This is a genomic window from Streptomyces sp. NBC_01006 (assembly GCF_045162725.1).
Lineage (GTDB): Bacteria > Actinomycetota > Actinomycetes > Streptomycetales > Streptomycetaceae > Streptomyces.
Map to the genome: position 1 here is coordinate 1 of NZ_CP108700.1, position 115,343 is coordinate 115,343.

Consider the following 115,343-nt stretch of genomic DNA (forward strand, 5'->3'; position numbering starts at 1 on the left):
GCGCTGCGCGCTTGGGAAGGGAACCGCTTCGCTGCGCTCAGCGGGGCCCGGCTTCGCCGGGCCAGTGCCGGCCCATCGGGCCGGAGTCCTGCGCTTCGCTCCGGACGGTTCGGGTCTCCGCTTCGCTCCGTCCCGAACGGCCCGCTGCGCGGGCCTAGGTGACCCCGTTTCACGGGGTCGGGGCCTTCGGCCCGTTGGGCGTCCGCTTCGCTCCCGCCTGTTCAGTCCTTCCGGCTTCGCCTCCAGGACCACAGCCCGCTTCGCGGGCGGCTGGCAGCAGCTGAGGTGATCCGGTCTATCAGGCGGTGGGCGATGTCGTGACCGTAGAAGTCGGCCAGGTCCACCGCGCTCATCCGCCCCGGGGGTTGCGGTCTCGGATCGGCCCCGTAGGCCAGCAGTATCGCCGTGAGCCGACTATCGATGGGGGTCCCCGACTGGAGTGCCGAGTCACCCTCCAGGTCAATGGCATGCTCCAGCAGGGTCATCCCCCAGCACACCTCGTTGACGTCCGCGCCTTCATCGAGGAGGCGGGTCAGCTCGGCATAGTCGCTGGACTCGACCGCCTGATGGGCGGGCGTCCAAGGATTCTCGACCACTGACGTCCTCCTTCGCTTCCCGCTGCTCGTCAGTCATGTGCTCGGACGCCGGCCATAGCATGATGCAGCATGTACCATTGGAGAAATAGCACCACACTCTCCAGGTGCATCGAGTGAGGTTTCGCGGATGCCTGTCTACGAATACTATCCGGATGAATTGGCGCGGATCTCTGTGGTCAGACAGGCCCACGGACTCGTCCTGGGCGAGGTGAAGGAACAGTGGCAGGCTGCCTGCGACCGCGAGGAACGCGCACTCGCCGGACCCCAGGAGCCACGCAAGCCGACCGCGCTGGACATTGCCTCGTGCCAGCGCATCGAATGGGCTCGCATCGTAGAGGTCATGGCGGAGCAGCAGATGTCCGTGTACTCCCCAGACCAGGACCGGCGAGTGGCCCGCCGGGAAGAACAGCGAGTACAGCGTATGGCTACAGAGGCGGCCTGGGCCGAACAGTCCGGTGGCGGCCTGCCGGTCGAGGTGCTGCGCCACCGCGTCTACCGGATCACAGCCCGACCCACTGCCGCTTCGGCAGGTGAACAGCCTCTGGTCCGGCACGTCTTCGCCGCCTCAGGCGGTGCGGCGGTCGAATACGCCCAGGCCATGTTCAGCTGGCCCGGCAGCACATACCAGGACGCCGAATACCGGATCACTTCCATCGAACAGGTCCTTCCCACACCGGGAGAATTCCTTTGATCCAGCTCCGCGAACACCAGGTCGACCAGAAGTCGAGTTTCCGCCAGTGGGTGGGATTCCCTGCAAGGTCATCTGTGCCCCCACAGGGGGCCCGGGGCACCATCGTGTCAGCGACCGGCTCGGGCAAGACGATCACGGCCGCCGCGAGCGCGATGGAGTGCTTCCCCGGCGGCCGGATCCTCGTCACGGTCCCCACCTTGGACCTGCTCGCCCAAACCGCCCAGGCATGGCGCCTGGTCGGCCACCGGGCCCCGATGGTCTCGGTGTGCTCGCTGGAGAACGACCCGGTGCTGAACAAACTCGGGGTCCGCACCACCACCAACCCCATCCAGCTCGCCCTGTGGGCCGGGGCCGGACCGGTGGTCGTGTTCGCCACGTACGCCTCCCTGGTGGACCGCGAGGACATCGACGCACCTAAGGGACAGCGGAAAGTCCGCGGGCCGCTGGAGGCCGCCCTGGCAGGTGGAGAGAGGCTGTACGGGCAGCAGATGACGGGCTTCGACCTCGCCATCGTCGACGAGGCCCACGGAACCGCCGGCGACCTCGGACGCCCCTGGGCCGCCATCCACGACAACACCCGGATCCCTGCAGACTTCCGGCTGTACTTGACCGCGACGCCGCGCATCCTGGCCGCGGCCGCGCCTCAGAAGGGCGCGGCCGGGCAGGAGGCGGAGATCGCGAGCATGGCCGATGACCCAGACGGAACGTACGGCGCCTGGCTGGCTGAGCTGGGCCTGTCGGAGGCGATCGAGCGGGGGATCCTCGCCGGATTCGAAATCGACGTCCTGGAGATCCGCGACCCCTCCCCCGTCCTCGGCGAGTCCGAGGAGGCACGGCGGGGCCGGCGCCTGGCGCTCCTGCAGGCCGCACTCCTGGAGCACGCCGCGGCCTACAACCTGCGCACCGTCATGACGTTCCACCAGAAGGTGGAGGAGGCGGCCGCGTTCGCGGACAAGCTGCCGCAGACGGCAGCCGAGCTGTACGTCACCGACGCCTCCGACACCGACCTGGCGGCCGCGGAGCAGCTGCCGAAGTCATCGATCGACGCGGAGTTCTACGAGCTGGACGCAGGCCGCCACGTACCGCCGGACCGGGTCTGGTCGGCGTGGCTGTGCGGCGACCACCTCGTCACCGAGCGCCGCGAGGTCCTGCGGCAGTTCGCCAACGGCATCGACGCGAACAACCGGCGCGTACACCGCGCGTTCCTCGCATCCGTCCGTGTCCTGGGGGAGGGCGTCGACATCACCGGCGAGCGCGGCGTCGAAGCGATCTGCTTCGCCGACACCCGCGGCTCGCAAGTCGAGATCGTCCAGAACATCGGCCGGGCCCTGCGGCTCAATAAGGACGGCTCCACCAAGGTCGCGCGGATCATCGTGCCCGTCTTCCTGGAGCCGAACGAGGACCCGACCGACATGGTGGCCTCCGCGAGCTTCCGCCCTCTTGTAGCGGTCCTCCAGGGCCTGCGCTGTCATGACGACCGCCTCGTCGAGCAGCTCGCCTCCAGCGCCCTCACGAGCGGGAAGCGCAAGCTGCACGTCCGGCGCGACGAGGACGGGCGGGGCATCGGGGCCGGCGGCGAAGGTGACGGCGAGGACCAGGAGGACGGCACCGACGCGGCGGCCGAGTCGGCGCTGCTGCACTTCTCCTCGCCCCGGGACGCCGCCACGATCGCCGCGTTCCTGCGCACCCGCGTCTACCGGCCCGAGTCGCTGGTGTGGCTGGAGGGCTACCAGGCACTGATCCGATGGCGGGCCGAGAACGAGATCGTCGGCCTGCACGCCGTCCCGTACGACGTCGAGGTCGAGGTCGGCGTCACCAAGGCGTTCCCGCTGGGGCGGTGGGTGCACCAGCAGCGCAAGGCCCTGCGCACCGGGGAACTCGAAGACCGGCGCAAGAAGCTGCTGGACGCGCCGGAGGCGGGGATGGTCTGGGAGCCCGGTGAGGAGGCCTGGGAGGCCAAGCTCGCCGTGCTCCGGTCCTACCGGCGAGCCACAGGGCACCTGGCGCCTCGGCAGGACGCGGTGTGGGGCGAGGACGACGAGATGGTTCCCATCGGCCAGTACATGGCCAACCTCCGGCGCAAGGGAGTCAAGAGCGGGCTCGGGAAGGACGAGGACACCGCGGCGACCCGGGGCGCGCAGCTCGCCGCGGTCGACAAGGACTGGAACTGCCCCTGGCCACTGGACTGGCAGCGCCACCACCGCGTCCTGGCCGACTTGGTCGACGCCGACGGACAGCTGCCCGACATCGCGCCCGGCGTGCTCATGGACGGCGACGACATCGGCCGGTGGCTTCAGCAGCAGAAGCAGCCGGCCACCTGGGCGCGGCTCCTGCCCGAGCAGCAGGAGCGGCTGATCGCACTGGGCGTAGAACCCGCCCAGGCGCCGCCTCCGGCCCCGGCGGCCAGCCGCACGTCGAAGGGGCCGAGCAAGGCGCAGCAGGCGTTCCAACGGGGCCTGGCAGCCCTCGCGCAGTGGATCGAGCGGGAAGGCGCCCACCGGCCGGTGCCCCGTGCCCACGGCGAGGAGATCGCCGTCCAGGGCGAGGCGGAACCGGTGACCGTGAAGCTCGGCGTATGGATCACCAACACCAAAACCCGACGCGACAAACTCACCGCCGACCAACTCGCCGCCCTCGCGCAGCTGGGCCTGGACTGGGCGCGGTAGCGGTTGTGGCAGAGCTCCAGGGGCCGACCTCTCGACGTGGTCTCTCCAGGGCAGGCGAGTCACACGCTGCCGGGAATTCGCGAGGAAAGACCCCCCGGCTCCAGCCTAGAACGCCCCCTGCACGCCTGTGGCGGGGTCTTCGTGTTGCCCTGCTCCCGGTGGCGGCACTCCAGAACGATGCTGTCGGCAAAGTCGTGGACGCAGCCACCTGCGACCTCAGCACATGCGCTCTGACCTGCACGTTTTCCTCCGGATACCTAGGATAGACGTGCACGGGCGACAGCGTAAAAGCGGTGTTGTCCGCGCTTTGGTGACCTGCGCTCACCATGCTCAGGACGTCCCAGGGAGGGTGCTTCATGACCGAATCCGGCAACCCCAGTCAGCCCGTAAACGTGAACGAGTACGACGCCAGTCACATCCAGGTACTCGAGGGCCTCGAGGCGGTACGCAGGCGGCCCGGCATGTACATCGGCTCGACCGGCGAGCGCGGCCTGCACCAGATGGTCTACGAGGTCGTCTCGTACGCCGTCGACGAGCACCTGGCCGACCACGCCGACGCCATCGACGTCACGATCACCGCAGACGGCGGCATTCGCGTCACGGACAACGGGCGCGGCCTGCCCGTCGAGGTACGGGAGTCCACCGGCAAGTCCGCCGTCGAACGCCAGCTGACGGAGCTGTCCTTCGTTCCCAAGCCCCGCACCGGCTACTGGGTGTCCGGCGGCATCAACGGCCTGGGCCTGTGCGTGGTCAACGCACTGTCGAGCCGTCTCACGGTCGAGGTCCACCGGGACGGCCACCGTTGGACCCAGGAGTACGAGAAGGGCATCCCGATCAGTGCCTTGACGAGGCACGAAGAGAGCAGCGGACACGGCACCGCGATTGTGTTCCTGCCAGACGCCGACATCTTCGAGACCACCTTGTGGTCGTTCGCCACGCTGTCGCAGCGCCTCCAGGAACTGGCCTTCCTCAACGGGGGCCTGGCCATATCACTCACCGACGAGCGTCCGGAGCGACCGGTCCGCCACCACCACCTTGACGGCCTTCGCGCCTACGTCGCCCACCTCAACCCCTACCCCTCGAGTCTCGTCCACTCCCCCGCCATCGGCTTCACGTCGGAGAACGAGGAGCAGACGATCTTCGTCCAGGTCGCCATGCAGTGGAACACCTGGTCCCCGGGAGAGTTCCGCTCCTTCGCGAACAGCACCCGCACTCATGAAGGCGGCGCCCACGAAGTGGGCTTCCGTACCGCGCTCACGTCTGTCGTCAACGAGCACGCGCGCCGTCAACGGCAGATATCCGCAGAGGACGAGGACCTCACGGCCGAGGCCGTCCACGAGGGCCTGACCGCGGTCGTGTCCGTAAAGCTCGCCCATCCCGTCTTCGAGGGATCCACCAGAACCAGGCTCAGCAATCCCGAAGCGGACACCTACGTCCAAGAGGTCATCCGCCAACACCTCGCCGACTGGCTGGACCGCAACCCGAACGAAGCCGCAGCCATCATCCGCCACATCGTCAATGCCTCTACCGGACGCGGGAAGTGGTGACGGAGGCTCTTTAGCGCAAGGGAGAGCCCGGCGTCAGTGCTATGCCGGATACAAGCCCGCCGCCACCCGATCGGGGGAATGGTGGACCCGCTGGGACTCGGGATGCTGTGCCGAAGGGGCTGGTGGGGTCGTGCGGGCGATAGGTGATGGGCTGGAGCGGCTCCTGTACACGCGGCCGGTACCGGTGACGACGGCGGATCAGCTGAAGGCGTTGCTGCGGTGGGAGCGGGGCTCCACCCGGCAGGTCGCCGCTGTCCCGGGCGTGTCCCAGCGGACCGTCCAGCGCTGGGTGACCCCCAAGCCGGTAAGCCAAGGACGCCCGAACCCCGGCCACGAGCAGAAGACCGCGGAACTCGTGCGGGCCCGCTGGCAGCCGCTGATCCGTGCGCGCCGGCGGGCCGCGGCGGAGGCCGGTGGTGTAGTCGTCCATACCCGGGCCCGGTTCGGGTTCAAAGCCGGTGGCGGCAGCTCGGACGATCCGCAGTTGCGGCGTGTCACCGGGCGTCTGAACGGGGCGGTGACACAGCAGATCTTCGCCGCCTTGGACGCAGGTGTCAGCGAGGAGCAGCACAAGCTGATCCTCGGCCGTGCGCTGGGACACCTCTACTTCCGCGAGGCCGGTCACCGTGCCCACGGTCTCCACGTAACCCTCGATGACATCGACTTCATCGAGTTCGCCCTTCAGTGACGTGTAGAGGCCGGGTCTGCGGCAGGTCGTCAGTGAGCCGAAGCACGAGAGTTGACACTAAGGCCGGTGTGTTGTCACTCGGGGACGTCTGCTGGCGATGGCAGCGGGTTGGGCCGGCGCCCGCCTGCGCAGGCCAGGACTTCTGTCACCGACGAGTTCAGAAAGATCGTGAACACGGACGACCTGTCCGCAGAGTCAATGACACCGGTACGGACAAGCTCTTCCCCAGCCTGCCGCAGGATGTCGACCGAGGCGGCAAGACCCTCGATCGTGTGGCCGCGCCGAGCAGCTGAGCGGATTCGAAGCCCGAACACCCCCGCGTGCCGGATGGCAGGGACCAGACCGTCCCATACGACGAAGGCACCCCCGGCCATCAAGGCATCACGGGCAGGTCCGCATGCCGCGGTCTGTTCCCGAAGCATGGCGCTGAGGTCCTCGCGAGTCACGCTGTGCGCCGGTGCCCGTACGACCCAGTTATCGCCCACGTGTGACAACTGCATCGCCTCTCTGGTGACAGTCAGACTGCTTCGACCTGCTTCCTTCGCAGGCTATCTGGTGCCGACGGTGACGGCTATCGAGCCTCGGCACAGTCAGCGGGTGGCCGTGAGCGGGTAGTAGCCGTGGGCTTCTTGTGCTTCGCGCCAGTCCCACACCACGGCGTCCTTCCGGGCCGCACGTTCGGCGCCGGGTGGCTGAGGCGGGCGCAGCCCGGCAGCCTCGGCCAGACGCAGGACGGCCGGGCGCTCCCCGGGGCCGGCCAGCAGGTAAGTGGCCTGGGTCAGGTGTGCGTAGCGGGTGGCGGCGCGCAGGAAGACGATGGCCCAGGGCGGGACGGGGTGAGTGGCGCAGCCGTCGGTGAAACGGGCCTGGTCGTGGAGTGCGAGCAGGGCTGGTGCGTCGTGGAAGTCGTCGCTTCGGGCGGTGGCCAGCTGCTGGAAGGAGGCTCCGGTGAACAGGGTGGCGGCCAGGGCTGCAGCCAGCTGTGGGTGGGCGGTCACGGTGTGGATCCGGCGGGCGGCTTCCTCGGCTTGGGCGGGGGTGAGGGGGGTGGGGGCGAGCCGGTGTTTCCAGTCGATCAGGTCGGGACTGCAGGGGCCCGTGCACGGGCTGGGGCTGTCGTAGGAGACGAGCCGGTCCAGGGGAGACAGCGTGAGCCAGCGTCCCGGCTCCACGCCGGGCCTGACGGCGTCCGCGGCAACAGGCCGGGCGTCGGTTGGGGGTGCGGGGTCGTTGCCGTAGAGGGCGCGGGCTTCGGCCAGGGTGGTGGTGCGGGTATGGGGCAGCTCGGCGAGAGCGCGGTCCAGGACGGCGGTCAGGCGGCGACGGTGGACGACGAGGGCGAGGTGGATTGCGGTCTGCCGCCACAGGGTGAGGATGCGCTGGAGACGGCGTGCGTCGAGGAGGTGGGCGCGCAGGACGGTCAGGCGGGTCACGGCCAGTGCGGTCGTCCACGCGGCGGCCGCCTCCCACAGCGGTGGGCGGCCATGGGGGAACCGGCCCGGGATGTGTACGGGTTTGCCCAGGGCCAGGAGCAGGTCGTGGGCCAGGGCGGTATCGCTCGTCGTGCCGGGGCCGGGGTGGAGGGTGATCCGCCCGGCCGCGGGGTGGTGGGCGGCGAGGGCGCTGTGCGTGAAGGCGGCGTCGTCCCCACAGTCGAGGACGATCGCCAGACCCGGCGCGGTGGTGGGTGGGTTCATGCGAGGCGGCTGAAGGCCCAGCGAAGCAGGTCGCGGTCCGGGCGCGGGCGGTCCATGCGCTCCATAGCGGTCCGCACGTGGGCGGTCAGCTGCGCCCAGGCGCGGAAGTTGCCATGGGCGGCCTGTTCGTCGGCGAAGGTGATGTCGGCCAGGTCTGCGTCCTCCCAGACGGGGTGGAAGAGCGGGACGACGTCGAGGACCTCTTCGGGGGTGAGGCGGGTGAACTGCTGCCAGATGAAGATCCGGGAGGAGAGCATCGGCTCGCGGCGCAGGACCGTGTGCGCGCCGGCGCCGCCGACGAAGACGATCGCGATCTGGGTGACGGGCTCGTCCCACAAGTAGCGGAAATACTCGAACGCCTCCCCGTTGAGCCACTGTGCCTCGTCCACGAGGAACGTGCGCGGCCTCTCGGACAGGGCGGTCTTCAGCAGGCGGTCGAACTCGCTGGGGTGGCGGGGAGGCTCACCGGGCAGGCGGAGCGTCTCGAACAGTTCGTAGCGGACCGCGCGGGCGGTGGGACGGGCCCGGAAGGTGACCCGGCAGACCTCCTCGCCCCGGGTGTCCTCCAGCTCGTGCAGGCACGTGTTGACCGCCAGCGTCTTCCCGAAGCCGGCGTTGCCGTGGATGCACATCATCGCCCGCGCGGCGACCGTGTCCGCGATGTTCTCCCGCGCAGTCAACAGCGCCCTTGTGGTCACGATGGAAGCCTCGGGCAGATTCACGTACTGGTAGGTGGGCGCGGTCACCGCACACCACCGCCCGCAGCACCATCCCCGCCACCGGTGACACCCGCCTCCGGTCCGCCGCCGGGCCCGTCGTCATCCGGCGCGGGTGACGTCTGCGGCCGGGTACGGGCCGCGAGGGAAGCCGGGGTACGCCAGTCAGACGGAGGCGCGGCCGGCGGGATCAGGTCCGGCAGCGCCAGCCTCGACAGATCCCCCCGGTCAGCCACCGCCAACTCGGCAGCAGCTTCGACCGCGCCCACGGCGTCCAGCCGCTCAGGCTTCCCCGGCCGGGTCGCGGCGGCGTAGCGCTCGCGCTGGGCCGCGGCGAGGTCCTTGCGCAGCCGCCGGCCACGCGCGGCCCGCGCGGTGCGGACCTGGGTGATCTGCTCCGGGCTCGCCTCGTCCGCGACGGTCGCAGGTCCCAGGTAGCGACCGGTCGCGGCGTCGAAGACCTCGATCCGGTGATCGTGGTGCGGCATGAACCGCACCCTCACCCCCGTACCAGCCAGGCCCGTCATCCACGGCCCCACATAGTCCCGCCGACGGAACCGGACACCACGGGTGGAGACCACCCGGATCCGTCCGTCATCCTCCAGCGTGAACGTCCACAACTCCTCCGGACTGAACTCCCGTACCGGAATCGGATCCGCCTCCCAGGCCTGGAGCGGGGTCTTCCCGCCCAGCGGGCCCGGCTGGGCGGCACGGTGTTCCACCACTCCACCCAGCGCAGCAGCCGGGCGGTGAAGTCCTCGAACCCGAGCAGCAGCTCGTCCTTGGGCCGGGCCCGCCGCCGGCCCGGGCGCGGTTGGCGCACGTAGCCGGGCAACGCGGCCAGGAACATCACCTCCACAGCTCGGTTCAGGCCCTCGACCGTGCCCTTCAGGTGCGGGGTGTAGGCGGGCAGGTCCTCCACCTCGACCACCAGCGCCCCGAACGCCGCCGCGACCGTCCTCGACAAGAAGTCCCTGCCCCGGTCCACCCGGACCTTCTCCGGAAGTCCGCCCTGCGGCCCGAACGGCTCCTCGCGCAACACCGCAGCGCGGAGCGCGGCCAGCACCGACTCCCGCGACGGACACCCGGGCGTCACCGCCACCCCCATCACCGTGTTCGTCGCGCAGTCCACGAACCACGTCACCCACGGACGACGGACCGTGCCCTCGACCTCGACCAGGACCGGGGCCTGGACGTGATCGGCCTCCCACACCTGATTCCGCCACCCACGCGGCCGCGTCAGAAACACATCATGCTTCCTGGCCTCACGCTCACCACCAGCAAGCCCCGCCCGCTCCCCCGCGGACAGATCCCGCCGGATCGCACGATGCAACGTCTGAACCGACGGCGGCGGATCCCCCTCGCCCCGGTCCGCGCGAGCCGTCAGCTCACGATGGACAGCGGCGACGTTCCCCCTCCACAGACCGAGCAGAGCCCGGACCTCCGGGGTAACCATGAACCTGCCGTAGTACCGGGCCTGCTCCCCCAGCACCACAGAGTCGTCTTCCTCCACTGCGGCCAACCACCGCCACACCGCCCGCTCCCGCACCCCGAACGTCTCACCCACCGTCCGCACATGCTGGGTGGTCAGCTTCCCCTCCCGGCGCAAAGCCAACAGCTGGCGCACCGCCGGCCCCCGCAACGCCCGAACCGACACCGCAGGCAACGCTCCACCCGAACCCCCGGCGACCGGGAGCTGTACTTCCTCGTCCACCCGCCCCACACAACCGGCCCCCGGCCAGCCGATAGATCAGAACTCACGAAACTGAGACAGCGTCACCCCTGGGACGATAAAGCCCAAGGACAGCGATCCCCCACCGATCTCTCACATCAAAGACAGTGACACCCGATCTCAGAGCAAGCCTTGACCAGCACCAACACCCCAAGAGGCCACTGTCTCTCACACCACTGTCCCTAAACCGAGAGATCGCACTGAAAGCCCTCCTGGACGGCGGCGCGCGCCTCACGGCCGTGGTCGCGGGGGTGACATGGCACGGGGAGGACATCGGCCGCTGGCTCGCCACCCAGCGCCGCGACTTCCGCCGGCTGAACGAGGAGCAGCAGCGCCGCCTGACCGAGCTCGGCGTGAAGCCAGCACGGGCCGTACGGGCCCGTACGGCGGCCGCGACGGCGGGTGCGACGTCCATGTCCGGGCGGGGCGCCGAGGCGTTCCAGAAAGGCATCCAGGCCCTCACGCAGTACCAGGAACGTGAAGGTGGCGACCTGCCCGGCCGAACACACACCGAACTGCTGCCCGACGGGTCGGAACATCGGACCGGGGTATGGATCGCCAACCAGAAACAACGCCGCGACCGACTCGACACCGACCAGCTCACCGCCCTCGCCGCCCTCGGAGTCCCGTGGGCGCAGTAGCCCTGGCCTTGGGCGCCCCTGCGGTCCGAACGTTCCGGCCCGCCTTCGGCGAGCGGTCGCTGTGACGGCTCACCGAAGGCGGACGTGATGGTCATGGCTTTGTTCACGAGGACGGGCAGCACTTCGACATCGGTTCGGGAGTCGCAGCCTGGCCGAAATATTCACGAGTTTCGGTTCTGGCCGTTCTTCCGTGAGACCTACGCCATCTGCGGGGCAGCGCCAGTCTGAGTCCGTCGGCTGCGGAACCACGTGGCGCATGTCAACGTCCATCCAGACGTTGGCAAGATCATGAACCTGACGGAGGACCCGCCCATGTCGGCAACAGCTGCCCGCTACCTGTACCTCGCGCGGCACGGTGAGGCCTCATCGGACGAGAGCGCGCTGACGGACAACGGCCGCCGTCAGGCCGTCCTGCTCGGGGAGCGGCTCCGCGGGGCCCCTCTCGCGGCGATCCACCATGGCCCGCTCGCGCGCGCGGAGCAGACGGCGCAGCTGGTCTGCGAGCAGCTCGACGATGTTCCCCTGCAGTGTTCCGGACTGGCCGGCGACTACATTCCCTACATGCCGCAGCGCGAGGAGCTGCCGTCAGGATCGGCCGACGCGATGCTCGGTCACCTGGCCCAGTTCCCGGCCGAGGAACGTGAACAGGGCCCCGGCCTGGCCCAGGAGGCTCTCGCGCTGTTCACAGGACCCGTCGCCGGCGATGAGCCGCTCCACGAGCTCGTCGTCACGCACAACTTCCTCATCGGCTGGCTTCTCCGGGCCGCCCTTGACGCGCCGAAGTGGCGCTGGATGGGCATCAACCACGCCAACGCCGCGCTCACCGTCATCCGCTACGCGCCCGGCCGGCCCCCGTCCGTTCTCCTCTTCAACGACACCGGCCACCTCCCCGCCGACCTGCGGTGGACCGGCTTCCCGCCCGACCTCCACATCTGAGAACAGTGATCCCCCATCGCAGGCAGTCACCAGACGAAGATCCAGTGACGACGCCTGGCTGACCCACAGGCCAGGCGCCGTCAAATCTCTCGACAGCACCCGGGCCTGCTGGGGCTGTCTCGTAGCAGTGGACCTTGCGGAGGTCAGATCCACCTTGCGTTTGATCTTGCGTGGGCGGGAAAGATCCCCGCATGACCGATCCTGTGAACGACGGCGTGGCGACGCCGACAACCGTGTCGATCTCGGTGAAGGGCCTCTCAGACGCCGGTCTGGAACCGCAGCTGCGGTCCTGGATCAGCTCCGGCCCCAACGAGCCCGTGACCGCCGAACAGATCACCCGGGCCATCGGGGAGGACCGGCTCGCCCAGGCCGCCGAATCCCTCGGCCGCGAGCCCGGCGACCTCGCCGCAAGTCTCGCCGCCGATCTCCCCGGCCTCATCGACACCGCCTCCCCCAACGGCCGCGTCGAATTGGCCCGCACCCAGGACGAAGCCGTCGCCATCCAGGCCCGAACGGCAGGCAGCATCCACGCCTACATCGAAGGAGGACCCGCCTCTCTCTACAACGGGACCGACGCCATCGCACTGGCCACCAAGTCCAATGGCGTGACGCTGACCGCAACCCCTCAAGAGGTCGTGGACGACGCGACGTCCACTCCCGGAACCCAAGCCGACATGACGATCACGCCCGCACGCCCGCTCGACACCCAAAACGGGCTCTACACGGCCGACATGACCGTGATCTTCGACGCCGTGCCCCGCCCCTAGTAAGCCCAAGACCGAATCACCTGTGAGGTTGCGGAGGTTTTGCCCGCCCGGTCAGACCCGGCAACCACAACCCACGCCCACGCAGATGCAGGGCCTGCCCGGACCGGGCGGGATGCCACGGCGTCGGCACCACGTGTGACACAGTGCCGACGCCGTGGGATGTGCAGGGTTGGTCTGAACAACCCTGCCGTCGGGTACAGCGCAGTCGTCCCCAGGGCGGCCTGGCCACCCGGTCCCGCACCACCAAGACGCCGAAGCCCGGCGGGGCGCACTACGCCGGCGCGCGGCCCAACCGACGCGTACCTCCACCCGCCGGCGGGAGGGCCCGCGAGGTGCCTCCCGTTCCCGGGCTCCGGTTCAACTTCTGTGGTGTGCCCCCGCCTCGCTCGCAGAACGTGACGCCCCACTGCCGGCCAGCCGAGCCATTCGCCAGGTCTTGCGTACAGAGACGACTGCCACAGCAAGCGCGACGATCGTAAAGAAGACGATCAGGATGGGGCTCTTGCACCTGGTCGCGGTTACGACCAGGTAGACGAAGACCGCCCAGTCCAGCCACGTCCGCTTTATCAACGCACCGATGCGACTCACCATCCCTCCCGGCGCGACAGTAGACCACGCAGCGCAAGGCGTCACTCAACGCATCCACATCACAGAAGTGATGCTGTTGGCGATCTTAGGTGGGCAGGTTGCGGCAGAGCTGTTGGAAGCGGTTCCTGGGCCGGGGCCGTCGGGGTGGTGTGATGCCCGGTGAGAGGTAGCCGCTGAGTCGGATGATGTTCGTTCCGGCTGCGGTCAGCACGTGTTGGACGTGGGTTCTGGCCATGCCGCGGTAGCGGCAGTTCCGCAGGCCGTGGGCATGAACGGTCTCGGAGACGGTGGCCTCGCAGCCTGCGCGGATCGCGTATCTCCGGCGCCACTCGGTTGTCTTCTGCTCGGTCCTGTTCTGCGTCTGGATCTCTTGGAGAGGCTGTGGCATCAGGAAAACGTGCCGGCCCTTGCCTTCGACGTTGCCGGTGCATTTGAGCCGGTCGGCGCATTCACGGCAGGCCTTGCGGGGGAAGAGCACGGAGAGCCGGGGGTGACCGTCGCCGAGTGTGGGCTTCCATGGCGGACTCGTCACGCCGTTGGGGCAGGTCAGGGTGCGGGCTTGCCAGTCGATGTGAAAGTCCTGTTTGGCAAATCCGGGCCGTTTGCCGGCCTGCGGGTCGTCACGGACGGGTCCGAAGAGCGTGATGTCCCACTGCCGGGCGGCGTGGTGGATGCTGTCCGGCGAGATGTAGCCGCTGTCCACGACGTGTTCGGTGGGCTGGAACCCCTGCGTGGTCAGCCCCTGGTGGATCCGGTCGAGGGCGTCGATGTCCTGCTCGGGCGCCGGCCGGGTGGTGACCTGGACGATCACGTTCGGGCCGGTCTCGTCGCAGGTCTCGGTCTGGTGGCCGCGGTAGCCGATCCAGTCCTGCTGTCCGGCGGCGGTGACTTTCTGGCTGTATCGGGCCTCGGGATCGTGCGGGGTGACGATCTCCACGCCCGACCACGGCACTCGCGCCGAAGCGGGATCGGGCCGGCCGTCCGCCGACGCCTTGCCCGTGTTGCGGCGTTCGGTCGTCCGGCGGCTTGCCCGGTCCCGACTGGATTTCGGTCCCCGCCAGCACAGCCGGCCGTCCTCGTCGAGCCAGTACTGCTGGACCCAGACCTGCCGCAGAACCTCAACAGCGGGCAGTTTCCGCAGCCCAGGTGGGGCATCGGCGTCATGGACGGCTCGCAGGATGTACATGCCGTCCCCACCGACCCGCAGCACGTAGGCGATCAGGGCATCACCTCCCCGTGGAAGCCGGTCATAGCGGACCGGGCGGCCGTAGCGGTCACACCAGTCGGCGGTGACGAGTGCGGCCAGCCATTCCTCGCCGTGCACCACGAGCTCTTCCAGAGCCATTCTCAGGGTCTCAGCGACCAGTTCACCCCGATTCAGCCGGCGTACTGCCGCCAACACGTGGGTCGAGTCGGTACGGACCCGGCCACGGCGTTTGACCAGGCCCGCAGCCACAAGACGTTCGACCATCACAGCCAGCAGCCGGTCCGCCCGGTCCCCTTGTGCCAGCCGGTCACGGAACTCGCTCAGCACCGAGAAGTCGAATCCCGCGTCATCCAGCTCCAGGCCCAGGCAGTACTTCCAGTCCAGACGGCATCGGACGGCCTCCGCCGCCTGCCGATCGGTCAGATTCTCCGTGTACTGCAACACCGACACCAGCGCCAGCCGGGCCGGTGACAGGCCTGGGCGACCGTCCTGCGGATACCAGTCGGCGAAATCCTCGTCCACGAACAACTCGTCCAGGCGGTCACGCATCCACATCGCCGCAGTGCCCCGCGGATTGCTCGCCCGAGCCATCCTCACGGTCAGAGCCGGCACCACACGACCCGAAGCAAACCCCATCGCCATCCCGGCCCCCTCCGACCGGCAGAACCACCCCGCTCGACAACAGCAGCACACCGACCGCCAGCACGAACAGCATGTCGAAGTGCTTTCACCCCACCGAGCGAAGATCGCCAACAGCATCCGGAATCACGGGCAGAGCCTCGCTGCGTGGGCCATCTCCGAGAACGGTTTGTCTGCGGCGTCCAGCAACGCTTCGTGGTCACCAGTGCCCGGGATGTCGGTGAAAGGTAGGAACACCTCCCGACCATCAGGGCCGGACCATTCGGGGTTTCAGCAGGCCGGCCAGCACGACGACCTGCCCGTTACACCCGGCGCACGCAGCACTCATCACTTGAACCGCTCGACCGGTCAGCCTCGGTGGAACAGGTCTCCGCCTCCTGACCGGTGCCTGCCTCTTGACGCGGATCCTTCACCGCCGGGAACCTCCCAGCCCTCTTGGAGCCACTGCCACTCAAGGGCGTCGTAGATCGGCGAATCCGAAACCCGCCCGCCGCCCACCCCCGCATCGGCGACACCCCTCGGCGCTGGAACGGTTCTCTGGTCCATAAGCGGCCCAACGACCCCACGCCGGACACCGTGGCGGGCCGTGACCCATCCGTCACCACCAGACCCGCAACGGGGGCGGCGACTGCGCCTCCCCCTGGGCGCGGCGTCGGCCGGGGCTCAGGATCCGAAGACGCGCAGCACCCATGGAGCATCGGGCAGGTCTTCGGGGACGGTTGCAGTGCCGGTCAGGGGCATCAGGTTCCCGTTGGCGCAGTCGCCGGGCTGCTGATGGTCGATCTCCCAGTTCCAGCCAGCCGGAACAGCGAAAGAACTGGTGGCGTAGAGCAGCTGGCGGCAGGACCGACACCAGTAGAACGACCGCCCCATCACACCACCGCCCCCTTGCCCGGACTCGCCACGCAGGCGGCTGCGGGCGCCAGGCCCATGCCGGGCAGGCTGGTGCGGTCCGGACCTATCGTCGTTGCCGACCTGTTCGGCCTCAGCCCCGCCACAGTGGAGACGTGGGCCAGGTACGCCAACGACAGCTGGACCCACTACCTCGCAACCCGGACGTGACGAGGAATGACCGTGTAGACATCGCTACATCCTGCTAACGTCTGCGACATGAAGCGCGCTGTTATGACGACGACGCCGGAGAGTGTCCCGGCGCGCTGACAGACGACCTGATCCGAAGCCCCGGGGCAAGTGCCCCGGGGCTTCGCCGTAGGCCCGGTCACTTGCTCCGCAACCAGCAAGGGAGACCGCGATGACCACCGTGCACGACCACCGTGCACGACCACCGCAAGCTCGGCCGTGAACTGGGCCTGTTCGACACCGATCCGCTGATCGGCGCCGGCCTGCCGTACTGGCTGCCCGACGGCGCGGCAGTGAGGCACACCCTGGAGGAATACATCCGTGCCGCCGAGCGGCGGCGGGCTACCAGCACGTGTACTCACCGGTCCTCGGCAAGCGGGAACTGTACGAAATCTCGGGGCACTGGGCGCACTACAGCGACGACATGTTCCCCCCGATGGACCTCGGCGGTGAGCAGGTCGTCCTGCGGCCGAGCCTGTGCCCCCATCACGCGGTGATCTACCGCTCCCGCTCCCACAGCTACCGGGAGCTGCCCCTGCGCATGGCCGAACTGGGAGGTATGTACCGCTCCGAACTCTCCGGCGTGCTCGGCGGGCTGACCCGGGTGCGGGCGATCCAGCTCAACGCGCGCACATCTTCTGCACGCTGGACCAGGTCGCCGAGGAGGCGCAGGCGGCGCTGGAGATGATCCGCCGGGCGTACGAGGCACTCGGCATCACTCCGACCCGTTACCGGCTCTCCCTCCCGGGCCCCGGTGGCAAGTACGTCACTGCACCGGAGAAGTGGCAGCGGTCCACCGCCTGCTGACCGATGTCCTCGACCGCTCCGGCCTGCCCTACGAGGCAGCCGAGGGAGAGGCCGCGTTCTACGGCCCCAAGATCGACGTCCAGGTCACCGACGGCGCCGGCCGGGAGTCCACCCTGTCCACCGTCCAGGTCGACTTCCACCAGCCCGAGCAGTTCGACCTGCACTACATCGGCGCGGACGGCGCCAAACACCGCCCGGTCATGGTCCACCGCAGCATCACTGGCAGTGTGGAACGTGCCGTCGCCCGTAGCTGTTCAGCAGCTCAACTCTCGCTCCATCCGACTGAGCCAGACGTCTGTCAATGACGCTGCTGAGATCATCGACAGCATGAAGGTGAACGGCTGGGCCGGCGATCCGATGGACGTGGTGCGGATGCCTGACGGCGGTCTGACGACCGTGGACAACGGTCCCGTCGACCGGTGTGGGTCGAGCGTAGAAGTGGCTCGGCGCCTGGTCGGCGACGCTCAGGGGGCGCTAACGGTGCCCTAAGGTTCCGCTCAACCGCGGGCCGCCGCCGGCCCCGTTCGCGGGTCAGCCGAGGCGGGAGACCTGGTAGTGGCCGATCAGCCGCCCCTGCGGTGTCCGCTCGACCAGCACGCTGAGGTTGACGGTGAGCGTGGGGCGGTCGGTGAACGCGAAGTCGACGCTCAGGTAGCCGAGCACCAGGTCGTCGGCCGGCTGCCTGGTTTCGAGGATCCGGTAGTCGGCGGTCATGCCGAGCGGCTGGGAGTCGTAGTAGGCGGCGATGCCCGGCCGGCCGACGGTGTAGGGGTGCAGGCCCTGGAAGATCGCGTCCTCGGTGAAGCAGGCAGCGACCCGCTCGGGGGCGTGCGCGTCGACGGCGGCCTTCCATTCGTCGAGGATGCTGCGCAGTGCCTGCTCGTGGTCCGCTGTGGTGCTCATCGGAGTTCCTCTCTCGTGATCCGCGCCGGTGCTCGGCGCCCGGCTCAGCGTCCGGCGCTCCGGCCGCCGTCGATGTGCAGGATCTCGCCGGTGACGAACGGGGCGTTCTCCAGGAAGACGACCGCGTCGACCACCTCGGCGACCTCGCCCATTCGGCCCAGTGGATGCAGCGCGGCAAGGGCGTCCCGGGTCTCGGCCGAGTAGGACGGGGCGCGGATGACGCCCAGCGAGACGGTGTTGACCCGGATGCCGCGGGCCGCGTACTCGATCGCCAGCGAGCGGGTGACCGCGTTCAGCCCGCCCTTGGTGAGCGAGGCGAGCGCCGAGGGGACCCGGGAGTCCGCGTGGTCGACCAGGCTGGTGGAGATGTTGACCAGGTGGCCGCCGCCTTCGCGGGCGAGCATCGCGGCGATCGCGCTGCGGGAGACCTCGAAGAAGCCGCGGAGGTTCACCCCGGTCACGGCTTCGTAGTCCTCGTCGGTGTAGTCGGTGAACGGCTTCGCGATGTAGATCCCGGCGTTGTTGATCAGGGTGTCCACCCGGCCGAAGCGCTCCAGCGCCTGCTCGACCACCCGGGCGCCGACGCCCGGCTCGGCCAGGTCGCCCCGCACCGCCAGCACCTCGGGGTCCTCCGACGGGGCGATGGACCGGGACACGGCGACCACCGCGTGGCCGAGCTCGCGGTAGGCGGTGAGCAGCGCGGCGCCGATGCCCTGGGAGGCGCCGGTGACGACGGTGACCTTCCGGGTGGCGAGCTTCTGGTCGGTGCTCATCCGGTGCCGGCGGGGCCGGCGGGGTCGGCGGGGTGCGGGGAGAGCGGGGTGACCTCGTCGGTGCGCCAGATCCGCAGCGGCATCGAGGCGAGGACCTCCTCCAGCCGGTCGGCGTCGGCGGCGGCGAAGAGCCCGAGCGTGCGCCACTCGCCCGGTTGCAGCGGCGGGCGCCACAGCCGGAGCAGGTGCCCTTGCGCCGCGAGCTCGCGTGACCGGGCGGCCTCGCGGGTGCGGATGTCCTCGACGGCCTGCTCCGAGGTCCCGTCCGGGACGTGGGTGGTCATCGTGACCAGGTACTCCATGATCATCTCCTTCTGGGGCGTGACCCCCTCCAGCATCCGGCCTCGCCACGCCCGCCGCTCGCGCGGACCCACCGGCCCGCTCGGCCGGACGGGTGAGCACCGGGCCGGCACCCGCCGGCGCCGAACGGATCAACTGTCTTAAGAAGGGTGTCCCTGAGACCTGGGGCGACGGGGTTCTGCTCCGGATCGGCAAGCAGGCGGGCCCCTACCGTAGGACGTATCCGATGGGCTCACCCTGGACCGGATGGGACGGCAACTGACATGGCAGACCTGCTGACCGGCGACGACCTGCCTGAGGGCTTCGCCTATCCGCCCGAGTTCCTCCGGGTCGTCGAACTCGGCCTCACGGATCTGGAGCCGTGGTGGATCATCGATGGTGATCTTCTGAGGTCTGGCATGCGCCTGCTGGCCTCCGCCTACCCGACACGCCGACTTGTCCTGTTCGCCAAGCGCCAGGACAACGATGACGTAGCGTGCTGGGACCTGGATACCGCAGACGTTGCCGTCGTGCACATGGGCGCCACCCCCGGCTGGGAGCAGCGGGGCCCGCGGTTCGCGAACTTCAATTCCTGGCTCCGACAGGCGATCGAGGACCTCATCGAGCACGGAGCATGAGCCCCGGAGCGTCAGACTTCCGCTGCAGGTGTCAGGGCAGGCGGGAGCCACGCGCCAGTGGTGAAGAGCTGTACGAGCGCGTCGAGCTTGTCGCGGCCCCACTTGCCGACCGTGGACAGGTAGGACTGGACGATCGCGAAGTCGGTGAGTCCTTGCAGGGTGCGCCAGCCGCCGCCGGAGGTCCGCTGTTGGACCTTGACCGGCCGCTGGTCGCGCTCGGCGAGGTTGTTCGAGAAGGGCACCGCGAGGTTCGTGGCGAAGCGCAGGATCATGTCCTCGTAGCGTTCGAACCGGCGGATCAGTTTGCTCGCCTCGTCGGCGAGCGGCCCGCGGCGGCCGGTGTTGTGGGTGCGGCCGTGGGCGAGCGCGCCGAGGTAGCGGTTGCGGACCCGGGCCAGTTCGTACGCGGGCAGCGCGTCGAAGCCTGCGGTACGGGCTTGCTCGGCGGCGTCCTTGGCTGCGAGGAGGGTGTCGGCCATGGCCTTGGCCCACAGTTGTCCGGCCGGGTCGCCGTCGTGCACGCTGCGCAGGTCGCGCAGCAGGTGGGCGCCGCACCAGGCGTGGAGCACGTGGTCGAGGTGGGTGTAGCCGTTGTAGCCGTCGCGGACCAGGACGCCGTCGAAGGCGGGCCAGATCCCGCCGGCGTCGATCGTCTCCTTGGTGCGGTCGCCGGTGTGCGTGGCGGTGAGGTACTCGGTGCACGCCACGTGCAAGTACACGTTCGCCCCGCCCGCGCGGGCGATCGTCTCATCGGCGTGCGCCACGGGCGCGGCGGCGATCAGCTCCCGCACCCGGGGCAGGAACGCGGCCTCGAGCAGCCGGGCCGCGCGGGAGCGCACCGAGGCGACGAACCCGGTCGACACCTGCGCGCCGAGCAGGGTGGCGAGCACGCCGGCGGTGCGGCGCACCGGCAGGTGGTGCGCGCACAGCAGCCACGCGGCGCGGGCGGCCAGTCGCGGCCCGTACTGAGCGCGGCCCCTCGCCCGGGCGGGCACGCCGCCGACCGTGGTGGTACCGCAGCCGGTGCAGGTCTTCGCCACGATGCGGTGCTCGGTCACGTGCGGGCGCGGCGGCGGGGCGGGTGCATCGAACACCTGGTGCCGCCGCTCGTCGAACCCTGGCACGCCGGTCAGGTCGGCGCCACAGCAGCAGGCAGCGGGTTCGTGGCGTACCGTCTCGTCCGGGTCCTCCACCAGCCGCAACGTGCTCCCCGGCGCACCATCCTGCTTGCCTCGCCGTCTCCCGGACGAGGTGCGCGAAGACCGCTTCGGCGCGGGCCTGGCGAACGGCGGGTCCGAGGAGGGCGGCTTGGAGGAGTTCGAGGAATCCTTGCCGAGCCTTCGCTCCAGCTCCTCCACCCGCGCCAGCAGGAGCTCGCACTGTGTGCTCAACTGCTTGATCAACGCCGCTTGCTGGGCGATCGTGGCGTCCTTCGCCGCGAGCAGGAGCTTCAGCTCATCACGCGACGGTTCGACCTCGGGCTCCACGAAGGAGCGCAGTAGTGATCTCGCCGGGTCTTCGTCCAACGGACCGTCAGCCTTGCTGAACAGCTACCGTCGCCCATCTCATCGAACAGCACGGCGGTGCTTTCCCCGCCTGGCTCGCCCCTACTCAGCTGGTCATTCTCCCGATCTCCGACACCGAACTGCCGAACGCCGCAGCCCTCGCCCAACGCTGCACCCATCTCGGACTGCGTGCCCAGATCGCGGGACCGGACCGCGGCAGTCTGGGCGCCCGTATCCGAGAGGCCCGCCTGGTTCCCTACCAAGCCGTCATCGGGGCCAAGGAGGCCGCTGACGATCACGTCGCACTGCGCTTGCGTGACGGACGCCGGCTCGACCCACAGCCGGTCAGTGACGTACTCACCCACATCAGCGCTCTCATCGGGGCCCACAGCACCGACCTGTGGGCCGACGCTGATGGGGATTCTTGAAAACGGCCGCTGTCGCTCTTCGCCTCGCTTTGTTGCTGCTTGAACGGTGTGGGGAGGGTGGGGATCGAAGAGCATGCGTGGGCCCCGCCGACCGTCAGGTCGGCGGGGCCCGGTGATTGTGAACCTCAGCTGGTGGTCAATTGATCAGCCCGCACTTCGAACTCGACTCGTCCCTCGAGTGATTCGAGTCCCCAGGGGCTGACGGAGATCTTCACCGTGTCCGAGGTGCTCACGGTGTCGTCGGCGTTCAGGATGTCGCAGAGGATGACAACCTCAACGGGATAGTGGGTGTCGGGGGCCAGGTCGTCCCCGTTGGTGAAGACGGGCCACTTGTCGATGAAGGCCCACTGCTGCTGGCGAGCGTCGGTGAAGCGGACTTCGACCAGGCCGGGCTGGGGTTCATCGTCGACCCAGCGGACCGCTTCACAACTCAGGAAGACCATGGGCCTGACTCTGCCGTCACGGCCTGCGGTCGGCAGCCGGATTTCCGGGCTGCCGACCAAATAATCTTGCTGTCACGGAGCCCTGCGGAGCGGGACGACATCGGGAAGGCCGGTGGGCATCGAAGGCCGGGCGGCTTCTGGTGTCGCCAGGAGCGCAACGATGGTGACGGGCTGCTGGCAGTGTGGGCAGTTCCGGGTCGCGGTGGGTTCGAGCGGGTCTCGCTCCGGCGTGTGTCGCGTGGCGGTGCGGCCAGGCGTTTTGGAGGCTGGCGGGAGATCGGCCAGGGGTGGGGTGGCGGCTGGAATCGGCCGTGCTGTTCCTCCGAGCCGGCGCGCCCGGTCTTCGTCCCGGGCCTGGTCTCGTTTGCGTTCGGCGTCCTTACGGCAGATCGGGGAACAGTAGATCTGTCGGATGGTCTTGGCTGACTCGAAGGTGCCATCACAGACGGGACAAGTGCGCGTCTCACGAACCGCCCTCTGAAGTGCGTCTGCATGGCCGTCATGAGCCTGGACCCCACCGGCCAGGGCCGAAAGCGCTGGACCCCACGCTGGAAAGCCTCTCTGAACGCCTTCGACATCACCTTCGACGGCCGACTCCCAGCCGCCCGCCGCTGAACCCCCGACAACTCCAGAACCACCGTTAACTTGGCTCTGTCTCACATCCGGTGGTAACGGTGCGTCACGATCCGCGGTGCCCGTTCTCGCAGCTCAAGGAGAAGACGGCGGGCTGCACCGTGAAGACGGATGTCTGACCGGTCAGCGCGAGGACCCACTCCGACTCCATGAACTACCGTCAGCGATCACGGTTGCTGCGCGTTACCACCGGATGTGAGACAGAGCCGTTAACTTTACAGACCCGCCGGCCGAGGCGTATCCGAGGGCCGGTCCTGAGAAGCGGAAGTGGAGGTGGAGGTTAGTCCCTGCTTCTCACGGGTTGGCGCCGTTTCCCAGGCTCATGTGCTGTGGATGTGCCCTCGTGCGCCCGGGTTCTGGGCGGGCCGGGACGCCAAACGTTCTGCCCAGGGTGGGTCTGCGCCGGGGACGGAGCAGGTGAGGGCGGCGACGCGGGCGGCGAAGGAGCAGGCGTCAGTGGTGCCTTCGAGGGTCAGGGCATCGAGTCGGCCGCCGAGGTGTCCGAGTGCGGTGAGGCGGTGCAGCAGGCCGGCAGTGAAGGCGTCTCCGGCGCCGACGGTGTCGATGACGTCGACGGTCGGGGCCGGGACGGTGACGCGTGCGCCGTCGAGGGAGGCGAGGGCGCCGCGTCCGCCGAGGGTGATGACGACGAGGCGCGCGCCGGCCGCGTGCCAGGTATCGCAGGCCTGTTCGGGGCTGGCCCCGGGGAGGAGCAAGCTGAGGTCGTCTTCGCTGAGGCGGAGGATGTCGGCCACGGCGCACCAGTGGTGGAGCCGCTGGTGGTAGGCGGCGGGCGGTACGAGGAGTGGGCGGACGTTGGGGTCGATGGACACGGTGGCATGCTCGCGTGCCTTGGCGAGGTAGTCCTCGATGTGGCTGCCTCCGGGGCGGCGTATCAGCGCCAGGGAGCCGGTGTGCACGGCGACGGTTTCGCCCGGCACGGTGTCGGACAGTTCGTCGGCGGTCCACTGCCAGTCGGCGGCGCCGTCGGCGAAGAAGGAGTAGGTGGCCTGGCGGGTCTCGTCGAGGTCGGCGATGGCCAGGGTGCTGGGCTCGGGGGCGGCCACGCTGCCGCTCAGGTCGACGCCGGAGGCGCTGAGGCGGTTGCGGAAGAGGGTGCCGAAGACGTCGTTGGAGATCCGGGCGAGGAAGCGAGTGGGGGTGCCGAGTCGGGCGAGGGCAACGGCGGTGTTGGCGGGGCCGCCACCGGGCAGGACGCGCAGGGCGAGATCGGCGGGGCTGGACAGGGCGGGGTCGGTGAAGGCGTCGGCGACGCACTCGCCGAGGACGGTGACGCTGCTGGTGGGGAGGTTCATGGGCTGTCTCTCTGTAAAAGCGCAGTGCGGGGGGGCTCGGTCGTAGCGTTCGTCCTTGACCTTGCGGATGGACACGCGCCGGACTCAGCCCTTGACCGCAGAGCTGGCCACGCCTTGGACGAACCACCGCTGGAAGAACGCGAAGACGATCAGCACCGGTAGGACCAGCAGGACGCCGAAGGCGAGGATCTGGCCCCAGTCCGGGGGCTGCTGGCCCTGGAAGACGCTCATCTCCAGCGGCAGCGGGCGGACCGATGGGTCGGAGACCATCAGCACCGGCCACAGGAACGAGCCCCACTGGATAAGGAAGGTCAGGATCGCCACTGAGGCGAAGGCCGGCTTGCTCATCGGGACGATGATCGCGAAGAAGGTGCGCCAGGGGCCCGCGCCGTCGATCCGGGCAGCTTCCTCGATGCTCGGTGGGATCGAGCGGAAGAACGTGTGGAACTGATAGACCGAGAAGGCGTTGGCGATGAAGGGGAGCGCCAGGATGTAGAGGGTGTTGCGCTGGTCGTTGAACATGTAGAAGAGCGGGACGGCCACCGACTCGAACGGGACCAACATCAGCAGCAGAATGAGCGTGAAGACGACTTCGCGTCCGCGCCACTTCAGCCGTGACAGCCCGTACGCGGCCATCGAGTTGACGAACAGGCCGCCCGTCACGACCACGAACGCCAGCAGCAGCGAGATGCCCATGAAGCGCCAGAAATAGCCGGTGCTGTCGGAGTTGAGGCTGCTCAGGACGGCGGAGTAGTTGTCGAAGGACAGGTCGGTCGGGAGGAAGCCGGAGAGACCGTTCAGGATCTCGTCGGACGGCTTGAGGCTGCCCAGGAACAGGTAGATCACCGGTAGCACGAAGACGGAGGCCAGCACGCTGAGTACGGCGTAGTCCATGAAGCGGCGCAGGGGCGTAGGGGTCGTGCCCATGAGTCAGTCCTCGTTTCCGGGCCGGACGACGCGGCGCTGGATGAGGGTCAGGACGACGACGATCAGGAAGAAGACGACGGTGATCGCGGACGCCTGGCCGATGTTGTTCTGGTCGAAGGCGGTGGTGACGGCCTGGTACATCACGGTGCGGGTGGCGTCCTCATCCAGACCGCCCCCGCGGACGAGGACGTACACCTGGTCGAAGACCCGGAAGGAGAGCACCGAGGTGAGCATCGCAACGAAGACGAGGGTGGAGTGGATGCCGGGCAGGGTGACGTGGCGGAACTGCTGCCAACGACTGGCGCGGTCGAGTTCGGCGGCCTCGTAGAGCTCACCCGGGATCTGCTGGAGGCCGGCGAGCAGGATGACCATCTGGAAGCCGACGCCCTGCCAGATGGACAGCACGACGATCGAGGCCATCGCGGTGGCGGAGTCGCCGAGCCAGTCGAAGGCGCCCCAGTTGCCGAAACTCACCGCGTCCAGCGCGGAGTTGAGCATGCCCTGGTCACTGCGGGCCAGTATGAGCCGCCAGATCACGGCGACCAGCGCCATGGGGAAGACGACCGGCATGAAGAAGAGCGACCGGAACAATCCGATGGCCTTGAGCTTGCGGTTGAGCAGGATCGCCAGGGCCAGTGCCAGGGCCGTCTGCACGGGTACGACGAACACGGCGAAGGTCAGGTTGTTGAGCAGGGCCCGCAGGAACGGGCCGGACAGGTCGGGGTCGGTGAACAGCCTCCGGTATTGCTCCAAGCCGAAGAAGCTGGGCTCCAGCGGGGAGCCGAGGCGGACGTTGTAGAAGGAGAGCACCACGGCGTAGCCGAACGGCACACCGACGAAGACGATCAGTCCGACGGCGGCCGGGGCGGACATGAGTAGTCCGTGCAGCCAGTCACGGTTCTTGCGGCCCGGCCGCGCTGATCGCGTCGATCGCGCGGATGTCACGGATGTCACGGATGTCACGGATGAGGCCTGCTCCGGGCCGGGCGGCGCGGCGTGCGCGGGTTCCACGGATGTCACGGGAGGGTCCTGTTCCTGGCGGGGTGGGCGCGGCAGCCGCGGCCGCCCGGGCCGATGGGTCCTACGGGATCTTGTAGCCGGCGTTGTCGGAGAAGTCCTGGTCGATGGCGCGGGCGGCCTTTTGCAGAGCGCTCTCGGGGTCGGCGCCACCGTAGATGGAGTTCAGGGCCTCGCTGAACTTCGAGGTGACCAGGGGGTAGCCGGCGGTCACCGGGCGGGTGACGGCGACGCAGGACTTGGTGATGTCCTTGTCGCCGCAGGGCTTGGCGAGCTGGTCGGCGTAGAGCTGGAGCGGGCCGCCCTGCTTGTAGAGCTCGCTCTTGTCGAGCGCGGTCTTGGTGGCGGGCACCGCCCCGTTGGCCGTCGTCATGGCGGTGATGTTGGCGTCGTTCAGGAGGGTGTCCAGGAACGTGCCGGCGGCCTTGGCGTTCTTGCTGTCGGCGCCGATGCCCCAGGCCCAGGAGCCCTGGCCGGTCTTGGGGCCGTTGCCGAAGTCGGGCAGCGGCAGTACGACGAGGTCGTCGCCGAGGGCCTCGCTGTAGGCGGGGTACATCCAGTGGCCGACCCAGCTCAGGGCGACGCGGCCCTTGGCGAAGGCGTTGCCGTCGGTGTTGGGGTCGACATACGTCTTCCAGGACTGGAAGGTCTTCATGGCCGAGATGACTGCCGGGGTGTCGAGGGCGCCTTCCGCCTTGCCGTCCTTGAGGAGGGAACCTCCCGCGGACCAGACGACCGGGGCGAAACCGTAGGTGCCCCACTCGTTGGCGTAGCCGCCGGTCTCCTGGAGGTCGAGGGTCTTGCCGTCGGTGTCCATGGCCTTCAGCGCCCCCAGCGCGGCGGTGAACTCCGTCGCCGTCCAGTCATTGGACAGGCTGGTCGGGTACTTCACCCCGGCCGCGTCGAGCAGCTTCTTGTTGCCGTAGATCCCCAGGCCGGAGTCGAACATGCCCAGGCCGTAGTGCTTGCCGCCGACCTCGCCCTGCGCCTTGCTCGCGTCGGTGGCGTTGTCCATGGTCTCGGTGGAGACGTGCGTGTCGATGGGGGCGAGCTTCTTGTTGTAGACGAAGTTCGCCATGGTCGGGCCGTCGAACTCCATCACGTCCGGCAGCTTGGAGGCGTCGGTGGCCGTGATGGTCTTGGTGTAGTCGGCCTCGGGGATCAGCTTCAAGTCGACCTTGATGTCGCCCTGCGAGGAGTTGAAGGACTTCACCGCGTTCTGCAGCGCACTGGCCTCGTTCTTCTGGCCCTGGTGGGCCCAGACGCTGATGGTGCCCTTGCCGCTTCCGGCCTCGGCGGAGGCATCGGTGCCGCCGCCCGAGCCGCAGGCGGCCAGCGCCACCACGGGGAGAGCGAGGGCCAGGCCCGTACGGACGGTACGGCGGTACTTTCTGTTGGTCGAGCTCATGGTTTGTGCCTCCGTGCTGTGGCGAGGGTTCGAAGTGCGGGGGGAGCGTTCCGGGGCGTGGGGGTGCGGCGCTCGGGGGGGGTTACCTCGGGCCGCGCAGGCGCGGCGGGGCGGTGGTCTCGCGCAGGACGAGACGGATGGGCATCTGCACCAGCCCCGGCGGCTCGGCGTCGGGTTCGTCCAGTTGCCGCAGCAGCAGCCGGGCGGCCTCGGCGCCCTGGTCGGCAACCGGCTGGGCGACGGTGGTCAGTCCGACCACGTCGGCGAGTTCGTGGTCGTCGAAGCCGACGACGGACACGTCGTCCGGCACCTTCAGCCGGTGGCGGCGCAGGGCGCGCAGTGCGCCCATCGCCATCTCATCCGACTGCGCGAACACGGCAGTCGGCGGGCGGGAGACAGCCAGCAGCTCGGTCATGGCCCGCTCACCGCCCTCGACGGTGTAGTCGCCGTCCGCTTCCAGGGCCGCATCGTGCTCTATCCCCGCATCGGTCAGGACGTCCAGGTAGGCGCTGCGCCTTTCGACGGGGGTGGTCCAGTGCAGCGGCCCACTGGACCCGCTGATCATCCCGATCCGTCGGTGACCGAGGTTCACCAGGTGGCGTACGGCGCTCTCCGTTCCGGCCCGGTCGTCGATGCCGACGACGGTGAAGCCGAGCCGGGCTCCGCCGACCGTGGTGGCCAGCGGCACCCCGAGTGAACGCAGTGCAGCCGACTCCTCCTCGTCAGGGATGAGGAGCGACAGCACGGCGTCCACCCGCTTGCGGACCGGCAGCTTGGTGAAGAAACGCTTGCGTGTCTCCGGCGATCCCAGGTTGTACAGCAGCACGTCGTACCCGGCGGCGCTGAAGACCTGCTCGGCGGCGTCCAGCACGGTGCCGAAGAACCAGCGGCCCACGTACGGGACCACGACCCCGATGGTGAAGGTGCGCCCGCTGGCCAGGCTCGACGCGGAACGCGAGGCGGTGTAGCCGAGCTGGGCGGCGAGGGCCGCGATCTGCGTCCGCACCTCCTCGGACACGCCCGGCCGTCCGCGCAGCGCGCGGGACACGGTGGACGTCGAGACTCCGGCGGCGCGGGCGACATCGGTGATGCTGGCCGTCACGGCGCATTCCCTCCCGTTGGTTTCACGTCGATGTGATCTGCAGGTGACGTGACCGTAAACCCGCCCTCGTTGTTGCGCAAGCGTTTGCGTTCGGATTTACTTGGGCTGACCCTTGAGAGACCTTTTTGTTATCAAGCATCAGCGCATACGTTTGGGCGCTGTGAGCCGACAGGAATGTGCATGCGATACGCCCCGCCCGGCCTCTGCGTGAACGACTTCGCCCTCCTGCGGGACGAGGACGGCACATACGCGGTGCTGCACCTGCAGGGGCCCTGGACAACGGAGTTCGATCATCTGCGGATGGAGACCTCCTACGGCCGGGCAACCTCCACCGACCTGGTCCACTGGCAGCCCCAGGGCACCGCCTTCGGCAACGGCCTGCCCGGCCGCTTCGACCAGCAGGCCGTGTGGACCATGCACCCCATCCGGCACGGCGACGCAATGACGATGTTCTACACCGGCGTCTTCGGTCTCACACCGGGCGGCTGGCCGGTCCAGTCGGTCGGACTGGCGTACTCGGACCGCACGGACGGCACCGGTTGGCGCCGCCATGGCACCAGGCCGGTCGTCGAGGCGGACCCGCGCTGGTACCGCACCAGCGAGAAGATGGCCTGGCGTGACCCGTTCGTCGTACGCGATGACGCGTCGGACGGCTGGGTCATGGTCGTCTGCGCCAGCGACGCCTCCCTCCCGGTGGAGGTCAGCGGCTGTGTCGCCCTGGCCACCTCGGCGGACCTGGAGCACTGGACCGTCCATCCGCCGCTCATCTCCCCCGGTGACGTCGATGAACTGGAGTGCCCGGTCCTGGAACGCCTCGACGACGGAAGCTGGCTGCTGCTCGGCTCCATCGGCGCGACCCGCGGCTTCGAGTCGTGGACCGCCCCCAGCCTGCGCGGGCCCTGGACCCGCCGCGGTCCCCTCGGCCCGGCCGGCGCCTACGCCCCGCGCGTCATCGTCGCGCCCGATGGCTCCCGCGTCGTGCTGCACACTACGCCTCGCCGGGTCGGCCTCACTGACTCCGGCGAGACCTGCCGCGGGATGCTCGCCCAGCCCAAGTCCCTTGTCATGCTGGACGGTTCGACGCCCCGCCTGGAATGGTGGCCCGGCCTGGACGTCTGGCTCGGCGAGGAAACGGAGCACCCCGCCCCGCACGCAGTCGGCGACATCGGCCTCACCGGGCCCGTCGACGTTATTCTCCGCACCGATTCCCCGGACGGCAGCCCCGCCCTCGTTGTCGGCTGCGACGGCAAGAACCTCTGGGTCACCGGCCCCGAGGGGACCCGGCTCGGCGAGACCGTCCTGACCGAACCCGCCGCCACGCTGCGCATCCTCACCATTGGCGAGTACGTCGAGGTCTACGCCGACGGCCTCTTCGTCCTGACCACCCTGTGCTACTCCGGGCACCCCGCCCCGTGGACGGCCGCCACCGAAGGCCGCGAACGCACCATCCCTGTCCGCCCGATCCGGCTGCCCGACCCGCACCGCGACGACGCCTCGGCCATCTGGCCAGGCTCCACAACACCCTGACGGGCGACAGCCCACGCCCGTCTGATCGTCACCCGGCACGACCCCGGAAAGGCTCAATCGGGTGTGCGAGGACATCGACCGCCCGCCAGGAACTGGCGAGTCAGCTCGAGCGCTCCACCGGGCGGAGTGCCAAGATCTTCCTGAGGGACACCTTGCTGTCCATGGCGTTGACGGGGGCCTGCGTCATGCCGACGGCAGCCGAGATGCGCGCCTGGCTGGCCCTGCTGTACTGCCGGCCGTGACGGAACACGGTGCCGCTATCGCGGGTGCGGAGGGCTTGGCGGACATCTGCGCGCTCCCATGCCCAGTCAGGCAGAGTCAGGCAGAGACGTTGGTACGAGCGGTGTGGTCACGGTCCTCGGCGACGACCTCGCCGCCACCGCGCTCGCCGCGCACGCGGGAGTCAGCGCGCGCCACCTGGCCCGGCTGTTCCTCGACCAGCTCGGACAGACCCGACGACCTCGACCGCACACTCCGCCGCGTGTTACGCAGAATCCAACTCCGGCCCCACCTGATCAACGGCTGCCTCGCCGCCACCGACCTGACACTCGACCCACCGACCACCCTGAAAACCTCAGTAACTGCCGCCCGCGCCGAAGAGTGTGAGCGCTCACACCGATCCCGTCAACAACTCTGACAGGTAAGAGATTCTGATGGCGCTTCAGTATCCGACAGATTGCGGCACGGTACTTGACGACCTCTCATGCCCCATGGTCTTCTCCGTGAACACACCAGATGTTCGACTTTCAAATTGTTAGCGCTAACAATGCGCCGGAGATCCGGTGCCCCCACCCCGCAGGGGTCACGTCTTGCCGCCGCCTCGGACGTGCCGTGCCCGGTCCGCACGCACGCACGCACGCACCAAGAAGGACCGCCCCCTGCCCAAGTCGCCCCTAGGAGGGTGCAGATGAACGCTCTCGGTACAGCTCCACGAACCTCGACACGGCGAGGATGGCGGCCGCGGATGGCCGCCCTGCTCTCGATGGTCTTCGTGGCCGGCTTCCTGGCGATGGTGAACCCGTCGTCCGCCTCGGCTGCCTCGGTCGACACCGGCAAGTGGTACGTGCTGGTGAACCGCAACAGCGGCAAGGCGCTGGACGACTACAACTTCGCCACCGCCGACGGCTCGCCAGTCGTCCAGTGGACCCGCTCCAGCAACGAAGCCCAGCAGTGGCGCTTCCTGGACTCCGGCAGCGGCTACTACCGCCTGCAGAACCGTAACTCCGGCAAGGTCCTGGACGACTACAACTGGTCCTCGGCCGACGGCACCGACGTCGTCCAGTGGAGCGACCTCAACGCGACCAACCAGCAGTTCCGCCTCGCCGACTCCGCCGGCGGCTACGTCCGCCTCCTGAACCGCCACAGCAGCAAGGCCCTCGAGGTCCAGAGCGCCTCCACCGCCGACGGCGGCAAGATCGTCCAGTACGCCGACTGGGGCGGCAGCAACCAGCAGTGGCAGCTCGTCCCCGTCGCCGACGTCGGCACCGGCACGTGCGCTCTTCCGTCGACCTACCGCTGGACATCGACGGGTCCGCTGGCGGAGCCGGCGAACGGGCAGGTCGCGTTGAAGGACTTCAGCACCACCACGTACAACGGCAAGCACCTGGTCTACGGGACGACCTCCACCGGAACGTCGTGGGGCTCGACGGGGTTCAGTCCCTTCACGAACTGGTCGGACATGGCGACGGCCACCCAGACCGGGATGAACGATCCCGCGGTGGCGCCCGAAGTGTTCTACTTCGCGCCCAAGAACGTCTGGGTGATGGTGTCCCAGTGGAGTCAGTGGCCGCTCTATTACCGCACGTCCAGCGACCCCACCAACCCCAACGGCTGGTCCGCCTCGCAGCCGCTGTTCACCGGCAGCCTCCCCGTCGGCCCCCAGGGCCAGAAGGACGCCCCGATCGACCCGACCATGATCGCCGATGACCAGAACATGTACCTGTTCTTCGCCGCTGACAACGGCAAGATCTACCGGGCCAGCATGCCGATCGGGAACTTCCCCAGCAGCTTCGGCTCCTCGTACACGACGGTCATGAGCGACACAACGGACCTTCTGTTCGAGGCGCCGGAGGTCTACAAGGTCCAGGGCCAGAACCAGTACCTCATGATCGTTGAGGCGCAGGGTACGAACCGCTACTTCCGCTCGTTCACCGCCTCCAGCCTGAACGGTCCGTGGGCCGTCCAGGCCGGCAGCGAGAGCAGCCCCTTCGCGGGCCAGGCCAACAGCGGTTCCACCTGGGCCAAGGGCGTCAGCCACGGCGACCTGGTCCGCAACAACCCTGACCAGACCAAGACCATCGATCCCTGCAACCTGCAGTTCCTTTACCAGGGCCTCCCCACCAACACACCGGCGGGCACCGACTACCTGAAACTGCCGTACCGGCCGGGCCTGCTCACCCTGCAGCGCTGACCCGCCTGATCCACGGCGATCGCGATGGGGTGCGGTCCGCCGACGCGTAGACGAGCTGTCTACGGCGCGGGCAACTCCACCTGCTGACCGATACTCACCGCACCGAGGACCCCAGCCGCGCATCGGCTGGGGTTCTTCATCCTGTGTGCAGGCGGTTTCAGTGCCCCGGTTGGGGAGGCTGGACTGTCTGTCGTGACGGACATCTCTTGTGCTCCTCGCCCGCGAGGCCTTCAGGCCGGTGCCCGGTTTGAGGCCGGTGAGAGGACTGTGGTGATCGCCCCTGACCTTCGGGTCAGCGAGCGGTCGGTCGAGCGTTGGCGGCGGGCCTGGCGGGAAGGCGGCGAGGACGCGCTGCGCTCATCGGGTCCAGCGAGTGTCCCGAAGCTGTCGGACGACCAGTTCGCCTTGTTGGAGCAGGAGTTGGGCAGAGGACCGGCCGCGCACGGGTTCGAGGATCAGCGCTGGACCCTGGCCCGCGTCCAGGCCGTGATCGGTCGCCGATTCCGGATGAGGCTGTCGGTTGCGACGGTGCGGCGGCTGCTGAAGCGGCACGGCCGGTCCTGGCAGGCCCAGGCCCGCCGGGCGCTGGAGCGGGAAAAGCTATCCACCTTACATCACCGTTGGCAAGTGGATCGGCTCCGGAACGGCGCGTCGTACGGATAGACTCGGAAGCGAGATACATCTCTCGGGTCTCCTGTGGAGTGTGTTTTCGGTTGGCCGGCGCCCTTGCCACCCGCTTCGGCGGAAGTGGGCGCCGGCTGCTTTTCGTATCTGGTCGCCGCGGGTTGGGCCCGTGCTCCGGCAGGTCCGCATCCTCTTCGCCTTCCGGCTTCCGGCACAGTGCTCCTGCGCTAGCCTCGATGCAGCACCTATCACTTGGAGGCCGTGATGCGGATCGTCTTCGACCCAGCCGAGCAGGAGGCCCTGCGGGCCGACGCGCGGGAGATGGCTGACGGCGACCCGCAGATCGCCTACGTCCTGGAGCGGCTGGCCGGCGAGGGTGTCGACCTGGACCGCGTCATCCCTTGGGAGGACCTGCGCGAGAATCTCGGTCAGCCCCCGCTCGACGATTCCGCTCCGACCTCGAACGTCGCCTGATGGGGCGGCACGCCCCGAAGCGCGCCCGCATCGTCTTCTACGACGTGGCGCAGGAGCAGATCGAGAAGATGTCAGAGGCCGAGCGCCTTCGACTGGACCCCGCGCTGGTGGCCATCTCCAGGAATCCCGATATCGGCGTCCCCTCGAAGCACGGCGCGATCCGTGAGCACCGCGGGGACCGGGTTCGGATCCTGTACGTGCCGACCGCCCTCGGCACGCTCGTCCTGGTCGCCTACGTCGAGGCGGGCTGACCTCCCTCTCCGAAGGCCGTGCGCAGTCGGCCAAGACCCCGCCGCGGTCCACGGACCGGTCAGCACTGATCTCCGCCACCGCATCCGGGCGCACCAGGATGGCGTCCAGGACATCGCGGGAGCCCCACGACGCGGCGAAGCGCACCCGGTCCACGGGTGCCCGGGCTCGGCGGCCGCCAGGCGCTCCGCGACCAAGCGTGCCTGCTCCGGGCGCAGCGCGACGGTACGGCCCACCGCCCGTAGGCGGCCGGTGTCGTCGTAGCGGGGCCGAGGACGAGGAGCTGGGGGCGGGTCAGGGTGCCGCTGATCGCGCCGATGATCGCTTCGGTGGTGTCGCGGCGGCGGACCTTGGTCCAGCCGCGGTAGTTCGGGAGGTATTTGCTGGTCAGGGGTTTGATGACCAGGCCTTCGACGCCTGATACGTCGGTCCAGGCCTGAAGCCATTCCTGTGCTGTCGACAGGTCGGTGGTCTGCGGGCAAAGCGTCCACGGGGCTGTCAGGGCGTGGGCGGAGAAGAGCACTTCGAGGCGCCGGCGGCGTTCTCGGTAGGGCAGGGTCATCGTCTCGACGCCGTCGACCTGAAGGACGTCGAACGCCACGAAGTAGGCCGGGAAGGCCGCGGCGAGGATGGCGGCGCCGCGGGCGCGGGCGGCCGCCCGGCGCTGCAACGCCTCGAAGGACAAGGCGCCGGCCTCGGGGTCCCAGACCAGGAGTTCGCCATCGAGGACCAGGCCGGGCGGCAGCTGGTCCAGTGCGGCCGCGACCAGGTCGGGGAAACGGTCCTGCACCAGGGAGCCGCGGCGGGTCTGGATCAGGACCTGGCCGCCCGGGGCGGGCGGGGTGAACAGCAGGGCACGGTGCCCGTCGAACTTCTGTTATGCGCTGTTGGATTGTCCATGGATCCGGCGCCATGACGAGGACGGGCAGTGCATTTCTCTCGCCGAGGCGTGAACCGGCGTGGTCGCTGCCTCTGGTTTCGATCGCGAGAGAGTGGCTTCGGCGCCACCGTGGCGCCCCTCAAGGGCGGTCGGCCTCGTCCCGCTCGGCCCAGGTGAGGGCAGCAGCAAGGGAGCGGAAAGCGGTGCGGTAGATTCCCGGGGCTGTGCCGGTGCAGCGATGGAAGTGGTGCCGCAGGTTCGCCGATGTGCCGAGACCGGTGCGGGCGGCTATGCGCTCGATGGGGTCGTCGGTGCGCTCCAGGAGCCGCTGAGCGAGCTGGATACGGGCGCGGAGCAGGAACTGGAGCGGGCTGAGGCCGGTCTCACTGCGGAAGCGCCGGGTCAGTGTCCGTACACCGAGCCCCGAGCGGTCGGCGATTTCGGCGAGGGTCAGCGGATCCTGGAGGTTGGCCTCCATCCACCGGATCACCTCATCGAGGCTGCCATCCGAGGCAGCGGGAACGGTGGCTTCGACGTCACCGGCGGGGTCGGCGGCCATGGGGTGGAGCTGGAGGAACGCCTGTCGCTCCGTTTCGATGACCACGGATTGGCCATGGTCGAGAGTGATCAGGTGGAGACACAGGTCGAGGCCCCCCAGGACCCCGGCTGCGCTGTGGAAGGGGCCGTCCTCCACGACGGCTCCGTCGGGGTCGACCTCGATGTGCGGGTGCAGGCGCGCCAGCTCCTCGGTGTGCCGGCGGCTGGTGGCGGCGCGCCGTCCGTCGAGCAGACCGGTGGCGGCGAGGACGAACGTACCGGTACCGATCGCGCCGACGCGGCAGCCCCGCGCGGCAGCGGCACGCAGGGCTTCGGTCACGGCGGGCGGGGGTTCGTCCCGGAAGCCCGCGCATCCGGGCACCAGCACCGTGTCGGCGTCCAGTAGCCCCTCCAGACCCCACGGTGTCTCGATACGGAAGGGGGCGGGGTCTCCCGTGCTCTCGAAGCCCGGCGCGGCACAGATCCGTACGTCGTAGTCGACCCATGGGTGATTCCGGGCGGCGGCGTTGAATGCCAGGCCAGGGGTGGTGAGCTGGTGCCCCGGGACTCCGTCGAGTACCAGAACAGCGATCAGTGACATGTCCCGAATTTAGCCGAGAGTGACATTCGAACGGCTGTTTTCGCGCGGGGGCCGGCCCGGAGGATGGGGATCAGCACGGAGGCCGGGGGCGTGGAGCCGCCTGGACCGTGTCCTTCCTGTTTCCCTTCCGAGAGGACTGATATGCGCCCCTCCCCTGTTCACAGGCCCATCCCTGATCCCCGTCCCGCGCGCCGACGCGGTCTGACGGTGCGCGCTGCGGCCGCAGCCGGCGCGGCCGCCGTGCTCGGAGCGACGTTGATGACCGGCAGCGCGAGTGCTGTAGTCAACGGTGAGGATTCGACGCAGCGTTACTCCTTCATGGCGTCGATCCCCCTGTCCGCCACTCTTGAGGACGGGGTGGTGTTGAAGGCTCCCTGCGGGGCCACGCTGATCGACCGGCAATGGGTACTCACGGCCGGTCACTGTGTGGACCCGACTCTCGGGGTGAGTCCGGATGGGCCGGTCCGGATCGGCAGCGAGCACCGCACGTCAGGCGGTACCGTCCGCAAGATCGACAAGGTCGTCATGCACCCGGGCTACGCCCAGGGCAAGGCCGGCGCACCCAACCAGAACGACCTCGCGCTGGTGCGTCTGGACCGTCCGGTCAGCCAAGAGCCCATCCGGATCGCACAGCAGGCGGGCCCGGTCGGCACGCCCACGCGGATTCTCGGCTTCGGAACCGTCGTCGGCGCCGAGTCCCCGAAGGACTGGGTTTTCCCGGAGCGGCTACAGCAGTTGGACACGCGCAGAGGATCCGAAGCCGAGTGCTTCGATCGTGCGGGGGAAACCAGGCTGTGCACGGTGAGCACCAAGCCGGATGCCATGGCCTGCAACGGTGACTCCGGCGGCCCGCAGCTGCAGCGCGCCAGGAACGGCCGCTGGGAACTCATCGGTACAACATCGGGCGACGGTGACAACGACCCGGCCTGCTCTTCGGGGCCGGGCCTCTACACCAATGTGCCGGTGTACGTGAACTGGATCCGCAAGACGATCGACAAGTCCGGCTGACCCGGTAGGCAGATCCGAGGAGCAGCCGGGATCCCTGACGGCGGTACCCTCGCCCGGCCTGGCTATATTCCGAACGTGTCAGTCATCGCTGTCCTCGCGCTCGACGAGGTACCAGGCCCTCACCTCACGACCCCCGGACTCGTGTTCGGGGCGGCGTCCCGTGGCCATCCGGGGGTGGCGTACGAGGTGCGACTCTGCGCCGCCGCCGGTCCCCGGGTCGTCTCCTCTCCCGATCCCGTACGTATCATCCCGCCCTGGGGCCTCGATGGCCTCGCGGGCGCGGATGTCGTACTGATCACCGGACCCCCCGGCCACCGCGGCGACGTGCCGAAAGCCGTTCACACCGCATTGCGCGCGGCGGTCGGCCGGGGAATCCGTGTCGCAGGTGTCGGCACAGGTGTGCTCGCCCTCGCGGCGACCGGCCTGCTGGACGGACGCCGCGCCACAACCGGCTGGCGGCACACCGCGGAACTTGCGCACCATGCGGGGATCACAGTTGACCCGCTCGGCGCCGTGGTCGAGGACGGCCCTTTCCTCACAGCCGCGGGGATCTTCGGCGGACTGGACATCTGTCTGCACATTCTCCGCAGTGACCACGGTGCCCGCGTGGCGGGAGAGACCGCCCGGGAGCTGATCACACCACTGCAGCTCGATGCGGACAGGGTTCAGGACACCATCGAACAGCAGATCATGGACAACGCCGGCCTCGAACCGACGCTGCGGTGGCTGGAGACCCAGCTCGACCAAGACGTGACCCTCACGGACATCGCCGGGCACGCACGCACCAGCACGAGCAGCCTGACCCGTCGCTTCCGCATCCATACCGGTCACACCCCCCTCCAGTACTTGCTTCATGCCCGCATCAAAGAGGCCCAGCGGCTGCTCAGGGAAACCGAGACGCCCGTCGAACAAATCGCCGCCCGCACCGGCTTCTCCTCACCAGTCGCCCTGCGCCGCCACTTCCGCGCCCTGACCGCAACGACGCCCCGCGCCTATCGCCAGACCCATCGCGCCAAGCTCAACCGGGGCAAACCGGATTACTGAGGTTGTGGGCGTGGTGTCGTGAGTGTGAGGCCGGTCGCGGTGAGGCATCCGTTGATGATGTCGCTGCGGTACTGGATCTGGCGGAGGCCATGTCGTAGTCGGCTGATGAGGTGGTCGGGGTCGGTGAAGGCGGTATTGGCCTGGCTGGTCCGGCGGAGTACCGACCAGATGCTTTCCACCGGGTTGAGGTGGGGTGCATAGGGCGGCAGGTGGTAGGCGGTGATCCAGTCCTGTGCGTCGATGAAGGCCCGCGTACGGCGGTCCTTGTGGACGTTTAAGTTGTCCCAGATGAGGACGATCGGCCCGTCCAGCTGCTGGTGGGCTGCGACGAGGAGGTCGCGGTACTCGGTCCAGGCGAAGCTCTTGCGGCCGCGCCGAGGGCGGCAGGCACCACGGCGGCCATGGGGCGGACTGTTCGCCCTCCGATCAGCGGTATCCAGTGGGGCACGACCTCGCCCCACGGCCGTACCAGACCGATCGTGAGGAAGGCTGCGAGCTCGCAGAGCACGCTGAGTGACAGCATCCATACCTTCGCGCCGACTGTCTGGAAGCTCTCAAAGCCAACGTCGCTGTACCCAGCGGGGTATCCGAGCACCAGGGCAATGCGCCACAGTCCGCTCGGCAGGACCACCCATGTCGTCAGATGCGCAGCCCATACAGCCCAACGGGGCGGCGCCGCTGCGGAGATGACCGTCGAGTCGGTCGTTTGAATGCTCATGCCACACATGGTCACGCGCAGCCAGACAGGCTTCATCAGCCTGCGCGACCAACTCAGACGGCCCTGTGGAACGAGAGCGGGACGGTGGTCTCCCCCGCGCGGGGGAGACCACGTCATCCTCCGAGGCGTCTTCCAGTCGTGGACCGCGCCCATGGTGTGGCCGATCTCGTGGGCCATGCCCATGACAGGGAGCTTGCCGACGGCGATCACGTTGTACGCCTGTCCGGCTGTCTGGGCTGAGAGATCGACGCGGCGCGCCATGCCACCGGCCCCCGTGTACTTCGGGGCGACGAGTGTCACCAAGTCCGCCTTGTATTTGTTGCGCAGAGCTGGAACGCCTGCCCCTGGCACAGGAACTCGAAGATGCCGCCCACGCTCGTCGCACGGCCGAGGGCTTCGCCGGCGACGCGGCGACCGCCCTGGTCCTCGGGCGGATAGACGATCACGCGCAGGTCGGGTCTCATCCCTTCACCCTGGCTCCATAGGCTCATTCCAGCACTCCGCGGGCGATGTCGGGGCGGCAGAGGGGGCACGCGGGGACGCCCTCGGCGAGTGCACGGCGGGCGTGGTCGGTAGTGGCGGGTTTGCAGCGGGTGCGGGTGTCCCAGCAGCCTCCGGCGCGCACGCGGGCGGCGGGCCGGCCGATGCCGATGACGTGTGCTCGATGAGCCGCTCCGGGGGCTGCGGCGGGGGACGGCGTTCGGCCTCGGACCCGATCTGCCGTTGCCGACGCGGACCTTCCAGTCCGCAGGGTTCATGCCGGTGGCCCGTACGCGCACCAGGACCTCGCCGAGGCCCGGTCAGGGAAGGGGTATCTCGGCGAGTTCCAGCACGTCGGAGCCGCCGATGGCCTGCTGTGTGATCACCCGTGTCATCGTCATGCAGAGCATTCTGTGCTTGATGATCATGAGAGAAAAGCGTTTCGCCCCCGGCCTGATACGAAAGACACCGCCCAGCGCGACGATGTCTTCGCGCAGCACTGGGGTATGGCTGGCCAACCAGCGCCAGCGGCGCGACCAGCTCGACCGGGCGCAGCTCGAAGCCCTCGCCGGACTCGGGATGGACTGGGCCAGCTCGTAATTTCCTGCCCGTCCCCGGCCGCCGAAGTGGTCGTCCGCCGTGGACGGAGCGGAGTCCGGATGCTGTGTACGGTCCCGGCTTCGGGCAAGCCCCGGGCCCGGCGCCCGCCTCTCGGACGGCGTGACGCTATACCACTTCCGAGGGCGCGACCAGGTCATGTTCGGTCGGCTCCCGCTCACTTCTCGTCGAAGGTGATTTCCTCGGCCTGGCGGGTCATCTTCACGGTCTGGCCGTTGGTGATCTCGACAATGTTGTGCAGGCCGGTGAACTGCTTCGGATTACCCTGGATGTAGAACTTGTCCGAGTTTCCGGCGAGGAAAGCAGGGAAGCAGGCCAGGGAGGGATCCGCCGGGTTGAGGTCCAGGTAGTCCTTCAGCCGACGGAACAGCTTCGGGAGGATCACTGCCCCGGATTCGGCCGTGAGCGAGTCCATCCCGGTGACCTTCGCCCCCTCGGTGGTCGCATCCTTGGCCCATACGCCCTTCCTCGCGTTCCTAGCCTCCCTGGCGGCGACGGTCAGGGAGGCGCGCAGGTGGTCGGGGAAGGCGGCGTAGTAGGTCGGGTAGGCCAGGCCGAGGTCGATCATGTGGTAGTTCGCGGTCTTCTTCAACAGGTCCTCGTCGACTTCGGTTTCGTAGCCGTTGAAGACCGGGGGGAATGTCTTGCTGACCAGGGCCACGCACCGGCCGAAGATGTCCGCGCCGCGGGTGAGGATGAAGCCGGGCGCGGCGTCCGGGGCCGTGCTCTTGACGAATTCGCCGTCGCGGACAACGTTGGTGAAGCCGAGCGAGGCCAGTAGCTCGTCACGTGCCTGATGCGCCAGGTTCAGCGGCTGGTGCTGCACGCCTGAGGGGGAATCCTTGTCCCCGTAGTGGGTCTCCAGCGCGTCGATGGCTTCCAGCCGGATCGGGGCGCGGCCGTCGCCCTTCGGCAAGACCCTGTTAACCCCGGGCACGAGCTTCCAGTCAGCCACGTTGTCCGGAAGGAAGAGGATAGTGTCACCATCCGGTGCGGAGAACGCCGCCCGGAAGGTTCCTTTGATCAGCAGCATGGACGTGGCGGACATGGCACTCCCACAGACATCGGGACAGGGTCGGCACGCGCCTCACCACTGTACGTCACATTTCCTTGCATATAGTGCATATCCGGCGAATCTACGGACACGCCCGGGCAGGGTGCGACCACCCTTCGAGGCCCCGCGCGGCGCCGTCAGTCCAGGCCCGGGGGCGAGGTGAGTGTCCTGCATCCCGAAGAGGTGGACACCTGCCCGTGGGCGGAGGACGACACGCTGCCCGCGCCACTGACCGACCTCATGGACTCCTGGGACGACGCCCAGGCGGCGGAAGACGGCCCCGGCGCCCCCAGCTACCCGGGCGACCTTGCGGTCCCGCCCGGATGGCGGGTCGGCTGCTTTCCCAGTTGGGCGTCGACGGGCCCGATGGCCGTAGGCTGCGCGTCCTGCGCAACCCCGATGCGGTCGGAATCCGGCAACAACCGATTCTGCACTGCCTCGTTCCACGGCCATCGTACGGATACGTAGGAGCGGGAGACCGATCCGACTGTGGCTGAGGTGAGAGCTGCGATCGCTTCTCGTGCGGCGCGTTCGCTTCTGTGGCGCCTAGGGAGTATGGGTTGAAGTACCAGCCCGAGAGCTGGCGCGTCCGTTCCAGACTGGGGTCTGGCAATCGAAGGGCTCTGTCTCACATCCGGTGGTAACGGTGCGTCACGATCCGCTGTGCCCGTTCTCGCAGCTCAAGGAGAAGACGGCGGGCTGCACCGTGAAGACGGATGTCTGACCGGTCAGCGCGAGGACCCACTCCGACCTCCATGAACTACCGTCAGCGATCACCGTTGCTGCGCGTTACCACCGGATGTGAGACAGAGCCGTTCGATTGACACACCCCCACCTTGCCGGTTCCCGTGCAAGGTTCAGCGGAGCGCCCGCCCGGGCCCGGTCACCGGTTCGTCAGGCGTCCACGTAGTTGGTCAGGATGCAGCCCTCGACGATGGCCGGCTGGGTGGTGGACTGCGGCGGAGCCGCGTAGTGGGGCGCGCAGTTCAAGCCGAGCGCTCCGAGGGACAGCATGTCTCTCTCGTCGCTGTCGGTGGCGAAGATCCGGGCGGCGAAGTTCTGGCCGATGAACCAGCGGGTCCGCGTGTGGCCCTCGCCCGCGGCGAGATCGGCTGCCTGGCGGGCCTTGAAGGCGGCCTCGAAGCGGGCCATGTCGCTGATGACCAGCAGCTCGTGGCCGTTGACGCAGGCGTCTCTCCCGTCGCAGGTGACCCGTTCCTTGATGCCCCACGTGGCGTTCGTCCTCGCTATGTCGACCGCGGCGCCCTCGGACGAGTCGTCGATGTCGCTGAAGGTCGTGTCCTTCGGCTTCGTGGAGGCGGATGTGCAGGTCGTGGCGTTGCTGATCAGCCGTACCAGCTCGTCCGTACCGGCCACCTTGGCGAGCCGGGCTTCTACCCGGCCGCCCGCGCCCGCGGTGCCGTCACCGTCCGAACCGCCTCCTGCCCGCCCCCCGTTCTTCCCGGCCGGCACCTGGCCACTCTGGCTCCCGGACGGTCCTGCGCCATCGTCACAGGAAGCGGTACCCATGAGGGCCAGGAGGGCGACGGCGTCCGCGACGGCCTGCTTGGTACGCACAAACGGACCCTTACCTGAGTACCTGTTCCTGATGAAGCCATGACAGTGACATGCCGCTTCGGCTCTGCGCCGTCTGGTGATCGCGGTGCCTCTTGGCCCGCCGATGATGTGCCGAACAGGTCGGGTGCATTGAGGGGACGGGAGTGCCTGGCGACCCTGTCTCCGTACGGCTCGCCCTGAACCGGCGTAATGCGCGTGATGCCGCCACGATTCTCCTCAGCATGGGGGGATCGGGCGGAACCCTTGTCGCTCGCGCCTGCGGTCGTGTTCGGTCAGTTTCCGGCCGGACAAGCGGGTCAGGACGTTGCCGATGTGCAGGAGGGAGCGGTCCTGTGGTTGAGCGCCGCGGCTGGGAGCAGATGGGTGCGGCGAGTGGGCTGCTCGCGACGCTCATGTTCGTGCTCGCGTTCATCGTGTTCATGACGACTGACCCGACCGGGGGTACGCCGTACCCGTCGATCGAGAACGCGCAGACGGTGAACGACTTCTTCTCCGAGAACGTGAATCCGGTCAGGCTACAGGTGCTGTTCACCACCCTGGGGATCGCGCTGTTCCTGTGGTTCCTCGGGCCTCTGTGGAGGGTCCTTAGGGAGGCCGAGGGCGGGCCGGCGCGGGGTACGACGGTCGCGCTGGTCGGCGCGGGCGTCGCTGCGTCGCTGATGCTGGTGAGCTTGGCGCTGACGTACGCGGTCCTGCTCACGACGAGCCCTGCGCAGGCAGCCGCGGTGCCGGCGTTCTTCACCGGTTCGGCTGTGCTGTTCGCGCTTGGCGGCGGTGTGCTGTCGCTGTTCTTCTTCGCCGTGGGCAAGGTCATCCTGCACACCGGGGTGATGGGCCGCTGGCTGGGATGGCTGGCCCTGGTTGCCGCGGTGCTCTCGGTGCTCGCGTTCATCAGTCCCTTCTGGGTGGGCGGCATCCTCAACCCCGCCACCGGCGCGCTCGGCCTGTGGGCCTGGTGGACCGCGTTCGTGGTCTGGGTACTGCTCGCGAGCTCGGTCCTGACCCTCCGGGAGTACCGAGAGGTCAAGGCGGACCGCCAAGCGGAGCCGGCCCCATCGGTGTCGGCGACCAAGGAGGCAGGCAAGTGAAGAAGTTCTGGCACCGCGCCTGGCGTGTCCTGAAGCCGATCCTCGAAGTGGCCGCGGCCCTCGTCGTGCTCGCCGTGCTCATCATCCTGCCTCTGCTGAAGGGCGCCACACCGCAGGTCAAGAACAGTCTCAGCGGGTTCGCCGAGAGCCCGCTTGCGAACACCGGGCCGCTTGTCGGGGATCTGAACGCGATCCCCAAAGAGGTCGCGTGCATGAAGAGCTACGCGGCCGACCCGGCCAACAACATGGTGAACTACCCGCCGGTGATCGGGGCCCCCGAGCACACCGATTCGATCCACAGCGGCGTCTACCCGTGCGCCACGTGGACCGGCGACTCCAGCGGGCCCAACCAGGTCCTCAGGTACAAGTCCGAGACCAACTACCCCGGCGGCATCGTCTTCGTCACCTTCGGCGGACCCGACGACGCCTACCTGATCGCTGGGACCAGCGGGCTGGAGGTCTACTCGCCCGGACCGTACGTGTCGAAGTTCAACCCCTCGACCGGCCGGGAGATCTGGCGTCAGCCGCTGCTGAACATCAACGTCGACGGCCAGTGGAACCCTGCCCCGAGCATGGCCGTGGGCAAGGAGGGCGTCTACGCGGCGTTCGGCCCTCACGTCTACCGGCTCGACCCCGTGTCCGGGGCGATCCTCGCTCACGAGGAAGTGCCGATGCTCGACGGGCCGCAGACCGACGCCAACTTCGACGGGTTCCACATCGTGCCCGACGCGCAGGGCCACATCCTGATCAAGACCCAGAACCGCGTACCCGGATGCCGCACCTACGGCAACTTCGCGCTGGGCGCGTGCCCCGGGGCCCCCGACGCCAACCCGAAGACCACCATCGCGGTGATGGACCCGGTCACGCTCGCGGTCGTCGACGAGATCAAGCTGAGCCAGGCCATCGTCGCCCGGACAATCGTGACGACGTACCAGGGCAAGATCTACGCCTACCTCTCCGGGACCAAGACCCTCACGCGCGTCCGGTGGGACCCGGAAGCAAAGAAGCTCACCGAGGACACCGCCTGGGCACCCGCGTACCTGCTGAAGGGCCAGGGCCCAGGCGCTGCCCCCGCGGCGGTCGGCAAATGGATCATCGCCAACGCCAACGCCAACCCGTCGAAGACGGTTCCCATCTGCGCCTTTGCAGTCAGCCAGGACGACCCGAACGTCTCCAGCCGACTCTGTCCGTGGGGCGAGAAGCTGCCGGTCCGCGGCGCGAGCACGAGCAACACCCTGGCCTCCTTCTCCACCGACCCCGAGAACAGCCTGATCTTCATGCAGGACTGGCTCGTCCCGGGCATCTTCGCGGTCCACATCGACCAGGCGACCGGTCAGATGAAGGTCAAGTGGCAGCGTGACGACATCACCATGGGCGACTACTTCGTCGCGATCGGGCCGGCCGACCAGCGGGTGCTCCTCACCCAGAACGTCCTCGACAACACGCCCGCGAAGGCATACGCCGAGGACTCCAACTACCAGGAAACCCTGATGTGGCTGGACGAGAAGACCGGTAAGACCCTCGCCCAGGGCGACACCACCCCCGCGACGACCTCGGGAAGCCTGATCAACATCGGCTACGGCGGCCGCGTGTACATGATGGGAACCCAAGGCTCCCTCTTCATCTACCAGGTCGCCTCCTGCAAGGGCGGCGCGTACATCCCGAAGTCCATCGGCGGCTCCACCTGCCCGAGCACCCCGTCGCCGTCGCCGTCGTCCCCGGCCCCGACCTCGAGCGGATAGAGGACCTGGTATTCCTCCGGCGCTCGGCTTCACCCACCGCAACCGCGAAGGCGAGCGCCTCGTCATATCGGCCTGCGGCCGCCATGACGCGCACCGTTCCCCCAAAGGCTTTGCGTGGCAGGAGGATCGGGACGGTGGTCCGGTTCGTTCTTGATCCGTTTCGGTGGTGTGCGGATGAGATGATGACGGGCCGTACTGCTCCGTGCGAGGGTGTGTGATTGGCAAGGCGCGGTTGGCGTTCGCGGCGGTGACCGGGGTCAGTCCCGGTGGGCCTCGCGGGAGGCGGGCTGGCCGGTCCGGCGGGAGGCGCGGCGGGTGATTCGCCTGGTCATCAGAGTGATCGCGGCCCAGGTGATGAGCGACTCGGAGTGCTGGATCAGCCGTTCGTAGTCGCGGGCGTGCCGGCGGGCGTGCATGACCCAGGCGATCGACCGTTCGACCACCCAGCAGCGGGGCAGGACGACGAACCCCTTCGCGTCCTTGGGACGGCTCACCGTCTTGACCGTGAGGTTCAGGTACTTCTTCGCCCAGGCCACGAGCTGTCCGGCGTAGGCCGAATCGGCCCAGACGATCGTGATCTCCGGGTGCATCAGCCGCAGCCGGAACAGCACTTCCTTGGCCGCGTCGCGGTCGGTGACGTCGGCCGGGGTGACCATCACGAACAGCGGCAGGCCCTTGGTGTCCACGACCAGGTGCCGCTTCCTGCCGTTGATCTTCTTCGCCGCATCGTAGCCGCGCGAGTCCTTGCCCACGGTCTCGGCGGCTTTCACGGACTGCGAGTCGATGATCGTGGCGACCGCCCCGGGCGATCGGCCCATGTCCCGGCGGACGCGCTTGCGGAGCTGGTCACGGATCTGTCCGATCACCCCGGCTGCCGCCCAGCGGGCCATGAAGTTGTAAGCCGTCCGCCAGGGCGGGAAGTCCTTCGGCAGGGCCCGCCACTTGCAGCCGGTGTGGACGACGTACCGAATCGCGTCCACGATCTCGCGCCGCGGGTGCCTCTCCGGCCGCCCGCCTTGCACGGTCTCGCAGGCCGCGATCGGTAGAAGCGGTTCGATCAGGGCCCACTCGTCGTCGTAGGTGTCCGAGGGGTAGCAGCGGCGCCGGGCCAACGTCTCCTCCCTTCGTGGGGGTGGGGGCCGGCCCGCGAAGCGGTCGGCCCCCACCGGGTCACGCGTCGATGTAGTCGGCGATCACATCGAGCGTGGACTCGACGGAGTTAAGCTGGGTGTTCAGGTGCCGGATCCACCGGCCCTTGGGCTGCAGGGCTGCGTGCGGGGCGACGACGCCGGTGATGAACCGGCGGATTTCGGTGAGCTTCTCGCGGATGACCGCGACCTCGTAGGCCTGGAGCTCTGTGGGGTCGGAGCAGAACTTGTAGCCGTCCGCTCTCGTCCAGATCAGGGGCGGCCAGCCCTGTTCGGCGATGGTGTCCCGCAGACAGGCCAGGCCCGAGCGGGCCTGGTGGGCGGAGAGCTCGCTCGACCTGACCAACTGGTTGAAGGCCAGGCCGGCCGGTCGTGCCTCGAAGAGGATGAAGCGGACGGTGTCGGCGTGCCTGTGGGCCGCCGGGGAACGGCGCTGCGAAGCGCGCGGCATCGCACTACTCGCCTTGCAGCAGGCGGGCCAGCTCGCCGTCGACGTCGACCTTGCCGGTGTCAACGGCCGTTTCGATCCAGTCGAGCGTCGCCCGTACTCGGGCGACGTTCTCGTGAATGATCACCTTTTCGTCGTCGCTGAGCTGCCGGTCCCGCATCCCCGGAACTACCCGCCGCGACGAACGCGTGGCAGGCGGTGATCAGGTCCAGGAACTCGACCGAGCGGTCGATCCGCTTCACCGCCGGCGCGACCGGACTCGTGCGCTCGAAGTCCTCGCGGGCCTGCCGGCCCCGCTCGACCTGAGCGTGATTGACCTGGTGACGGGCGGTGTCGTCCGACATCGCCCTGAAGGCGACGTCCGGCCGGCGCAGCAGGCCCGTGGTCACCGTCGCGGCAACGGTCTCGTCGCGGGTCAGTTCCTCGACCGCCCGGACCCGGTCTTCCTGGCGGACCTGGGCGACGACCGTGGGCCGCTTGAGCAGATCGCCAGTGACGACCGCGGCGATCTGCTCGTCTTCGACCAGCACGTGGGCCGCGCTGTCCGATCCTCCTGGCGGACCTGGGCGACCACGGACGGACGTCGCAGCAGGTCACCCGGACGACCGCGGCGACTGCCTCGTCCCTCGCCAGGGTGTGGATCGCGCTGACCTTCTCCTGCGGGGTGATCGGCCTCTCGACCTGACGGCCGACCCTCCGCGACGCGTCGTCGGGAGTCCACCGGGCCTTCCCTCCCGGTGGACTGAGGATCGCGGTGAACCGCTCCTCCTCGTTCGAAATGCCCGCCAGGATTCGGTGGACCGTGAAGGACACACGAGCCTGCCGGTGCTGCTTGGGCCACCGCGAAGCGACCCAACGGGCCCCGTTCACCGCCGAGTAGGACAAGCCGATGTCCTCGGACAGGCGGAACAGCGAGTCCTTGACCGTGAACAACTCCTCGCCCCGGTCCTGCGGGCCCTGCTCTCGCATGGGCTCGATCTCCAAGGCGTAGTCCCCGATCGCGAACTGACCCAGGGTCTGGGCCTCCACAATCTTGCGCAGCTCCGCGACGATCTGCTCGTAACGGTGGGCGCTGACGCTGCCGACCTTGTCGGCACTCTCGATCTTCTCGGGCATGGTTCTCACCACCCTGAACGGGCCGGGGCACGGCCCCTCGGCCGTGACAAGACGCGGCCCGCTGTCGTGACCGAGAGTCGAACCCACCTGCCGAAGATCACAACGAATGACTGGAAAAAGCCGGAATCTGACCGAAGGTCCAATTCGGATGTGTTCGCGAAGTGGTCACTGTGACCGTTCTCCGAACGATTCGTTCCGCGCCCGCCAGGCCCTCATGACACACCGTCGCGAGCAGAAAACAGCGTCCGAACGCCGATCTACCCCGGCCACCCAGGCCGTCCCGCACTCGGGGCACTCGACCCGCCCCGTCCCGTTCAACTCCGCCATCACGCGCCGCCGCAACCGACGATCCCGCCGCCATGACCTGGCACGACATGCCGCCGAGCAGAACACGGCGTCCGGCCGCGCGGCCGGCCTCAACCGGTCACCACAGCCTCCGCACACCCGCATTCCGGGCCGCCCAGAACCCTCGGACACCACCACAGGCTAGAGCTCCGGACACCTCGAAAACCGGGATATGGAACAGGCACTGAGCTTGTCGTTTAACGTCCGACGTCGAACGGCGTCTCGAACTTGACTCGGGATTGTGCAGTTCCCTGGGTACTTGGGCGGCCTTCGCGCGATCGTGTGCCGTATCAATCAGGCATGTGATCAGCACGAAGGCCGTGGACATGAGTCTGCCCCTCCATGTGCCCAAGCGGGACGCGCTTGCGGAGCTGGCACGCTTCCGGGCCAACTTCTACTCCTGTCTGACCTCTCGCGGCGACGAGCTGTTCGAGCTCACGGATGCGGTCCTCTGCGCCGATGGGCCGGTGCGGACTCTGGTCGATCTCGCGCTCGCACCCGAACACCGCCGCGGCCACGGCGCCCTCTATGCCGGACTCAATCGGGGCCGGATCGACTTCGACCGTCTTCGCAGGACACTGGCCGGCCTGCCGCTACCGAGGGCCACGGACGGACGGCTGGTCCTGGCCGCGGATGTCAGCCCGTGGCTGCGGCCGGACGCGAACACCTCACCAGACCGCTCGTTCTGCCACACCTACGGCCGCGGTAAGAACGAGCACCGGATGATCCCGGGCTGGCCGTACTCGATCGTCGCGGCGCTGGAGGTAGGCCGCACCTCCTGGACCGCGCTGCTGGACGCGACCCGACTGGAACCAGGTACCGATGTCGCGGCCGTCACCGCCACCCAGATCCGCGACGTCGTCGAGCGTCTGGTGACAGCTGGGCAGTGGCAGCCAGGTGACCTGGACATCCTCGTCGTTCTGGACGCGGGTTACGACGTCCAACGGCTGTCGTTCCTGCTGGAGGACCTGCCATTGGAACTGCTGGGCAGGCTGAGGTCGGACCGGGTGATGCGTCGCCCGACCCCGCCGAAGGTCTACGACCCCAAGGGCGGCCGGCCGCCCAAGCATGGCCGCGAGTTCGTCTTCGGCCAGCCGGACACCTGGGGCGAGCCGGACGTCCAGACGGTCTCGGTCACCGAACGGTACGGCACAGCGGTGGCCACCGCCTTCAACCGACTACACCCAAGACTGACCCGCCGCGCGGCCTGGCCTCGTAGGCGTCCAGGAAGGCCGCGAGCTGGGCCGTGTGCGAGCTGGGCACGCCGTCCGGCGGCTCCCACTTCACGCCCGGCGACCTCGTGGTGAACGTCCAGTCCGCGTTGGAGTAGCCGTACAGGTGCCGCAGCTCGACCGTGGCGTCGGTGAGATCGAAGCGCAGGTAGCTCTCCTCGCGTGGGGAAAGGACGCTGTTGACGACCGTCGCGATGGCTCCGTTGTCGAACCGGACCAGGGCCGCGGACACGTCCTCGGTCTGGACTTCGCGCGCGAGGCGGCCGGCCATCGCGCGTACCTCCGTCCATTCGCCGAGCACCGCGAGCATCAGGTCCATCTGGTGGATGCCGTGGCTCAGGGTCGGGCCACCGCCCTCGCTCTCCCAGGTGCCGCGCCAGGGCACGTCGTAGTAGGCGTCGTCGCGGTACCACGCCGTGACGCACTGCGCGACGAGCGGACGGCCCAGGGTCCCGGCCGTGATCCGGTCGCGCAGGTACCGGGCCCCCGAGCCGTACCTGTGCTGGAACACCGCGCCCGTGAGGGCGGGCCCTTCGGCGCCACGGATCCGGTCGAGCTCGGCCAGCGACAGGGCCACCGGCTTCTCGCACCACACCCACGCCTGCGACTCCAGGCAGGCCACGGCCTGTTCGGCGTGCAGGAACGGAGGGGTGCACAGGTGCACGAGGTCCGGACTCTGCTCCTCGAGCATCGTGTGCAGGTCGGTGTAGACCGCGGGGATGCCGTGTTCGGCCGCGAACGCCTCGGCGCGCGCGGCGTCCACGTCGACGGCTGCCACGATCCGGGCCCGGTGCGCCTGCGCGCGTAGGGCCGGAACGTGGCAGATGCCCGCGATCCCTCCCGTACCGACGATCGCCGTCCTGATCATCCGCCCAGCACCTCCTTGATCGAGTGGTAGGCGGGCTTGGGCAGCAGGTTCTCGTCGTAGGGCAGCGCCGCGCCCTCGCCGGGGAAGACGGAGGGGATCCACGAGTACTTGTCCGTATAGTCCCAGATGGTGACGCCGACGCACTTCCTGACCGCCAGGCAGGCCTTGACGTAGTCCGCGTACCAGGTGGCCTGGGTGGCGAGCATCGAAGGGGTCGCGGGGAGGGCCATCCGGATGTCGAGCTCGGTGACCGCGACGTCGACCCCGAGGTCGGCGAAGCGCTGCATGTTCTGCTGGACGTCGCCGGGGAAGCCGTACTGGAGCGCCAGGTGGCCCTGGATGCCGAAGCCCTCCACCGGAACCCCGTCGGCCTTCAGCTGCTTGATCAGGGTGTAGTAGGCGTCGCTCTTGGGGCCTATGCCGTCGACGTTGTAGTCGTTGAGGTACAGCTTGGCGTGCCGGTCGGCCTCGTGGGCCCAGCGCAGGGCGTCGGCGATGTAGCCGGGGCCGAGCGTCTTGTAGAAGAGCGATTCGCGGTAGGTGCCGTCATCGTTGAAGGCCTCGTTGACTACGTCCCACTGGATCACCTGGCCCTTGAAGTGCCGGACCTCAGTCTGGATGTGGTTCTTGAGGACGGCGCGCAGCTCGTCGGCGCTCCAGGTACCCTCCGTGAGCCAGGCGGGGAGCTGGTTGTGCCAGATGAGGGTGTGGCCGCGGACCTTCTGGTGGTGGGCCTTGGCGAACGAGACGACCTTGTCGGCGTCGGTGAAGTCGAAGACTCCGCGCCCGGGCTCGGTGGCGTACCACTTCATGGCGTTGCCGGGCGTGGTCTGGCCGAATTCGCTGCCGAGGAGCTTCAGGTAGGCGGCGTCGGTGAACTCGGGGTTGTCGGTGGCGGAGCCGAAGTACTTGTGCTGCTTCGCGGCCAGTTCGCCGAGCGTGCTGGGACGGGGCCCGGCGGCTGCGGGTGCTGCGGCGAGACCGGCCGAGAGGCAGATGGCGGCGGACAGGGCGGTGAGGATCCGGGACGTGGACCTGGGAATGGGCATGACGGACTACTCCTCCGGTGAAGGTCGGTTCAGTCGAGGACGATCGTGGTCAGCGCGCGAGGGGCGAGCGTCGCCTTGAGAGTCGTGCCGTGCGTGGAGACGATGTCGGCCGGGGTGATCGAGCGGGCCTCGTCGGTGACGTAGCCGTCGGGGCGGCGGTCGTGCCCGCCGCGGAGAGAGAACTCGGCGGAGCCTTCGGTGGTCGCGGTGTTGAGGATTTCGATCACGCGGCTGCCGTCGGTGTTGCGGAAGGCCGTGATCCGCAGTGCCGGGTCGGTGTTCGTGACCGGCACGCGGACGGCGCCGGGGCGGATGAACCGGCTGAAGGCGGCCAGCGCCCAGTACCGCTTGGACACCCTGTAGTCGTCACCGGGGTTGGCGAGCTGGATGAGCCCTCGGGTCGCGCCGAGGGACGCACCGGTCCAATAGACGTAGGCATTGGCGTTGCCGACGGTCAGGGTGTTCTGGATGTCGGCCGCGACGGTGAGACCGTCGTAGCCGCTGCCGTCGTCCCAGTTCTCGTTCCAGGTGGCGCCGTCCGGCGACCATTCCGGCATCCACACGCGCTTGTCGGTCGGTTGCGCCACCTCGGTCGGACCGCTGTAGCGGTGGGCGGTGATGGTCCGCACGGCCTTGCCGGCCACGGGGTCGGCCTCGATCGCCTCGGTGTAGGCGACCTGTCGGTCCCAGCCCGCGGCGTCGCAGCAGACCACCCCGGTCTCCGATCCGGACGCGCGGACGGTCGGCCCGAGTACCTTCAGGAAGTCGACGGCCTGCTGCGGGTTGAACCGCATCGAGGCGTAGGCCGCCGTCCAGTCGGGTTCGTTGGTGAATCCCAGGTCGGTGATCCCGATGCCTTCCTGCCGGTAGAACTTCACGTACTGGACGAGGTAGTTCGCGTAGGCCTGACGCCATTCGGGCCGCAACTCGCCGCCGTTGTTCTCGCTTCCGTTGGTCTTCATGAAGGCCGGGGCGCTCCAGGCGTCGGCGTAGAACCGTTTGACGCCGTAGGCCTTGGCCTCCTTGGCGAGCCAGACCTGGCCGCCGTCCCAGCCGTCCCAGACGTACTTCGGCGTGGCGTCCGGCCCGCCGGGGTCGGCCGGCAGGATCGTGGGCATGTGGTCGTAGACCCAGTCGGTCGACGACCCGATGCCGAGGCGCAGGATCGAAAGGCCCGCGCCCTCGTCCTTACTGAGCAGCAGGTCGAGCACCTCGCGCTGCTTGGCCGGGCTGAGGCCGCGTGCGCCGTGCAGCAGGTCGGCCCGCTGGAAGGCCATCGAGAGGCCGAATCCGTCAATGGGTTGGAGCTCGGCGCGGAAGTCGATGCCGGGGCGCGCAGGGGCGGGCACGGCCTGCGTTGTTAGCGCTAACAACATTGCTGTCAATGCGGTCAGGCGTTTCATGACGTCTCCTCGGGGGTGGAGGTCGCGCGCGACGGGTCAGCCCTTGGTGGCGCCCGCCGTGAGGCCGCCGATCAACTGCCGCTCGGCGACGGCGTAGAACGCGAGGGCGGGGACCATGGCGAGCACGATGTAGGCGAGGACGAGCGCGTAGTCGGTCGAGTACTGGCCCTGGAACTGCTGGACTCCGACCGGGATCGTCTGCCATTTCGGGTCGTTGAACACCAGCAGCGGCAGGAAGAAGTTGTTCCAGCTCGCGACGATCGCCAGCACCGACACCGTGCCGAGCGCCGGACGCGCCATCGGCAGCAGGATCTTCCAGAAGAAGCGGAACTTGCCGCAGCCGTCCATGATGGCCGCCTCCTCGACCTCCGCCGGGATGGTCCGGAAGAAGCCGCGCAGGATGATGATCGTCATGGGGAGCCCGAAGGCCGCCTGCGGGAGGATCACTCCGAGCGGGTTGTCGAGCAGGTCGAAGTTGCGCAGCAGCAGGAACAACGGCAGGACGGCCACGGCGAACGGGAACATGAGGCCGATCGTGAACAGCGTGTAGAACAGCTCCCTGCCCCTGAAGGCGTAGCGGGCCAGCACGAACGCCGCCATCGCGGAGGCCGCCACCGTGCAGCACGTCGTGCCGATCGCGATGCCCGCGCTGTTGGCGATCTGGCGCCAGAACATTCCGTCGCCGAGAATGCCGGCGTAGTTGCCGGTCTTCCAGTGTTCGGGCAGCCCGAACGGGTTGGTCGTCAGCTCGCCGGTGCTCTTGAACCCGGAGATCACCGCGTAGACCAGCGGCACGACGACGAACGCGCCGATCAGCCAGACCACGGCGTGCAACGACAGGCCTCGTGCCGTCCTGCGTGCGGTCATCGGCCACCTCCCGGGGTGACGGCCCCGCTCAGGTCACGGCGGAGCACGTAGCGCTGGTAGAAGAGGGAGAAGACCAGGCTGATCATGAACATCACCACGCTGATCGCACTGGCATAGCCGACCTGGTAGCGCTTGAACCCGAACTGGAACATCGAGATCGCCATCGTCTCCGAGGAGTGGTTGGGCCCGCCCGCGGTCATGACCCAGACGAGGTCGAAGAGTTGGATGGCCCCGATGATCGAAAGGAAGGCGCTGATCCGGATCGTCGGGCCGAGCAGCGGCAGCGTCACGTGCCGGAAGCGCTGCCATGCGCCCGCGCCGTCGATGGAGGCGGCCTCGAGGATCTCGCTCGGGATGCTCTGCAGTCCGGCGAGGAAGAGCATCATGTGGAAGCCGAAGTACTTCCAGGTCATGACCACGAACAGGGTCGGCATGACCGTCGACGGATCGGCGAGCCACTTGCCCTGCAGCCCCTCCAGGCCGAGGGCGCCGGCGAGATGGTCGGCCATGCCGGCACCGGGAAGGAAGATCATCGTGAAGAGGACCGCCGTGACCACCTCGGACAGGATGTACGGCGCGAAGAACAGCATCCGGTAGACGGCCCGGCCGCGCAGCCGCTGGTTGAGCAGGACCGCTGTGAACAGCGCGAACGGCAACTGCACCGTGATCGACAGGGCGATCAGGTACAGCCCGCGCTTCAGATCGCCGAGGAAGACCTGATCGCGGAAGAGCGTGATGTAGTTCTCGAAGCCGATGAAGTCGTCCAGGGGGCCGATCCCGCCCCACTTGAAGAAGCCGGTATAGACGGCGACGACGATCGGGGCGAGGACGAAGACGAGGAAGAGGACCAGAGCCGGGACGAGGAACCAGGCGACCGACGCCCAGCTTCCCAACCCGTGCAGGAGCGACCGTGCCGGGGCGGGCGGGCGCGCCGGCACGGCGTCCTTCGTCCGCTCCTTGGTCAGGGTGGGCACGGAGCTAGGCACCCTTCGCAGCCTCGGTGATCGACTTGGTGACCTGCTCGGGCGTCTTCTTGCCCGCGATGAGGTCGGCGACGCTGTCGTTGACCTCCTGGCCCACCGCAGGCGGGTAGGCCTGGTCGAGGAAGAGTTGGAAGCCCGTCGCCTTGACCAGGCTGTCGGCCACCACCTTTCTGTTGGGCTCGGTGAGCTGGCTCTCCGCGCCTTTGACCACCGGCAGGTAGCCGTTGGAGGCCAGCAGCTTGGACTCGTTCTCCAGAACGAAGAACTTCAGGAAGTCCAGCGCCTCCTTCGGGGCGCCCTTGCGCAGCGCGAAGCCGCCCCCACCGCCGAACACCTCGGTGGCCTGGCCGACGCCGCCGTCGACCGTCGGGAAGGGGAAGAAGCCCAGGTCCGCTCCGAGGTCCGCGCCCGCGTCCTTCTGCACCGACGGTGCCCACTGCCCCATCAGCTCCATGGCGGCCTTGCCGTTGCCCATGGTCGCGGCCTGGCCGCCGGGGGTGGCGTAGCCGGCGCCGAGGAAGCCCGTCTGGAACGGCTGGAGGTCGACCAGTTCCTTGAGGTGGGTGCCCGCCTGGACGAAGCCGGCGCCGGTGAAGTCCTTGGTGGTCGCGGCCTGCTGCAGCGCGGGGAGGCCTGCGACGCGCATCGCGAGGTAGGCCCAGTAGTAGTGGCCCGGCCATTTCTCCTTGCCCGCGAGGGCGATCGGAGTGACGCCCGCCGCCTTGAGCTTCTTGACGTCTTCGAGGAACTCGGCCCAGGTCGCCGGCGGAGCGGTGATCCCGGCCTCGGCGAAGAGCTTCTTGTTGTACCAGAAGCCGACCATGCCGACGTCGTAGGGCACCCCGTAGGTCCGGCCCTCGAACTGATAGGCCTGCAGCGAGACCGGGGTGAGGTCGGACGACCAGCCGAACGCCTCGGTGAGGTCCTCGACCAGCCCCGCGTCGACCTGCTGCCGCAGAACGCCGCCGCCCCAGGTCTGGAAGACGTCAGGGAGCTTGCCCGACGAAGTGTTGGCCGTCAGCTTGGACTTGAAGGCCTCGTTCTCCAACGAGGTCGTCTTGATAGTGATGTTCGGGCGAGCGGTCGTGAACGCCGAGGAGATCTGCGGGAACAGAGACTTGCCCGGCTCCGTCGTGGCGATGTTCCACCACGCGAAGGTCACTTTGCCGTCGGCCGCCGACCCCGAGCCGGAGCCCCCGCCCCCGCCGCCGCAGGCCGCGGTGAGCGAGACGGACAGAGCGGTCAGGCCCGAGAGCGCGAGGAAGCTTCGTCGACTCGGGGGTGTGCCGGCCATGGGACCTCCGGGGTGGTGAATGCCGGTTCAGTTCGAAAATGTTTCGTAACATTCTCGAATTCGTGCTGCCACAAACTAGGAACGCGAAGCCTCCCGGTCAAGCTTTCTCACCGAATTTCCGTTGGCAGTAGCCTTCTTGTGGCTTGACAACCCGGTCGCGCCGACCGGAAACTCTTCGAAAGTTTGCGATACCTGTCGCTAACCCAAGGCGTCCGCGCGGAGGAGAGAAGTTGAGCGAGCAGCGACCGACCCTGGCCGTCATCGCCGCTGAGGCGGGGGTCTCCCAGGCCACCGTGTCCAAGGTGGTCAACGGCCGCTCCGACGTCGCACCCGCGACACGCGAACGGATCGAGAGCCTGCTGCGCTCCCACAACTACCTCCACCCCGGCGCGCAGGCCAGGTCCCGCAGGTCCGGCCTGGTCGACCTGATCATCGGCGGTCTGGACAGCGCGTGGGCAGTGGAGATACTGCGCGGCGTCGAGGCCGAGTGCGCCCAGCGGAGCGTCGGCACCGTCGTATCGCTCGTCCCGCCGGGCGAGGCGACGCCTTCGAGTTGGGCCGCACTGCCGGTCCTGCACCACAGCGACGGCGTCATCCTCGTCACCGCCTCGGTCACCCAGGCCCAGCGCGCCCAGGTCGAACAGGCCGGGGTGGCACTCGTCGTCATCGACCCGATCGACCTGCCGGGCAACGGTGTGCCGAGCATCGGCGCGACCAACTGGGCGGGCGGCCTCGCCGCCACGGAACACCTGCTGGAGCTGGGGCACCGCCGGATCGCCGCGATCGGCGGGCGCAAGGAGATGCTCTGCAGCCAGGCCCGCATCGACGGGTACCGCGCCGCGCTGGAGCGTGCCGGGATCGAGGTCGACCGCGACCTGATCCGGTTCGGCGACTTCCAGCACGAGGGCGGGTTCCGGCGCGCTCGGGAACTGCTCGCCCTCCCCGAGCCGCCGACCGCCATCTTCGCCGGCAGCGACCAGCAGGCGATGGGCGTCTACGAAGCCGCCCGCCAGGGCGGGCTGGGCATCCCGCAGGACCTCAGCGTGGTCGGCTTCGACGACCTGCCGATGTGCGAATGGCTCTCCCCGCCGCTGACGACGGTGCGTCAGCCGCTGGAGGAGATGGGCCGACTCGCCGCCCGCACACTTTTCCAGCTCCTGGACGGCCAGCCCCTGGTCAGTCCCCGGATGGAGCTCTCGACCGAGCTCAAGGTCCGGCTCTCCACCGCCCCGTCCCGTCTCTAGTGCTGTAACCGGAAAGGTCCACCGGGTCGCGGCGCCCGGCACGGCACCTCGCCGCGTTGTCGGGCCACGCAGGTACGTCCAGTACGAGACGTGGCCTCCGCCTTGCGATGCACCGCACCGAACACCGCGCCACGGCAAACCTTCCCGGCCACAGCAACAGGAGAACTCCTTGACCGAGCCCTGGCGTGACCCCCTCCTGCCCGTGTCCCTACGAGTCGCCGATCTGATGAAACGGATGACGCTGGAGGAGAAGGCGGGTCAGCTCGCCGGCTTCTGGGCGCTGCCCTCGGATCCGGGCGCACCGGTCGCGCCCATGGAAGACGATTCCGGCGAGGCCGCGCCCGGCCTGGACGACATCGTCGCCCACGGGCTCGGCCAGCTCACCCGGGTGTACGGCACCGCGCCGATCACCGCGGAGGCCGGGATGGAGCGGCTCGCCTCGCTCCAGCGGCAGGTGACCGGATCCGGCCGGTTCGGGATACCGGCGGTCGCTCACGAGGAGTGCCTGACCGGGTTCATGACGTTCGGGGCGACGGTCTTCCCCGGGCCACTGGCCTGGGGCGCCTCCTTCGATCCCGGGCTCGTGCGCCAGATGGCCGCCGCCATCGGGGCCGGGATGCGGCGGGTCGGCGTGCACCAAGGGCTGGCTCCGGTGCTCGACGTGGTCCGCGACTACCGGTGGGGCAGGACCGAGGAGTGCATCGGCGAGGACCCCTATCTCGTCGGAGCCATCGGCACCGCCTACGTGCAGGGCCTGGAGGGCGCCGGGATCGTGGCGACGCTCAAGCACTTCGCCGGGTACTCGGCCTCGCGCGGCGGCCGGAACATGGCCCCCGTCGCCTCGGGACCGCGCGAGTTCGCCGACGTACTGGTCGAGCCTTTCGTACGGGCACTGCGCGAGGGGGGCGCCCGGTCGGTGATGAACAGTTACACCGACGTGGACGGCGTCCCGGTGGCCGCCGACGAGCGGCTGCTGACCGAGCTGCTCAGGGGTGAGCTGGGGTTCAGCGGTGTGGTCGTCGCCGACTACTACGCCGTCTCCTTCCTGGAGACCCGGCACGGCGTCACCGGATCGCGGGGCGCCGCCGGCGCGCTGGCGCTGACCGCCGGAATCGACGTCGAGCTGCCCACGGCCCGGTGCTACGGCGAGCCGCTGACCGAACTCGTGCGGTCGGGAAGCGTGCCCGAGGAGCTCATCGACCGGGCCGCGGAACGGGTCCTGCTCCAGAAGGCCGAACTCGGCCTGCTCGACCCCGACTGGGAACCCGTCAAGCCCGAGCCGGTCGACCTCGACCCGCCGGAAAACCGGGCACTGGCCAGGCTCCTGGCCGAACGGTCCACCGTGCTGCTCGCCAACGACGGCATCCTGCCGCTGCGGCCGTCCCGCGTGGCGATCCGGGGGCCGTACGCCGACGACCCGCAGTCCTTCCTCGGCTGCTACTCCTTCCCCAACCACGTCGCGCTGCCCGGCGACCTCGGGCTGGAGATCCCGACGCTCGGCGAGGCGCTCACCGCTGCCGGGTTCACGGTCACCGCGGACGATCCGGACGTGAACGTGCTCGTGCTCGGGGACCGGGCCGGCATGTTCGGCCGGGGCACCTCCGGAGAGGGCTGCGACGCCGAGACCCTCGACCTGCCCGGCGACCAGGCCGCACTCGCCTCCGCCGTTCTGGACTCGGAGGTACCGACCGTCCTGGTCCTCGTCTCCGGACGGCCCTACGCGCTCGGCACGCTGGCCGAGCGCGCATCGGCCGTGGTGCAGGCCTTCTTCCCCGGCGAGGAGGGCGGGACTGCGCTGGCCCGGATCATCAGCGGCGCCGCGGAACCGTCCGGGCGGTTGCCCGTCTCCATCCCCCGCCAGGTCGGCGGCCAGCCCGGCACCTACCTGCACGGCAGGCTCGGCGGGCACACCGACTGGAGCTCGGTGGACCCGACGCCGCTGTTCCCGTTCGGACACGGGCTGAGCTGGACCAGCTTCACCTGCTCGGATCTGTCCGTGGATCCCGTCGCCGCGACGGACGGGGCCGTCACGGTTTCGGTCACCGTACGCAACGTCGGCGAAGTGGCCGGGACCGAGGTGGTCCAGCTGTACCTCTCCGACCCCGTGGCGTCCGTCGTCCGGCCGCAGCGGTGGCTCGCCGGATTCGCCAGGGTCGAACTGCGGCCGGGCGCGGCCGCCCGGATCATCTTCTCCGTCCATGCCGACCGGACCTCCTTCACCGGGCTCGACCTGCGCAGAAGAGTGGAGCCCGGGGAGATCGGCGTGGCCGTCGGACGGTCCAGCGGCGATCTTCCGCTCCAGGACTCCTTCACTCTGGAGGGCCCCGTACGTCACCCGGCGGCCGACCGGGTGCTGTCCGTGCCGGTCGAGATCGTCCCGGTTCCATGACCAGTTACTTCGGTGATCCCGTGCTGCCCGGGTTCCGGCCCGACCCGTCCGTCTGCCGGGTGGGAGCGGACTACTACCTGGTGACGTCCAGCTTCGAATGGTTCCCGGGCCTTCCCGTGTTCCACAGCCGCGACCTCGTGAACTGGCGGCGCATCGGCTCCGCGCTCGACCGGCCGTCCCAGCTCGACCTCGACGGGTGCGAGCCCTCACGGGGTCTGTTCGCACCGACGATCCGGCACCATGACGGGGTCTTCCATCTCGTCTGCACGCTGATGGACGGCCCCGGCCATTTCGTCGTCACCGCGACCGACCCGGCGGGGCAGTGGTCGGAGCCCCACTGGTTGGACGGTGAGGGCTTCGACCCGTCGCTGTTCTTCGACGACGGGCCCGACGACGGCGACGGGCACGGAGACGGCGACGGGCACGGGGACGGCTGCGGCGACGGCCGGGCCTGGTTCACCGCCGCACGAGTCGTGGACGAAGCCGCGGGCCGCACCGAGATCTGGATGCGCGAATACCTTCCCCGGGAACGACGGCTGACGGGACCCGAGCACGTCCTGTGGTCAGGAAGCCACCCCGGCGCCCGATGGTCGGAAGCCCCGCACCTCTACAAGACCGGCGGCACCTACCTACTGGTCACCGCCGAGGGCGGCACCGATGTGGACCACAGCGTGGTGGCCGCCCGCGCCGACCGCGTGACCGGCCCCTACGAGGGCGCCGCCGGCAATCCGGTGCTACCACCCGCCAAAGGGCCGGTCACCTGCACCGGCCACGCCGACCTCGTCCAAACCACGAACGGCGACTGGCGGGCCGTCCTCCTGGGCGTCCGCCCCGGCTCCGCCCTCGGCCGCGAGACCTTCCTCAGCCGGATCACCTGGGACGCGGGCTGGCCGGTCTTCTCCCCCGTCGTCCACACCGGCCTCCGCCGCCCCCTCCACGACGACTTCGCCGCGCTCTCCGCGGACTGGAGCAGCCTGCGCACACCGCCGGAGCGGTTCTGGACCACCGGCGACGGGCTCCGCCTCCAGCTCCGCCCCGACCGCCTCGGCGAACGCACCACCCCGTCCCTCCTGGCCCGTCCCCAGGAACAACCCGACTGCGACGTCTCCACCGAACTGCACTTCGCCCCCGCCGCACCGGACGAACAGGCGGGCCTCGCCGTAGTCCTCGACGACGACACCCATCTCCTCTTCCTCCGCACCGCGGAAGGACTCAGCCTCCGCCGCGGGGCTGATGTCCTGGCCGACGCTCCCGTCCCCCCGGGCCCCGTTCGCCTGGGAGTCCGCATCCGCGGCTTCAGCCACACCTTCGCCCACGCGGCACCCGACGGAGCCTGGCAGGACCTGACCACCGTCGAAGCCACCTTCCTCACCCCGCTGTTCACCAGCATCCAGCTCGGCCTCTACGCCACCTCCAACGGCCGCCCCTCCACCAACCAAGCCCACTTCACGTGGTTCGACATCGCATACCCAAGCCGACAGGAACCGCCGGGCAGGCCCTGACGTCGCTGATGCCGCGACCAGGTGGCGGTCCGCGTCCGCCACCTGCCGGCTCGCACCTCATCTCCCGCCCAGCCGACCCCATTGACTCGCTGTACGTGGCCGCGATGCACGCCGCCGGAACGGGATCGATCGCCTGGAGCAGCTGCGCGCGGTGCGCGGGACGGCCTTGTCGGCACCGTCCGTCGAAGGTATTGACACGTCAATTGTGAGCGTTAACACTCGTGCGCAGCAGGCGGCCGCCCGCACCGACCTCGCAGCCGCCGGTCGAAGCCCGACAGCCCTTGCGCGCGGCACCCCCCTCTCTCACGGACCATGGAGTTCGCCATGCCGGTTCCCCCCTTCAGCCGCCGCGCCATGATCAAGGCGACCGGCGTCGCAGCCGTAGCCGCGGCTGTCGGCCCCGTCCTCAACACCGTCTCCGCCGTGGCGCAGACGCCCCCGGTCAGGTCCGACGTCGGAGTGTCGGCGTTCCCGTTCGACCTGGGTCAGGTCCAGCTCACCAGCAGCCGCTGGCTCGACAATCAGAACCGCGCCCTGGCCTATCTCCGCTTCATCGACGTCGACCGCCTGCTGTACAACTTCCGCGCCAACCACCGGCTCTCCACCAACGCCGCAGCCCCGACCGGAGGATGGGACGACCCGGCGTTCCCCTTCCGCACCCACGTGCAGGGCCACTTCCTCACGGCATGGGCCCAGGCCTACGCCGCGGTCGGGGACACGACCTGCCGCGACAAGGCCGACCGCATGGTGGCCGAACTCGCCAAGTACCAGGCCAACAACTCCACCGCGGGCTTCTCCGCCGGCTACCTGTCGGGCTTCCCCGAGGCCGACTTCACCAGCCTCGAAGCAGGCACGCTGACCAACGGCAACGTCCCGTACTACTGCGTCCACAAGACCATGGCCGGCCTGCTCGACGTGTGGCGCCTCATCGGCAACACGCAGGCCCGCGACGTGCTCCTCGCGCTCGCCGGCTGGGTCGACCGGCGCACCGCCGGGCTCAGCCAGAGCAAGATGCAGTCGTTGATGGGCGTCGAGTTCGGCGGCATGAACGAGGTGCTCGCCGACCTCCACCAACAGACCGGCGACGCACGCTGGCTGACCACCGCCCAGCGGTTCGACCATGCGGCGGTCTTCGACCCCCTCGCCGCGAACCTGGACCAACTGAACGGTCTGCACGCCAACACACAGGTGCCCAAGTGGATCGGAGCCGTCCGCGAGTACAAGGCCACCGGGACGACCCGCTACCGCGACATCGCCGCCAACGCATGGACCATCTGCATCACCTCGCACAGCTACGCCATCGGCGGTAACAGCCAGGCGGAGCACTTCCGGGCCCCGAACGCCATCTCCGGCTTCCTCGTCCCCGACACCTGCGAGCTCTGCAACTCCTACAACATGCTCAAGCTGACCCGAGAACTGTGGCAGCTGGACCCCGGCCGGGCGTCGTACTTCGACTTCTATGAGAAGGCGCTGCTCAACCACGTCATCGGCGCCCAGAACCCGGCCGACCCGCACGGGCACGTCACCTACTTCACCCCCCTCAACCCGGGCGGCCACCGCGGCAAGGGCCCGGCCTGGGGCGGCGGCACCTGGAGCACCGACTACGGCACGTTCTGGTGCTGCCAGGGAACGGGCGTCGAGTCCAACACAAAGCTGATGGACTCCGTCTACTTCCACGACGGCAGCACCACCCTCACCGTGAACCTGTTCCTCCCCTCCGTCCTGAACTGGACCCAGCGAGGCATCACCGTCACCCAGACCACCTTCTATCCGGCCGACGACACCACGACGCTGAAGGTCACCGGCGGCGTCGGGGGGACCTGGTCGATGCGCGTCCGCATCCCCGGATGGACTTCGGGCGCCACCGTCAGCGTCAACGGCGTCGTCCAGACCGTCACGGCCAGTCCGGGCACCTACGCCACGCTCACCCGGTCCTGGGCCTCCGGCGATACCGTCACCGTGAAGCTCCCCATGCGTGTGGCCCTCCAGGCCGCCAACGACAACCCCGGTGTCGCGGCGATCACCTACGGCCCCGCCATCCTCGCCGGCAACTACGGCAGCACCACACTGTCCTCCCTCCCGGCCCTGGACCCCTCCTCGATCACCCGGACCAGCAGCACCGCCCTCGCCTTCACGGCCACCGCCAACGGAACGAAGGTCGAACTCGCCCCGTTCCACGACGCCCAGGGTTTCAACTACACCGTCTACTGGCGGACCGGCAGTCCCGGCTTCCGTCTCGTCAACGCGGCCAGCGGACTCGTCCTCGGCATCCGGGACATGTCCACCGCCGACGGGGGCCTCGCTCTCCAGTGGACCGATTCCGGCACCCCTGACCACGACTGGCTCCTCCTCATCGACGGCACCGCACTGCGGCTGCGCAACCTCAACAGCGGCAAGGTCCTCGGCGTGAAGGACATGTCCACCGCCGACAGCGCCCCGATCCTCCAGTGGGCCGACACCGGCACCGCCGACCACCGGTGGACCGTCGTCGACGCCGGCAACGGCTACCACAAGCTTCGGAACGTCCACACCGGCAAGCTGCTCGGCATCGAAGGCGGCTCCACCGCCAACGGCGCCGCAGCCGTACAGGTGCCCGACACCGGCGCCCCCGCCGGCCAGTGGCAGATCGTCCCCGACGGCGCCAGGCGCATCCAGAACGTCGCCAGCGGGCGGGTCCTCGGTGTGCGGGACATGTCCACCGCCGACGGCGGCCTCGCCGTCCAGTGGGACGACAACGGCACCGCCGACCATCTCTGGACGGCCGTCGTCGACACCGGCGGCCACCTGCGCCTGCGCAACTCCCACAGCGGCAAGGTCCTCGCCGTGGAGAACGGCGGCACCGCCAACGGCGCCCGGATCGTCCAGTGGGCGGACAACGGCACCGCCGACCATCGGTGGCGCCTGCGCCACGGCGGCGGCGACACCTTCAGGATCCAGGGCGCCAACAGCGGCCGCGTCCTCGGCGTCTCCGGCGCCTCCACCGCCCAGGGAGCACAGACCGTCCTCTGGGACGACAACGGCACCAACGACCATCTGTGGCGATTCATCTGACCCGGCGCCGAATCCCCCGACGCCACAGGCCGATCGCGGCGACGGGAAATCGAGCGGGAGGCGCTCCCGTCAGATCGGGCCGACCCTGCCGCGAGCGCCCACCGATCAGCCGGTCGCGGGCAGCGCGATCCGACCACCACCAAAACTGGAAGCGATTCCACTTCCCCACCCCCACCGGAGGAAGAACCATGCGCAAGTCCGTCCGAGCCGCATCCGGCCTGCTGGCCGGTGCCCTCACCGCCGGTCTCGCCCTGCTCAACGCCGGCCCTGCGTACGCCGCCGACCCGACCACCATGACCAGCGGCTTCTACGCCGACCCCGACAACTCCGCCCTGCGGTGGACCAACGCGAACCCCGGCGACGGGCGGGCGGCGGTGATCCGGACGTCCATCGCCAACACCCCGGCGGCCCGCTGGTTCGGCAACTGGAGCGGCGACATCGCCACCGGCGCCTACGTCGGCCGCGCGGACTCCTACGACAAGTTGCCGATCCTGGTCGCGTACAACATCCCCAACCGGGACATCTGAGCCGGTCAGTCCGGCGGCGGCGCCGGGAGCCGCGCCGCGTACGACGCCTGGATCGCCGCCTTCGCCAGTGGCATCGGCAGCCGCCCGGCCGTCGTCGTCCTCGAACCCGACGCGCTCGGCCACGAGAGCTGCATGACTGCCGCTCAGATCGCCGAGCGCAACGCCATGCTGAAGAACGCGATCGCCCAGTTCAATGCCAAGGCACCCAACACCTGGGTCTACCTCGACGCCGGGAACCCCGGCTGGATCGGCGCCTCGACCATGGCGCAGCAGCTCGCCGCCGCCGGGGTCAGCGGGGCACGCGGCTTCGTGCTGAACGTCTCCAACTACTTCGCCACCGACCAGAACACCTCCTACGGCAACGCGGTCAACTCCGCCCTGGGTTCCTACGGCTACACCAAGCCGTTCGTCGTCGACACCAGCCGCAACGGCAACGGTTCCAACGGCCAGTGGTGCAACCCCGCCGGCCGCCGGATCGGTACTCCCACCCAGCGCGGCGGCGGTGCCGAGATGCTGCTGTGGATCAAGATTCCCGGCGAGTCCGACGGCAACTGCGGCGTCGGGGCCGGCTCCTCGGCCGGACAGTTCCTGCCGGAGGTCGCCTACAAGATGATCTACGGCTACTGACCCACCCCCGCCTCCCTTCCCACGCCGAAGGGCGGGCCCGGCGCCGGGCCGACCCCGCGCGGTCCGACGCCAGGGCCCGCCACCCGAGCACCCTTACCGAAGGAACCCACAGCGACCCCACCGGCGCGATCACCGCCGGACGCTTCGCCGACCTCAACCACGCGATCGACGTCCTGGAGCGGCAGCCGGACGGCGTCGTCTACCTGGACGCCGGCAACAGCCACTGGCGCAGCGTCGGCGACGTCGCGCAACGCCTCCTCCGGGCAGGTGTCACCCGTACCCAGGGCTTCTCGCTGAACGTCTCCAACTACCTGGCCACCGATCTGTCCACCCACCACGGCACCCGGGTCTCCCAGTGCCTGTGGTTCGCCACCAAGGGCCCGGACTGGGCCAAGGGGCACCCCGACTGGTGCGCGAGCCAGTACTACTCCCCGCGGCGCCGAAGGACGGGCGGCCGGGAAGCTCCGCGAACGTGGACGACCCGTCCACCTGGCACTGGACCGACCTGTGGTTCCAGCAGAACGTCGCCGCCCCGCCGGCGCAGGAGCTCACCCACCTCGTCGTGGACACCAGCCGCGACGGCCGGGGCGCCTGGACCGCGCCCGCAGGCAAGTACAGCGGCGATCCGCAAACCTGGTGCAACGCTCCCGGTCGCGGCATCGGCGCCCGGCCGACCGCGAACACCCGCGTCACGCTCGTGGACGCCTACCTGTGGATCAAGACCGTCGGCCAGTCCGACGGCCAGTGCAACCGCAGCATCCCGGGCGGCACCATCGACCCGGAGTACGGCGTCGTCGATCCCGCGGCCGGAGTGTGGTGGCCTGAGCAGGCCAAGTCCCCCGTCCGCGACGCCGACCCGGCACTGTAGTTCAACACGGCCCTGCGCTGACCGGAGATGCGAACTGAAGGAAATACCCGTTGTCGAGCGGTCCTCATCGAAATAGTTTCGATGAGGACCGCTCTATGAAAAGCCACTATTGGACTATTCAGAGGGGCGAGATTCTCGAAACCCTTTCGAAACTATTGACATGTTTCGGCGGTGTTTCCAGACTGAGGCCCGAGGCGATATCCCCCCGTCTGTGTCCGGGCGCCGGGTGCCGGCCTTGGATCTCTACGCCCTGACGGTGAGCGTCCTTTGTCAATGGACGCGGGCGTCGTTCACGCGGATTCGCTCTGCCGCGCTCCAATCCTTCCGTGATTTCTGTCCTGGAGGCTCTTTCATGGGCTCAAATGCCATTCCCCCATCCACCGTCCGCCGGAAAATCGGAACTCTTCGTACGGCGCTGGTCGCCGGCGTCCTCGGTTCGGCCGCCATGCTGGTGGCTCCGCTCGCCTCACAGGCCGCCGAGAGCACGCTCGGTGGCGCGGCGGCGCAGAGCGGCCGCTACTTCGGCACCGCCGTCGCCTCGGGCAGGCTGGGCGACTCGGCGTACACGACGATCGCGGGCCGCGAGTTCAACATGGTGACGCCCGAGAACGAGATGAAGATCGACGCCACCGAACCCCAGCAGGGCCAGTTCAACTTCGCCGCCGGTGACCGCGTCTACAACTGGGCGGTGCAGAACGGCAAGCAGGTACGCGGCCACACCCTGGCCTGGCACTCCCAGCAGCCCGGCTGGATGCAGAACCTCAGCGGCAGCACGCTGCGCCAGGCGATGACCAACCACATCAACGGCGTGATGGCCCACTACAAGGGCAAGCTCGTCCAGTGGGACGTCGTGAACGAGGCCTTCGCCGACGGCAGTTCGGGGGCCCGGCGCGACTCCAACCTGCAGCGCAGCGGCAACGACTGGATCGAGGTCGCCTTCCGCACCGCGCGCGCCGCCGACCCGGCCGCCAAGCTCTGCTACAACGACTACAACGTCGAGAACTGGACCTGGGCCAAGACCCAGGCCATGTACGCCATGGTCCGGGACTTCAAGCAGCGCGGCGTGCCGATCGACTGCGTCGGCTTCCAGTCCCACTTCAACAACGACAGCCCGTACAACAGCAACTTCCGCACCACCCTGCAGAGCTTCGCCGCCCTCGGCGTCGACGTGGCCGTCACCGAACTCGACATCCAGGGCGCCTCGGCCACGACCTACGCCAACGTGACCAACGACTGCCTGGCCGTCCCGCGCTGCCTCGGCATCACCGTCTGGGGTGTGCGCGACACAGACTCCTGGCGATCGGAGCAATCGCCTCTGCTGTTCGACGGCAACGGCAACAAGAAGCCGGCGTACGCTTCCGTGCTCAACGCACTCAACGCCAGCTCCTCCACCCCCACTCCGACCCCCACGCCCGGTTCCGGACAGGTCAAGGGCGCCGGTTCGGGCCGCTGCCTGGACGTGCCCGGCGCCAGCACCACCGACGGCACCCAGCTCAACCTGTGGGACTGCAACAACCGCACCAACCAGCAGTGGTCGTACACCGCCGGAGGCGAGCTCAAGGTCTACGGCGACAAGTGCCTGGACGCCGCCGGCACCGCCAACGGCACCAAGGTCCAGATCTACAGCTGCTGGGGCGGCGACAACCAGAAGTGGCGCCTGAACTCCGACGGATCCATCGTCGGAGTCCAGTCCGGCCTCTGCCTGGACGCCGCCGGAAACGGCACCGCCAACGGCACCCTGATCCAGCTCTACTCCTGCTCGGGCGGCAGCAACCAGCGATGGACCCGCACCTGACGACCTGACACGGCGAAAAGGTGAACCGATGAAGACCTACGGTGCGGCTTCCCCCGCCCTTCCACGAAGGCATCGCTGGTGGTCCCGGTTGGCCGCCGTGGTGGCGGCGACGCTGACGATCGGCATGCTCTTCGCGGTGAAGCCGGCGCCCGCCGAGGCGGCGACGGTGGACGGCAATGCCTGGTACGCCCTGGTCAATCGCAACAGCGGCAAGGCGCTGGACGTCTATGGCGCGTCCACCGCCGATGACGCGCGGGTCAGTCAGTGGACGCGCAACGACGGAGCCAACCAGCAGTGGCAGTTCGTGGACTCCGGCGGCGGCTTCTACCGGCTCAAGGCCCGGCATTCGGGCAAGGTTCTCGACGTGGCCGGCGCCTCGACCGCCGACGGTGCCGCGATCGCGCAGCGGGCCGACGGCAACGGGGTCAACCAGCAGTTCCGGCTGGCCGACTCCGACGCGGGCCACGTCCGGCTGATCAACCGCAACAGCGGCAAGGCCGTCGAGGTGCAGGGCGCCTCCACCGCCGACGGCGGCAACGTCGTCCAGTACAGCGACTGGGGCGGCGCCAACCAGCAATGGCAGATGGTCAAGCTGTCGTCCGGCGGCGGATGCGGCAGCGCCCCGACGCTGGCGAGCGGTACGCACACGATTCAGAGCAGCGGCAAGAGCCGCAGCTTCATCCTCAGGGTTCCCGACAACTACTCCAACAGCCGGCCCTACCGGCTGATCTTCGCGTTCCACTGGCGGGGCGGAACCGCCGGCGAGGTCGCCTCGGGCGGAACGAGCGGGAACGCCTGGTCCTACTACGGCCAACAGGAACAGTCCAAAAACAGCGCGATCCTCGTCGCCCCCCAGGGCCTCGACAACGGCTGGGCCAATCCGGGCGGTGAGGACGTCACCTTCGTCGACGACATGATCCGGCGGATCGAGGGCGGCCTCTGCGTCAACACGGCGCAGCGTTTCGCCACCGGTTTCAGCTGGGGCGGCGGGATGAGCTACGCACTCGCATGCACCCGGGCGAACGTCTTCAGGGCTGTCGCGGTCATCTCCGGCGGCGAGATCAGCGGGTGCAGCGGCGGCGCCCAGCCCATCGCCTACTTCGGAATCCACGGCGTCAGCGACTCCGTCCTCAACATCGGGCAAGGACGTTCCCTGCGCGACAGGTTCGTCGGCAACAACGGCTGCACCTCCCAGGGCCCGCGCGAGCCCGCGCCGGGCAGCCGGACGCACATCACCACCACCTACTCGGGCTGCCGTGCCGGGTACCCGGTCCAATGGGCCGCCTTCGACGGAGGCCACTTGCCCGGTCCGGTCGACGGCTCCTCCAACGAGAGCGGTGTCACGACCTGGACCAAGGCAGAGATCTGGAGGTTCTTCGCACAGTTCCAGTGACACGCCCGCACCGTGGAGTGGAGCCAGGATCATCCTGGCTCCACTCCGTCGTCGTCCCCCGATGGCAGCGCTTCCCGCAAAACGCCTTCGATAGTACGGTCGCGCGCATCACCTACGACCGCCGGAGGATTCCGCACGTCCGCACGCTATTTCGAGGACTACGCACCCGGCCACGGCAGGGCGGCGCCGCGCGCGGCCCTGGACTCCGATGCCCCAGAATCGACCTCAACGGGGACTGGGCGTTCCGGTTCTCGCCTGCCCTGCGCCCGGAGCCGGACGGATTCGAAGCCCCGGACTTCGACGACGGCTCATGGGACGCCCTTCGCGTCCCCTCGCGCTGGCAGCTGCACGGCTACGGCCGGCCCGTCTACGTCAACATCGCCTGCCCGATCCCGGTCGACCCGCCCTTCGTCCCGGACGAGAACGAGACCGGGGACTACCGCCGGACCTTCGACCTGCCCGCCACCTGGGCGGGTACGCCGGCCGTGCTGCGCTTCGAGGGCGTGGAGGTGGGAGCTGGTCCGCAGGAACAGCTCACGCTCGCTGGCCCGGATCGGACTCGACTGGGAGGTTCCCGGCGACCGGTCGAAGGTGGAATGGTTCGGCGCGGGCCCGGGCGAGGCCTACCCCGACTCGTGTCAGGCAGTTCGCGTCGGACGATTCCGTGCGACCGTGGACGAGCTGCAGACGCCCTACGTGCGCCCCCAGGAGAACGGGAACCGTGCGGACATCCGCTGGGCCACCTTCACCGACGGAGCCGGGAACGGACTGCGCTTCGTGGGCGAAGAGCCGTTCCATTTCGCCGCGCGCCGCTGGACCGACCAACAGCTCGACGCCGCACTGCACCCCAGCGATCTCGTCCCGGGCCCGGTGATCCACCTCCACACCGACCACGCGGTCCAGGGCCTCGGCACCGCCGCCGTGGGACCCGGTGTCCTGCCTCAGCACCGGCTCGAACTCGGCCCGGCGGACTTCGCGTTCACCCTGACTCCCCTCCATCAGAGCTGAGCCCACTGAGAGCGGCCCGCCGCACCACGGTTTCCGGTGCGGCGGGCGGGCAGGCCGGGTGATCGTTCAGGAGCAGAGTGCACCGTTGAGCGTGTAGCGCGCCGGGATCGCGTTGGTACCCGAATACGTCGCCTGGAAGCCGAAGCTCACGCTGCCGCCGGGCTCCAGCGTGCCGTTCCACCCGGCGTCCCGGGCGGTGACCGTGCTGCCCGACTGGGTCACCGTGGCGTTCCAGCCGTTGCTGATCCGCTGATCACCCGCGAAGCTCCAGCCGAGGGTCCAGCCCGAGATCGTCGAGGTTCCTGTGTTCCTCACGGTCACCGTCGCCGTGAAACCGCTGCCCCAGGCGTTGTCGATCCGGTACGCCACCGTGCAGGCGGCCGCCGACGCGTCATCGTCCGCCTCCGTCGCCGTGAACGTCGCCGACTGCACGCCGGGACCACCGACCGTGAATGTCGCGCTGCCCGACGACGCGTCGGCGTCCTGCGCGGCGAGGACCGGAAACTGTTGCGCCGTCGCCCAGTCGGCCGGGGTGAACACCAGGGTCGCGGCTGCCGACAGGTCCTCGTCGCCGGAGTTCCGGGCCACCGTCACCGTCACGTTCTGCGCAGGCGCTGCCGAGAGCCGCACGCCCACCGGCGTCGAGCCGCCCTCCGGGACCGTCACGGCCGCCGGTGCCACCTGGACCACGGGCGCCGCCGGGGCACCGCGCCGCTCAGCCGCGAAGGCCGCCAGCCAGGCCAGCGAGGCGTTCCAGTTGATGGCCACCTCGTTGGTGGAGTACGAGCCTATGTCGTCCACGTAGCACGCCGCCGGTGCGCAGCCCGCGAGCTTCTCCTTGGCCACCGGGTCCTCCAGCCCGGCGTTCGGCCCGCCCGCGAAGGAACCGGCCGGCGGGTGCGGCAGCGAGGCGTCGTTCTGGTGCGCCCAGAACCGGTGGTGCTGGTTCTCGGAGTAGCGGTCGCCGTAGCCTGTGACGTAGGAGAGGTCGAGCGCGTTACGGCCGAGCAGGTAGTCCAGGGACTCCAACGCTCCGGCCCGGTATCGCTGTTGCCCGGTGATCTCGTACGCCACGGCCAGCACCATCGCGTTGTTGGTGACGGAGCTGTTGGAGCCCCACACGTACCCGGTGGCGGGGATCGGCACCGCGTAGCCCTGTCCGGACATGGTGGACAGGTGGCCGTCGGCGGCCGTGGTCAGCAGGCCGCGCAGCCGGGTCAGGTCGTCGGCGGGCAGGGTCACGCCGGGGACGGTGGCGAGGGTGATGCGGCCGAGCGTCGCGGTGCCGCCCCACCAGAACGCGTCGACGGGCTTGGCGTGGTGCGGGGAGGAGGTGACGGCGTCCCGGTACCGGGACTCGCCGGTGGTGGCGAGGAGTTCTGCCGCCGCCCAGTAGAACTCGTCGGAGACGTCGGCGTCCTCGTAGGCACCGCCGCCGGTGTTGTCGCTCGCCAGGGCGAGCACGTTCGGGTTGGCCTTGGCGGCCGTCCAGGCGCGGCGGGCCGCGTCCAGGCAGCGCGCGGAGAACGCGGCGTCGTACGGCGCGTAGACCCGGGCACACTGCGCGGCCGAGGCCGCCAGGTTCAGCGTCGCGGCGGTCGACGGCTTGTGCAACTCACGCTCCTCGGCGTCGAGTTCTGGCCTGATCGGCAGGGCAGTCCACTTGGCGTCGTGCATCTTGTGGAAGGCCATCCCGGCCATCGGCTTCCCGGCCGGGACCTGCATCCGCAGCAGGAACTCCAGTTCCCAGCGGGCCTCGTCCAGCACGTCCGGCGTCCCGTTGCCGCGCTCCGGCACCGGCAGTGTCGCGTCGCCGAGCGCCGCCTCACCGCCCGAACGGCGGGCCCGCTCGAAGGAGTTGACCATCTCCCAGACGGAGATGCCGCCGTTCACCACGTACTTGCCCTGGTCGCCCGCGTCGTACCAGCCGCCGCGCACGTCCAGTTGGTAGTCGCACACCCCGGACTGGCAGGGGACGCCGGTGTCGCCCTTGTTCGGGGCGACGCCGAGGTGCCCGGCGGGGCGGGCGTAGGCGCTGCCGCCCACCAGGGCGGCGTCGATCGCGATGCCGCTGCGCTGCTGGTAGAAGAACGACATGCTGTCGGCGCGCAGTCCGTCGTACAGCGACGCGGAGATGTCGAAGGGGTGGCTCGCCCGGCCGTCGACGACCAGGGTGAAGCCGGTGCCGGTGCCGGTGTACGCGCCGAAGTCCACCAGGTGCGTGGACTGGCCGGACGCCTGGTCGGCGCCGCGCACCGTGGTGGCGCCCGAGGCGGCCACCGCGCCGGAGGCGTCGCGCAGTTGCCAGGCGAGCGGGGCGGTCGCGGAGCTGGCCACGGTGGCCCGCTTGGGGCCTTCGGGCAGGTAGCCGAGCTGGTTGACCCGGACGGGCGTGTCGGCAGCGACGGCCACGGTGGCGGCAGCCGCGACCGGAACGGTCAGGGCGGTCGCAGACAAGCCGCCGACCGCCAGCGCGAAGCCGGCGAGCACGGCGGCCGCGCGACGTGGCACGCCGCCGGCGGAGGTGACAGGAGGCACGGTGAAGCCTTCCTCGGTGGATGCGGGCGCAGAGTGGGAGCGCTCCCAATCAAGCCAGGCACCTGACGGACCCGTCAAGTCACCGGTACGAACCGGTAGTTGACCGACCCGCATCCGAGAACAGGCCGACTACCACCACAGCTTCGGCTCACGTGAACCGGTGGCCCGAAACCGGCGATCAGCGGCGGCGCCGACCCCGCGAAGGAGACTCGCGCTCCCCATCCCCCGAGCCTCACCCACCGTCGGCCGGGATCGAGGTGCCGTCCAGCCCATCGGCGGGCTGCGTGGGTGCCTGGACATCGACGGATGGCCAGCCCCGTCACGACCCCCGTGGACGCGGCGTCCGTCCGGGAAGGTGCCGGCCGCGGCGGTGACGGACGCGGGCAGGTCGCGCCAGCCGCTGCGGGGCGTCGGCGCCAGCCGGTCGGCGCCAGCCGGTCGGCGCCAGCCGGTCGGCGCCAGCCGGTCGGCGCCAGCCGGTCGGCGCCAGCCGGTCGGCGCCAGCCGGTCGGCGCCAGCCGGTCGGCGCCAGCCGGTCGGCGCCAGCCGGTCGGCGCCAGCCGGTCGGCGCCAGCCGGTCGGCGCCAGCCACTCGATCAGCGACCGGGCAAGGTAGCGCCCCGGCGCAGAGCCTGCCCAGGTGATCCGGCCCGCGCCGCCGGGGGGTGACGAGGGCGGGCCGACGACCGAAGTGCGGGTGGTCGCGCTCGGCCGGCACCGTGGCATCGGCACCGTGAGGCGTCCACTCAGCGGGTCGAGGTCACGCGGCGCGGGCGACAGCACCTCGCGATCGCCCGACGCCCCATCCCCCGTTGGTGCCGCCGGCATCCTGCCGCAGGTCGCCGCGTCGCGAGGCGGTGCGCGGGCGGCCTCAGACGCCCGGGGCGTGAGGGGCGTTGCCGTAATACGCGTCCGGTCCGTGCTTACGGGTGAAGTGCCGCTCCAGCAGATGCCTCGGCGGTTCGGAGGTGTCTCCGAGGCGGGAGCCCAGCGCCAGCGTGTGCAGCGCCATCTCCGCCACGGCCTCGCAGACGATGGCGTTCTCCAGCGCAGCCTCCGCGGTGGCGCCCCAGGTGAAGGGGCCGTGCCGTGAGACGAGCGCGCCGGGGACCTCATCGGCCCGGCGGGGGTCGCCGTCGAGCCGGGCGACGATCACCTGTCCGGTGTTGTACTCGTAGTCCTGCGCGCACTGCTCGGCGGTGAGGTCCGCCGTCACGGGAACGGGTCCGTTGAAGGTGTCGGCGTGTGTCGTACCGAGCACGGGGATCGGGCGGCGTGCCTGGGCGAAGGCGACGGCGTGCACGGAGTGCGTGTGGGTGACGCCGCCGATGGAGGGGAAGGCCCGGTAGAGGCACCGATGGGTTTCGGTGTCGGTGGACGGCCTGAGGTGTCCGTCGACGACCCGCCCATCCTCCAGCGCCACCACCACCAGGTCGTCCTCGGTGAGGTCGGCGTAGGAGACCCCGGACGGCTTGATGACGAAGACGCCGGCGTCTCGATGCACTCCACTGACGTTTCCCCAGGTGAGGGTGGCCAGACCGGCCTCCGGGATGCGCAGGTTGGCCGCTAGGACCTCGCGACGGAGGTCCTTGAGAATGGTCTCGCTCACTACGCTCTCACCGTCTGTCTGACATGCGCGGCGGTTTCCCCGGACCGGCGTCCCGCCGGCCCCGCGGTCGCGCATGAGCGGGCTGGACTGATCGGGGGCCGCACCGGGCATCGCGCCTGCGCTGTCGCAGCTATCCCACCCATCCAGCTACCCCGATCGAATTGTTAACGCTAACAAGCAGTAATCTCAAGAGGTACGAGAAGATTCATGCCCACATCACGCGATCAACGCTGCATAATGTGAACGCCCACATCGATCCTGATCGACGAACTCCCGGCTGGTCCGGGACATGTGCGGGCCGCGGCTGGTTCGGTACCTTGAGGGAAGGCCGCTCGATGAGGAAAGGAAGAGAGTTGACCCAGCTCCCAGACGTCTCGCGAGCGCCCACCATGACGGACGTCGCACGCGTCGCCGGCGTGTCCCATCAGACCGTTTCACGGGTGCTCAGCGACCACCCGAACGTCAGCGCCAAGACCCGGGCCGCCGTGACACAGGTCATCGAGCAGCTGGGGTACCGCCGTAACTCGGCAGCCCGGGCCCTGGCCACTCGCCGGACCCACACGCTGGGCGTCATCGCGGTGAACACCACTCTGCACGGGCCGGCCAGCACGGTGGCCGGAGTGCAGGAGGCGGCCAGGGACCGCGGCTACCTGACGTCCGCCGTCACGCTTCGGACCGCCACGCAGACGGCCCTCGCCGAAGCCATGCAGCATCTCGCCGGGTGGGGCGTGGAGGGGATCGTCGCCGTCACTCCCCAGCGCGCCGCGGTGAGGGCGCTGGCGGCATTGGAAGCACCGTGCCCCGTGGTCACCGTGGAAGGCGGCCACACCCTCGACCTGCCGGGGGTGTCGCTGGACCAGAGCCTCGGCGCTCGCCTGATCACGGAGCATCTTCTCGCTTCGGGTCACGCCACCGTGTGGCATGTGGCAGGCCCTCCCGACTGGCTCGAGAGCGAGGCCCGCACGCAGGGGTGGGAGGACGCGCTGCGCGATGCCGGCGCCGACGTGCCGCCCGTGCTGCGAGGCGACTGGAGTCCGCTGTCGGGATACCAGGCCGGCCAGCAGCTCGCGGGCCGGGTCCTGGCGTCACGAGGGGGTGGAGCCGGCCTCACGGCGGTGTTCGTCGCCAACGATCAGATGGCCCTCGGTGTCCTACGAGCCTTGCGGGAAGCGGGCCTGCGCACGCCCGAGGACGTGGCGGTCGCCGGCTTCGACGACATCCCCGAGGCGGAGTTCTTCCCGCCCCCGCTGACGACGATCCGGCAGGACTTCGCCTCGCTCGGCCGCGACAGCATCGGGCTGCTCCTGGACCACATCGAGGGCCGGACCGACGAGTCGACGCACCTGGTGGTGGCGCCCGAGCTCATCGTGCGCGCCAGTACGGCCCGCAGGATCGCTCCCCCCGGCGAATGACCCCCACTTGCCGGGCTGTTGCCCCCCCTCCGCAGGGAGCCGGGCCCCGAGGGCACCTCGTAGGGGGAACGTGGCGCGGACACGGCCTGCGCCGCCCCTCTCAGGCGGTGACCGTGGTGAAACTGTGGATCGTGGTGGACCGGTACAGCTCGCCCGGGCGCAGCAGGACCGTCGGGTGGTCGGGGCGGTTCGGGGAGTCCGGGAAGTGCTGGGTCTCCAGCGCGACCCCCGCGTAGGCCTGGTAGGGCCTGCCTCCCTTGCCCGTGATGTCACCGGTCAGGCCTTGGGCGGAGTAGACCTGGATGCCCGGTTCCGTGGTGAGCACGTCCATCCGGCGGCCGGATGCGGGGGCGTACAACACGGCGGCCTTGCGGGGACGGGCTCGCCGGGCGCCGTCGAGGACCCAGTTGTGGTCGAAGCCGCCACCCGCGAGGGCCAGTTGCGCATCCGTTTGGGTCAGCACGTCGGAGAGCCGCCGGGGCCGACGAAGGTCGAACGGGGTGCCGCTGACCGAGCGGTGGGGGCCGTCGGGGATCAACTCGCCGTCGACGGGGGTGTAGAGGGGGGCCTCGACCTGGAGATGGTGGGCCAGGACGTTGCCGCGTCCCTCCCCTTCGAGGTTCCAGTAGGCGTGGTTGGTGAGGTTGACGATCGTCGGCGCGTCGGCGACCGCCTGGTACGACAGGGTCAGGTTGTCGTCCCGGTCCAGCGTGTAGGTGACGCGGACGTTGAGGGCGCCGGGGAATCCCTGGTCGCCGTCGGGGCTGTGCAAGGACAGACGGACACCGGTGCGGTGCGCGGAGTGGAAGGGTTCGCAACCCCACACGCGCTGGTCGAACCCGTCGGGACCGCCGTGCAGCGTGTGCCCGGTCTCCTGGGTGGCGAGCCGGTGGGTGACGCCGTCGATGACGAGCCGGCCGCCGGCGATCCGGTTGGCGTAACGGCCCACCGTCGCACCGAAGTAGCGTGCGGAGCCCTCGCAAGCGCCGAAGTCGCGGGCGGCGAGCACCACATCGGCGGTGTGGCCCCAGCGGTCCGGCAGGATCAGGGAATGGAGGCGGGCGCCGCGCGTGTGGACCTCCGCGCAGGCCCGGCCGGGGAAGCCGAACCGCCACCTCTCCCCCGGTCCTTCGTCGTCCGGGCGCAGGGGGCGGACCGTCCTCGGACTGGCGGCAGTCTGCCTGGGCTCGGCGGCCTGGTCGACAGATTCGTATGCGTGTTCCATGGCGGTATTCCCCGGAAGTCGGTCCACCGGAGGGCGCGCCGGGAAGCGGGCTGTGATCGCGGCGCGCGAACGCGGTGGCACGGGCTGATGGGCTGCGGAGCCGGAACCTGAGTCAGTCAGTCGGTGGCCGGGCGGCGGCCGCTCATCAGACGTTGCAGCACGATGAACGCGAGCAGCAGGGCGCCGATGACGATCCGGGTCCACCAGGAGCTGAGCGTGCCCTGGAAGTTGACGACCGTCTGGATCATGCCGAGGACGAGCACGCCGAGGGCGGTGCCCAGGACGAAGCCGGAACCGCCGGTCAGCAGCGTGCCGCCGATCACGGTGGCGGCGATCGCGTCGAGTTCCATGCCCATGGCGTGGAGGGCGTAGCCGGAGAGCATGTAGAAGGTCAGCAGTAGGCCGCCGAGTGCGGAGCACAGGCCGCTGACGGCGTATACGGCGATCTTGGTGGAGCCCGCCGGAAGACCCATCAGGCGGGCGGAGGACTCGTTGCCGCCCATCGCGTACACGTTGCGGCCGAAGCGCGTGTGGTGCAGTACGACGAAGGCGATCACCAGCACGGCCAGGGCGATGACCACCGGGATCGAGACGAACAGGCCCCCCGGGCCGTACAGCCGGGTCTGCGCGATTCCGGCCGTGGTGGGGTCGCTGATCGTGATGGATTCGGTGCTGATCGTGTAGCAGAGCCCGCGGGCGAGGAACATGCCCGCCAGGGTGACGATGAACGGCTGGATCTCGAAGGTGTGGATGATCCAGCCCATGAGCGTCCCGCTCGCGGCGCCGACCAGCAGGACGAGGGGGATGACGGCGGCCAGGGGCCAGCCGTGCGACTCGACAAGCCAGGCGGTGAGCATGGTCGACAGGGCCACCATGGAGCCGACGGACAGATCGATGCCGCCGGTGAGGATGACGAAGGTCGCCCCGACCGCGACGACCAGGAGGAATCCGTTGTCGATCAGCAGGTTCAGTACGACTTGCGCGGAGAGGAAGCCCTCGTAGCGCACCGATCCGACGCTGAACATGACGACCAGCAGGACGGCCGTGACGATCAGTGGGATACGGGTGCGGGTGCGCGGGGACACGGTCGCGAAGGAGCGGGTGAGTTGCGCGGCGGAGCTCGCGATGCCGGTACTCATGCGCCTACCTCCTGCTGCTGCGGGGCGGCGCCCGCTGTGGTGTGGGATCGGGGAGTGGTCGTCCTGCGGCGGCGCAGGACCTTGGCCCGGAAGACCGGGGACTGCACGAGGCAGACGACGATGACGACGAAGGCCTTGAAGACGAGGGTGGTCTCGGGTGGGACGCCGAGGGTGTAGACGGTGGTGGACAGGGTCTGGATGACCAGGGCGCCCAGGACGGTGCCGCCGAGGGAGAAGCGTCCTCCGGTCAGGGCGGTACCACCGACGACGACGGCGAGGATCGCGTCGAGCTCGATCCACAGGCCGGCGTTGTTGCCGTCGGCGCTGGAGACGTTGGAGCTGATCATCAGCCCGGCCGTGGCGGCGCACAGCGCGCTGAAGACGTAGACCAGGGCGAGCAGACCGCCGGCCCGGATGCCGACCAGGCGGCTGGCGGCGGGGTTGCCGCCGACGGACTCGATCAGCATGCCGAGTGCGCTGCGACGGGTGACGAAGGCGGCGAGCGCGACGAGGGCGGCTGCCAGGAGGACGGCGAAGGGGAAGGTCAGCCAGTAGCCGCCTCCGATCATCTTGTAGGGCGCGCTGGTCACCGTGATGATCTGGCCGTCGGTGATCAGCTGGGCGACACCGCGTCCCGCGACCATGAGGATCAAGGTGGCCACGATGGGCTGCACCCCCAGCCCGGACACCAGGAAGCCGTTGGCCAGGCCCAGCACGAGGGCGACGCCGAGCGCGAGGGCGACGGCCGTGAGCATGGTGACGACACTGCCGGGATGTGCGGCGGTGGAGATGTGCCCGCAGGCGAGGGCGCCGGCGATGGCGACGGTGGAACCCACCGAGAGGTCGATCCCGCGGGTGGCGATGACCAGGGTCATGCCGAGCGCCACCAGGATGAGGGGCGCACCGAACTGCAGGATGTCGATGAGGCTGCCGTAGAGGTGGCCGTCGCGTATGCGGACGGAGAAGAAGTCGTGGTGGAACGCGAGGTTGCCGAGGAGCAGGGCGAACAGGATGAGCGCGGGCCACAGCAGGCGGTGACCGGCCAGTCGTCTCCCGATTGCGCCGGCCGCCTCGGACTTGGCGGGGTGGGTGGTCATGAGTCCGTTCCGGTGGCGATGGTCGTGAGGAGGCGTTCGGGCGTGACGGTGTCGTCGTTCGCGAGGGTGGCCACCATGCGGTGGTCGCGGAGCACGGCGATGCGGTGGCTCAGGCGCAGGACCTCTTCGAGTTCCGCCGAGATGAACAGCACGGAGGTGCCTTCGCCCGCCAGGCGGGCCACGAGCTTCTGGATCTCCGCCTTGGCCCCGATGTCGATGCCCCGGGTGGGTTCGTCGAGGATCAGGAGCCGGGGGTCGGTCAGCAGCCAACGCGCGAGCAGGACCTTCTGCTGGTTGCCTCCGCTGAGGTGGCGTACCTGCGCTTCGGGGTCGGCGGGCCGGATGTCCAGGACTTCGATCCAGTGCCGCGCCAGTTCGTCCTGTTTCGCGCGGGCCAGCGGCCTGGTCCAGCCGCGGGCGGCCTGCAGGGCGAGGATGATGTTCTCTCGGACCGTGAGCTCGCCCACCACCCCCTCGGACTTGCGGTTCTCGGAGCAGAAGGCGATGCCCCGGGCGATGGCGTGGCGGGGGGTGCGCAGGACCACCTTCTCGCCCTCGATGCTCACCTCTCCGGCGTCCGCGCTGTCCGCGCCGAACAGGAGGCGCGCCACCTCGGTGCGGCCCGAACCCAGGAGGCCCGCCAGTCCGATGACCTCGCCGGCGTGGATGTCGAGGTCGTACGGTTCGATCGAGCCCGTGCGGGTCAGTTGTCGCGTCCGGAGGAACGGCTCGCCGGCCGCCCGTACGGCCGCTTCCTCGTGGGCACGGCCGGACAGCTGGTCGAGGGTGGCCAGCTCTCCGCCGATCATGCGCTGTACCAGCGTCACCGGCGTCAGTTCCCCGATGGGGTACTCGCCTTCCAGTCGGCCGTTGCGCAGGATGGTGACGCGGTCGCAGAGGTCGAATACCTGGTCGAGGAAGTGCGTGACGAACAGGATGGCCACACCGCGGTCCCGCAGGCGCCGCACCAGTGTGAAGAGCTGGGCGACCTCTTCGCGGTCCAGGCTGGAGGTGGGTTCGTCCAGCACGAGCACCTTCGCCGAGACGTCCACCGCCCGGACGATGGCGACCAGTTGCTGTACCGCCAGGGAATGCGAATCGAGCAGACTGGTGACGTCCAGGTCAAGGTCCAGTTCCGTCAGCAGCTCGGCCGCCCGCTGCCGCATCGCGGACCAGTGGATGAGACCGAACCGGCGCGGTTCGCGCCCGATGAGGATGTTCTCGGCGACCGAGATGTTCGGGCAGAGGTTCACCTCCTGGTAGACGGTGCTGATTCCGGCCTGTTGCGCCTGGAGGGGGTCCGCGAACGCGTGGGGCCGGCCGTCGACCAGGATGGTGCCGCCGTCGGCGGGGTGGACACCGGTGAGCACCTTGATCAAGGTGGACTTCCCGGCGCCGTTCTCGCCCATCAGGGCGTGCACCTCACCGGGGAAGAGCCGCAGGGCGACTCCGTCGAGGGCGAGCACGCCCGGGAACTGCTTGCGGATGCCCTGGGCTTCCAGGACGGGTCGCGGGCCACCCGCGTCCGTGGGCCGCGGGGTGGTGGACGGGGATGCCATCCGCCCTCCTCTCATGGGTGGGGTGGTGGAGCGGGCTGCCGACTGTGGAGGAGGCACCTGGGTCGTCTCTTTCTGATCTTGTCGGCCGAGCCGAAAGAGACGGCCCGGGCCGGGCCTCCTCCCGCACCGGGACCTGCCGCGTCAGTAGCTCCGGGACGGCAGCGCCGCCGCGGCCTTGTCCTGCGGGAAGACACCCTCCTGGGTCTCGATGCGAGGCGGCACGCTCTCCCCCGCCGCGACCTTCTTGGTCAGCTCCATCAACTGGTCACCGAGCATCGGGTTGCACTCCACCACGACGTTGATCTTGCCCTCGGTCATCGCGACGAAGGCGTCCTTGATCCCGTCCACCGAGATCACCTTGATGTCCGTGCCGGGCTTCTTGCCGGACTCCTCGATGGCCTGGATGGCGCCGAGGGCCATGTCGTCGTTGTGGGCGTAGAGGACGTCGATGTCCTTCTGGGACTTCAGGAACGCCTGCATGACCTCCTTGCCCTTGGCGCGTGTGAAATCGCCCGTCTGCGAGGCGACGATCTTGAACTTGCCGTCGGCGCGGATGGCGTCGGCGAAGCCGGCCTTGCGGTCGTTGGCGGGTGCGGAGCCCGTGGTGCCCTGGAGCTCGACGATGTTGACCGGGCCCTGCTCGTTCGCATAAGCGGCGGTCAGCCACTCGCCCGCGGACTTGCCCTCCTTGACGAAGTCCGAGCCCAGGAAGGTCTTGTAGAGGGAGGTGTCCTTGGTGTCCACGGCGCGGTCGGTGAGGATGACCGGGATGCCCGCGTCCTTGGCCTCCTTCAGCACCGTGTCCCAGCCGGACTCCACGACCGGCGAGAAGGCGATGACGTCGACCTTCTGCTGGATGAAGTTGCGGATCGCCTTGATCTGGTTCTCCTGCTTCTGCTGCGCGTCGGAGAACTTGAGGGTGATCCCGGCCTTCTTCGCCGCCTCCTGGACCGACTTGGTGTTGGCGGTGCGCCAACCGCTCTCGGCGCCGACCTGAGCGAAGCCGAGCGTGATCGTCTTGCCGGACCCCGCCTTGGCCTCCGAAGGGGAGCTGGAGGCGGGGCTGCTGGTCGAGCAGGCGGTCAACGAGGAGGTGAGAAGGGCGGCGGTGAGGACGAAAACTGCTCTGCGAGCCATGTCGGGTGTCCTTTCAGGGTGTACAGGAAGAGGCGCCGCACGGCCGGGACCGGGCTTTGCCCACCAGGAGTCCCAGGAGTGCCGCGGTGCACGACGGCCGGGGCGGCCGGTGTCCGGGTAGGCAGGAGAGGACCCCTTTGGGAGGGGGGCACCGTGGCATTGTGAGCGCTAACAAGCCAGGTTCTCAACCCCCTTGCGCACGTTACCTCCCCGTTACCGCCTCGGGCGCGGCAACGAGGCGGACCTCGATCCGTTCGCGAGGCCATCGTTCCCACCACCCGGATTGAAGACGCAACCCGCGCCACACCGAAGGCAGATCGATCCGGGCCGTCGTATACGGAGGCCACCGCGCCGACGGAGCTCACACGTGATCCACGCAGACCCCTTGCCCATCGGCATTGTTAGCGCTCACAATGCATTGCATTGGACCACCCGGCCGACCGCCACGATCGCGGGCGGCAACGCCGCCTGCCGGGCCGCCGCCCGCCGCCCCGCGGCTCCTTCGAAAGGCACTCCGTTGACCTCACCCCGCCCCCTCGCGCCCGCCCCGTATTCCGAGGAATCGGAGCAGTACACGGTCGGCGTCGACTTCGGCACGCTGTCGGGCCGCGCCGTGGTGGTGCGGGTTCGCGACGGTCAGGAGCTGGCCGCGGCGGTCCACGTCTACCGGCACGGCGTCATCGACCGCTACCTGCCGCAGTGCGGTGCGCCGCTGCCTCCGGACTGGGCCCTGCAACACCCCCAGGACTGGCGGGACGTACTGCGTCACGCCGTCCCGCAGGCCCTGGCGGCGGCCGGGATCGACCCCGCCGCGGTGATCGGCATCGCCACCGACTTCACCGCCTGCACCGTCCTGCCCACGCTGGCCGACGGGACCCCCCTCGCCGAGACCGAGCTCGCCGCACGGCCGCACGCGTGGCCCAAGCTGTGGAAGCACCACTCCGCCCAGTCGCACGCCGACCGCATCAACGAACTCGCCCACGCCCGCGGGGAGAAGTGGATCGCCCGCTACGGCGGCCGGATCTCCGCCGAGTGGCAGTTCGCGAAGGCTCTCCAGGTCCTGGAGGAGGATCCGCTCGTCTACGACACCTGCGCTCGGTGGATCGAGGCCGCCGACTGGATCGTGTGGCAGCTCACCGGAACCGAGTCCCGCAACGCCTGCACGGCCGGATACAAGGGCATCCACCAGGACGGCGCCTACCCGAGCGAGGAGTACCTGGCCGCGCTGAACCCCCGGTTCGCCGACTTCGCACGTACCCGCCTCGAATTCCCCCTCTCCGCGCTGGGCTCACGAGTGGGCTCGCTCAGTACCGAGGTGGCAGCGTGGACAGGGCTGCGCCCCGGCATCGCCGTGGCCGCGGGCAACGTCGACGCCCATGTCACCGCGGCGGCGGCCCAGGCCGTCGAGGACGGCTCGCTGCTCGCCATCATGGGCACCTCCACTTGCCACGTCGTGAACGCCCCCCTCCTCGCCGACGTCCCCGGCATCTGCGGTGTCGTGGCCGGCGGGATCGTCGAGGGAACCTACGGCTACGAGGCCGGCCAGAGCGCGGTCGGCGACATCTTCGCCTGGGTACTGGACCAAGGCGTCCCCTCGGACTACCTCGCCGAGGCCGCCGACCGCGGCGAGGACCTGCACACCCTGCTGACCCGCAAAGCCGCCGGCCAGCCGGTCGGCGGACACGGACTGATCGCTCTCGACTGGCTGAACGGCAACCGTTCTGTCCTCGTCGACCACCACCTCTCCGGAGTCATCGTGGGCCTCACCCTCGCGACCCGCCCCGAGGACGTCTACCGCGCCCTGCTCGAAGCCACCGCTTTCGGCACCCGCGTCATCGTGGAGGCCCTGGAAGCCGGCGGCGTACCGGTGCACGAGTTCATCGTCGCCGGCGGACTGGCCAAGAACGAACTGCTGATGCAGATCTACTCCGACGTGCTCCGCCGCCCCGTCTCGCTCGCCGCGTCCGACCAGGGCCCCGCCCTCGGGTCGGCCATCCACGCCGCCGTGGCCGCCGGCGCGCACGCGGACGTACGCACGGCCACCGCGGCCATGGGCCGCCGGCTGCCCGCCGTCTACACGCCCGACCCCGCCCGGGCCGACGCCTACGACGCCCTCTTCGCCGAATACCAGCTCCTGCACGATCACTTCGCCGTCGGCGGCCTGCTGCACCGGCTGAGGAGCATCCGCGACACGACCCGAACCGGGGGCTGACCCCGGCCTGCTGTTCGTAACCACTTCCCCACCGCCCGCTGCCCCCACCCCGTTGCGGGACGTCACCTTCAGGAGTCCATGTGCCCAGCCGAACATCTCCCGCCCAGGAAATCTGGTTCCTCACGGGCAGCCAAGGCCTGTACGGGGAGGAGACCCTGAAGCAGGTCGCCGACCAGTCGCGGCAGATCGCCACCACCCTGGCCGACGCCTCCGGCATTCCCGCACGTGTCGTGTGGAAGCCGGTACTGACCGACGCCGACGCCATCCGCCGGACATGCCTCGACGCGAACGCCGACGACCGGTGCATCGGGCTCATCGCCTGGATGCACACCTTCTCGCCGGCCAAGATGTGGATCGCCGGACTGGACGCGCTGCGCAAGCCGTTGCTGCACCTGCACACCCAGTCGAACGTGGCCCTGCCCTGGGACACCATCGACATGGACTTCATGAACCTCAACCAAGCCGCCCACGGGGACCGCGAGTTCGGGCACGTCCAGGCCCGTCTCGGCGTCTCCCGCAAGACCGTGGCCGGCCACGTCACCGACCCGGTCACGACCGCACGCGTCGCGGTCTGGGCGCGGGCGGCCGCCGCGCGATCCGAACTGGCCACCCTCAAGGTCGCCCGCTTCGGCGACAACATGCGCGACGTGGCCGTCACCGAGGGCGACAAGGTCGAGGCCCAGCTGCGCTTCGGCGTCTCCGTCAACACCTACGGCGTCAACGACCTGGTGGAGGTCGTCGACAGCGCGGACGAGAGCGAGGTGGCTTCCCTCGTCGAGGAGTACGCGGACCTGTACCACCTGGCACCGGAACTGCGACCGGGCGGCGAACGGCACGACTCGCTGCGTTACGCGGCCCGCATCGAAGCCGGCCTGCGCACCTTCCTCGAAACGGGCGGCTTCGGAGCCTTCACCACCAACTTCGAGGACCTGGGCGGACTGCGCCAGCTGCCCGGCCTCGCGGTCCAGCGGCTCATGGCCCAGGGGTACGGCTTCGGAGGAGAAGGCGACTGGAAGACCGCCACCCTGCTGCGCGCCCTCAAGGTGGCCGCCACCGGTCTCCCGGGCGGCACCTCCTTCATGGAGGACTACACCTATGACATGACTCCCGGCAACGAGCTCATCCTCGGCGCACACATGCTGGAAGTCTGCCCCACCATCGCGACCGCCAGCCCCAGCATTGAGATCCACCCCCTCGGCATCGGCGGGCGGGAGGACCCGGTGCGCCTGGTGTTCGACGCGGCCCCCGGCCCGGCCGTAGTGGTCGGGCTCGCCGACCTCGGCGACCGCTTCCGCCTGATCGCCAATGACATCGACGTGGTGGCACCCCCTCACCCGCTGCCCTCCCTGCCCGTCGCCCGAGCGGTCTGGCGGCCCCGCCCCGACCTGCGGACCTCCACCGAATCCTGGCTGACGGCCGGAGGACCGCACCACACCGTCCTCAGCACCGCCCTCACCTCCGACCACCTCGACGACCTGGCCGAGATGCTCCGCATGGAACTCGCGCTCATCGACGAGACCACCATCCCGAAGCAGTTCCGGCGCGATCTCCGCTGGAACCAGGCATACCACCGGCTCGCACTGGGACTGTGAACCGCTCGAAGCCCGGCGCGTCCCCCCGTCACGGACATCGACGCGGACCGGGCTTCCTGGAGAGCGTGTGACGGGTGGACGCGCGTGACGGGTGGACGCGCGGAGGGGCCGGGCAGGCTCTGAGGGCCTGCCCGGCCTCGTCGTACGCGGAGCCGTCTCCGGGCGGGGCGCTCTGTTATTCGAGGAGCTCCGCGTACGAGCCCATGGCCAGGGCGATGTCCGCCTGGGCCCAGAACCGGTGGTAGGTGAAGACGGGCGCGGCGCCGCCCGCGAGGTAGGCCTCTACCTTCGGCCAGGCCGGGTCGTTCTTGTAGAAGCCGCGGATCGAGGCGAAGGTGGACGAGGAGTTCACCGTGTCGCCGTTCGGCATCTTTCCGGTCCACGTACTGGGCACGTACACCGGGTCGTTGAAGCGCTTGTAGTCGGTCCGGGTCTCCTGGACGGAGAGGCCCAGCGGGTCCTGGTGATGGGCCCACATGCCGTCGAGCACGGCCTTGGCGACCCGCTTGACCTCGGCGTTCCCGGACTTCGCGGCGTAGTAGGTCAGGGTCTTGGCATACGCGGCGGCCACGCCCACGTCGTCGGTGTAGTCGGCGACGGTGACGTGCAGGCCCGCGTTGGCGCCGGGAGCCGACGCGTTCCAGGTGTCGGGGGCGCCGGACCACTTGAGGGTGGAGGGGATCCGGTAGGTGCCGTCGGGGTTGATCGTGGTCTTCGACAGGGCCCAGCCGACCCACTTGTCGAGCACGGCCTTGGCGCCCGCGTCGCCTGTCTGCTCGTAGAGCTCGGCGACCCGCTCCATGGACCAGGCCTGGAAGCCGAACCACTGGTTGGACGGCGGGTCCTGGTAGACCGGCTTCTCGTCGTAGAACAGGCCGTGGAAGGTGGGGGTCCCGGCCGGGGGCTGTGCGTAGCGCCCCTGCCAGCTGTTGGTCGCGCCGCCCGCGATGGCGCCCTCGTCGGACTGGAGCCAGCGGTAGAACTCCAGCTGCCGGTCGAGGCTGGTCGCCCAGTCCGTGGCGCCGGTCGGTGACTTGGGCTTCAACGGGGCGTACTCGCTGAGCGCGTAGGCGGCGAGGGGGTTCTGGTATCCGCTGTGTGCGTGGCTGGAGCCGATCCGCCAGGACCAGCCGGCCGCAGTGTCGGTGGCGCCGCCCCAGGCGTAGTACCAGGACATCAGGTAGTGCGCGCTGTCCTTTCCGGTGCCGGCGGGGCAGACGGTCGGGCCGACGCAGTTCCCGGCCTTCTTGAAGTACTTGTCGAACATGGAGTACCGCAGGTAGTCACCCATCTTGGCCGCCTTGGAGACGGTCGCGGTGACCTGGGTTCCCTTGCCCTGTTCCTTCGCCCAGACGTCGGCCCAGTAGGCGGCCTGGATGGCGCGCGCGTCGGCGTCCGGGGCATCGGTGAACTTCCACTGCTTGGCGTAGGAGGCGTCCCCGGTGAAGAGGTCGAGGTAGCCGTTCTTGCCGCCGTAGGTGAAGTTGTCGCAGGTGGGGTGCGGCACGGTCTCCCAGACCGATTCCTCGGGTCCGCGCTGGAAGGTGTTGATGTACGAGGGTCCGGTCGCGGTCGGTCCGGCTGAGCACTTTCCGGGCTCGTTGCCGTAGCCGTAGACGTTGTCGACGTCCTGGAGCCAGTGCATGCCGTAGATGTCGTCCGTGCCGTACGCGCTCTTCAGCTCAGCGGCGATCGGGTCCGCGCCGGCGGCGACTCCCCCGTCGAGCTTGGCCGGGTACTGCGAGGGGAGGTCCTGCTCGGGTGCGTAGGTGGCGGGCTTGGAGGCGTTGTAGGAGCCGGTCGTCGGCTGGTCGGCATGGGTGGGGATCATGAATTTCTCCATGGTCTCCCACGCACCGTTGAACTTGGTCCAGTCCCCGGTGATCTTTCCGTACATCGCCTGCAGCCAGATCAGATAGCTGTAGGCCTCCGAGGTCGTCTCGTGCCCCTGGTCCGGGGCTTCCACGATCAGCGTCTCGACGGAGTGGTACGGGATGCCCTCGGGCGAGAAGTAGCCGTTGGCCGGGTTGGTGATCTTCCCGTAGAGGTCGAGGAAACGGGCGTCGTACGTGGAGTCGGCAGCCAGCTCGGCGACCGTCACCTCGGCCTTCGCGTGACCGGGGGCGGTCACGGTGAAGACGGCGGCGCCGCTGCCGGTGGTCCCGGCGGTGACCGTCACCTTCTGGGCGGTGTTCCAGTTCGCCGGGGTGAACGTGAGCGTGGCAGGTGCCGCGGAGAGGTCGGTGTTGCCCGAGGTGCGGGCCACGCCCACCGTGACGTTCGCGGCCGGCTGCTTGGAGAGCTTCAGATCGAAGGTGCCCGTCTCCCCGCGGCGTACGGAGAGCTGCGCGGGGGTGGCGACGAGCGCGGGGCCTGCGGCGACGGTGATGCCGACGGGTGCAGACTCGGCGGAGGCCCCGAGGCTGTCGTAGGCCTTGGCGTAGAGGGAGTGGGAACCGGCTGCGAGGCCGGTGGCATCCAGGGTGAAGGGCGCCGTGGTGTCCGTGCCCAGGAGCGTGGTGTCGCTGTAGAACTCGACCTTGCCCACGGTGGCGCCGTCGGCCGCGGCGGCGGTGGCGGCCAGCGGGACGGGCGTACCCGCCGTGTAGACGGCGCCCGCGGTGGGGCTGGTCAGGACGGCGACCGGGGGCTGGTGAGCTCCGGTGCACGGGGTGCCGTTGACGGCGAAGGAAGTGGGGACGGCGTTGGTCCCGCTGTAGCTGAACTGGGCGCCGGCGGTGACAGCCGCGCCGGCGGCGACGGTCCTGCTCCAGTCCGGGGCCGTGACGCTGACCGTCCTGCCGGACTGGGACCAGGTGCCGTTCCAGCCGTTGGTCAGCTGCTGGTTGCCGGAGTAGTCGTAGCTGAGGCTCCAGCCGTCGAGAGCGGTCGCGGACCGGTTGGTGAGGGTGAGTTCGGCGGTGAAGCCCGAACCCCAGTCGTTGGTCTTGTAGTCGACGCTGCACTGCACCGCTGCGGCCGCGGCGGTGGTGGCGCCGACGGCCGTGAGGCCCAGGGGGAGGGAGAGGGCCACGGCCGTGGCGGACGCGGTCAGCAGTTTGCGTCGTCCGTGGAATCCGGGTGGGGGATGTGACGACATGCGGATGGTTCTCCTCGCGGCTCGGGGAGACGGGATGGGAGGAGCGGCTGCGCACAAGCTCTGACCAGTGGGAGCGCTCCCACTGTGCAGACGTGCCGCGACGACGTCAAGACGTGTGAAGAGTCGAAAGCAATCTGCGAGGAATTTACTCAACTCCCCTTTTAGTTGGCGGTACTTGGCGCTACGGTCTGGCCCCAACCAGTGGGAGCGGTTCCATCAGTTCCCGCGCCGTCAGGGCGCACCTTGCTGCAAGGACTCGCTCATTTACATCCCTGCGCCTGTCAGCCCTGCTCGGCGGAGCAGCGCTGACCTCGCGCGACGGCGGCACCCGCCGGCATCGGCCACGAGGTCGGCCGGCACGCAGGACCTGGTGCAGGCCGTGCACGCGACCGGGGCCCGCGGTTTCCTGCCGGTCCCCGGGATCGCCTACAACGACCCGAGCCAGTGGCTCACCCATTCCCCCACCCTCGCCCCGCTCGCGGACCGGGTCCCCCGGTCACGGGCGAGAGCGGCGGGCACATCTGCGGCTACGTGTTCATCGACCGCGCCACGGCCCGGTTCCGACGACCGCACCCGCTCCGTACGACGACACCACTCCGCACAACGGCACTCCCTCCATTCGGCACCGGGTGCGCGAGCGCCTGCGCGCCCTGATCTGAAAGGCACCCCACGAAATGAGCCGCACCATCCCCCGCACCGCCCTACTGGCGGCCCTCAGTCTCGTCACGGCCGCCGGCGCCACCGCCACGGCGTTCGGTACCAGCGCCGGCGCCGCCACCGCCGGCTGCAAGGTCGAGTACCAGATCTCGAACCAGTGGAACACCGGCTTCGGTGCCAACGTGACCGTCACCAACACCGGTGACCCGGTCGCCTCCTGGACCCTGGAGTGGTCCTACGCGAACGGTCAGCAGGTCACCCAGGGCTGGAACGCCACCATCACCCAGTCCGGGGCCGCGGTGACCGCGAAGAGCATGTCCTACAACGGGTCGCTGGCCACGGGCGGTTCGACGTCCTTCGGGTTCAACGGTTCGCACACCGGCACGAACGCCGTCCCCGCGACCTTCAAGCTCAACGGCGTCACCTGCAACGGCGCCACCGACCCGACCCAGCCCCCCACCACACCCCCGACGACCCCGCCCACCACACCGCCCACGACGCCGCCGACCACGCCTCCGCCCACCGGCGGCAAGGTCGACAACCCCTACGCCGGCGCCAAGATGTACGTGAACCCCGAGTGGTCCGCCCATGCCGCCGCCGAACCGGGCGGCAGCAGGGTGTCCAACCAGCCCACCGCCGTCTGGCTGGACCGCATCGCCCTCGTCACGGGCACGAGCGGCACGATGGGTCTGCGCGACCACCTCAACGCGGCCCTGACACAGAAGGGCAGCGGTGAACTCGTCGTTCAGCTGGTGATCTACAACCTGCCCGGACGGGACTGCTCCGCGCTCGCCTCCAACGGCGAACTGGGCCCCACCGAGATCGACAAGTACAAGACGCAGTACATCGACCCGATCGCCGCGATCCTCGCCGAACCCAAGTACGCGGGGCTGCGGATCGTCACCACCGTCGAGATCGACTCACTGCCGAACCTGGTCACCAACGTCTCCGGCCGCCCCACCGCCACCGCCAACTGCGACGTGATGAAGACCAACGGCAACTACATCAAGGGCGTCGGCTACGCCCTGAACAAGCTCGGCTCGATCGCCAACGTCTACAACTACCTCGACGCCGGCCACCACGGCTGGCTCGGCTGGGACGACAACCTCGGCGCCTCCGCCGAGATGTTCAAGCAGGCCGCGACGGCCGAGGGCTCCACGCTCTCCAACGTGCACGGCTTCATCGTCAACACCGCCAACTACAGCGCCCTGAAGGAGGACAACTTCAAGATCGACGACTCCGTCAACGGCACCTCCGTGCGCCAGTCGAAGTGGGTCGACTGGAACCGCTACACCGACGAACTGTCCTACGCCCAGGGCATGCGCACCAAGCTGATCTCCCTGGGCTTCGACGCCAGCATCGGCATGCTCATCGACACCTCCCGCAACGGCTGGGGCGGCATCGCCCGCCCGACCGGACCCGGCGCGCTGACGAGCGTGGACACCTACGTCAACGGCGGCCGCTACGACCGGCGCATCCACCTCGGCAACTGGTGCAACCAGTCCGGCGCCGGACTCGGCGAACGACCGCAAGCGGCCCCGGCCGCCGGCATCGACGCCTACGTGTGGATCAAGCCCCCGGGCGAGTCCGACGGGGCGAGCAAGGAGATCCCGAACAACGAGGGCAAGGGATTCGACCGGATGTGCGACCCCACCTACACGGGCAACGCACGCAACGGCAACAGCATGTCGGGAGCCCTCCCGAACGCGCCGCTCGCCGGCCAGTGGTTCTCTGCCCAGTTCCAGGAACTCATGAAGAACGCCTACCCGGCGCTGTGACGCAGGGCAGGTGACGAGCCCGGAGCTTACGGAAGCATTCCCTTCCGCAGGGCTCCGGGCCTCGGCACGCCCGGTGCGGGGCGGCCGGCAGGCTGGCCTGCTAGTGCTCTGGCCGGGAAGGTTCGCCGGGTTGGTGGTCGCGACGGTTGGCTGTGCGGTGACGTACGATCCGATCGCTGGAGGCGCGGTGGCTGAGTCTGTCCGTGTACGCAGACTGACCGACCAGGAGGGGCAGAAGCTGCAGCAGATCGTGCGCCGGGGCAGCACGAGTTCGGTGCGCTACCGGCGCGCGATGATGCTGCTTGCCTCGGCGGGCGGGAACCGGGTGCCGGTGATCGCCCAGCTGGTCCAGGCCGACGAGGACACCGTGCGCGATGTGATCCACCGCTTCAACGAGATCGGCCTGACCTGCCTGGACCCTCAGTGGGCGGGAGGCCGTCCCCGCCTACTCAGCCGTGACGACGAGGACTTCGTCATCCGGACGGCCACCACTCGCCCCAGCAAGCTCCGCCAGCCCTTCACCCGCTGGTCGATCCGCAAACTCGCCGCCTACCTGCGGAAAGCGCACGGACGTGTCATCCGCATCGGCCGTGAAGCCTTACGATGCCTGCTCCGGCGCCGCGGCATCACCTTCCAGCGCACCAAGAGCTGGAAGGAGTCACCCGACCCTGATCGCGACGCCAAGCTCGACCGGATCGAGCAGGTGCTGGACCGCTTCCCGGACCGGGTCTTCGCCTTCGACGAGTTCGGGCCCCTGGGGATCCGGCCCACCGCAGGCTCCTGCTGGGCGAAGCAGGCCAAGCCCAACCGACCGCCGGCGACCTACCGCCGCACCCACGGCGTCACCTACTTCCACGGCTGCTACTCCGTGGGCGACGACCGCCTGTGGGGCATCAACCGCCGCCGCAAGGGCACCGCCAACACCCTGGCCGCGCTCAAGTCGATCCGCGCCGCCCGACCCGACGGCGCCCCGATCTACATCATCCTGGACAACCTCTCCTCCCACACCGGCGCGGACATCCGCCGCTGGGCGAAGAAGAACAAGGTCGAGCTGTGCTTCACCCCGGACCTACGCTTCCTGGGCCAACCCGATCGAGGCCCACTTCGGCCCGCTGCGGCAGTTCACCCTGGCCAACTCCAACCACCGCAGCCACCCCGCGCAAACCCAGGCACTGCACCGCTACCTGCGCTGGCGCAACACCAACGCCCGCCACCCCGACGTACTCGCCGCCCAACGCAAGGAACGCGCCCGCATCCACAGCGAAAAGGGCATCCGCTGGGGCGGACGCCCTTTCAACACCGCAGTCTGACTAACCGCGAACCGCAGCTCCCGAACGCCGAAGGGGCAAGTTCAGGAGAAGGACAGCGACAGAAGGACGACTCAGGAGGCGGACGGCTCGATCTCCCCCGCAAAGACGATGACCTGGTCGATTTGGCTCCGCCGCAGATGGACGACGTCCGTTCCCGCCAGGCGGGGGCCTCCATCCGGCGTGGTGAAGACCCACTGGTACCGGGCCCATTCGTCAGGCATGTCCACCGCTGAGCAGCGCACCATCGTGCCGGTCCCCGCCGGGTGGCGCCGGATGTCCAGCACGAACCGCTCGACCTCCGCGATTCCTTCGCTGCGGCCCAACGGTCCCCAGAAGACCACGTCTGAGGTCAGGGCCTGGGAGAGCAGGGCAGTCACATATCTGTCGTCCGAGGCGTTGAACGCGGAGATGAACGTGTCGATCGCGGAGCGTGCGGTCTCTTCCTGCATGCCCCATTAATACCAGCCGTTTCGCGTGCACTCGTCCCACGAGCCGCCTTCCGATCACGGTGAACCATCCCGGTCACAGCACTAGCTGGCCGTCTGGTCGTCTGGCTGCCGAAGCGGCTCAGGAGGAATCCCGCACGACCAGTTCCGTCGGGAGTACCCGGCGCTGTTCCTCGCCCATGCCCTGCGCCGGGGCGGCGCCGGCCTGGGACTCCTCCGCGATCTTCTGGAGCAGGAGCCGGGTCATCGTGCGGCCCATCTCCTCGATGGGCTGGCGCACGCTGGTCAGGGGCGGGTCCATCAGACGGGCCACCGTGGAGTCGTCGACCCCTACGAGGGCGACGTCCTCGGGGACCCGCCGGCCGGCCTCGCGCAGCACGCCGCGCGCGCCGGCCGCCATCACGTCCGAGGCGGCGAAGACGGCGTCCAGGCCGGGGGCGCGTTCCAGGAGCTCGCGCATCGCCAGCCGGCCGCCCTCCTCGGTGAAGTCCGCGGTCGCCACGAGCGACTCGTCGGGCTGGATCCCGGCCTCGGCGAGGCCCGCGCGGTACCCGCCCAGACGGGCGCGGGCCACGTACATGTCCAGCGGCCCGCTGATGGTCGCGATCCTGGACCGGCCGCGCCCCGCGAGGTGGGCGACGGCCGCCCGTCCCGCGCCGATGTTGTCGGAGTCCACATAGGCCACCGGCTCGGCCTCCGAACGCCGCCCGTTCATGACGACCGGCAGGCCCAGCCGCGCGATCCGGTCGGGCAGCGGGTCGTTCCCGTGGACCGATGCCAGCAGTACGCCGTCGACCCGCTGGGCGGCCAGATAGTGCTCGAACCGCTGCCGCTCGGCCTCGGTCCGGACGAGGGTGAGCAGCAGCTGCTTGTCCGCCTCGGCCAGCTCGGCGCTGACCCCGCGGATCAGGTCGAGGAAGTACGGCTCCGAGAACAGCCGGGCCTCGGTCTCCGGAATGACCAGGGCCACCGCGTCGGTCCGACTGCCGGCCAGCGCCCTGGCCGCCTGATTGGGTACGTACCCCAGCTCTGCGACAGCCCGGGCCACGGCGTCCTTGGCCCGCTCGCTCACCCGCGGCGAACCGTTGATGACCCGGGAGACCGTGCCCCGGCCGACACCGGCCAGGGCCGCGACCTCTTCCAGAGTGGGCCTGCCGCCGCTCTGCCGTTCGCTCACGGTCTTGAACTCCCCTCGTGTGCCATCGCACTCCGCATCGGGCGCGGGCCCGGCCTGCTGATCAGGTAAGCAGGACGGTGGACCCGTCCCGTAGCCGTGGGACACGTTACGCCGACTAGAGGTGGGAGCGCTCCCACAGTACTCCCAATCCCTTCCCGGCATCAAGGTCGCGTTCACAACATGACACGGGCAGCGGCTCGGAAAGGGAGCCGCCCGCGTTCGGCGCCCCTGCGCAAGGAATTCGCGTTCATCTCTTGACACCCGCACCCGCCAGGCAGCAACCTTCCGGCAACGATGTGGGAGCGCTCCCATCCAGGGGTGCGACAACGGCCTTCACATCAGGTCCGGGCGGGCCCCTGGCCGAGCCGCGAACAGCCCGCGGGACCCCATGGCGCACAACGGGCAGCACCTTGGACGAGGAGAGTGGAATGGGCACTTCCAGCAGCAGACACGGACGCGGACGCCGCACCGTGATCAACGCGGTCGCCGTCGTAGCGACCGGTACGGCCCTGCTCACCGGCTGCGGCGGTGACAGCGACAAGGGCAAGAGCGACGGCGCGGCCGGCGGCGAGCAGATCACGCTGCGAATCGGCACCTTCGGTTCCTTCGGCTACGAGGACGCGACCGGGGCCAAGCTCTACGCCGAGTACACGAAGGCCCACCCGAACATCAAGATCGAAGAGTCGAACGTCGCGGACGGCCAGAAGTACTGGGACACCCTCAAGCTGCGCCTCTCCCGCGACAGCGGCCTCGCGGACATCCAGGCCGTGGAGGTCGGCTACATCGCGGAAGCGACCGGACCCGCCATGGCCGACAAGTGGGCCGACCTCGGCAAGACGGGCGGCGCGGACCTCGACGCGTTCCTCGACTGGAAGGTCAAGCAGGCCACGACGGGCGACGGCAAGGTGATCGGCCTCGGCACGGACATCGGCCCGATGGCCATCTGCTACAACAAGGACCTCTTCGCCAAGGCCGGTCTGCCGACCGACCGCACCGAAGTCGCCAAGCTCTGGGCGGGCGACTGGGCGAAGTTCATCCAGACCGGCGAGGCGTACAAGAAGAGCGCCCCCGAGGGGACCTCCTTCCACGACTCCGCGAGCGGCCTGTTCAACGCCGTGATCTCCAGCGAGCCGGTGCAGTACGCCAACGCCAAGGGCGAGCTGGAATACGAGAACAGTCCGGGCGTGAAGAAGGCCTGGGGCACCGCCGTGGCGGCGGCCACAGGCGAAATGACCGCGAAGCTCCGCCAGTTCGACGAGAAGGGCACTTGGAACGCGGCCTTCAAGAACTCGAAGTTCGCCACCGTCGCCTGCCCCAGCTGGATGACGGGCATCATCAAGGACCAGGCGGGCCCGGAGAACCAGGGCAAGTGGGACATCGCGGCACCGCCCGTGGCCGGGAACTGGGGCGGCTCCTTCCTCGCCGTCCCGAAGTCGGGCAAGCACACCAAGGAGGCGGCCGAACTCGCCGCCTGGCTCACCGCTCCGGCCCAGCACGCCAAGGTCTTCGGCGTGAACGGCAACATCCCCTCCTCCAAGGAAACCCTCAGCTCTCCGGCGGTGCAGGGCGCCAAGCTTCCGTACTTCGGTGACACCCCGGTCGGCAAGATCTACTCAGAAGCCGCGGCCGGCATCACGCCCGCCCCGATCAGCCGTTGGGACGGACAGGTGAAGACCTTCCTCACCGACAACGGCATCCTCGACATCGAGCAGCGCGGCACCGACCCGGCGAAGGCCTGGGAGAACGTCAAGAAGCTGGTCGCCGACAAGATCGATAAGTAGGGCGCCACGCCGCGGCCCGCCCCCACCCCCCTCCCGCCGCCTCCCCGCGGGTGGCGGCGGGCCGCCGCCGTCCGCACCACCGCACCACCGCACCACCGCACGCATCGACCTGGAAGGACGCCCCCGTGGCCACCTCCGTACGGGCGACCAGTGGCGGCTCCCCGCCGCACGCCGCACAGCCCCCGGCCCCCAGCACCGGCTCCCGCAAGCAGCGGCCCTCCGGCCGGGGCGGAGTGCGCAGCACGCTCTACCGCCTGGACCTGAAGGCGGTCCCCTACGTCTTCCTCGCCCCCTTCTTCCTCACCTTCGCGGCCTTCGGACTCTTCCCCCTGATCTACACCGGCTGGCTCTCGCTCCACCGGATCGAGCTCGGCGGCAGGGCGCAGTGGAAGGGGCTGGAGAACTACACCTCCCTGGCGGGCAGCGAGTTCTTCTGGAACGCCCTCGCCAACACCTTCACCATCGGCGTGATCTCCACCGTTCCGCAGCTGCTGATGGCCCTCGGCCTGGCCCACTTGCTCAACTACAAACTCCGTGGCCGCGGTTTCTTCCGCGTCGCGGTGCTCGCCCCGTACGCCACCTCGATCGCGGCGGCGACGCTCGTCTTCGCGCAGCTGTTCAACACCGACTACGGGCTGATCAACACGGCGCTGGGCTGGGCCGGCTTCGAGCCGGTCGCCTGGGAATCCTCCAAATGGCCTGCTCAGATCGCGATTTCGGTGATCGTGACCTGGCGCTGGACGGGCTACAACGCCCTCATCTACCTGGCGGCGATGCAAGCCGTACCGCAGGACCTCTACGAGGCCGCGGCGCTGGACGGGGCCTCGCGCTGGCGCCAGTTCCTCAGCGTCACCATCCCCTCCATCCGGCCGACGATCCTCTTCACCGTCATCGTCTCCACCATCGGCGCCACCCAGCTCTTCGGCGAGCCCATGCTCTTCGGCGGCAGCGTCGGCATCAGCGGCGGCAGCGGCAACCAGTTCCAGACCCTGAGCCTGCTCATGTACGAGAAGGGCTGGGTGACCGGCGCGCTGGGCCAGGCCTCCGCCATCGCCTGGGTCATGCTCCTGCTCCTCCTGCTCATCGGCGGCCTCCAAGCTCTGGTCTCCCGCTCGAACCGCAGCCGCAACCGCACCCGCACCCGAACCCGCACCCGTGTCGGCCGAATTCGCACGAAGACGGGGAGCTGAACCCATGAGCCGCACACTCGACACGACCGCCGCCGGGGCGCCGCGCCGCCCCAGGCGCCTTCGCCCGTCGGCCGGCCGCCAGCACCACGCCGGACCGCTGACCTACGTCCTGCTCGGCCTCGCCGCGCTGGTCTCCCTCTTCCCGCTGTACTGGAACCTGGTCGCCGCCTCCCATACGGGCGAGCGCGTGGTCGAGGCTCCGGCCCCGCTCCTGCCCGGCCCCCGGCTGTTCGACAATCTCTCCTTCGCCTGGAACCAGGTCGACATGGGCGAGGCACTGGTCAACACGACGATCGTGGCCGGGCTCGTGGCCCTGTCCACCGTCCTGTTCTCCACGCTGGCCGGTTTCGCCTTCGCCAGACTGGCCTTCAGGGGCAAGGGCGCGCTGCTGACGCTCGTGGTGGCCACCATGACGATCCCGCCGCAGCTCAGTGTGATCCCGCTCTACCAGGTCATCACCGACCTCGGCTGGGTCGACCAGCTCCAGTCGGTCGTTCTGCCCTCGCTGGTCGCAGCCTTCGGCGTGTTCTTCATGCGCCAGTACCTCATCGAGGCCCTGCCCGTGGAGCTGGTGGAGGCGGCGCGGATGGACGGTGCGCACAGCCTGCGCATCATCTGGCACGTGGTGTTCCCGGTCGCCCGGCCCGCGATGGCGGTCCTGGGAATGCTCGTCTTCGTGCAGGCCTGGAACGACTTCTTCTGGCCGTTCATCGCACTGACCCCCGACGGGAACCCCACCCTCCAAGTCGCCCTGGCCGGCCTCGGCGCGGGAAACCACACCGTCGACCAGGCCGTCGTGCTGACCGGAGCGCTCATATCCACCCTGCCGTTGCTGCTGGTCTTCGCCGTCCTCGGCAAGCACATCGTGGGCGGCATCACCGCCGGCGCCGTCAAGAACTGACGCGTCCGTCGAGGACCGGCCAACCTGTCGCTCCGTTCACACCCTGCCTTCCGCCACCGCTTCATCCGGCACGACTTCATCCGATCCTGCGTTGGGAGCGCTCTCCTATGACCGCGTCCGAGACCCGGCCACTCACGGCCACCCGCACCTTCCCGCCCGATTTCCTGTGGGGCACGGCCACCGCCGCGTACCAGATCGAGGGCGCCGCCCGAGAGGACGGCCGGACCCCGTCCATCTGGGACACCTTCTCCCACACCCCCGGCAAGGTCTTCGAGGGCCACACCGGTGACGTGGCCGTGGACCACTACCACCGGTTCCCGGAGGACGTCCGTCTCATGTCCGAACTCGGCCTGGGCGCCTACCGGTTCTCCGTCTCCTGGTCACGCGTACAGCCGACCGGCCGGGGCCCCGCCGTCCAGAAGGGTCTGGACTTCTACCGCCGGCTCGTGGACGAACTGCTCGCCGCCGGCGTCACGCCCGCCCTCACCCTCTACCACTGGGACCTCCCCCAGGACCTGGAGGACGCGGGCGGCTGGCCCGAGCGCGCGACCGCGGAGCGGTTCGCCGAGTACGCGGGCCTGGTGGCCGACGCCCTCGGAGACAGGGTGAAGCACTGGATCACCCTCAACGAGCCCTGGTGCAGCGCGTTCCTCGGCTACGCCTCCGGCGTCCACGCCCCCGGCCGTACGAACCCGGTCGCCGCCCTGCGCGCCGCCCACCACCTCAACCTCGGTCACGGCCTTGCCGTCCAGGCCCTGCGGGCGGCGTTGCCCGGGGACGGCCAGGTCGCGGTCTCCCTCAACCTCCACGAGGTGCGGCCCCTGACCCCCTCGGCCGACGACCGGGAGGCGGCCCGGCGCATCGACGCCGTCGGCAACCGGATCTGGCTCGGACCGATGCTGGAGGGTGCCTACCCCGAGGACCTCCTCGCGGACACCGCGCACCTGACCGACTGGTCCTTCGTCCGGGACGGTGACACCGCCACGGTGCACCAGCCCCTGGACCTGCTCGCCGTGAACTACTACACCCCGACGGTCGTCTCGCACGCGGCGGAGGGCGGAGCGGTGCCGCAGGACGACGGGCACGGCAACAGCGAGCACTCGCCGTGGCCCGGAGCGGAGGGCGTGGCCTTCCACCGGGCGCCGGGTGAACGTACGGCGATGGACTGGCCGGTCGATGCCGGCGCTCTGTACGAACTGCTGACCCGGACCGCCGTCCGGTACCCCGGGCTTCCGCTCGTGGTCAGCGAGAACGGGGCGGCGTACGAGGACGAGATCGGCCCCGACGGCACGGTCCACGACCCGGAGCGCGCCGCCTACGTCCACGCCCACCTCGACGCGGTGCACCGGGCGATCACCGACGGGGCGGACGTGCGCGGCTACTTCCTCTGGTCGCTGCTCGACAACTTCGAGTGGTCCTACGGCTACGCCAAGCGGTTCGGCGCCATCCACGTCGACTACGACACCCTGGAGCGCACACCCAAATCGAGCGCGCACTGGTACTCCCGCGTGGCCCGGACAGGAGAGCTGCGCGCTCCCGGCGAGGCGTAGCGGGCGGTGCCGGTGGACTCGGCAGCAGTACGAGCCCACCGGCACGCCGTCGGCGCTCTCTTGGCCGGTCGGCGCCGTCACCAGCCCGTCGGGAGACCGGCGATGAACGAGGTGAGCCGGTCGGCGATGATCCGGTCGTCGTGGGCCGAGTAGTGCCAGTCGCAGCCGAGGAAGTCCAGGCCCGAGTCGTCTAGGGACCAGTAGCGGACCCCGCTGTCGCCGGCGTCGTTGCGCGCCTTGACCACCTGCTGGACATGGCCGACGTACTGGCCGGCGCCGACCGCCACGATGGTCGTCCCGGTCCCGTAGCTCGTACGCAGCTTCTGGAGGAGGTCGACGTCGTCACCTCCGACCAGTACCCGTCCGAACCCGGCCTGGTGGCCTGCGCCCACGTCGCCTTCTACGCCGACCGCTCCCGCTCCCTGGCCGGCGGCCGCCCGTGGCTGCTGATGGAACAGGGCACCAGCACCCTCTACGACGGCGACCAGGTGCCAAGGAGCCCGGCGAGATCCTGCGCCACAGCCTCGGCCACATCGCGCGCGGTTCGGAGGGAGCCCTCTTCTTCCAGTGGCGCCAGTCCCGGGCCGGTGCCGAGACCTGGCACTCGGCGATGCTGCCGCACGCCGGTCCCGACAGCCGTATCTTCCGCGAGGTCACCCGGACCGGCGAGGCGGTCGCGCAGCTCGGCGAGCTGGCGGGATCCACGGTCACCGCGCAGGTCGCCGTACTCGACGACCCGGACGCCATGTGGGCGCTGGAGGCGGACGGCCTGCCCTCGGCCCGGCTCGGCTACCAAGCGCCGCTCGCCGGGGCGCACCGGGCACTGTGGGACGCGGGCGTCACGGCCGATTTCGCCCATCCGGAGCACGAGTTGAGCGGCTACCGGCTGGTCATCGCCCCGTCCTTGTTCCTGCTGTCCGACAAGAAAGCCGAGAACCTGCGCCGTTACGTCGAGGGCGGCGGCACGCTCCTCGTCCAGCACGCGAGCGGTGGATTCGTCGACGAGCGCATGCACGCCCGGCTGGGCGGCTATCCCGCGGGCCCGCTGCGCGAGGCGCTGGGCATCCGCGTCGAGGAGCACCGGCCGCTGCGGACGGATGAACGCATCACCCTTTCGGACGGGTCGCACGGCACGGTCTGGAGCGAGTCCCTGCGCGTCGAGGGCGCGGAGACGCTCGCCGCCGCCACCTACACCCACGGCATGCTCACGGGCAGCCCGGCCCTGACCCGGCACCGCTCCGGCAGCGGACAGGGCTGGTACCTCTCCACCCGCCTGGACGACGCCGACTACGCCGCCCTGGTCGGCCGCCTGCTGAAGGAGGCCGGTGTCGAGCCGGAGGTGCCGGGCCTGTCGGCCGGTGTCGAAGCCGTCGCCCGGCACGCACCCGACGGCCGCCGCTGGCAGGTCCTGCTCAACCACACCTCCGAGGCCGTGCCCCTGCCGGAACCCGCTCACGACCTGCTCACCGACGCCCTCGTGCACGAGCTGCCGCCCGGCGGTTGCGCGGTTCTGCGCGGGCTCTGACCTCGATGGGGGCCACGATGACCAAGGAACGAGGGATCTTCCACTGGGGGCACGAGGCCCTCCACCTCGAAATCGCCCTCGATGACCACGGCAGCCCGCGCCTGACGCGCCTCGGACTGCCCGGCGGAGCCCCAGAAACGAGCGGCACACCGGCTTCGCCGAGCGCACCCTCGACGGACTCCGCACCCGGGCCCGCGAGTTGGGCATGAGGATGCTGCACCGGCCGTGCGGGGGCGGCTACGACGCGATGGCCGTCACCCTCGCCCGCATCCTCGACGAGCGCCCGGACGTGTCGGTGGTCGCGATCTGCCCGGACCAGGTGGCCGTCCAGGCCTCGGTGCGGCTCACGTCGGTCTCCATCCCCGCGCAGGAGATGGGCCGGCACGCGGTCGACCGTCTGGTCGCCAAGCTCGACGGCCGCGGAACCGATGAAGTCGTGCTCATCGCACCCGAGTTGACGGTAGGGAGAGTACGGGGTCGGCACCCTCCCCCGCCTCCTGACCCGACACGCGTCCCGACCCGACACGCCTGCGGGCCGAGGCCGATCGCGCCCGGGGAAGGGCACGGACCGGCCTCGCCCTGAGGTGTCGGGGCAGCCTCCGCTGACGGTCAGGTTGTTGGTGGTGAAGTTGAGGCCACCGGACGACGAGGTGATCTCATAGCCGAACTGGACGTCGCCGATGATCTCGTTGCCGGGCATCCAGCCCTTGGTGTGCGCGATCCAGTTGAGGATCGGCTTGATGTCCACGGTTGCGGAGTTGGAGTCGGACATCCGCAGGAACGAGAACATCTGGCTCGACCCGTTGGTGCCCTTGTAGACGTTCCAGTTGTGTCCGCCGAGCGAGACGGTGGCCTGCCGGCCGTGCTCACGCGGTCCCCGGGCACGGCCGGGCCGTACGACTACCCACCGTGAGCGCCCCCGTCTTCGTGGCCGCCGGTGTGCACGAAGTCCGCCTCGGACTGCGCGGCCCGGTGCGGCTGGCGCGCGTCGCCTTCTCCGCCTGAGGTCTGCCCGGGCCGCCCGGCGGACCCGCGCGGTCACGGCGCTAGCGGGCCGGCAGGCGGCTGGGGTCGGCGATGATCTGTCGGACGGTCGACCATGCCGCGCCCAGCACCGGTCCGCGCCGGCCCAGCGCGGAAGGGCGTACCGCCTCCGGGGTCCAGGGCCGGACGGTGATCCGGGCGGCGAGTTCGGCGCGGATGGCCGGCAGGAGCCAGTCGGCGAGTTCGGCGTAGGCGCCACCCAGAACGAGGCCGTCCGGGTCGATCAGGTTCACCGCGGAGGTGAGGGCGAGGCCCAGGGCCCGTCCCGCACGGTCCAGGGCGCGCAGAGTCGCCGCGTCCCCGGCGCCTGCCCGCTCGGCCAGCAGGGCCACCGGGTCGCCGACGTGCGCGAGCCCGGCCTCGCGCAGCACGGCCGCTTCGCCCGCGTACTGCTCCAGGCAGCCGCGTGCCCCACAGGCGCAGCGGGCGCCCTCCGGGTGGACGGGCAGGTGGCCGAGTTCGCCCGCGAAGCCGCGGGCGCCACGGAACAGCTGCCCGCCGATGACCAGTGCGGCACCGATTCCGGCCTCGGCGGAGACGTGTACGAAGGTCTCGGCGGGGTGTCCCTGGTGCCACAGCTCGGCCAGCGCCCCGAGGTTCGCCTCGTTCTCCGGCTCGGGCACGGCGTCGGGGTCGGGCCAGTGGTCGGCGGGGCGGACTGCCAGCCAGCCGAGGTTCGGCGCGTTCACGACCAGCCCGTTCGGCGCGTTCGGCACCACCCCCGGCACGGCCAGTACGCGGCCCTCGACGCGCAGGCCGAGGGCGGCGGCCTCGGCCTCCGCCTCGGCGCCCAGCGCGGCGGCCTCCGCCAGCACGTGCCCGGCCGGCCGGCCCGCGTTGGCCCGCTCCACCCGACGCCACACCCGGGGTTCGCCACGCAGGTCCACGACGCACGCGGCGAGATGGGTGACGCCGATCTCCAGGCCGAGGCCCGCGGGCCCCCGGTCGCTCAGGGCCAGTGCCCGTCCGGGGCGGCCGACCCGTCCGCTGGGCGCGGTCTCCGTCTCGGTCAGCGCGCCGCGGCCGATGAGCTCGTCGACCAAGGAGGAGACGGCCGGCCTGGTCAGGCCCGTGTGCCCGGCGACGTCCGCCCGGGAGAGCGGGCCGTGTGCGGCGACCGCGCCGATCACCACCGCGAGGTTCTGCCGCCGCATGCCCTGCTGCGAGGCGGGCACGGCCTCCGCGCCCCCGCTCGCCCTGCCGATCCCCGCCATTGGGCCGCCCCTCCTATCGTCCTGTCGGCGGGAGCTCCTGCAAGGCCCGCGCCCGCCGCAGCGTACTGGTGATCCGTTCGAGCGCGTCGTCGTCACGGGGTACGGGCTCCAGTACCCGGCCCTCGGCGGTCCGCCAGCGCCGGGCGACGGCGTCGGCGGGCTCACCGGTGAGCAGTGCGGCGGCCTGGGCCGCGGCCCCGAGCGCGACCAGTTCCTGTGCTGTGGGCACCTGTACCGCTCGACCGGACAACCGCAGGACGGTCCGCTGCCAGGCCCTGCCGCGGGCTCCGCCGCCGATCAGCAGCAGTGGTTCGTCGGGGGCGGGGCTCTCTCCTCCGGCACGCAGTACGTCGTCCAGGGCAACGAGCAGGGCGTGGGCGGCGCCGTCGTAGGCGGCCTGGAGCACCTGCCCCGGCGCGGTGTCGTGGCGCAGGCCGTGGATCAGGCCAGAAGCATGCGGGAGGTCCGGAGTGCGCTCGCCGTCCAGATAGGGAAGGACCACCAGCGTGCCACCCGCTTCGACGTCCTCGCGGTCGCGGCCGACGAGGGCGGCGAAGCGGTCGACGGCGAGGGTGCAGTTGAGCGTGCAGGCGAGCGGCAGCCAGCCGCCGAGGGCATCGGCGAAGCCGGCGACGGTTCCGCTCGGGTCGGCGGGCCGGGTCCGGCCGACGGCGTAGACGGTGCCGGAGGTACCGAGGCTCAGCACCGGACGTCCGGGGCTCAGGCCCAGCCCGAGGGCGGCGGCCATGTTGTCACCGGTACCGGTGGCCACCAGCGCGCCCTCGCGCAGTGGCGTCCCGGCCCGGACGGTGCCCGCCAGGGCGCCCGGCGGGAGGACCTGTGGCAGCAGCCCGGGGTCGAGGCCGATTCGCCCGAGGACGTCCTGGTCGTAGCCGTCCGGGCCCCACCAGCCGGTTCCGGACGCGTCACCGCGGTCCGTCACCGCCTCGCCGGTCAGCCGCTCCGTCAGGAAGTCGTGGGGAAGCCGGACGGCCGCGACGCGGTCGGCCGCGGCACGCTCGTTCGCGTGCAGCCAGGCCCACTTGGCGGCCGTGAAGGCGGCCGTGGGGACGCTGCCGGTGCGGCGCGCGAGCTCTGCCGGGCCGAACGCGGCTCCGAGGTCGGCGGCCTGCGGGGCGGAGCGGACGTCGTTCCACAGCAGCGCCGGGCGCACCGGCCGGCCCGCCGCGTCTAGGGTGACCAGGCCGTGCTGCTGGCCGGCGATCGAGCAGGCGGCTGCGCGATCCGCCCAGCCGGTGGCCGCCGCGGCCTCGCCGAGCGCCCGCCACCACTGTTCGGGGTCGCTCTCGCGTCCGGCGCCGGCGCTGACGGCGTGCGAGGCGCGGCCCTCGCCCAGGACGGCGCCGGTTTCCAGGTCGACGGCGAGGGCCTTGGTGGACTGGGTCGAGCTGTCGACACCGATCACGACACGCTGAGCAGACATGCGTTCCTCCGGTGGGGTTCCTTCTGGCGTCTCGGCATACTAATTTGTTTTTCGTCATTACAAATAGCCCTCGGCCTGCTCCGGAGCGCCTCATGACCAGCGACCCGCTCGTTCCCACCCCCGCGCACAGGTTCACCTTCGGCCTGTGGACCGTCGGCTGGCAGGGGCGGGACCCCTTCGGCGACGCCACCCGGCCCGCCCTCGACCCCGTCGAGAGCGTGGAGCGGCTGGCCGGGCTCGGCGCCTACGGCGTCACGTTCCACGACGACGACCTGATCCCCTTCGGCGCCGGCGACGCCGCCCGCGAGCAGGCGGTCAAGCGCTTCCGCACCGCACTCGACACGGCCGGGCTGAAGGTGCCGATGGCCACCACCAACCTCTTCACCCACCCGGTGTTCAAGGACGGCGCCTTCACCGCCAACGACCGGGACGTACGCCGGTACGCGCTGCGCAAGACCATCCGCAACATCGACCTGGCCGTGGAACTCGGCGCCTCGGTCTACGTCGCCTGGGGCGGCCGCGAGGGCGCGGAGTCGGGCGCGGCCAAGGACGTGCGCACCGCCCTCGACCGGCTGAAGGAGGCCTTCGACCTGCTGGGCGAGTACGTCGAGACTCAGGGTTACGACCTGCGCTTCGCGATCGAACCCAAGCCCAACGAGCCGCGCGGCGACATCCTGCTGCCCACCATCGGCCACGCCCTGGCGTTCATCAAGGAGCTGGACCGGCCGGACCGGGTCGGCCTCAACCCGGAGGTCGGCCACGAGCAGATGGCCGGGCTGAACTTCCCGCATGGCATCGCCCAGGCCCTGTGGCACGGCAAGCTGTTCCACATCGACCTCAACGGCCAGACCGGCATCAAGTACGACCAGGACCTGCGCTTCGGCGCGGGCGACCTGCGCCAGGCCTTCTGGCTGGTCGACCTGCTGGAGTCGGCCGGCTACGACGGCCCCCGCCACTTCGACTTCAAGCCGCCGCGCACCGAGGACTCCGCCGGCGTCTGGGCCTCGGCGGCCGCCTGCATGCGCAACTACCTGCTCCTGGCGGAGCGTTCCCGCGCCTTCCGGTCCGATCCAGAGGTCCAGGCCGCGCTCGCCGCCTCCCGACTGCCCGAGCTCGCCCTGCCCACCGCCGAGGACGGCCTGGCCGGGCTGCTGGCCGACCGGTCCTCCTTCGACGAGTTCGACGTCGATGCCGCCGCCCGCCGGGGCATGGCCTTCGAGCAGTTGGACCAGCTCGCCCTCGAACACCTCCTCGGCGCCCGCTGAGCCGGTGCGCGCAGGAGCCGGGCCGTGGGTTCCACGGCCCGGCTCAGCCACGCCTTGAGGGGCCCGCCCTGCGCGCTCGGCTCAGGCCGGGTGGGCGAGGTCAGCCTCCAGGGTGCCGGCGGGCCGGGCGTGGACGGTTCCGTCCGGCCCGCCGAACCGGAGCTGCCAGGCATGAGGGCTGTCGGTGGTCACGTGGAGCCGGTCGCCGCGGCGGCGCAGGTGGAAGCGGGCCACCTCGCCGGGGCCGTCGGAGCGCGGGATCACCACGGTGCGCTCGGCGCCGTCCGCCCAGGCGGACGCGCCACGGCTGTGAGGTGTCCACCCGCAGCGACAGCTCACCGCACTGAGCTCGACCACCCGGCCGTCCCGGTGCACCTTCCCACTACCCTGCTGCGCACCGGGCAGCGCGAACTCCGGACCGCGCCGCACCGAACCGGCGTGGTGGGTGACGCGTACCCCGATCACGCCCTCGGCCGGCGACCAGCACTCGACGGTCAGCAACGGACTGTTGAGCGTGTCGCCGCGGCCGCGCACGTGCTTCGCCGGCGCATAGAGCGTCATCCGGTGCTCGTCGGCCCGGACGTCCGCGACCTCGGTGGCGTAACGCGTGGTGACGCCCGGGCGCGTCAGCCAGTAGCCGTCGGTGAACTTCATCGTGCAGCTTCCTCCGTCCGCGCGCGGTGCGCGGTGATCAAGCCCCGGTACCCGTGGTAGCTGTCCTTGGGCGTTCGGGTCAGGGTGTCGTAGTCGACGTGGACCAGGCCGAAGCGCCTGCCGTAGCCGCGCGCCCACTCGAAGTTGTCCAGCAGCGACCAGACGTAGTAGCCGCGCACGTCCACCCCTGCGGAGATGGCGTCGGCGACGGCGGCGAGGTGGTCCGCGAGGTAGTCGATCCGCTCGGTGTCATGGACCCGGCCGTCGGGGCCGACGGCATCGGCCTCTGCGAGCCGTTCTCGGTGATCCAGACCGGCGGAAGCCGCTGGTAGCGGGCGTGGAACTCGCGGAGCAACGCGGTGAGCGCCTCCGGGACGACGGGCCATCCCATGGTGGTGTGCCGGGTCCCGTACCGGTCCAGCTCGGTGACGCCGATGTCCACGGCGGTGCGCCGTTCGAGGTCGGCCTCGCGGTGGGGGACGGCGGAGACGGTGATCGGGCGGTAGAAGTTGACTCCGAGGAAGTCCAGCGGGGAGCCGATCAGTTCCAGGTCGCCCGGCAACCGCCCGGGGCCGTCGGCGAGGCCGGACCAGGTCTCGGCCTCGTGCGCGGGGTAGCGGCCGGCGAGGAGCGGCTCGGTCCAGACCTCGTTGTGGAGGACCTTGGCACGGCGCAGGGCGGCTCGGTCCTCGGGAAGGGCGGAGGCGAGAGGGATGCGGTCGAGGTTGAGTGCGATCCCGACCTCCCTGGCGCCCGCTGCACACAGCTCCCGGACCGCGAGGCCGTGGGCGACCAGCAGGTGGTGGGCGGCCGCGAGCGCGCCTCGGCCCTCCTCGGCGCCGGGCGCGTGGCGCCCCTCGGCGTAGCCTACGAAGGCGGAGCAGTACGGCTCGTTGAGGGTGATCCAGCGCTCCACCCGGTCCCCGTAGCGCTCGGCCGCGACGGCCGCGTACTGCGCGAACGCCTCGGCGGTCTCCCGGACCCGCCAGCCACCGCGGTCTTCCATGGCTTGGGGCAGATCCCAGTGGTAGAGCGTGACGGCGGGGGCGACTCCGGCGGCCAGCAGATCGTCGATCAGGCGGTCGTAGAAGTCCAGCCCCTTGGGGTTGGCCGGTCCGGTGCCCCGGGGCAGCAGGCGGGACCAGGCGATCGAGAAACGGTAACTGTCCACACCGAGCCCGCGCAGCAGGGCGACGTCTTCCGGGTGCCGGTGGTAGTGGTCACAGGCCGTGTCGCCGGTGGCTCCGCAGAGCGTACGGCCGGGCGTGTGGCTGAAGGTGTCCCAGATGGACGGGCCGCGGCCGTCCTGGTCGTGGGCGCCCTCGATCTGGTAGGCGGCGGTCGCGGCACCGAAACGGAACCCGGCGGGCAGTTCCGGGAAGTCCGGGGTGGTCATGGGCGGTATCTCACGGGTCTGTCGGACTCCTCGGTCTCGGGGCGGGTCTCAGTGCGTGGGTCGGCCAAGCGGTCTGCTTGGCCCGCGGGCCGCCCTCGCGCGGTCTGCCCGGTCCGGTGGTGCGGGGCGGTCAGAGCTCCGGCGCCAGGCCGCGGTCGCGCAGCCAGGCCAGTTGGACGGGCGGGTTGGAGCCGCAGCCGCCGCCGTGGTCGCCGAACGGCCACACGGTCATGGTGCGGTCCTCGCCCGCGTAGTGGTTGAAGGCGGCGTAGACCGTGGAGGGAGGGCAGACCGGATCCATCAGGCCCACGCTGAACACCGTCGGCGCGGTGGCACGCCGGGCGAAGTGGACACCGTCGAAGTGGTCGAGGGTGGCGAAGGCGGGCTCCACGCGGTGGCGGCTGTGCCGGCGAAGATACTTGGCGATCTCCTGGTACGGGCCGTCGGCGCAGGTCGCGGCAGCGTGGCGGAATCCGACTTGGCGACGGACGAGCTCGATGGTCGCGTTGACCATGCCCGGCCCATGGATCGCCGAGCCGAGGGCCGGACCTGCCGTCACGGGAGATCCACTTCTCTCCGCGGGCGGCGCGCGGATCGGCGTTGATACGGTCGGCCTGGTCCTGGGCCGGGTGACGTGTCCACGGCTTGGGGCAGGCGTGCGGGTGAGCCGCCCGCCCGGTGGTCTGGGCGAGCGGGGTGCCCTAGGGAGTGTCGTCAAAGTGGCGTCGGCCGCCCGTAAGGGCGGGGCCGGCGGGGTCTGGTGCGTGCGATCGCAAGGCGGGGGAGGGAATCGACGCGGAGCGTCGGTGACCGACGACAACGCGGCGAGCGTGCGTGCCAGACCCCGCCGGCCAGACGGGACTTTGACGACACGACCTAGGTGCATTGCCCTGTGAGGTTGGGGACGCGGCTGGCGGGTGGTTTGCCTGCGAGCGCGGTCGTTCGGGTGTTGAGGTCGGTGGCGATGCCGATGAGGTGGGCGGGATCAACGCCGACGACGGCGAGTACGGCGAGAAGGACGGCGCGCAGTACCTCAGATGCCTGTCCTCGGGATGCCGCAGGGCCCAGCCAGGCAGCAGTGGGCGCCCGGTGCGGCCAACTCGCGCTCGATGACACCGTGTGGGTACTCGTGCACGACGGCCGCGACCTCCCGTCCGCCACGCACGCGGACCAGCACGGCACGACCCGGTGAGGATCCCGGAGTCGGTGCCGAGGACGTACCTGTCCGAGCCCCGGACGGCAGGGAACACGGTCACCTTCTCGCCCCCCGCAGGGGAACCGGCATCGGCTCCTGCGGAGTTGAAGCGTCACCTCTCCCGACGAGGCAGATTGTTAGCGCTCACAATCTTCCTGTCAAGGAACCCGTGGAGGCCTCGACAAAGTGCGACCGGCGCGGCGGACAGCCTCGGCCGAAGCGGCGGTCGGCCCGGGTCCGATGGCGCCGGCCGGCTCAAGGGCGGCCCGCAGGGCCCGCGCTGTGACGCAGCACCATCTCGGGCGAGATCAGCAGGTGGGGGTGCGGGTGCACGCGCCACCCCCCGACTCCTCGACGAGCAGTTTCCAGGGCCCGGGGCCGAGCTCGCCGAAGCCCTGCCGCACAGCGCCCAGGGGCGGAGTGAAGCAGGTGGGCTCAGGAGTGTCGTCGAAACCGACGAGCAGATGCCTCCCGGGATCGAGCGGCCGGACTCGTGCAGGGTGCGCGCAGCAGGCCGAGCGCCATGCCATCGTCGGGCACAGAAGGCGGCGGGTGCGTATCCCAGTTCGGCGATCCGCGAACCTACCTGGTAGCCAGTGCCGCGCTCGGCAAAGCCGCAGAGACCACGGAAGCCGTCCGCGGTCGGCGTGCCCGGACGTCCCGATGTAGAGCCGACCCGGCGAGGAGGCTGCCCGCCTGCGGCGATGTTGCCCAATGGTGATCTGAACAGACTCTTGACGACACACTTGTGAGCGTTAACACTCAGATATCACCAGGCCGGAGCCGCTGCAAACCCGGACTTCGCACAGCGCGAGGAAACGACTCCCGGCCGGCCCCGCTCGACCGCTTCCGGTCCTCCCAGCCGGGTCGCACTGTGCCGGTCGCGGAACATCACTGGAGGAACTGTGCGGAAGCTTTCAGCGGGCCTTGTCACCCTGGGCCTGACGGTGTCGCTTGCAGCCTGTGGCCAGAGCGCCAACGGAGCAGGAGACGGCGGGGGCGGCGGGGACGCCAAAGGCGGGCTCATCGGCATCGCGATGCCGACCAAGTCGTCGGAGCGCTGGATCAACGACGGCAACAACATGGTCAAGGAGTTCCAGGCCAAGGGTTACAAGACCGACCTCCAGTACGGCGACAACGTCGTGGAGAACCAGGTCTCCCAGGTGGAGAACATGATCACCAAGGGGGCCAAGCTGCTGGTGATCGCCGCCATCGACGGTTCCTCGCTCACCAACGTGCTGCAGAAGGCCGCCGACGCCCACGTCCCCGTCATCTCCTACGACCGGCTGATCCTCGGCACCGGGAACGTCGACTACTACGCGACCTTCGACAACCACAAGGTCGGTGTTCTCCAGGGCAGTTACATCGTCGACAAGCTCGGCCTCAAGGACGGCAAGGGCCCGTTCAACATCGAGCTGTTCGCCGGCTCGCCGGATGACAACAACGCCGCGTTCTTCTACAACGGCGCGATGAGCGTCCTCAAGCCGTACATCGACGACAAGAAGCTGGTCGTGCAGAGCGGCCAGACCACCCTCAACCAGATCGCCACACTGCGCTGGGACGGCGGTCTCGCGCAGTCCCGGATGGACAACCTGCTGAGCAAGTCGTACACCGCCGCCCGCGTCGACGCCGTGCTCTCGCCGTACGACGGCATCTCGATCGGCATCATCTCCTCGCTCAAGGGCGTCGGCTACGGCGCCGGCCAGCCACTGCCCGTCGTCACGGGCCAGGACGGCGAGCTGGCCTCGCTGAAGTCGATCATCGCGGGCGAGCAGACCCAAACCGTCTACAAGGACACCCGTCAACTGGCCAAGGCCGCAGTCCAGATGGGCGACGCGCTGCTGACCGGCGGCAAGCCCGAGGTCAACGACACCAGCCAGTACAACAACGGCGTCAAGATCGTGCCGGCGCAGCTGCTCCAGCCGGTCAGCGTCGACAAGGAGAACTACCAGAAGGTCCTGGTGGACAGCGGCCAGTACACCGCGGACCAGCTGAAGTAGCCCGCGGAGCCCGACCGACGGGTCAGGCGACGACGAAACGGCGGTGCGACGCCCGGGAGACCGCCCGGCACCGCACCGCCCCGACGATACGGATGCAACAACCATGGCCCGACCCGTTCTCGAGATGCGGTCGATCAGCAAGACGTTTCCCGGTGTCAAGGCCCTCTCCGAGGTCAACCTGACCGTCGCCGCCGGTGAGGTGCACGCCATCTGCGGCGAGAACGGCGCCGGCAAGTCCACGCTGATGAAGGTGCTCAGCGGGGTCTACCCCCACGGCGGCTACGAGGGCGAGATCTACTTCGAGGGCGAGCCCTGCCGGTTCCGGGACATCCGGGCCAGCGAGCAGCGCGGCATCGTGATCATCCACCAGGAACTCGCGCTGGTGCCCTACCTGTCCATCGCCGAGAACATCTTCCTCGGCAACGAGCACGCCACCCGGGGCGTCATCAGCTGGCACAAGACGCTGACCCACGCCGCCGCACTGATCCGGCAGGTCGGGCTCGACGAGAGCCCGCACACCAGGATCGCCGATCTCGGCGTGGGTAAACAGCAGTTGGTCGAGATCGCCAAGGCGCTCGCCAAGAAGGTCAAGCTGCTCATCCTCGACGAGCCGACGGCCGCCCTGAACGACGAGGACAGCCGCAAGCTGCTCGACCTGATCCTCGAACTCAAGGCCCAGGGCATCTCCTGCATCCTCATCTCGCACAAGCTGAACGAGATCGCCCGCGTCGCCGACGCCGTCACCATACTGCGCGACGGGCGGACCATCGAGACCATCGCGATCGGGCCCGAGGGCATCTCCGAGGAGCGGATCATCCGTGGCATGGTCGGCCGCAACCTGGAACACCGCTACCCCGAGCGCACCCCCGGGACCGGCGAGGTCGCCTTCGAGATCGAGGACTGGAGCGTCCAGCACCCGATCGACCACCGGCGCAAGGTGGTCGACGGCGTCTCGCTCAACGTCCGTCGAGGCGAAATCGTCGGCATCGCCGGCCTCATGGGCGCCGGCCGCACCGAACTGGCCATGAGCGTCTTCGGCCGCTCGTACGGACGGTGGACCGGCGGCCGGGTGCGGCTGGACGGGCGGGAGATCCGTACCCGGACGGTGCCGGAGGCGATCGGGCACGGCATCGCGTACGTGACCGAGGACCGCAAACAGCTCGGCCTCAACCTCAACGACGACATCAGCCGGAACATCTCGCTGAGCGCCCTCGGCAAGGTCGCCCGGCGGGGCTGGGTCAACCGGCACCAGGAGGCGCGGATCGCCGAATCGTTCCGGCGAACCATGAACATCAAGGCCCCCTCGGTGTTCGCGGAGACCGGCAAACTCAGCGGCGGCAACCAGCAGAAGGTCGTCCTCAGCAAGTGGATCTTCGCCGAGCCGGAGGTGCTGATCCTCGACGAGCCCACCCGAGGCATCGACATCGGCGCCAAGGCGGAGATCTACACCGTCATCGCCGCACTCGCCGCCCAGGGCAAGACGGTACTCGTCATCTCCTCCGAACTCCCCGAACTCCTGGGCCTGTGCGACCGGATCTACACCATGGCCGAAGGCCGGATCACCGGTGAGGTCGACCGCGCGGAAGCCACCCAGGAATCCCTCATGCGGCTCATGACCATGAGCGCGGCATACCCCGACAAGCAGGTGTGAGGCATGGCCCAGACCAAGACCACCCCCGACACCACGCCCCGCACACCGCAGACCGGCCGACGTGCGTCGGCCGGCGCCGTACTGGCCCGAGCACTGCGCGGCAACTTGCGCCAGTACGGGATGCTGCTCGCGCTGGCGCTGATCGTGCTGCTGTTCCAGTTCTGGACGGACGGCATCCTGCTCCAGCCGCTCAACATCACCAATCTGATCCAGCAGAACAGCTACATCCTCATTCTGGCCATCGGCATGATGATCGTCATCATCGCCGGGCACATCGACCTGTCGGTCGGTTCGCTCGCCGCCTTCGTCGGGGCCGCCGCCGCGGTGATGATGGTCAAACATCACGTGCCGTGGCCCGTGGCGCTGGTGGCCGCGCTGCTGATCGGGGCCCTCGCCGGAGCCTGGCAGGGCTTCTGGATCGCCTATCTCGGGATCCCCTCGTTCATCGTCACGCTGGCCGGCATGCTGCTGTTCCGCGGTGGGACCCAGATCCTCCTGCAGGGCCAGTCGGTGGCGCCGTTCCCCAAGGGCTTCCAGAACATCAGCAGCGGCTTCCTCCCCGCCGTCGGCCCCCACACCAACTACCACAACCTCACCCTCCTGCTGGGCCTCGTGGTGCTGGCCATCGCGATCCTGCAGGAGGTGCGCGGACGGCGGCGGGCCGCCTCGTACGGGCTGGAACCGCTCCCGGCCGGGCTGTTCCTGGTGAAGCTCGGCGCGATCACCGCGGCCGTGGTGGCCTTCACGCTGCTGCTGGCCAGCTACCACGGCGTGCCGATCGTGCTGCTGATCCTCGGCGTCCTGCTGGTCGGCTTCGGATACGTGATGCGCAACTCGATCCTCGGCCGGCACACCTACGCCATCGGCGGCAACGAGGCGGCGGCGCGGCTGTCCGGAGTGAAGAGCAAGCGGGTCGTCTTCCTGGCCTTCGTGAACATGGGCGTCCTCGCGGCCCTGGCCGGGATGGTCTTCGCCGCGCGACTCAACGCCGGTACGCCGCAGGCCGGCATCAACTTCGAGTTGGAGGCGATCGCCGCCGCCTTCATCGGCGGCGCCTCCGCGAGCGGCGGTGTGGGAACCGTCCTCGGTGCGCTCACCGGCGGTCTGGTGCTGGGCGTGCTGAACAACGGCATGTCGCTGGTCGGCGTGGGTACCGACTACCAGCAGGTGATCAAGGGCCTGGTGCTGCTGGCGGCCGTCGGCTTCGACGTCTACAACAAGCGCAAGGCCGGATCCTGACCCTGCCCCTCCTTGGTGCCGCCGCCGGCACGCGGAGGGATGCCCCGTCTACCGGGGCCCCGCGTCCCGTCACTCCGCCCGCACGTCGACGATCCGCTCGAAGAAGAACTCGTGCTTGAGGAAGGAGACGTCGTACTCATGACCCGGGAAGGGCGTGAGCAGCTGCGCTGCCTGGATCAGCCGCCAGCCCGCCCGGAGCGCCGCCACCCCCGACTCGTACGGCGGCTCGTCGCTGTCGCCCGTGGTCGGTGAGGCGTGGCCCGTGCCGTCGTACAGCGACCAGCCCACGACATGGGAGTCCAGCGCCGAGGTGGCCAAGTACAGGACCAGCACCTGCTGCCGCGGCACCGGCGCGGCGCCTTCCGCCGCCCGCTCGGGGACGATTGCTTCGGCCGTCATGCCTGTACCTCCGCGGGTCGGTTGGAGACCCTGGTCACCCAGTGGTCGAGGTCGAAGTGGTCGTCGCCGGTCAGAACCCGCCACAACAGGATGCGGTTGTACCGCTCCAGCCGGCCGGTCGCCCCCTCGTACCACGGGAACATCGTGTCCAACTCCGCGGCCACCTACGGGACTTCGAGATGCGGGGTGTTCCACAGGCGCTGTTGACGCACCCTGGGATTGAAGCGGATCTTCAACGTGTAGCGCATCACGTCGCTGTCGTTGCGCCGGCCCCCGTGCCAGAGACCGTGGTGCAAAAACACCACCGTCCCGGCCGGGCAGACCAGTCGGTCCTGGCCGCGCAGGTTCTGGTAGCGGGGCCGGTGTCGGACTCGTTGATCCGCCGGAGGTGGCTGCCCGGCACGGTGAGCGTTCCGCCCATCTCCAGCGTCACCGCCTGCGGAAAGTACATCAACTGCACATCGAAGGCGTCCGCCCGGACGTCGATGATGGCATCCCCGTGCAGCGGCTGCGCGTCGCCCCCGTTGGGCTCGCGGGTGTGCACGAAGTGGTGGTCCACCCACGGCTCCGGGCCCACGAGGCTGTGCAGGGCCCCCGCCACCTGCGGAAGTTCCAGCAGCCGACGGACGAAGGATCCCTGCGCATAGGCTTCGGACAGCGGCGTCCCGTATCGCACCGGCGGCACCCCCTCGGCCAGTACCGCCAAGCCCTCAGTGTTCATTCCCGCCGGGACCACCGCGTCCAGTCG

84 protein-coding genes and 18 pseudogenes are annotated in these 115,343 nt (G+C 69.6%); 47 read left to right on the top strand and 55 right to left on the bottom strand.

The features are described 5' to 3' along the window. Positions 1 to 221 precede the first annotated feature (221 nt). The gene (locus tag OG509_RS00005) at positions 222 to 596 is read right to left on the bottom strand and encodes an ankyrin repeat domain-containing protein (RefSeq protein ID WP_331741575.1); all 375 of its coding nucleotides are present in this window, start codon (positions 594 to 596) and stop codon (positions 222 to 224) included. A 127-nt stretch (positions 597 to 723) separates the two neighbouring features. Between OG509_RS00005 and OG509_RS00010 the strand changes: the two genes are divergently transcribed. From OG509_RS00010 to tpg, 4 genes are all read left to right on the top strand, one after another. Beyond that, positions 724 to 1,287: a hypothetical protein gene (locus tag OG509_RS00010; protein WP_331741578.1), complete on the top strand. Its 564-nt coding sequence runs from the start codon at positions 724 to 726 to the stop codon at positions 1,285 to 1,287. Further along, positions 1,284 to 3,953, top strand: a complete 2,670-nt coding sequence (locus OG509_RS00015) for a Helicase associated domain protein (RefSeq protein WP_331741581.1) — start codon at positions 1,284 to 1,286, stop codon at positions 3,951 to 3,953. The genes OG509_RS00010 and OG509_RS00015 overlap by 4 nt, the downstream gene beginning before the upstream one ends. A gap of 356 nt (positions 3,954 to 4,309) precedes the next feature. After that, the gene (locus OG509_RS00020) at positions 4,310 to 5,500 is read left to right on the top strand and encodes an ATP-binding protein (RefSeq protein WP_331741584.1); all 1,191 of its coding nucleotides are present in this window, start codon (positions 4,310 to 4,312) and stop codon (positions 5,498 to 5,500) included. Positions 5,501 to 5,630: 130 nt separating this feature from the next. Next, positions 5,631 to 6,188 carry a telomere-protecting terminal protein Tpg gene (gene tpg, locus OG509_RS00025; protein ID WP_406179002.1) on the top strand — a complete coding sequence of 186 codons (558 nt, stop codon included), beginning with the start codon at positions 5,631 to 5,633 and terminating at the stop codon, positions 6,186 to 6,188. Between the two features lie 590 nt (positions 6,189 to 6,778). On the opposite strand, the gene OG509_RS00030 is transcribed toward tpg, so the two are convergent. The 3 genes and pseudogenes from OG509_RS00030 to OG509_RS00040 all read right to left on the bottom strand — a co-directional run. Beyond that, a complete protein-coding gene (locus OG509_RS00030) occupies positions 6,779 to 7,885 on the bottom strand; it encodes a hypothetical protein (protein ID WP_331741590.1) in 1,107 nt (368 codons plus the stop codon). After that, positions 7,882 to 8,631 (bottom strand): ATP-binding protein, encoded by a 750-nt coding sequence (locus tag OG509_RS00035; RefSeq protein WP_331741595.1) that lies wholly within the window; start codon positions 8,629 to 8,631, stop codon positions 7,882 to 7,884. Before OG509_RS00035 ends, OG509_RS00030 begins: the two co-directional genes overlap by 4 nt. Before the next feature lie 92 nt (positions 8,632 to 8,723). Next, positions 8,724 to 10,228 (bottom strand): annotated as a pseudogene (locus OG509_RS00040) (Mu transposase C-terminal domain-containing protein); the annotation flags it as partial. Between the two features lie 356 nt (positions 10,229 to 10,584). Here OG509_RS00040 and OG509_RS00045 point away from each other — a divergent pair. The 3 genes from OG509_RS00045 (at position 10,585) to OG509_RS00055 (ending at position 12,677) form a co-directional block, all read left to right on the top strand. Then, entirely contained in the window at positions 10,585 to 10,974 is a 390-nt protein-coding gene (locus OG509_RS00045) for a helicase associated domain-containing protein (protein ID WP_331741601.1), read from the top strand. Between the two features lie 312 nt (positions 10,975 to 11,286). Then, positions 11,287 to 11,910, top strand: a complete 624-nt coding sequence (locus OG509_RS00050) for a histidine phosphatase family protein (RefSeq protein ID WP_331741604.1) — start codon at positions 11,287 to 11,289, stop codon at positions 11,908 to 11,910. 191 nt (positions 11,911 to 12,101) lie between these two features. Continuing rightward, the gene (locus tag OG509_RS00055; RefSeq protein ID WP_331741606.1) at positions 12,102 to 12,677 is read left to right on the top strand and encodes a YidB family protein; all 576 of its coding nucleotides are present in this window, start codon (positions 12,102 to 12,104) and stop codon (positions 12,675 to 12,677) included. A gap of 673 nt (positions 12,678 to 13,350) precedes the next feature. On the opposite strand, the gene OG509_RS00060 is transcribed toward OG509_RS00055, so the two are convergent. Together OG509_RS00060 and OG509_RS00065 are read right to left on the bottom strand one after the other, a co-directional pair. Then, the gene (locus OG509_RS00060; protein WP_406179005.1) at positions 13,351 to 15,231 is read right to left on the bottom strand and encodes an IS1182 family transposase; all 1,881 of its coding nucleotides are present in this window, start codon (positions 15,229 to 15,231) and stop codon (positions 13,351 to 13,353) included. Between the two features lie 543 nt (positions 15,232 to 15,774). Further along, entirely contained in the window at positions 15,775 to 15,984 is a 210-nt protein-coding gene (locus OG509_RS00065; RefSeq protein ID WP_406179007.1) for a hypothetical protein, read from the bottom strand. 401 nt (positions 15,985 to 16,385) lie between these two features. Between OG509_RS00065 and OG509_RS00070 the strand changes: the two are divergent. Beyond that, positions 16,386 to 17,243: pseudogene (locus tag OG509_RS00070) on the top strand (aminoacyl--tRNA ligase-related protein); the annotation flags it as partial. A 286-nt stretch (positions 17,244 to 17,529) separates the two neighbouring features. Here the strand turns inward: OG509_RS00070 and OG509_RS00075 are convergent. The 3 genes from OG509_RS00075 to OG509_RS00085 are packed head-to-tail and all read right to left on the bottom strand — an operon-like array spanning position 17,530 to position 18,976. Next, positions 17,530 to 17,901, bottom strand: coding sequence for a nuclear transport factor 2 family protein (locus OG509_RS00075; RefSeq protein WP_119094175.1), 372 nt, complete (start codon positions 17,899 to 17,901; stop codon positions 17,530 to 17,532). Between the two features lie 44 nt (positions 17,902 to 17,945). Beyond that, complete coding sequence (locus OG509_RS00080) at positions 17,946 to 18,674, bottom strand: SDR family NAD(P)-dependent oxidoreductase (RefSeq protein WP_119094174.1); 729 nt, start codon at positions 18,672 to 18,674, stop codon at positions 17,946 to 17,948. Beyond that, positions 18,671 to 18,976, bottom strand: a complete 306-nt coding sequence (locus OG509_RS00085) for a muconolactone Delta-isomerase family protein (RefSeq protein ID WP_406179010.1) — start codon at positions 18,974 to 18,976, stop codon at positions 18,671 to 18,673. The genes OG509_RS00080 and OG509_RS00085 overlap by 4 nt, the downstream gene beginning before the upstream one ends. Before the next feature lie 261 nt (positions 18,977 to 19,237). Here OG509_RS00085 and OG509_RS00090 point away from each other — a divergent pair, with 261 nt between their 5' ends. After that, on the top strand, positions 19,238 to 19,591 hold the full coding sequence (locus OG509_RS00090; RefSeq protein WP_390355816.1) for a hypothetical protein: 354 nt from the start codon (positions 19,238 to 19,240) through the stop codon (positions 19,589 to 19,591). A gap of 11 nt (positions 19,592 to 19,602) precedes the next feature. On the opposite strand, the gene tnpC is transcribed toward OG509_RS00090, so the two are convergent. Beyond that, positions 19,603 to 21,045 (bottom strand): IS66 family transposase, encoded by a 1,443-nt coding sequence (gene tnpC, locus OG509_RS00095; RefSeq protein ID WP_406187434.1) that lies wholly within the window; start codon positions 21,043 to 21,045, stop codon positions 19,603 to 19,605. 101 nt (positions 21,046 to 21,146) lie between these two features. On the opposite strand from tnpC, the pseudogene OG509_RS00100 reads away from it, so the two are divergent. After that, positions 21,147 to 21,524 (top strand): annotated as a pseudogene (locus OG509_RS00100) (His/Gly/Thr/Pro-type tRNA ligase C-terminal domain-containing protein); the annotation flags it as partial. A gap of 125 nt (positions 21,525 to 21,649) precedes the next feature. Here OG509_RS00100 and OG509_RS00105 read toward each other — a convergent pair. Continuing rightward, positions 21,650 to 21,967, bottom strand: coding sequence for a hypothetical protein (locus OG509_RS00105; protein ID WP_406179012.1), 318 nt, complete (start codon positions 21,965 to 21,967; stop codon positions 21,650 to 21,652). 477 nt (positions 21,968 to 22,444) lie between these two features. Between OG509_RS00105 and OG509_RS00110 the strand changes: the two are divergent. Then, positions 22,445 to 22,582: pseudogene (locus OG509_RS00110) on the top strand (IS256 family transposase); the annotation flags it as partial. 338 nt (positions 22,583 to 22,920) lie between these two features. Here the strand turns inward: OG509_RS00110 and OG509_RS00115 are convergent. The 5 genes from OG509_RS00115 to OG509_RS00135 all read right to left on the bottom strand — a co-directional run bounded on the left by OG509_RS00115 (position 22,921) and on the right by OG509_RS00135 (position 28,370). Further along, positions 22,921 to 23,916, bottom strand: coding sequence for a carbohydrate kinase (locus OG509_RS00115; protein WP_406179014.1), 996 nt, complete (start codon positions 23,914 to 23,916; stop codon positions 22,921 to 22,923). A gap of 84 nt (positions 23,917 to 24,000) precedes the next feature. Beyond that, positions 24,001 to 24,843 (bottom strand): carbohydrate ABC transporter permease, encoded by an 843-nt coding sequence (locus OG509_RS00120; protein ID WP_406179016.1) that lies wholly within the window; start codon positions 24,841 to 24,843, stop codon positions 24,001 to 24,003. 3 nt (positions 24,844 to 24,846) lie between these two features. Next, positions 24,847 to 25,863: a carbohydrate ABC transporter permease gene (locus tag OG509_RS00125; protein ID WP_406179018.1), complete on the bottom strand. Its 1,017-nt coding sequence runs from the start codon at positions 25,861 to 25,863 to the stop codon at positions 24,847 to 24,849. Between the two features lie 61 nt (positions 25,864 to 25,924). After that, entirely contained in the window at positions 25,925 to 27,268 is a 1,344-nt protein-coding gene (locus tag OG509_RS00130) for an extracellular solute-binding protein (RefSeq protein ID WP_374776810.1), read from the bottom strand. Positions 27,269 to 27,350: 82 nt separating this feature from the next. After that, positions 27,351 to 28,370 carry a LacI family DNA-binding transcriptional regulator gene (locus OG509_RS00135; protein WP_266613697.1) on the bottom strand — a complete coding sequence of 340 codons (1,020 nt, stop codon included), beginning with the start codon at positions 28,368 to 28,370 and terminating at the stop codon, positions 27,351 to 27,353. A 180-nt stretch (positions 28,371 to 28,550) separates the two neighbouring features. Here OG509_RS00135 and OG509_RS00140 point away from each other — a divergent pair, with 180 nt between their 5' ends. Beyond that, entirely contained in the window at positions 28,551 to 29,897 is a 1,347-nt protein-coding gene (locus tag OG509_RS00140) for a hypothetical protein (RefSeq protein ID WP_052872400.1), read from the top strand. Between the two features lie 318 nt (positions 29,898 to 30,215). Here the strand turns inward: OG509_RS00140 and OG509_RS00145 are convergent, their stop codons facing one another. Further along, positions 30,216 to 30,368, bottom strand: a complete 153-nt coding sequence (locus OG509_RS00145) for a hypothetical protein (RefSeq protein WP_406179019.1) — start codon at positions 30,366 to 30,368, stop codon at positions 30,216 to 30,218. A gap of 493 nt (positions 30,369 to 30,861) precedes the next feature. On the opposite strand from OG509_RS00145, the gene OG509_RS00150 reads away from it, so the two are divergent. From OG509_RS00150 to OG509_RS00165, 4 genes are all read left to right on the top strand, one after another. Then, a complete protein-coding gene (locus OG509_RS00150) occupies positions 30,862 to 32,307 on the top strand; it encodes a non-reducing end alpha-L-arabinofuranosidase family hydrolase (protein WP_406179021.1) in 1,446 nt (481 codons plus the stop codon). 192 nt (positions 32,308 to 32,499) lie between these two features. Then, entirely contained in the window at positions 32,500 to 32,970 is a 471-nt protein-coding gene (locus OG509_RS00155) for a winged helix-turn-helix domain-containing protein (RefSeq protein WP_406179022.1), read from the top strand. Positions 32,971 to 33,195: 225 nt separating this feature from the next. After that, positions 33,196 to 33,405, top strand: coding sequence for a hypothetical protein (locus OG509_RS00160; protein WP_406179024.1), 210 nt, complete (start codon positions 33,196 to 33,198; stop codon positions 33,403 to 33,405). Next, positions 33,405 to 33,656 carry a hypothetical protein gene (locus OG509_RS00165; protein ID WP_406179025.1) on the top strand — a complete coding sequence of 84 codons (252 nt, stop codon included), beginning with the start codon at positions 33,405 to 33,407 and terminating at the stop codon, positions 33,654 to 33,656. The genes OG509_RS00160 and OG509_RS00165 overlap by 1 nt, the downstream gene beginning before the upstream one ends. A 59-nt stretch (positions 33,657 to 33,715) precedes the next feature. Here OG509_RS00165 and OG509_RS00170 read toward each other — a convergent pair whose 3' ends face one another. Together OG509_RS00170 and OG509_RS00175 are read right to left on the bottom strand one after the other, a co-directional pair. Then, positions 33,716 to 34,507, bottom strand: a complete 792-nt coding sequence (locus tag OG509_RS00170; protein ID WP_406187435.1) for an ATP-dependent DNA ligase — start codon at positions 34,505 to 34,507, stop codon at positions 33,716 to 33,718. Positions 34,508 to 34,673: 166 nt separating this feature from the next. Continuing rightward, positions 34,674 to 35,672, bottom strand: a complete 999-nt coding sequence (locus OG509_RS00175) for a GlxA family transcriptional regulator (RefSeq protein WP_406179026.1) — start codon at positions 35,670 to 35,672, stop codon at positions 34,674 to 34,676. Positions 35,673 to 35,930: 258 nt separating this feature from the next. Here OG509_RS00175 and OG509_RS00180 point away from each other — a divergent pair, with 258 nt between their 5' ends. Together OG509_RS00180 and OG509_RS00185 are read left to right on the top strand one after the other, a co-directional pair. After that, the gene (locus tag OG509_RS00180; protein ID WP_406179028.1) at positions 35,931 to 36,680 is read left to right on the top strand and encodes a S1 family peptidase; all 750 of its coding nucleotides are present in this window, start codon (positions 35,931 to 35,933) and stop codon (positions 36,678 to 36,680) included. 75 nt (positions 36,681 to 36,755) lie between these two features. Continuing rightward, a complete protein-coding gene (locus OG509_RS00185; RefSeq protein WP_406179030.1) occupies positions 36,756 to 37,724 on the top strand; it encodes a GlxA family transcriptional regulator in 969 nt (322 codons plus the stop codon). Here the strand turns inward: OG509_RS00185 and OG509_RS00190 are convergent. The 7 genes and pseudogenes from OG509_RS00190 to OG509_RS00220 all read right to left on the bottom strand — a co-directional run bounded on the left by OG509_RS00190 (position 37,718) and on the right by OG509_RS00220 (position 42,172). Then, positions 37,718 to 38,185, bottom strand: coding sequence for a transposase (locus OG509_RS00190; RefSeq protein ID WP_406179031.1), 468 nt, complete (start codon positions 38,183 to 38,185; stop codon positions 37,718 to 37,720). The two genes, OG509_RS00185 and OG509_RS00190, sit on opposite strands and share 7 nt — an antisense overlap. A gap of 446 nt (positions 38,186 to 38,631) precedes the next feature. Beyond that, a pseudogene (locus OG509_RS00195) lies at positions 38,632 to 38,793 on the bottom strand (hypothetical protein); the annotation flags it as partial. Continuing rightward, complete coding sequence (locus OG509_RS00200; RefSeq protein ID WP_406187848.1) at positions 38,739 to 38,906, bottom strand: hypothetical protein; 168 nt, start codon at positions 38,904 to 38,906, stop codon at positions 38,739 to 38,741. The pseudogene OG509_RS00195 and the gene OG509_RS00200, both read right to left, overlap by 55 nt. A 23-nt stretch (positions 38,907 to 38,929) precedes the next feature. Next, positions 38,930 to 39,067 (bottom strand): DUF6233 domain-containing protein, encoded by a 138-nt coding sequence (locus tag OG509_RS00205; RefSeq protein WP_406179033.1) that lies wholly within the window; start codon positions 39,065 to 39,067, stop codon positions 38,930 to 38,932. A gap of 175 nt (positions 39,068 to 39,242) precedes the next feature. Beyond that, positions 39,243 to 39,422: a hypothetical protein gene (locus tag OG509_RS00210; RefSeq protein WP_406179035.1), complete on the bottom strand. Its 180-nt coding sequence runs from the start codon at positions 39,420 to 39,422 to the stop codon at positions 39,243 to 39,245. Between the two features lie 275 nt (positions 39,423 to 39,697). Further along, on the bottom strand, positions 39,698 to 40,588 hold the full coding sequence (locus tag OG509_RS00215) for a thermonuclease family protein (RefSeq protein ID WP_406179036.1): 891 nt from the start codon (positions 40,586 to 40,588) through the stop codon (positions 39,698 to 39,700). A 900-nt stretch (positions 40,589 to 41,488) separates the two neighbouring features. Next, positions 41,489 to 42,172, bottom strand: coding sequence for a hypothetical protein (locus OG509_RS00220; RefSeq protein ID WP_406179037.1), 684 nt, complete (start codon positions 42,170 to 42,172; stop codon positions 41,489 to 41,491). 332 nt (positions 42,173 to 42,504) lie between these two features. Here OG509_RS00220 and OG509_RS00225 point away from each other — a divergent pair, with 332 nt between their 5' ends. Next, the gene (locus OG509_RS00225; RefSeq protein ID WP_406179038.1) at positions 42,505 to 43,260 is read left to right on the top strand and encodes a hypothetical protein; all 756 of its coding nucleotides are present in this window, start codon (positions 42,505 to 42,507) and stop codon (positions 43,258 to 43,260) included. Further along, positions 43,257 to 45,002, top strand: a complete 1,746-nt coding sequence (locus OG509_RS00230; RefSeq protein WP_406179040.1) for a hypothetical protein — start codon at positions 43,257 to 43,259, stop codon at positions 45,000 to 45,002. Before OG509_RS00225 ends, OG509_RS00230 begins: the two co-directional genes overlap by 4 nt. A 311-nt stretch (positions 45,003 to 45,313) precedes the next feature. Here OG509_RS00230 and OG509_RS00235 read toward each other — a convergent pair. The 4 genes and pseudogenes from OG509_RS00235 to OG509_RS00250 form a co-directional block, all read right to left on the bottom strand. Beyond that, a pseudogene (locus tag OG509_RS00235) lies at positions 45,314 to 46,114 on the bottom strand (IS5 family transposase); the annotation flags it as partial. A 58-nt stretch (positions 46,115 to 46,172) separates the two neighbouring features. Further along, on the bottom strand, positions 46,173 to 46,601 hold the full coding sequence (locus tag OG509_RS00240) for a hypothetical protein (protein ID WP_053677983.1): 429 nt from the start codon (positions 46,599 to 46,601) through the stop codon (positions 46,173 to 46,175). A gap of 4 nt (positions 46,602 to 46,605) precedes the next feature. Further along, positions 46,606 to 47,128 (bottom strand): annotated as a pseudogene (locus OG509_RS00245) (DUF6192 family protein). 127 nt (positions 47,129 to 47,255) lie between these two features. Continuing rightward, positions 47,256 to 47,714: pseudogene (locus OG509_RS00250) on the bottom strand (DUF6192 family protein); the annotation flags it as partial. A 671-nt stretch (positions 47,715 to 48,385) separates the two neighbouring features. Here OG509_RS00250 and OG509_RS00255 point away from each other — a divergent pair. Beyond that, positions 48,386 to 49,270, top strand: a pseudogene (locus OG509_RS00255) (transposase); the annotation flags it as partial. On the opposite strand, the gene OG509_RS00260 reads toward OG509_RS00255, so the two are convergent. From OG509_RS00260 to OG509_RS00285, 6 genes are all read right to left on the bottom strand, one after another. Beyond that, entirely contained in the window at positions 49,230 to 50,159 is a 930-nt protein-coding gene (locus tag OG509_RS00260; protein WP_406179042.1) for a Gfo/Idh/MocA family protein, read from the bottom strand. The pseudogene OG509_RS00255 and the gene OG509_RS00260 overlap by 41 nt on opposite strands. After that, positions 50,156 to 51,208 carry an endo-1,4-beta-xylanase gene (locus tag OG509_RS00265; protein ID WP_406179044.1) on the bottom strand — a complete coding sequence of 351 codons (1,053 nt, stop codon included), beginning with the start codon at positions 51,206 to 51,208 and terminating at the stop codon, positions 50,156 to 50,158. Before OG509_RS00265 ends, OG509_RS00260 begins: the two co-directional genes overlap by 4 nt. Before the next feature lie 29 nt (positions 51,209 to 51,237). Next, a complete protein-coding gene (locus OG509_RS00270) occupies positions 51,238 to 52,557 on the bottom strand; it encodes a glycoside hydrolase family 30 protein (protein ID WP_406179045.1) in 1,320 nt (439 codons plus the stop codon). A 90-nt stretch (positions 52,558 to 52,647) separates the two neighbouring features. Further along, positions 52,648 to 53,478: a carbohydrate ABC transporter permease gene (locus OG509_RS00275; RefSeq protein WP_406179047.1), complete on the bottom strand. Its 831-nt coding sequence runs from the start codon at positions 53,476 to 53,478 to the stop codon at positions 52,648 to 52,650. Beyond that, the gene (locus OG509_RS00280) at positions 53,475 to 54,452 is read right to left on the bottom strand and encodes a carbohydrate ABC transporter permease (protein WP_406179048.1); all 978 of its coding nucleotides are present in this window, start codon (positions 54,450 to 54,452) and stop codon (positions 53,475 to 53,477) included. Before OG509_RS00280 ends, OG509_RS00275 begins: the two co-directional genes overlap by 4 nt. 4 nt (positions 54,453 to 54,456) lie before the next feature. After that, on the bottom strand, positions 54,457 to 55,755 hold the full coding sequence (locus tag OG509_RS00285; RefSeq protein ID WP_406179050.1) for an extracellular solute-binding protein: 1,299 nt from the start codon (positions 55,753 to 55,755) through the stop codon (positions 54,457 to 54,459). Between the two features lie 230 nt (positions 55,756 to 55,985). On the opposite strand from OG509_RS00285, the gene OG509_RS00290 reads away from it, so the two are divergent. The 11 genes and pseudogenes from OG509_RS00290 (at position 55,986) to OG509_RS00340 (ending at position 70,159) form a co-directional block, all read left to right on the top strand. Continuing rightward, on the top strand, positions 55,986 to 56,999 hold the full coding sequence (locus tag OG509_RS00290) for a LacI family DNA-binding transcriptional regulator (protein ID WP_406179052.1): 1,014 nt from the start codon (positions 55,986 to 55,988) through the stop codon (positions 56,997 to 56,999). A 169-nt stretch (positions 57,000 to 57,168) separates the two neighbouring features. Next, complete coding sequence (locus tag OG509_RS00295) at positions 57,169 to 59,388, top strand: glycoside hydrolase family 3 N-terminal domain-containing protein (protein ID WP_406179054.1); 2,220 nt, start codon at positions 57,169 to 57,171, stop codon at positions 59,386 to 59,388. Beyond that, a complete protein-coding gene (locus OG509_RS00300) occupies positions 59,385 to 60,890 on the top strand; it encodes a glycoside hydrolase family 43 protein (RefSeq protein WP_406179056.1) in 1,506 nt (501 codons plus the stop codon). The genes OG509_RS00295 and OG509_RS00300 overlap by 4 nt, the downstream gene beginning before the upstream one ends. 324 nt (positions 60,891 to 61,214) lie before the next feature. Then, positions 61,215 to 63,941 carry a beta-L-arabinofuranosidase domain-containing protein gene (locus OG509_RS00305; protein WP_406179057.1) on the top strand — a complete coding sequence of 909 codons (2,727 nt, stop codon included), beginning with the start codon at positions 61,215 to 61,217 and terminating at the stop codon, positions 63,939 to 63,941. 188 nt (positions 63,942 to 64,129) lie between these two features. After that, positions 64,130 to 65,095, top strand: a pseudogene (locus OG509_RS00310) (glycoside hydrolase family 6 protein). After that, positions 64,987 to 65,367: pseudogene (locus OG509_RS00315) on the top strand (hypothetical protein); the annotation flags it as partial. The pseudogenes OG509_RS00310 and OG509_RS00315, both read left to right, overlap by 109 nt. A 137-nt stretch (positions 65,368 to 65,504) precedes the next feature. Further along, a complete protein-coding gene (locus OG509_RS00320; protein ID WP_406179059.1) occupies positions 65,505 to 65,963 on the top strand; it encodes a glycoside hydrolase family 6 protein in 459 nt (152 codons plus the stop codon). Between the two features lie 352 nt (positions 65,964 to 66,315). Continuing rightward, positions 66,316 to 67,758 carry an endo-1,4-beta-xylanase gene (locus OG509_RS00325; protein WP_406179061.1) on the top strand — a complete coding sequence of 481 codons (1,443 nt, stop codon included), beginning with the start codon at positions 66,316 to 66,318 and terminating at the stop codon, positions 67,756 to 67,758. 28 nt (positions 67,759 to 67,786) lie between these two features. Next, positions 67,787 to 69,151 carry an RICIN domain-containing protein gene (locus OG509_RS00330; RefSeq protein WP_406179063.1) on the top strand — a complete coding sequence of 455 codons (1,365 nt, stop codon included), beginning with the start codon at positions 67,787 to 67,789 and terminating at the stop codon, positions 69,149 to 69,151. Continuing rightward, positions 69,034 to 69,648: pseudogene (locus OG509_RS00335) on the top strand (sugar-binding domain-containing protein); the annotation flags it as partial. The gene OG509_RS00330 and the pseudogene OG509_RS00335, both read left to right, overlap by 118 nt. 55 nt (positions 69,649 to 69,703) lie before the next feature. Continuing rightward, positions 69,704 to 70,159: a beta-galactosidase small subunit gene (locus tag OG509_RS00340; protein WP_406187436.1), complete on the top strand. Its 456-nt coding sequence runs from the start codon at positions 69,704 to 69,706 to the stop codon at positions 70,157 to 70,159. 66 nt (positions 70,160 to 70,225) lie between these two features. Here the strand turns inward: OG509_RS00340 and OG509_RS00345 are convergent, their stop codons facing one another. Together OG509_RS00345 and araD are read right to left on the bottom strand one after the other, a co-directional pair. Further along, positions 70,226 to 72,697 (bottom strand): glycoside hydrolase family 9 protein, encoded by a 2,472-nt coding sequence (locus OG509_RS00345; protein WP_406179065.1) that lies wholly within the window; start codon positions 72,695 to 72,697, stop codon positions 70,226 to 70,228. An 871-nt stretch (positions 72,698 to 73,568) separates the two neighbouring features. Beyond that, complete coding sequence (araD, locus tag OG509_RS00350) at positions 73,569 to 74,306, bottom strand: L-ribulose-5-phosphate 4-epimerase AraD (protein ID WP_406179067.1); 738 nt, start codon at positions 74,304 to 74,306, stop codon at positions 73,569 to 73,571. Between the two features lie 335 nt (positions 74,307 to 74,641). Between araD and OG509_RS00355 the strand changes: the two genes are divergently transcribed. Continuing rightward, complete coding sequence (locus OG509_RS00355) at positions 74,642 to 75,718, top strand: LacI family DNA-binding transcriptional regulator (protein ID WP_406179069.1); 1,077 nt, start codon at positions 74,642 to 74,644, stop codon at positions 75,716 to 75,718. A gap of 100 nt (positions 75,719 to 75,818) precedes the next feature. Here the strand turns inward: OG509_RS00355 and OG509_RS00360 are convergent, their stop codons facing one another. The 5 genes from OG509_RS00360 to OG509_RS00380 form a co-directional block, all read right to left on the bottom strand. Further along, a complete protein-coding gene (locus OG509_RS00360; protein WP_406179070.1) occupies positions 75,819 to 76,943 on the bottom strand; it encodes an aldose epimerase family protein in 1,125 nt (374 codons plus the stop codon). Between the two features lie 116 nt (positions 76,944 to 77,059). After that, positions 77,060 to 78,082 (bottom strand): galactofuranose ABC transporter, permease protein YjfF, encoded by a 1,023-nt coding sequence (gene yjfF, locus OG509_RS00365; protein WP_406179071.1) that lies wholly within the window; start codon positions 78,080 to 78,082, stop codon positions 77,060 to 77,062. Then, complete coding sequence (locus tag OG509_RS00370; protein ID WP_406179073.1) at positions 78,079 to 79,179, bottom strand: ABC transporter permease; 1,101 nt, start codon at positions 79,177 to 79,179, stop codon at positions 78,079 to 78,081. The genes yjfF and OG509_RS00370 overlap by 4 nt, the downstream gene beginning before the upstream one ends. Continuing rightward, on the bottom strand, positions 79,176 to 80,738 hold the full coding sequence (locus OG509_RS00375) for a sugar ABC transporter ATP-binding protein (RefSeq protein ID WP_406179075.1): 1,563 nt from the start codon (positions 80,736 to 80,738) through the stop codon (positions 79,176 to 79,178). The genes OG509_RS00370 and OG509_RS00375 overlap by 4 nt, the downstream gene beginning before the upstream one ends. 141 nt (positions 80,739 to 80,879) lie before the next feature. Beyond that, the gene (locus OG509_RS00380; protein WP_406179077.1) at positions 80,880 to 81,875 is read right to left on the bottom strand and encodes an ABC transporter substrate-binding protein; all 996 of its coding nucleotides are present in this window, start codon (positions 81,873 to 81,875) and stop codon (positions 80,880 to 80,882) included. Positions 81,876 to 82,392: 517 nt separating this feature from the next. Between OG509_RS00380 and OG509_RS00385 the strand changes: the two genes are divergently transcribed. Together OG509_RS00385 and araA are read left to right on the top strand one after the other, a co-directional pair. Next, complete coding sequence (locus OG509_RS00385; RefSeq protein ID WP_406179078.1) at positions 82,393 to 84,087, top strand: ribulokinase; 1,695 nt, start codon at positions 82,393 to 82,395, stop codon at positions 84,085 to 84,087. A gap of 80 nt (positions 84,088 to 84,167) precedes the next feature. Next, positions 84,168 to 85,679 (top strand): L-arabinose isomerase, encoded by a 1,512-nt coding sequence (gene araA / locus OG509_RS00390; protein ID WP_406179080.1) that lies wholly within the window; start codon positions 84,168 to 84,170, stop codon positions 85,677 to 85,679. A 175-nt stretch (positions 85,680 to 85,854) separates the two neighbouring features. Here the strand turns inward: araA and OG509_RS00395 are convergent, their stop codons facing one another. After that, positions 85,855 to 88,779, bottom strand: a complete 2,925-nt coding sequence (locus tag OG509_RS00395) for a glycoside hydrolase family 48 protein (protein ID WP_406179081.1) — start codon at positions 88,777 to 88,779, stop codon at positions 85,855 to 85,857. Between the two features lie 674 nt (positions 88,780 to 89,453). On the opposite strand from OG509_RS00395, the gene OG509_RS00400 reads away from it, so the two are divergent. Continuing rightward, the gene (locus tag OG509_RS00400) at positions 89,454 to 91,214 is read left to right on the top strand and encodes a glycoside hydrolase family 6 protein (protein WP_406179083.1); all 1,761 of its coding nucleotides are present in this window, start codon (positions 89,454 to 89,456) and stop codon (positions 91,212 to 91,214) included. A 187-nt stretch (positions 91,215 to 91,401) separates the two neighbouring features. After that, positions 91,402 to 92,524, top strand: a pseudogene (locus OG509_RS00405) (IS630 family transposase). A 71-nt stretch (positions 92,525 to 92,595) separates the two neighbouring features. Here OG509_RS00405 and OG509_RS00410 read toward each other — a convergent pair. After that, a complete protein-coding gene (locus OG509_RS00410) occupies positions 92,596 to 92,973 on the bottom strand; it encodes a nuclear transport factor 2 family protein (RefSeq protein WP_406179085.1) in 378 nt (125 codons plus the stop codon). Between the two features lie 118 nt (positions 92,974 to 93,091). Next, positions 93,092 to 94,147 (bottom strand): LacI family DNA-binding transcriptional regulator, encoded by a 1,056-nt coding sequence (locus OG509_RS00415; RefSeq protein ID WP_406179086.1) that lies wholly within the window; start codon positions 94,145 to 94,147, stop codon positions 93,092 to 93,094. 428 nt (positions 94,148 to 94,575) lie between these two features. Between OG509_RS00415 and OG509_RS00420 the strand changes: the two genes are divergently transcribed. From OG509_RS00420 to OG509_RS00435, 4 genes are all read left to right on the top strand, one after another. Then, positions 94,576 to 95,928 (top strand): ABC transporter substrate-binding protein, encoded by a 1,353-nt coding sequence (locus tag OG509_RS00420; protein ID WP_406179088.1) that lies wholly within the window; start codon positions 94,576 to 94,578, stop codon positions 95,926 to 95,928. Between the two features lie 125 nt (positions 95,929 to 96,053). After that, positions 96,054 to 97,118: a carbohydrate ABC transporter permease gene (locus tag OG509_RS00425; RefSeq protein ID WP_406179090.1), complete on the top strand. Its 1,065-nt coding sequence runs from the start codon at positions 96,054 to 96,056 to the stop codon at positions 97,116 to 97,118. Between the two features lie 4 nt (positions 97,119 to 97,122). Continuing rightward, the gene (locus tag OG509_RS00430) at positions 97,123 to 98,019 is read left to right on the top strand and encodes a carbohydrate ABC transporter permease (RefSeq protein WP_406179092.1); all 897 of its coding nucleotides are present in this window, start codon (positions 97,123 to 97,125) and stop codon (positions 98,017 to 98,019) included. A 107-nt stretch (positions 98,020 to 98,126) separates the two neighbouring features. Next, positions 98,127 to 99,569 carry a GH1 family beta-glucosidase gene (locus OG509_RS00435; protein WP_406179094.1) on the top strand — a complete coding sequence of 481 codons (1,443 nt, stop codon included), beginning with the start codon at positions 98,127 to 98,129 and terminating at the stop codon, positions 99,567 to 99,569. A 77-nt stretch (positions 99,570 to 99,646) separates the two neighbouring features. On the opposite strand, the gene OG509_RS00440 is transcribed toward OG509_RS00435, so the two are convergent. Continuing rightward, positions 99,647 to 99,961 (bottom strand): hypothetical protein, encoded by a 315-nt coding sequence (locus OG509_RS00440; RefSeq protein ID WP_406179096.1) that lies wholly within the window; start codon positions 99,959 to 99,961, stop codon positions 99,647 to 99,649. Between the two features lie 47 nt (positions 99,962 to 100,008). Here OG509_RS00440 and OG509_RS00445 point away from each other — a divergent pair, with 47 nt between their 5' ends. Both OG509_RS00445 and OG509_RS00450 read left to right on the top strand, forming a co-directional pair. Then, a complete protein-coding gene (locus tag OG509_RS00445) occupies positions 100,009 to 101,094 on the top strand; it encodes a beta-galactosidase trimerization domain-containing protein (RefSeq protein WP_406179098.1) in 1,086 nt (361 codons plus the stop codon). A 139-nt stretch (positions 101,095 to 101,233) separates the two neighbouring features. Then, a pseudogene (locus tag OG509_RS00450) lies at positions 101,234 to 101,595 on the top strand (substrate-binding domain-containing protein); the annotation flags it as partial. Between the two features lie 94 nt (positions 101,596 to 101,689). On the opposite strand, the pseudogene OG509_RS00455 reads toward OG509_RS00450, so the two are convergent. The 3 genes and pseudogenes from OG509_RS00455 to xylB form a co-directional block, all read right to left on the bottom strand. After that, a pseudogene (locus OG509_RS00455) lies at positions 101,690 to 101,950 on the bottom strand (GH12 family glycosyl hydrolase domain-containing protein); the annotation flags it as partial. 190 nt (positions 101,951 to 102,140) lie between these two features. Next, positions 102,141 to 103,352: an ROK family protein gene (locus tag OG509_RS00460; protein ID WP_406179100.1), complete on the bottom strand. Its 1,212-nt coding sequence runs from the start codon at positions 103,350 to 103,352 to the stop codon at positions 102,141 to 102,143. A 13-nt stretch (positions 103,353 to 103,365) separates the two neighbouring features. Continuing rightward, positions 103,366 to 104,796 (bottom strand): xylulokinase, encoded by a 1,431-nt coding sequence (xylB, locus tag OG509_RS00465; RefSeq protein WP_406179102.1) that lies wholly within the window; start codon positions 104,794 to 104,796, stop codon positions 103,366 to 103,368. A 92-nt stretch (positions 104,797 to 104,888) separates the two neighbouring features. Between xylB and xylA the strand changes: the two genes are divergently transcribed. Continuing rightward, positions 104,889 to 106,061, top strand: coding sequence for a xylose isomerase (gene xylA / locus OG509_RS00470; RefSeq protein ID WP_406179103.1), 1,173 nt, complete (start codon positions 104,889 to 104,891; stop codon positions 106,059 to 106,061). Positions 106,062 to 106,362: 301 nt separating this feature from the next. Here the strand turns inward: xylA and OG509_RS00475 are convergent. The 3 genes and pseudogenes from OG509_RS00475 to OG509_RS00485 form a co-directional block, all read right to left on the bottom strand. After that, positions 106,363 to 106,715 (bottom strand): annotated as a pseudogene (locus OG509_RS00475) (alpha-xylosidase); the annotation flags it as partial. After that, positions 106,712 to 108,111, bottom strand: a pseudogene (locus tag OG509_RS00480) (GH1 family beta-glucosidase). The pseudogenes OG509_RS00475 and OG509_RS00480, both read right to left, overlap by 4 nt. A gap of 130 nt (positions 108,112 to 108,241) precedes the next feature. Continuing rightward, entirely contained in the window at positions 108,242 to 108,670 is a 429-nt protein-coding gene (locus OG509_RS00485) for an acetylxylan esterase (RefSeq protein WP_406179105.1), read from the bottom strand. Positions 108,671 to 110,211: 1,541 nt separating this feature from the next. Between OG509_RS00485 and chvE the strand changes: the two genes are divergently transcribed. The 3 genes from chvE to mmsB all read left to right on the top strand — a co-directional run bounded on the left by chvE (position 110,212) and on the right by mmsB (position 114,196). Next, positions 110,212 to 111,306 carry a multiple monosaccharide ABC transporter substrate-binding protein gene (chvE, locus tag OG509_RS00490; protein ID WP_406179107.1) on the top strand — a complete coding sequence of 365 codons (1,095 nt, stop codon included), beginning with the start codon at positions 110,212 to 110,214 and terminating at the stop codon, positions 111,304 to 111,306. 103 nt (positions 111,307 to 111,409) lie between these two features. Next, positions 111,410 to 112,957, top strand: a complete 1,548-nt coding sequence (gene mmsA, locus OG509_RS00495) for a multiple monosaccharide ABC transporter ATP-binding protein (protein WP_406179108.1) — start codon at positions 111,410 to 111,412, stop codon at positions 112,955 to 112,957. Positions 112,958 to 112,960: 3 nt separating this feature from the next. Next, positions 112,961 to 114,196 (top strand): multiple monosaccharide ABC transporter permease, encoded by a 1,236-nt coding sequence (gene mmsB, locus OG509_RS00500; protein ID WP_406179109.1) that lies wholly within the window; start codon positions 112,961 to 112,963, stop codon positions 114,194 to 114,196. 69 nt (positions 114,197 to 114,265) lie between these two features. On the opposite strand, the gene OG509_RS00505 is transcribed toward mmsB, so the two are convergent. Together OG509_RS00505 and OG509_RS00510 are read right to left on the bottom strand one after the other, a co-directional pair. Then, on the bottom strand, positions 114,266 to 114,595 hold the full coding sequence (locus tag OG509_RS00505) for a hypothetical protein (protein ID WP_406179110.1): 330 nt from the start codon (positions 114,593 to 114,595) through the stop codon (positions 114,266 to 114,268). Next, positions 114,592 to 115,316 (bottom strand): annotated as a pseudogene (locus OG509_RS00510) (phytanoyl-CoA dioxygenase family protein). The gene OG509_RS00505 and the pseudogene OG509_RS00510 overlap by 4 nt, the downstream one beginning before the upstream one ends. Positions 115,317 to 115,343 lie beyond the last annotated feature (27 nt).

Coding starts and splice junctions, on each gene's coding strand:
- OG509_RS00010 (WP_331741578.1), top strand. CDS start 724: ATGCCTGTCTACGAATACTATCCGGATGAATTGGCGCGGATCTCTGTG.
- OG509_RS00020 (WP_331741584.1), top strand. CDS start 4,310: ATGACCGAATCCGGCAACCCCAGTCAGCCCGTAAACGTGAACGAGTAC.
- OG509_RS00030 (WP_331741590.1), bottom strand. CDS start 7,885: ATGAACCCACCCACCACCGCGCCGGGTCTGGCGATCGTCCTCGACTGT.
- OG509_RS00050 (WP_331741604.1), top strand. CDS start 11,287: ATGTCGGCAACAGCTGCCCGCTACCTGTACCTCGCGCGGCACGGTGAG.
- OG509_RS00055 (WP_331741606.1), top strand. CDS start 12,102: ATGACCGATCCTGTGAACGACGGCGTGGCGACGCCGACAACCGTGTCG.
- OG509_RS00060 (WP_406179005.1), bottom strand. CDS start 15,231: ATGCTGTTGGCGATCTTCGCTCGGTGGGGTGAAAGCACTTCGACATGC.
- OG509_RS00065 (WP_406179007.1), bottom strand. CDS start 15,984: ATGGGGCGGTCGTTCTACTGGTGTCGGTCCTGCCGCCAGCTGCTCTAC.
- OG509_RS00075 (WP_119094175.1), bottom strand. CDS start 17,901: ATGAGCACCACAGCGGACCACGAGCAGGCACTGCGCAGCATCCTCGAC.
- OG509_RS00080 (WP_119094174.1), bottom strand. CDS start 18,674: ATGAGCACCGACCAGAAGCTCGCCACCCGGAAGGTCACCGTCGTCACC.
- OG509_RS00085 (WP_406179010.1), bottom strand. CDS start 18,976: ATGGAGTACCTGGTCACGATGACCACCCACGTCCCGGACGGGACCTCG.
- OG509_RS00090 (WP_390355816.1), top strand. CDS start 19,238: ATGGCAGACCTGCTGACCGGCGACGACCTGCCTGAGGGCTTCGCCTAT.
- OG509_RS00105 (WP_406179012.1), bottom strand. CDS start 21,967: ATGGTCTTCCTGAGTTGTGAAGCGGTCCGCTGGGTCGACGATGAACCC.
- OG509_RS00115 (WP_406179014.1), bottom strand. CDS start 23,916: ATGAACCTCCCCACCAGCAGCGTCACCGTCCTCGGCGAGTGCGTCGCC.
- OG509_RS00120 (WP_406179016.1), bottom strand. CDS start 24,843: ATGGGCACGACCCCTACGCCCCTGCGCCGCTTCATGGACTACGCCGTA.
- OG509_RS00130 (WP_374776810.1), bottom strand. CDS start 27,268: ATGAGCTCGACCAACAGAAAGTACCGCCGTACCGTCCGTACGGGCCTG.
- OG509_RS00140 (WP_052872400.1), top strand. CDS start 28,551: ATGCGATACGCCCCGCCCGGCCTCTGCGTGAACGACTTCGCCCTCCTG.
- OG509_RS00150 (WP_406179021.1), top strand. CDS start 30,862: ATGGCCGCCCTGCTCTCGATGGTCTTCGTGGCCGGCTTCCTGGCGATG.
- OG509_RS00160 (WP_406179024.1), top strand. CDS start 33,196: ATGCGGATCGTCTTCGACCCAGCCGAGCAGGAGGCCCTGCGGGCCGAC.
- OG509_RS00165 (WP_406179025.1), top strand. CDS start 33,405: ATGGGGCGGCACGCCCCGAAGCGCGCCCGCATCGTCTTCTACGACGTG.
- OG509_RS00175 (WP_406179026.1), bottom strand. CDS start 35,672: ATGTCACTGATCGCTGTTCTGGTACTCGACGGAGTCCCGGGGCACCAG.
- OG509_RS00180 (WP_406179028.1), top strand. CDS start 35,931: ATGACCGGCAGCGCGAGTGCTGTAGTCAACGGTGAGGATTCGACGCAG.
- OG509_RS00200 (WP_406187848.1), bottom strand. CDS start 38,906: ATGAGACCCGACCTGCGCGTGATCGTCTATCCGCCCGAGGACCAGGGC.
- OG509_RS00215 (WP_406179036.1), bottom strand. CDS start 40,588: ATGTCCGCCACGTCCATGCTGCTGATCAAAGGAACCTTCCGGGCGGCG.
- OG509_RS00240 (WP_053677983.1), bottom strand. CDS start 46,601: ATGCCGCGCGCTTCGCAGCGCCGTTCCCCGGCGGCCCACAGGCACGCC.
- OG509_RS00260 (WP_406179042.1), bottom strand. CDS start 50,159: ATGATCAGGACGGCGATCGTCGGTACGGGAGGGATCGCGGGCATCTGC.
- OG509_RS00265 (WP_406179044.1), bottom strand. CDS start 51,208: ATGCCCATTCCCAGGTCCACGTCCCGGATCCTCACCGCCCTGTCCGCC.
- OG509_RS00275 (WP_406179047.1), bottom strand. CDS start 53,478: ATGACCGCACGCAGGACGGCACGAGGCCTGTCGTTGCACGCCGTGGTC.
- OG509_RS00285 (WP_406179050.1), bottom strand. CDS start 55,755: ATGGCCGGCACACCCCCGAGTCGACGAAGCTTCCTCGCGCTCTCGGGC.
- OG509_RS00300 (WP_406179056.1), top strand. CDS start 59,385: ATGACCAGTTACTTCGGTGATCCCGTGCTGCCCGGGTTCCGGCCCGAC.
- OG509_RS00305 (WP_406179057.1), top strand. CDS start 61,215: ATGCCGGTTCCCCCCTTCAGCCGCCGCGCCATGATCAAGGCGACCGGC.
- OG509_RS00325 (WP_406179061.1), top strand. CDS start 66,316: ATGGGCTCAAATGCCATTCCCCCATCCACCGTCCGCCGGAAAATCGGA.
- OG509_RS00330 (WP_406179063.1), top strand. CDS start 67,787: ATGAAGACCTACGGTGCGGCTTCCCCCGCCCTTCCACGAAGGCATCGC.
- OG509_RS00355 (WP_406179069.1), top strand. CDS start 74,642: ATGAGGAAAGGAAGAGAGTTGACCCAGCTCCCAGACGTCTCGCGAGCG.
- OG509_RS00360 (WP_406179070.1), bottom strand. CDS start 76,943: ATGGAACACGCATACGAATCTGTCGACCAGGCCGCCGAGCCCAGGCAG.
- yjfF (WP_406179071.1), bottom strand. CDS start 78,082: ATGAGTACCGGCATCGCGAGCTCCGCCGCGCAACTCACCCGCTCCTTC.
- OG509_RS00370 (WP_406179073.1), bottom strand. CDS start 79,179: ATGACCACCCACCCCGCCAAGTCCGAGGCGGCCGGCGCAATCGGGAGA.
- OG509_RS00375 (WP_406179075.1), bottom strand. CDS start 80,738: ATGGCATCCCCGTCCACCACCCCGCGGCCCACGGACGCGGGTGGCCCG.
- OG509_RS00380 (WP_406179077.1), bottom strand. CDS start 81,875: ATGGCTCGCAGAGCAGTTTTCGTCCTCACCGCCGCCCTTCTCACCTCC.
- OG509_RS00395 (WP_406179081.1), bottom strand. CDS start 88,779: ATGTCGTCACATCCCCCACCCGGATTCCACGGACGACGCAAACTGCTG.
- OG509_RS00400 (WP_406179083.1), top strand. CDS start 89,454: ATGAGCCGCACCATCCCCCGCACCGCCCTACTGGCGGCCCTCAGTCTC.
- OG509_RS00410 (WP_406179085.1), bottom strand. CDS start 92,973: ATGCAGGAAGAGACCGCACGCTCCGCGATCGACACGTTCATCTCCGCG.
- OG509_RS00420 (WP_406179088.1), top strand. CDS start 94,576: ATGGGCACTTCCAGCAGCAGACACGGACGCGGACGCCGCACCGTGATC.
- OG509_RS00430 (WP_406179092.1), top strand. CDS start 97,123: ATGAGCCGCACACTCGACACGACCGCCGCCGGGGCGCCGCGCCGCCCC.
- OG509_RS00435 (WP_406179094.1), top strand. CDS start 98,127: ATGACCGCGTCCGAGACCCGGCCACTCACGGCCACCCGCACCTTCCCG.
- OG509_RS00460 (WP_406179100.1), bottom strand. CDS start 103,352: ATGGCGGGGATCGGCAGGGCGAGCGGGGGCGCGGAGGCCGTGCCCGCC.
- xylB (WP_406179102.1), bottom strand. CDS start 104,796: ATGTCTGCTCAGCGTGTCGTGATCGGTGTCGACAGCTCGACCCAGTCC.
- xylA (WP_406179103.1), top strand. CDS start 104,889: ATGACCAGCGACCCGCTCGTTCCCACCCCCGCGCACAGGTTCACCTTC.
- mmsA (WP_406179108.1), top strand. CDS start 111,410: ATGGCCCGACCCGTTCTCGAGATGCGGTCGATCAGCAAGACGTTTCCC.
- mmsB (WP_406179109.1), top strand. CDS start 112,961: ATGGCCCAGACCAAGACCACCCCCGACACCACGCCCCGCACACCGCAG.
- OG509_RS00505 (WP_406179110.1), bottom strand. CDS start 114,595: ATGACGGCCGAAGCAATCGTCCCCGAGCGGGCGGCGGAAGGCGCCGCG.